Annotated in this window: 83 protein-coding genes (1 of these 83 running past the window's edge); 37 read left to right on the top strand and 46 right to left on the bottom strand. The window is 59.2% G+C overall.

Annotated elements, in window-relative coordinates:
* A protein-coding gene (locus CA85_RS17655; RefSeq protein ID WP_246112922.1) for a DUF368 domain-containing protein crosses the window boundary here: on the bottom strand, positions 1-556 show its 5' portion. Its footprint begins 458 nt before the window's first position; 556 of the gene's 1,014 nt are visible here — the first part of the coding sequence; the start codon lies at positions 554-556; its stop codon lies off the left edge, out of view.
* A 135-nt stretch (positions 557-691) separates the two neighbouring features.
* Between CA85_RS17655 and CA85_RS17650 the strand changes: the two genes are divergently transcribed.
* The 5 genes from CA85_RS17650 (at position 692) to CA85_RS17630 (ending at position 3,579) form a co-directional block, all read left to right on the top strand.
* On the top strand, positions 692-1,480 hold the full coding sequence (locus tag CA85_RS17650; protein ID WP_146392677.1) for an undecaprenyl-diphosphate phosphatase: 789 nt from the start codon (positions 692-694) through the stop codon (positions 1,478-1,480).
* A 225-nt stretch (positions 1,481-1,705) separates the two neighbouring features.
* Positions 1,706-2,263, top strand: coding sequence for a transcriptional repressor LexA (gene lexA, locus CA85_RS17645; protein ID WP_146392676.1), 558 nt, complete (start codon positions 1,706-1,708; stop codon positions 2,261-2,263).
* Between the two features lie 104 nt (positions 2,264-2,367).
* Positions 2,368-2,772, top strand: coding sequence for a ComEA family DNA-binding protein (locus CA85_RS17640; RefSeq protein WP_146392675.1), 405 nt, complete (start codon positions 2,368-2,370; stop codon positions 2,770-2,772).
* A 74-nt stretch (positions 2,773-2,846) separates the two neighbouring features.
* Positions 2,847-3,167 carry a metal-sulfur cluster assembly factor gene (locus tag CA85_RS17635; RefSeq protein ID WP_146392674.1) on the top strand — a complete coding sequence of 107 codons (321 nt, stop codon included), beginning with the start codon at positions 2,847-2,849 and terminating at the stop codon, positions 3,165-3,167.
* A gap of 37 nt (positions 3,168-3,204) precedes the next feature.
* Positions 3,205-3,579 (top strand): acyl-CoA thioesterase, encoded by a 375-nt coding sequence (locus CA85_RS17630; protein ID WP_146392754.1) that lies wholly within the window; start codon positions 3,205-3,207, stop codon positions 3,577-3,579.
* Between the two features lie 12 nt (positions 3,580-3,591).
* Here the strand turns inward: CA85_RS17630 and CA85_RS17625 are convergent, their stop codons facing one another.
* From CA85_RS17625 to msrA, 3 genes are all read right to left on the bottom strand, one after another.
* Positions 3,592-4,827, bottom strand: coding sequence for an aminotransferase class I/II-fold pyridoxal phosphate-dependent enzyme (locus CA85_RS17625; protein WP_146392673.1), 1,236 nt, complete (start codon positions 4,825-4,827; stop codon positions 3,592-3,594).
* Positions 4,824-6,263, bottom strand: coding sequence for a sigma-54-dependent transcriptional regulator (locus CA85_RS17620; RefSeq protein WP_146392672.1), 1,440 nt, complete (start codon positions 6,261-6,263; stop codon positions 4,824-4,826). Before CA85_RS17620 ends, CA85_RS17625 begins: the two co-directional genes overlap by 4 nt.
* Positions 6,264-6,720: 457 nt before the next feature.
* Entirely contained in the window at positions 6,721-7,428 is a 708-nt protein-coding gene (gene msrA / locus CA85_RS17615) for a peptide-methionine (S)-S-oxide reductase MsrA (protein ID WP_146392671.1), read from the bottom strand.
* A 263-nt stretch (positions 7,429-7,691) separates the two neighbouring features.
* Between msrA and CA85_RS17610 the strand changes: the two genes are divergently transcribed.
* Complete coding sequence (locus CA85_RS17610) at positions 7,692-8,129, top strand: acyl-CoA thioesterase (RefSeq protein WP_146392670.1); 438 nt, start codon at positions 7,692-7,694, stop codon at positions 8,127-8,129.
* 755 nt (positions 8,130-8,884) lie between these two features.
* On the opposite strand, the gene CA85_RS17605 is transcribed toward CA85_RS17610, so the two are convergent.
* The 7 genes from CA85_RS17605 to CA85_RS17575 form a co-directional block, all read right to left on the bottom strand.
* Entirely contained in the window at positions 8,885-9,865 is a 981-nt protein-coding gene (locus CA85_RS17605) for a GDP-mannose 4,6-dehydratase (RefSeq protein ID WP_146392669.1), read from the bottom strand.
* Between the two features lie 175 nt (positions 9,866-10,040).
* The gene (locus CA85_RS17600; protein ID WP_186775025.1) at positions 10,041-11,459 is read right to left on the bottom strand and encodes a hypothetical protein; all 1,419 of its coding nucleotides are present in this window, start codon (positions 11,457-11,459) and stop codon (positions 10,041-10,043) included.
* The gene (locus tag CA85_RS17595) at positions 11,456-11,656 is read right to left on the bottom strand and encodes a hypothetical protein (RefSeq protein WP_146392667.1); all 201 of its coding nucleotides are present in this window, start codon (positions 11,654-11,656) and stop codon (positions 11,456-11,458) included. Before CA85_RS17595 ends, CA85_RS17600 begins: the two co-directional genes overlap by 4 nt.
* A 137-nt stretch (positions 11,657-11,793) precedes the next feature.
* Positions 11,794-12,588 carry an inositol monophosphatase family protein gene (locus CA85_RS17590; protein ID WP_146392666.1) on the bottom strand — a complete coding sequence of 265 codons (795 nt, stop codon included), beginning with the start codon at positions 12,586-12,588 and terminating at the stop codon, positions 11,794-11,796.
* Positions 12,589-12,593: 5 nt separating this feature from the next.
* Positions 12,594-13,715: a serine/threonine-protein kinase gene (locus CA85_RS17585; RefSeq protein ID WP_146392665.1), complete on the bottom strand. Its 1,122-nt coding sequence runs from the start codon at positions 13,713-13,715 to the stop codon at positions 12,594-12,596.
* A 205-nt stretch (positions 13,716-13,920) separates the two neighbouring features.
* Entirely contained in the window at positions 13,921-14,928 is a 1,008-nt protein-coding gene (locus CA85_RS17580) for an RluA family pseudouridine synthase (RefSeq protein ID WP_146392753.1), read from the bottom strand.
* 95 nt (positions 14,929-15,023) lie between these two features.
* Entirely contained in the window at positions 15,024-16,172 is a 1,149-nt protein-coding gene (locus tag CA85_RS17575) for a YfgM family protein (RefSeq protein ID WP_246112920.1), read from the bottom strand.
* A 356-nt stretch (positions 16,173-16,528) separates the two neighbouring features.
* Between CA85_RS17575 and CA85_RS17570 the strand changes: the two genes are divergently transcribed.
* Both CA85_RS17570 and CA85_RS17565 read left to right on the top strand, forming a co-directional pair.
* A complete protein-coding gene (locus CA85_RS17570; protein WP_146392752.1) occupies positions 16,529-17,305 on the top strand; it encodes an NRDE family protein in 777 nt (258 codons plus the stop codon).
* Positions 17,306-17,557: 252 nt separating this feature from the next.
* On the top strand, positions 17,558-17,827 hold the full coding sequence (locus CA85_RS17565; protein WP_146392664.1) for a hypothetical protein: 270 nt from the start codon (positions 17,558-17,560) through the stop codon (positions 17,825-17,827).
* 166 nt (positions 17,828-17,993) lie between these two features.
* Here CA85_RS17565 and CA85_RS17560 read toward each other — a convergent pair whose 3' ends face one another.
* From CA85_RS17560 to yajC, 3 genes are all read right to left on the bottom strand, one after another.
* Positions 17,994-19,430, bottom strand: coding sequence for an oxidoreductase (locus tag CA85_RS17560; RefSeq protein ID WP_146392663.1), 1,437 nt, complete (start codon positions 19,428-19,430; stop codon positions 17,994-17,996).
* Positions 19,431-19,497: 67 nt separating this feature from the next.
* Positions 19,498-22,719 (bottom strand): protein translocase subunit SecD, encoded by a 3,222-nt coding sequence (gene secD, locus CA85_RS17555; protein WP_246112939.1) that lies wholly within the window; start codon positions 22,717-22,719, stop codon positions 19,498-19,500.
* 119 nt (positions 22,720-22,838) lie between these two features.
* Positions 22,839-23,405 carry a preprotein translocase subunit YajC gene (gene yajC / locus CA85_RS17550; RefSeq protein WP_246112919.1) on the bottom strand — a complete coding sequence of 189 codons (567 nt, stop codon included), beginning with the start codon at positions 23,403-23,405 and terminating at the stop codon, positions 22,839-22,841.
* A gap of 215 nt (positions 23,406-23,620) precedes the next feature.
* On the opposite strand from yajC, the gene CA85_RS17545 reads away from it, so the two are divergent.
* Complete coding sequence (locus CA85_RS17545; RefSeq protein ID WP_146392661.1) at positions 23,621-25,381, top strand: DUF4153 domain-containing protein; 1,761 nt, start codon at positions 23,621-23,623, stop codon at positions 25,379-25,381.
* A 409-nt stretch (positions 25,382-25,790) separates the two neighbouring features.
* On the opposite strand, the gene CA85_RS17540 is transcribed toward CA85_RS17545, so the two are convergent.
* Both CA85_RS17540 and acs read right to left on the bottom strand, forming a co-directional pair.
* On the bottom strand, positions 25,791-26,702 hold the full coding sequence (locus tag CA85_RS17540) for an EamA family transporter (RefSeq protein ID WP_246112918.1): 912 nt from the start codon (positions 26,700-26,702) through the stop codon (positions 25,791-25,793).
* 461 nt (positions 26,703-27,163) lie between these two features.
* Positions 27,164-29,137, bottom strand: coding sequence for an acetate--CoA ligase (acs, locus tag CA85_RS17535; RefSeq protein ID WP_146392659.1), 1,974 nt, complete (start codon positions 29,135-29,137; stop codon positions 27,164-27,166).
* A gap of 177 nt (positions 29,138-29,314) precedes the next feature.
* On the opposite strand from acs, the gene CA85_RS17530 reads away from it, so the two are divergent.
* From CA85_RS17530 to CA85_RS17520, 3 genes are read left to right on the top strand one after another with little or no spacing between them, the layout of a single operon-like run.
* Positions 29,315-29,740: a GntR family transcriptional regulator gene (locus CA85_RS17530; RefSeq protein WP_246112917.1), complete on the top strand. Its 426-nt coding sequence runs from the start codon at positions 29,315-29,317 to the stop codon at positions 29,738-29,740.
* A gap of 35 nt (positions 29,741-29,775) precedes the next feature.
* Positions 29,776-30,744 (top strand): ABC transporter ATP-binding protein, encoded by a 969-nt coding sequence (locus CA85_RS17525; protein WP_391564895.1) that lies wholly within the window; start codon positions 29,776-29,778, stop codon positions 30,742-30,744.
* Positions 30,741-33,068 (top strand): ABC-2 transporter permease, encoded by a 2,328-nt coding sequence (locus tag CA85_RS17520; RefSeq protein WP_146392657.1) that lies wholly within the window; start codon positions 30,741-30,743, stop codon positions 33,066-33,068. The genes CA85_RS17525 and CA85_RS17520 overlap by 4 nt, the downstream gene beginning before the upstream one ends.
* Before the next feature lie 331 nt (positions 33,069-33,399).
* Here the strand turns inward: CA85_RS17520 and scpB are convergent, their stop codons facing one another.
* Positions 33,400-34,695 (bottom strand): SMC-Scp complex subunit ScpB, encoded by a 1,296-nt coding sequence (scpB, locus tag CA85_RS17515; RefSeq protein WP_186775023.1) that lies wholly within the window; start codon positions 34,693-34,695, stop codon positions 33,400-33,402.
* A 169-nt stretch (positions 34,696-34,864) separates the two neighbouring features.
* Between scpB and CA85_RS17510 the strand changes: the two genes are divergently transcribed.
* From CA85_RS17510 to CA85_RS17500, 3 genes are all read left to right on the top strand, one after another.
* Positions 34,865-35,584 (top strand): hypothetical protein, encoded by a 720-nt coding sequence (locus tag CA85_RS17510; RefSeq protein ID WP_246112915.1) that lies wholly within the window; start codon positions 34,865-34,867, stop codon positions 35,582-35,584.
* The gene (locus CA85_RS17505) at positions 35,581-36,753 is read left to right on the top strand and encodes a cysteine desulfurase family protein (RefSeq protein WP_146392656.1); all 1,173 of its coding nucleotides are present in this window, start codon (positions 35,581-35,583) and stop codon (positions 36,751-36,753) included. The genes CA85_RS17510 and CA85_RS17505 overlap by 4 nt, the downstream gene beginning before the upstream one ends.
* 73 nt (positions 36,754-36,826) lie before the next feature.
* Positions 36,827-38,002, top strand: coding sequence for a helix-turn-helix domain-containing protein (locus CA85_RS17500; protein ID WP_246112914.1), 1,176 nt, complete (start codon positions 36,827-36,829; stop codon positions 38,000-38,002).
* 69 nt (positions 38,003-38,071) lie between these two features.
* On the opposite strand, the gene CA85_RS17495 is transcribed toward CA85_RS17500, so the two are convergent.
* The 4 genes from CA85_RS17495 to CA85_RS17480 all read right to left on the bottom strand — a co-directional run bounded on the left by CA85_RS17495 (position 38,072) and on the right by CA85_RS17480 (position 42,992).
* The gene (locus tag CA85_RS17495; RefSeq protein ID WP_146392654.1) at positions 38,072-38,821 is read right to left on the bottom strand and encodes a hypothetical protein; all 750 of its coding nucleotides are present in this window, start codon (positions 38,819-38,821) and stop codon (positions 38,072-38,074) included.
* Between the two features lie 27 nt (positions 38,822-38,848).
* The gene (locus CA85_RS17490; protein ID WP_186775022.1) at positions 38,849-40,345 is read right to left on the bottom strand and encodes a hypothetical protein; all 1,497 of its coding nucleotides are present in this window, start codon (positions 40,343-40,345) and stop codon (positions 38,849-38,851) included.
* Positions 40,346-40,467: 122 nt separating this feature from the next.
* Positions 40,468-41,793, bottom strand: a complete 1,326-nt coding sequence (locus tag CA85_RS17485; protein WP_146392652.1) for a polysaccharide biosynthesis/export family protein — start codon at positions 41,791-41,793, stop codon at positions 40,468-40,470.
* A 65-nt stretch (positions 41,794-41,858) separates the two neighbouring features.
* Entirely contained in the window at positions 41,859-42,992 is a 1,134-nt protein-coding gene (locus CA85_RS17480; RefSeq protein ID WP_146392651.1) for a hypothetical protein, read from the bottom strand.
* Positions 42,993-43,508: 516 nt separating this feature from the next.
* On the opposite strand from CA85_RS17480, the gene CA85_RS25775 reads away from it, so the two are divergent.
* The 4 genes from CA85_RS25775 (at position 43,509) to CA85_RS17440 (ending at position 58,935) form a co-directional block, all read left to right on the top strand.
* Complete coding sequence (locus tag CA85_RS25775) at positions 43,509-53,099, top strand: type I polyketide synthase (protein ID WP_261344716.1); 9,591 nt, start codon at positions 43,509-43,511, stop codon at positions 53,097-53,099.
* A complete protein-coding gene (locus CA85_RS17450) occupies positions 53,096-53,878 on the top strand; it encodes an SDR family oxidoreductase (protein ID WP_146392650.1) in 783 nt (260 codons plus the stop codon). Before CA85_RS25775 ends, CA85_RS17450 begins: the two co-directional genes overlap by 4 nt.
* 126 nt (positions 53,879-54,004) lie before the next feature.
* Positions 54,005-55,996 (top strand): hypothetical protein, encoded by a 1,992-nt coding sequence (locus tag CA85_RS17445; RefSeq protein WP_186775021.1) that lies wholly within the window; start codon positions 54,005-54,007, stop codon positions 55,994-55,996.
* 488 nt (positions 55,997-56,484) lie between these two features.
* Positions 56,485-58,935, top strand: a complete 2,451-nt coding sequence (locus CA85_RS17440; protein ID WP_246112913.1) for a polysaccharide biosynthesis tyrosine autokinase — start codon at positions 56,485-56,487, stop codon at positions 58,933-58,935.
* 1,158 nt (positions 58,936-60,093) lie between these two features.
* Here the strand turns inward: CA85_RS17440 and CA85_RS25025 are convergent.
* The gene (locus tag CA85_RS25025) at positions 60,094-60,261 is read right to left on the bottom strand and encodes a hypothetical protein (protein WP_186775020.1); all 168 of its coding nucleotides are present in this window, start codon (positions 60,259-60,261) and stop codon (positions 60,094-60,096) included.
* Positions 60,262-60,921: 660 nt separating this feature from the next.
* Here CA85_RS25025 and CA85_RS17430 point away from each other — a divergent pair.
* The 5 genes from CA85_RS17430 to CA85_RS17410 all read left to right on the top strand — a co-directional run bounded on the left by CA85_RS17430 (position 60,922) and on the right by CA85_RS17410 (position 65,257).
* Positions 60,922-61,101 carry a hypothetical protein gene (locus tag CA85_RS17430; protein ID WP_246112912.1) on the top strand — a complete coding sequence of 60 codons (180 nt, stop codon included), beginning with the start codon at positions 60,922-60,924 and terminating at the stop codon, positions 61,099-61,101.
* A 169-nt stretch (positions 61,102-61,270) separates the two neighbouring features.
* Positions 61,271-62,419, top strand: a complete 1,149-nt coding sequence (locus CA85_RS17425; RefSeq protein WP_146392647.1) for a DUF1559 domain-containing protein — start codon at positions 61,271-61,273, stop codon at positions 62,417-62,419.
* Positions 62,420-62,587: 168 nt separating this feature from the next.
* On the top strand, positions 62,588-63,730 hold the full coding sequence (gene dgt, locus CA85_RS17420; RefSeq protein WP_146392745.1) for a dGTP triphosphohydrolase: 1,143 nt from the start codon (positions 62,588-62,590) through the stop codon (positions 63,728-63,730).
* Between the two features lie 148 nt (positions 63,731-63,878).
* The gene (locus CA85_RS17415; protein WP_146392646.1) at positions 63,879-64,880 is read left to right on the top strand and encodes a PIN/TRAM domain-containing protein; all 1,002 of its coding nucleotides are present in this window, start codon (positions 63,879-63,881) and stop codon (positions 64,878-64,880) included.
* 47 nt (positions 64,881-64,927) lie between these two features.
* The gene (locus tag CA85_RS17410) at positions 64,928-65,257 is read left to right on the top strand and encodes a co-chaperone GroES (protein WP_146392645.1); all 330 of its coding nucleotides are present in this window, start codon (positions 64,928-64,930) and stop codon (positions 65,255-65,257) included.
* Positions 65,258-65,379: 122 nt separating this feature from the next.
* Here the strand turns inward: CA85_RS17410 and CA85_RS17405 are convergent, their stop codons facing one another.
* Positions 65,380-66,096 (bottom strand): hypothetical protein, encoded by a 717-nt coding sequence (locus CA85_RS17405; protein WP_246112910.1) that lies wholly within the window; start codon positions 66,094-66,096, stop codon positions 65,380-65,382.
* Positions 66,093-67,115, bottom strand: a complete 1,023-nt coding sequence (locus CA85_RS17400) for a hypothetical protein (protein WP_186775019.1) — start codon at positions 67,113-67,115, stop codon at positions 66,093-66,095. Before CA85_RS17400 ends, CA85_RS17405 begins: the two co-directional genes overlap by 4 nt.
* A gap of 156 nt (positions 67,116-67,271) precedes the next feature.
* Between CA85_RS17400 and CA85_RS17395 the strand changes: the two genes are divergently transcribed.
* Positions 67,272-67,607, top strand: a complete 336-nt coding sequence (locus CA85_RS17395) for a hypothetical protein (RefSeq protein ID WP_246112909.1) — start codon at positions 67,272-67,274, stop codon at positions 67,605-67,607.
* A gap of 17 nt (positions 67,608-67,624) precedes the next feature.
* Here the strand turns inward: CA85_RS17395 and pseI are convergent, their stop codons facing one another.
* The 8 genes from pseI to larC form a co-directional block, all read right to left on the bottom strand.
* Positions 67,625-68,683: a pseudaminic acid synthase gene (gene pseI / locus CA85_RS17390; RefSeq protein ID WP_146392644.1), complete on the bottom strand. Its 1,059-nt coding sequence runs from the start codon at positions 68,681-68,683 to the stop codon at positions 67,625-67,627.
* A complete protein-coding gene (locus CA85_RS17385; protein WP_186775018.1) occupies positions 68,680-69,426 on the bottom strand; it encodes a cytidylyltransferase domain-containing protein in 747 nt (248 codons plus the stop codon). The genes pseI and CA85_RS17385 overlap by 4 nt, the downstream gene beginning before the upstream one ends.
* 226 nt (positions 69,427-69,652) lie before the next feature.
* The gene (pseC, locus tag CA85_RS17380) at positions 69,653-70,849 is read right to left on the bottom strand and encodes a UDP-4-amino-4,6-dideoxy-N-acetyl-beta-L-altrosamine transaminase (protein ID WP_222435475.1); all 1,197 of its coding nucleotides are present in this window, start codon (positions 70,847-70,849) and stop codon (positions 69,653-69,655) included.
* Between the two features lie 281 nt (positions 70,850-71,130).
* The gene (gene pseB, locus CA85_RS17375; RefSeq protein WP_146392642.1) at positions 71,131-72,165 is read right to left on the bottom strand and encodes a UDP-N-acetylglucosamine 4,6-dehydratase (inverting); all 1,035 of its coding nucleotides are present in this window, start codon (positions 72,163-72,165) and stop codon (positions 71,131-71,133) included.
* Between the two features lie 81 nt (positions 72,166-72,246).
* Positions 72,247-73,032, bottom strand: a complete 786-nt coding sequence (locus CA85_RS17370; RefSeq protein WP_146392641.1) for a formylmethanofuran dehydrogenase subunit C — start codon at positions 73,030-73,032, stop codon at positions 72,247-72,249.
* The gene (fhcD, locus tag CA85_RS17365) at positions 73,029-74,051 is read right to left on the bottom strand and encodes a formylmethanofuran--tetrahydromethanopterin N-formyltransferase (RefSeq protein WP_391564894.1); all 1,023 of its coding nucleotides are present in this window, start codon (positions 74,049-74,051) and stop codon (positions 73,029-73,031) included. Before fhcD ends, CA85_RS17370 begins: the two co-directional genes overlap by 4 nt.
* Positions 74,048-75,787, bottom strand: a complete 1,740-nt coding sequence (locus CA85_RS17360; RefSeq protein ID WP_146392640.1) for a formylmethanofuran dehydrogenase subunit A — start codon at positions 75,785-75,787, stop codon at positions 74,048-74,050. Before CA85_RS17360 ends, fhcD begins: the two co-directional genes overlap by 4 nt.
* A gap of 297 nt (positions 75,788-76,084) precedes the next feature.
* Positions 76,085-77,281, bottom strand: coding sequence for a nickel pincer cofactor biosynthesis protein LarC (gene larC / locus CA85_RS17355; RefSeq protein WP_146392639.1), 1,197 nt, complete (start codon positions 77,279-77,281; stop codon positions 76,085-76,087).
* 45 nt (positions 77,282-77,326) lie between these two features.
* Between larC and CA85_RS17350 the strand changes: the two genes are divergently transcribed.
* From CA85_RS17350 to CA85_RS17330, 5 genes are all read left to right on the top strand, one after another.
* Entirely contained in the window at positions 77,327-78,499 is a 1,173-nt protein-coding gene (locus CA85_RS17350) for a potassium channel protein (protein WP_186775017.1), read from the top strand.
* A 165-nt stretch (positions 78,500-78,664) separates the two neighbouring features.
* Positions 78,665-80,404 (top strand): hypothetical protein, encoded by a 1,740-nt coding sequence (locus CA85_RS17345; RefSeq protein WP_246112908.1) that lies wholly within the window; start codon positions 78,665-78,667, stop codon positions 80,402-80,404.
* Between the two features lie 129 nt (positions 80,405-80,533).
* A complete protein-coding gene (locus CA85_RS17340; protein WP_186775016.1) occupies positions 80,534-82,486 on the top strand; it encodes an acyltransferase family protein in 1,953 nt (650 codons plus the stop codon).
* A 58-nt stretch (positions 82,487-82,544) separates the two neighbouring features.
* The gene (locus CA85_RS17335; RefSeq protein WP_186775015.1) at positions 82,545-83,393 is read left to right on the top strand and encodes a glycoside hydrolase family 16 protein; all 849 of its coding nucleotides are present in this window, start codon (positions 82,545-82,547) and stop codon (positions 83,391-83,393) included.
* A gap of 25 nt (positions 83,394-83,418) precedes the next feature.
* Entirely contained in the window at positions 83,419-84,198 is a 780-nt protein-coding gene (locus CA85_RS17330; RefSeq protein WP_146392636.1) for an SGNH/GDSL hydrolase family protein, read from the top strand.
* A gap of 125 nt (positions 84,199-84,323) precedes the next feature.
* Here the strand turns inward: CA85_RS17330 and CA85_RS17325 are convergent, their stop codons facing one another.
* The 7 genes from CA85_RS17325 to CA85_RS17295 all read right to left on the bottom strand — a co-directional run bounded on the left by CA85_RS17325 (position 84,324) and on the right by CA85_RS17295 (position 96,854).
* A complete protein-coding gene (locus CA85_RS17325; RefSeq protein ID WP_146392635.1) occupies positions 84,324-85,436 on the bottom strand; it encodes a hypothetical protein in 1,113 nt (370 codons plus the stop codon).
* Between the two features lie 11 nt (positions 85,437-85,447).
* Entirely contained in the window at positions 85,448-91,264 is a 5,817-nt protein-coding gene (locus CA85_RS17320) for a protein kinase domain-containing protein (protein WP_246112907.1), read from the bottom strand.
* Positions 91,251-93,599, bottom strand: coding sequence for a DUF342 domain-containing protein (locus CA85_RS17315; RefSeq protein ID WP_146392634.1), 2,349 nt, complete (start codon positions 93,597-93,599; stop codon positions 91,251-91,253). The genes CA85_RS17320 and CA85_RS17315 overlap by 14 nt, the downstream gene beginning before the upstream one ends.
* A 94-nt stretch (positions 93,600-93,693) precedes the next feature.
* Entirely contained in the window at positions 93,694-94,062 is a 369-nt protein-coding gene (locus CA85_RS17310) for a DUF3127 domain-containing protein (RefSeq protein WP_146392633.1), read from the bottom strand.
* Positions 94,063-94,095: 33 nt separating this feature from the next.
* The gene (locus CA85_RS17305; protein ID WP_146392632.1) at positions 94,096-94,332 is read right to left on the bottom strand and encodes a hypothetical protein; all 237 of its coding nucleotides are present in this window, start codon (positions 94,330-94,332) and stop codon (positions 94,096-94,098) included.
* The gene (locus tag CA85_RS17300) at positions 94,329-95,426 is read right to left on the bottom strand and encodes a D-2-hydroxyacid dehydrogenase (protein ID WP_146392738.1); all 1,098 of its coding nucleotides are present in this window, start codon (positions 95,424-95,426) and stop codon (positions 94,329-94,331) included. Before CA85_RS17300 ends, CA85_RS17305 begins: the two co-directional genes overlap by 4 nt.
* A gap of 156 nt (positions 95,427-95,582) precedes the next feature.
* Positions 95,583-96,854 (bottom strand): anti-sigma factor family protein, encoded by a 1,272-nt coding sequence (locus CA85_RS17295; RefSeq protein ID WP_146392631.1) that lies wholly within the window; start codon positions 96,852-96,854, stop codon positions 95,583-95,585.
* A gap of 339 nt (positions 96,855-97,193) precedes the next feature.
* On the opposite strand from CA85_RS17295, the gene CA85_RS17290 reads away from it, so the two are divergent.
* A complete protein-coding gene (locus CA85_RS17290; RefSeq protein WP_146392630.1) occupies positions 97,194-97,982 on the top strand; it encodes a methyltransferase domain-containing protein in 789 nt (262 codons plus the stop codon).
* Positions 97,983-98,057: 75 nt separating this feature from the next.
* Positions 98,058-98,390 (top strand): hypothetical protein, encoded by a 333-nt coding sequence (locus CA85_RS17285; RefSeq protein WP_146392629.1) that lies wholly within the window; start codon positions 98,058-98,060, stop codon positions 98,388-98,390.
* Between the two features lie 19 nt (positions 98,391-98,409).
* Here the strand turns inward: CA85_RS17285 and pgsW are convergent, their stop codons facing one another.
* The 6 genes from pgsW to CA85_RS17255 form a co-directional block, all read right to left on the bottom strand.
* On the bottom strand, positions 98,410-99,696 hold the full coding sequence (gene pgsW, locus CA85_RS17280) for a poly-gamma-glutamate system protein (RefSeq protein WP_146392628.1): 1,287 nt from the start codon (positions 99,694-99,696) through the stop codon (positions 98,410-98,412).
* A 101-nt stretch (positions 99,697-99,797) separates the two neighbouring features.
* The gene (gene pgsC, locus CA85_RS17275) at positions 99,798-100,304 is read right to left on the bottom strand and encodes a poly-gamma-glutamate biosynthesis protein PgsC (protein ID WP_146392627.1); all 507 of its coding nucleotides are present in this window, start codon (positions 100,302-100,304) and stop codon (positions 99,798-99,800) included.
* A gap of 1 nt (position 100,305) precedes the next feature.
* Complete coding sequence (gene pgsB, locus CA85_RS17270; protein ID WP_146392626.1) at positions 100,306-101,667, bottom strand: poly-gamma-glutamate synthase PgsB; 1,362 nt, start codon at positions 101,665-101,667, stop codon at positions 100,306-100,308.
* A gap of 543 nt (positions 101,668-102,210) precedes the next feature.
* The gene (locus CA85_RS17265; protein WP_146392625.1) at positions 102,211-103,146 is read right to left on the bottom strand and encodes a diacylglycerol/lipid kinase family protein; all 936 of its coding nucleotides are present in this window, start codon (positions 103,144-103,146) and stop codon (positions 102,211-102,213) included.
* A 152-nt stretch (positions 103,147-103,298) separates the two neighbouring features.
* Positions 103,299-104,546 carry a BBP7 family outer membrane beta-barrel protein gene (locus CA85_RS17260; RefSeq protein ID WP_146392737.1) on the bottom strand — a complete coding sequence of 416 codons (1,248 nt, stop codon included), beginning with the start codon at positions 104,544-104,546 and terminating at the stop codon, positions 103,299-103,301.
* Positions 104,547-105,407: 861 nt separating this feature from the next.
* Entirely contained in the window at positions 105,408-105,827 is a 420-nt protein-coding gene (locus CA85_RS17255) for a hypothetical protein (protein WP_146392624.1), read from the bottom strand.
* A gap of 12 nt (positions 105,828-105,839) precedes the next feature.
* Between CA85_RS17255 and CA85_RS17250 the strand changes: the two genes are divergently transcribed.
* Together CA85_RS17250 and CA85_RS17245 are read left to right on the top strand one after the other, a co-directional pair.
* Complete coding sequence (locus CA85_RS17250) at positions 105,840-106,598, top strand: DUF2306 domain-containing protein (RefSeq protein ID WP_146392623.1); 759 nt, start codon at positions 105,840-105,842, stop codon at positions 106,596-106,598.
* Positions 106,576-107,703: a DUF1559 domain-containing protein gene (locus CA85_RS17245; RefSeq protein ID WP_146392622.1), complete on the top strand. Its 1,128-nt coding sequence runs from the start codon at positions 106,576-106,578 to the stop codon at positions 107,701-107,703. Before CA85_RS17250 ends, CA85_RS17245 begins: the two co-directional genes overlap by 23 nt.
* 36 nt (positions 107,704-107,739) lie before the next feature.
* Here CA85_RS17245 and CA85_RS17240 read toward each other — a convergent pair whose 3' ends face one another.
* A complete protein-coding gene (locus CA85_RS17240; RefSeq protein WP_146392621.1) occupies positions 107,740-110,682 on the bottom strand; it encodes a DUF11 domain-containing protein in 2,943 nt (980 codons plus the stop codon).
* 375 nt (positions 110,683-111,057) lie between these two features.
* On the opposite strand from CA85_RS17240, the gene CA85_RS17235 reads away from it, so the two are divergent.
* From CA85_RS17235 to CA85_RS17225, 3 genes are all read left to right on the top strand, one after another.
* Entirely contained in the window at positions 111,058-112,092 is a 1,035-nt protein-coding gene (locus CA85_RS17235; protein WP_246112906.1) for a TIGR03009 domain-containing protein, read from the top strand.
* A gap of 201 nt (positions 112,093-112,293) precedes the next feature.
* On the top strand, positions 112,294-113,481 hold the full coding sequence (locus CA85_RS17230; protein WP_146392619.1) for a cysteine desulfurase family protein: 1,188 nt from the start codon (positions 112,294-112,296) through the stop codon (positions 113,479-113,481).
* 201 nt (positions 113,482-113,682) lie between these two features.
* The gene (locus CA85_RS17225; RefSeq protein ID WP_146392618.1) at positions 113,683-115,059 is read left to right on the top strand and encodes a beta-ketoacyl-[acyl-carrier-protein] synthase family protein; all 1,377 of its coding nucleotides are present in this window, start codon (positions 113,683-113,685) and stop codon (positions 115,057-115,059) included.
* Positions 115,060-115,343 lie beyond the last annotated feature (284 nt).

Here is a 115,343-nt window from a genome sequence, read left to right as displayed (position 1 = left end):
CAGCGCTCAGGAACAGATATCCCAGGTTGATCTCACCGGGGCTGGCGGGGATCTGTGAGATCGCCAACGCGGCGACGGTCCCGACGACCATGGCGAGAAAGCGTCCTGGGGTCCAGATCGCGACGTTGCGCCGGACCACCCACACACTGGCCAGCACCAGCCCAAAGAACACCGCCATGGTTTCGTTCATGCGGTGCTGCAGGAGCCAGTGCATCAGGCCCGCGAGGGCCCCGATCCCGACGACGATGCCGATTGCCAGGGCAGCCAGGAAACGCAGGTCGATTTTTCGTGAGAGGGCACGAAATTGGCCACTCAGCAACAGTTTGACAGCGTCGCTATCGATCTGGCTGATGGCGGCGATCAGCCGGTCGTAATGCCCGAGGATCAAGGCAATCGTGCCGCCGCTAACCCCGGGGACTGTGTCGGCGGCCCCCATGCAGAACCCGCGAAAAATATTGACGGCGTCCCGGCCGATCGACGCGGTCGGCGGGCGCGAGTCCCCTGCAACGGTCGCGGGGGAAGCCTCACAATCATCAATATCAGAAGGGTTCGTCACAGTTGAGTTCGCTACCGAGAAGATGTGCGGAAAAATTCAGTCGCCGAGGTGGGACTGGATCCTGGCTAAGGTAGTTTGCTACATGTCCCTTGCAATGCCGCATCCCAAATCGCACTTTTTTGAGATTTCGACGACGTGACTGATCTTCTCCGTGTTTTCGTACTCGCTGTCGTCCAAGGGATTGCAGAGTTCTTGCCCATCAGTTCCTCGGGGCACCTCGTTATCCTCAACGATCTGCTGGGCGGGCTCGGCGAATCGGCAACGCTCGTCATTATCCTGCACGCGGGCACGCTCGGTTCCATTCTTGTTGTTTATTGGCGGCGGATCCTGGATCTCATCTCACGAGATCGCCGCGTGATCGGACTGATGGTCGTGGGCACGATTCCGGCCGTCGTGATTGGGCTGACGATCAAAAAACTGTTTCCTTGGTTGACCGAGTCCCCGCAGGTGGCCGCGCCCATGCTGATCTGCACCGGCATCCTGTTGATAGCGTTGGGGAAACTGCCGGCCCGGTCGGGAAAGTACAGCCATCTGAGTTGGGCGGGAGCGTTCCTGGTGGGCTGTTTCCAAGCCGCTGCGATTCTGCCAGGGATCAGCCGGAGTGGTTCGACTATTTTCGCTGGGCGTTTGCTGGGCTTGAGCAAGGAGGACTCGGTGACGTTCTCGTTCCTGTTGGCCATCCCAGCAATCTGCGGCGCCGTGACGCTGGCCATCAAGGACCTGGTCGACGGTAGCGAAGCGGCCAGTGAGTTGCCCCTGTTCACTCTCATTCTCGGCGCACTGACCGCATTCATCGTCGGTATCGCCGCCTTGAAATGGCTGATCCGGTGGAGCCAAGAGGATCGATTGCACTGGTTCGCCTACTGGTGCATTCCCGTTGGAATCGCGTTCACCCTGTACTACTGGGGGGGAGCGAACAGTTAAGGCACGGTATTTGCACCCATGTTGTCAGTCACGTGCCGCTAGCGGGCTGTCGGATTGACTCAGCCGGTTTGGCATTCTCATTGATTCGAATTTCGATGGATCAGTGCGAACGCCTGCACGGCTGATATCCCCACACTGAACTCAACGGATACGTTCCCTTCCCCAGCGGGGCTGGCGAGAGCAGGTCATTGAGTTCACGTTCCGATTTACGTCCTTAGAGAATACATGGATAAACCCCAACTTACCGACCGTCAACAACACGTTTACGAACTGATTCGCTCGCTGATCCAACAGCGCGGCTACGGCCCCACTGTGCGTGAGATTGGAGAGCATTTCGGGATCAAGAGCCCCAATGGCGTCATGTGTCACTTGCGTGCCCTCGAGAAGAAAGGGCTGATCACTCGCAAGGCAAACAAGTCGCGAGCGATCGAATTGACCGACGAGCATGCTCGCAGCGCCACAGCGATGCCGTTGATGGGGATCCTCTCGGAGCATCCGTCGCGTCGCGGAGATGGCCCCAACGACGTGATTGACCTCGGGAAAGTTCTAGCCACCGAAGATTGTTTTGTGGTCCAGGTGTCCGGCGGTTCCTTCATTGACAAGGGGATTCGCGATGGTGACTACCTGATTGTCGATCCCAACCGAGAGCGTCGCGAGGGCAGCGTTGCTGTCTGTCAGCAGGCGGGCGGGGAAGTATCACTGCGTGTCTGGGAGGCGGCTCTCGAGCCTACCGTTGACGTCCTCGGTGTGGCGATATCGATGGTCCGTCAATCAATTTGCTAGCAAACTGGTGGTGACTGCTCCCTCTCTTCTTGTTTGCATGCGGGCGTCGGCATCGCCTAAACTGAAGTGAAATCGGTTACTTTTCGACTGCCGATGGAGGCGATGTGAACGGGATCAGCACGACACGAGGACCGCTCCAGACCACCAGTTTCAACTGGATGCTCGTCGTTGTGGGGCTGGCTTTTGCGATCGGGCCAAAGATCGGTGCAGTGACCGGCCTTGGACCGCTGTCCGAGCCGGCCTCCGGTGTGCAGCCGGACGAGCCTTCTCGTGCGAGCCCCTTGATCCGATTGCGTTTGAATGACGCCACGGCACAGGAGCTCGGTTTGCTCCCTCAGATTGGCCCCAAGATGGCCGAACGCATCATCAGATACCGCCGCGCCCAGCCCTCCATGGAAAGTTGGGCGGACATCGAGAGCATCCCGGGCATGGGCCCCTCCACGATCCAAACGATTCGTCCCTGGTGTGCGATCGATCCTTCGACTGGCGATCTCGCCAGCAATCATTGACCTAGCCGCCGGGCCGTTCTATTGTGCTAGGGGATGAACTCTTCCCTCCGCATATGTGTTACTGGAATGGTGAAATGGCATTAGCCGAAGATAAGGTTCGCGAAGCCCTTAAAGAGGTGATCGACCCTGAATTGTACGTCAACATCGTCGACCTTGGCTTGGTGTACGTCGTCGCCGTGGGCGATGAAAAAGAGGATGGTCATCACGACGTGAACGTCGAAATGACTTTGACCAGCCCCATGTGTCCGGCCGGACCGCAATTGGTAGCCGGGACGAAGGCAGCCGCGGAGTCGCTCGAAGAGGTTGATCTCTGTGAGGTCAAAGTGGTGATGGAACCGGCATGGTCGCCCGAGTGCATGACCGAGGAAGCCCGCGATCACCTGGGCATCTTTTAAGGTGATTGTTGCGAGTGAGCCGGATGACTCCAGCAGCCTGCTGCGACATCAGCTTGAGTTACGCGTGGCCTATCAGGAAACCGACGGTCAGCGCCGGGTCCATCACGCGAACTACCTGAATTATTTCGAGCGCGGCCGTGTCGAAATGCTCCGCAGCATTGGCCATGATTACAAAGCGATCGAGGACAGCGGCAAGATGTTGGTGGTGACCGAAATGAAGGTTCGCTACTACGCCCCGGCCGACTTCGACGATCTATTGACGGTCACGACCGACGTGCTCGAGGTTCGCAAGGTGCGAATGCGCCATCGTTATCGAATCCACCGTGGCGATTCGCTGTTGGTTGAAGCGGATTCCATGATCGCCTGCGTTGATCGTCGCGGCAAGCCTGCAAGGTTGCCCGACCTTGGCTAGCTGACTCTCTCATCAGGAGGCTGGTTTCGCACCCATGGGGTGCTTGAGGATGCCGATGACGGTGTCGATGAGAGCATCGACATGTTCCTGCTGGTGGGCCGCCGACAGGGATAGCCGCAACCGGGCAGTGCCTTCGGGCACCGTGGGTGGGCGGATGGCCGGCACATAGTAACCTTGCTCGCCGAGTCGTCTGCTCAGGTCGACGGCACGCTGGTCGCTGCCGACGATCAGGGGCACGATCGGGATGCCCGATTCGAGTTCGCTCCAATCCCTGCAGGGCATGAGCGTGGTCTCGTTGTGGAGGCGGCCTCGCGCGTGCTGAGCGAGCCTGGTCAGGTGTTTCCGCCGCTCCTGCCAGGCTTCCATTTGCTCGATCACTCGGCAGGCTCCCGCTGCTGCGGTGGGAGCCAGTGCGGTGCTGAATATCAGTGGTCGACAGAACTGAATCAGGTAATCGATCACGACCCGTGGCCCGGTGACAAAGCCGCCTTGATGGCCGACCGCTTTGCTGAGCGTTCCGATGCGGATTCCGATTCGTTCTTGCAAGCCAACGGCTTCGCATAACCCGCTGCCGCGTGCACCGAGAACGCCAGTCCCATGAGCTTCGTCAACGAGCAGCTGAGCGTCATGTTGATCAGCCAGGTCCACGAGTTCGCCCAACGGGGCGACATCGCCGTCCATGCTAAAAACACCGTCGGTCACAATCCAAACCTGGTTGAACTCACTGCGTCGTTGCGAGAGGATCTCGCTGACTGCAGCGACGTCGCGGTGTGGGTACACCAGGCACTGCGCTCGAGAGGCGCGGCAGCCATCGATCAGAGACGCATGATTGAGCTCGTCGCTCAAAATCAAGTCTCCCGCGCGGCAGAGCGTGGCCACGCAGCCGCTGCAGGCAGCGTAGCCGGAGGGGAAAATCACCGCCGCCTCACAGTTTTCCGCGGTAGCGATCGCCTTTGCTAATCGCTCGTGATGGGGTGTCCAGCCGCAAACGAGAGCGCTTGCCGCTGCGCCACCGGGAACGCCCGCGGCCTCCCCTGCGGTGCCACCGCCTCTGTCCTGACCGACCGAGACCAATGCGTCAGCGACGACACCGAGATAGTCATTGCCGCCGAAGTTGAGCCGCCGCTGGCCACCGGCGTCGATGAGCCAGGGGCCATCCAGATAAACCGGTTGGACCTGCCGCCGCCGTCCCTGCGCGGTCATCTGTTCGAGTGCGGCGGCGAAGTTCGCCAGCGGACCGTCGGTCACGCGGACGATTCCCCGTCTTTCTTTTTATAGTCATCGAGACGGCGATAGAGCGTCCGCGGAGCGATCGATAGGATCTTGGCTGCCTTCTCCCGGTTGTCACCGGTGTATTTCAGCGTTTCTTCAATCGCCCATCTCTCGATCGTGGCAAGCGACTCTCCAATCAATGCGTCTGGACCGGTCAGCAGTCCCGATGGTGACTGCGAGTCGTCGCCGTCGCCAGCGGTTTCATCGGTCAATTCCGGCGGCAGGTCGTCCTCGTCGAGTGAACCGTCGGTATCCAAAACCACCATGGTTTCGACAAAGTTCCGGAGCTGACGGATGTTTCCCGGCCAGTCATACGCATAGAACTTCTTGGTGACCGAGGGAGAGAAGTGGGCTGCGGGTTTACCGTGCCGGCGGAGGAACATTTTTCGAAAGTGATCCATCAGCGGGATCACATCATCGCGTCGTTCACGCAGCGCCGGCAATTCGATGGTGACCACCTTGAGGCGGAAATACAGATCGTTGCGAAACGTGCCTGCGTCGATCATTTCTTCGAGCGGTCGATTGGTGGCCGAGATCAAACGCACGTTGACCTTGATCGTTTTGTTGCCACCGACGCGGGTGATCTGGTTCTCCTCGAGCACCCGCAGTAATTTGATCTGCGTGCTCATGGGCATGTCACCGACTTCGTCGAGAAATAAGGTCCCGCCGTTGGCGTATTCAAAGGCGCCCTCGCGGTCGGAGACCGCATCGGTGAAGGAGCCTTTGACATGGCCAAAGAGTTCGCTCTCGACAAGACTTTCGGAGACCGCTCGCGTGTTCAACGCGACGATTCGCTTATTCCGTCGCGGGCTGTTCTGGTGGATGGCTTGGGCCACCATTTCCTTCCCTGTACCGCTCTCACCGGTGATCAAGACGGTTGCGTCGGTGGCCGCGATCCGTTTCAGGCGATCGATGACCGTCTGCATCTTATCGCTGGTGTAGATGATTCCTTCGAACCCGAATCGTTCATCGAGTCGCTGCATCAGCTCCGTGTTCTGGCGGCGAAGTGCGATCTTCTCAGCCGCCTTGCCAGCGATCGCCCGCAGCCCTGACGGTGTGATCGGCTTCTCTAGAAAACTAAATGCCCCTTTCTGCATGGCCTCGACCGCGATCGGGACCGTGGCGTGCCCGGTCACCATCACGATTTCACAATCAGGCAAGCGTTCGCGCGCCAGTTTGAGCACTTTCATGCCATCGATATCGTTCATCACCATGTCGGTGATCACGATATCGAAGGTATCGCGTTGGATCCAATCCGCTGCTTGCGGCCCACTGGTCGCGACCTCGCAGCGATATCCAACCTTCTCCAGGCTCTCGGTCATCGCCCGGGCGTGAGCGGCTTCGTTATCAACAACGAGAACGCGAAAGTCGCCATGATCCAGCTCGGCGGGGGCATCGGATTCCGGATTCATCGAGCTACCAAAACATCGTGCGAAAGAGTGACGGACAGTGGGGGACCACTGAAAAACTTAACGCACGACGTCAGAAAAACCTAGGGTTCCTGCCGATAGGATTTTGCTGCAATCTCCCTTCGTGAGAGGGATTACTCTTGGCTCATCCGACGGAAGCGTGCGCCCGAGGTTTTCAAGGCATGGCTCCCGTATCGAAGGATTTATTTGAGGGATGTGATTATCAAAGTTAGACTGGCACTGGCGGGAGAAACGGAGCCGAGCTCTGCCGAGGTGCTGGCTTGGCAAGGGATATCTCGGTCGCCAGCGTTTCCCTGCAAAAGCGGTACGCCAATGGTGTTGTCGGTCCCTGGCGAGCGTTTGTTCGTCAGGGACGCATTTTTGAACGATCATTGGATACGAGAGCCATGCCTCGAAAAACCTTCCGCTGTGCTCTGCGCACGCTTCCGTCGGATGAACCTTACTTTTTCAGTTCCGGCTTGATCTTATCGCGAAAGTTGTAGTTGAACTTGCGCACCTTGGGCAGCACCACACGTTGGCAGTAGGCGGCGTAGGGGTGTTTTCGGAAATAGTCTTGGTGTTTTTCTTCGGCGACGTAAAACTTGCTCGGCTCGGAGAGCTGCGTGACGATGGGGTTTCGAAACCCACCTTTTTCGTCGAGTTCACGGATGTATTCGGCCGCGATCTTCTTCTGTTCATCGTTTTGATAGAAAATGGCGCTGCGGTACTGGGTTCCCTCATCGACGCCCTGGCGATTGAGCGTGGTCGGATCGTGGGTCTTGAAGAACACCTTGAGCAGTTCCGCGAAGGAGGTCTTGGCCGGGTCGTAGAAAATTTGCGATGCCTCGGCGTGGCCAGTTCTTCCCGTGCAGACCTGTTCATAGGTAGGCAGAGGAACGGTGCCGCCGATGTATCCCGAAACGACATCGTTGACCCCGTCCATGCGTTCAAAGACCGCTTCGGTGCACCAGAAACAGCCCCCCGCGAGGATCGCGACGGCTTGTTCAGGTTCTTCGGTCTCGGGGCTAGCAGCCGGTGCATCGCTTTCGTCGGCACGGGCGATCGGGGTGAGCGCGTGAGCGGTGATTATTGCCAAGAAAATTGTCAGCGCGACCATCACGCGAGGCGCGCGAGAGATCGATTTGAGCGTGCGAGAGCGGCAGGACATCAGAAAACTCCAGTCGAGCGGGCCGGTTTGTTCGGGACTTTGTGTGAGCTATTTTACGCTGTTGCGTGCCTGAGGGATCGATCGGGCTGGTAGGATTCTCGGTTTTTGCCGTATTTCGATGGCCTTTCTCGTAGTTCGCCGAAGCGGAGCAGGCCTCTTTGGGGCTCCCTTTTTCGGATAGGCTCTTAGCAAAAGTCGTGCTGTCTCCTCGCCGATGATAGGTAGCACCCCTCCATTTTTCCTCCAGATCGTGCGTTCTCCATATGCCTTCGGATTACTTTGACTTCCACCATACGGTCACCGACGACGAAGTCGATGCCCAGGCTCATGTGCATAACCTGAGATACCTGCAATGGACGCTATGGGCGGCCCGCGATCATAATGCGGCGACAGGCTGGGACGCTGCCGAGGCCCTGGATAAAGGGCTGGGATGGGTGGTCCGCGATCACCAGATCACCTACCGCGCCGCCGCTTTCGGTGGTGATGCGATCGTGATTCGAACTTGGTTGAGCGGCATTCACCGTTACGCCTGCACGCGAAACTATCTGATCTGCCGCCCTGCCGATGAGAAATTGCTGTGCCGGGCGAGCACGCGTTGGGTGTTCGTGGACCTGAGGGAGCACCGAGCATTGGAGGTGCCCGCCGAAGCCGCTGCCGCGGCGATGCTGCGCCCGTCGCCGCCGCCCCTGCCGTGGCAGTGAACGCCCCGTTGCCTACCCGCTGATCGAGTTGCAGCAAAACAGGCTCCCGTGCCGGCCTAGTGGTCTGTCACGACTTATTCTTAGGGTAGTGGACGAGGCGACGAGTCCTGAACTGGCGTCAAATCCAAGGACTCGTCGCCTCTTGTTGATTACCCATTAGTTTGCTCCCCCGTGTGCTTGTCACACGGGAAGCGACGTTTTGAAATTAGAAAACCGCGGTATCGACACACGTTCCCCTGTCAGCTTGTCTGACAGGAAACCAAGTCGATAAACTTTGCTGTCATGCGGGGCAAGCCCGCATGGGAGCGGGGTGAATGCTCCATCTTGATCTAATCACAAAACGGTGATTCCTGTCAGACGAGCTGACAGGGGATCTGGTTTTGTGGGTAATGACCAGCTCGTCGCCTCGTCCACTACGATCAACCCTAACTTTTAACTGTGACAGACCACTAGGGTGCGCTGTTCAAAACATGGGATTGACGTCAGTTTCGGTTGATTTCTTGGAGGTCGTTTCTGTCCTGAACTTCACCCTCCCGAGCGCAGCTGGGGAGGGTCGAGAAACGAGCCTTCAGCGAGTTTCTCGGGGAGGGCTCAGTCGCCGTTTCACGGCAATGGATGCGTTTTGCCAGTGCTCGGCCCCTCTCCGACGAGGCTTCGCCCGTCGACCCTCCCCAAACTTCGTTTGGAGAGGGTAAAGTCATAAACCTGCGTAAGCCCAATCGAGCGTCCCCCCGCAAAGGTTGTGCAGCGGCCGCTCAGGGCAGCTGAAGTTGCCCCGACCAAGGTTGGTGCTCCAGATACCAGTTCACTGACGCGTCGATCCCTTCGTCGAGCTCGACCTGCGGCGTCCAGCCAAGCAGGTCATGGGCTTTTGAAATATCCGCCGAGGTAATCTTGATGTCGGCTTTGTGAAACGTCTTGTGCTCGATTTTGGCTTTCTTGCCGAGCCGTTCCTCGAGCATCGAGATGATCGTGTTGAGTGAAACCGGCGTCCCGCCACCGCCGAGGTTGACGACCTCGTACCCGACCGGTTGGAGTGCCGCGATCGTGCCAGCAGCGATATCGGAAACGTAGGTGAAGTCGCGAGACTGCTCGCCATCACCGAAGAGTTCAATCGGAGTGCCTTCGTCAATCCATTTGATGAATCGAAAAATACACATATCCGGCCGGCCGGCCGGTCCGTAGACCGTGAAATAGCGGCACACCGATACATCGATGTCATAGAGGTGATGATAGGCATAGGCCATCGCCTCGGCCGCTTTCTTGCTCGCTGCGTAAGGCGAGATCGGCGTGTTGACGGGCAGTGTTTCGACAAAGGGCATCGGCTGCCCGGCGTACAAGGACGACGTCGATGCTAAAACGTATTTTTTCACACCGTGCTGCTGCATCTGCTCGAGCAAATTCAGGCTGCCCATCGCATTGGTGGTCATGTACACGTGTGGATTTTCCATGCTGTATCGCACGCCGGCGCGGGCCGCGAGATTCAACACACCGTCGAATTGGTTGCCGTCAAAAAGTTCCCGCAGCGTGGCAATGTCCTCGATGTCGCCACGAACTAGTTCGAACTGCTCGGGAGTGTGTGATTGCAATCGCTCCAGTCGATGTTCCTTCAGCCGCACGTCATAGTAGTCATTGACGTTGTCGATGCCGATGACCTTGTGCCCAGCTTGGATCAGTTGGGCGGCGACTTCGTTGGCGATAAATCCAGCGCAACCGGTTACGAGATAAGTGGCCATGAGCGATTCGATCTACAGGCGGGTTAGTGAAAAATGAACAGCGGCCTGTAGTTTAGTCAGTGTTTCGGTCTCGGATAGCCGACTTCAGGCGTTCGATCCACAGTGTGAATGCCCTTCTCAATCCAACCCACTCAAGAATCGACCGGCAAGTGCGGCCGCGTTGCTCAAGGCTGCCTTACTGCGCCCGTTGTTTCTCCAGTCGATCCTGGTAGTCGGCAACGATGGCGTCGTAGTCTCGGTGGATACGGTCGGGCACGTTGATGCCAGCCATGGCATCGCGAATGACGGCAAACGTGTTCGATAGGGTGCTGGAGTTGATTGCCGTTTCGGTCAGCAGAACCTTGCCCGTCTGGCCGTCTGCAGCGGGCTGCACAAGCGCCATCGCACCGGCGTCCAGCCGAAGCTGTCGAGTCAGTTTGCTGGCGCCGCGAGGGTCGACGATGGTGACGGCGGAGGCGGGGAGTCCGCGCAGGGCATCGCTAACCTCGCGATCGGCGGAGACCACGATGACTTGGGTTTTTCCCGACTGAGCAGAGGCCAGGGCGGGTACCGCTGGCATCCAAGAACGCAGCCAGGCGGATCGGTCGGATGCATCGTCGGGCGGGATCGCAATGAGCAGAAAACGACGTTCGCCGGGGCTCGTCACGGGGTCCGCTAAGGACGCCAGTGAGACTTGACGGCCGATCAGCCCGGAAGGTGGTGGCGGCGGGAGCGGCACGAAGGCACCAACCCATTTGGGGTCGCGGGGAGGATAGGGAAATGTCGAGGCTTGACCGGATCGCGGCGGCTCAAAGGTTGCTGAAAGCAGTTCCAGTCGAAGTGACCAATCGCTGCGATCAATCCCAGCACCGTTTCCCGCGAGATCGGGGAGCGGCAATTCGACACGTCTGATCAAGCTCGTCGTTGGATCGATCCAGAAAACAAAACGCTCCGATCGCGATGTCGCCGCGATGCGTTGCAGCGACGCGCCGTCGAGCGACGCCGAGTCAATCCACTCGAATTTTGTCTCCGGTGTGAACAGTTTTTGCATCGGGTCGTCAGCGAGCAGCCACTCCAGTTGGGGCGGCGGCCCAGCCAATCCCGCCGAGAGCCGTGCCCGCAGCACCTCGTCCGCTAAGACTCGTTGGAGGGGCAAACGATCCGCCATCGCCGATCGCCAAGTCTGGCGGAGAACCTGAGCGTCAAAATGCGAACTCTCGGGTTCATCAAACCAAGCATGCATCTCGATCTGTTCACGGTCGTGATCGGAAGTGTCGGGGCTCGCCAGCACGCGAATGCGCGCGGTGTAGGCTTCAACCCTGAGATCATGGGGTGTGAAGTGGACCTTCAGCGGAGCGGTTTCCGTTTCGCTGGAGCGGAACGATTTCGCTCCCGGAGCCTGCAGGACGACTTCCCCATCATCGTGGTAGTACGACGTCACCTGGTAGCGACGGAATACGTTATGCAAACGCGTCTCTGCATCGACCTGAGGGACCGAACTCACCTCTGCCCTTGGCGGTGGGTCGGCGGGGCGGCACCCGGTTGCCAACAGCGGAATCAAGGCGAGCAGGGTCGTGGGGAACCGCAGGCGGCTACGCAGTGGCAACGTGATCAATCCTTGGCATCCTTTCCCTGCCTGAGCGAATTTAGCTTGAGCGGTTTGCAAAGCAAGCGTTTCTCTTGAGCGGCGCGACCGCATTTGCGGCACACCAGCGTAGCTCCAGCGATCTGGTCGGCGAGTAAGGGGAGGGCCTGCTCCAACGTATCGCGATCCCATTTGCAGATCGCTTTCTTAGGCAGTTTGGCAGACATGCGGGTTCGCAGCGGAGGAATAAAAACGCAATACAGCAATCAGCCGTCAGTCCCTGATTTTAACAGTCCAGAGTTGCCCGGTGCAGTTCGAATCTGTCAGTCGCTCTTTTGCGAGCCCACTCAGCCGAGCAGTCCACTCAGCGGAGCAGTTCGACCAGTTTGAAGTGGAGGTCGGGCGTGGCGGCGACCACGAATTTGGGGGCCCAGTCGTCAAACCGGCCGCCGTCGTGGGCCGTCAGCACCGCGCCGGCTTCGCGGGCAATGACCGTTCCGGCAGCGGAATCCCAAGCTGCCACGTTGGTTGCCCAGTAGGCGTCGAGTCTGCCGTCAGCGACGTAGCACATGTTCAGCGCACAGGAGCCAAGTCGCCGCAATGATTGGCATTGTTCGAGCGCCCGCAGAAACCGCCCCACTTCGGGTGAGTCGGGGGTCACACCCGCGCGAAAGCTGCAGGCCACGAGGCTGGTATCGAGCGAATCGGCGTCGCTGCTCTTCATCAATCGATCGTTGCAGCGTGCGCCTTGGCCGTCGATGGCGGTAAAGCAATCTTGCCTGATCGGATCGTAGATCACCCCGAGTCTCATCTTGCCCCGCGCGTACAAGCCGATTGAGACTGCGAACCCATGCAGCCCGTGGACATAGTTGACGGTGCCGTCGAGTGGGTCGACAACCCAGCAGGGGGGCGCATCGACGTCGCCGGCACGGACTGCGGCGGGCGGATCATTCTCGCCCTCTTCCTCACCCACGAACGCGTAGCTCGGGTAGGAGCTTTCGAGGATCGCTCGGATGGCGCTCTGGGCGGCCAGGTCGGCGTCGGTGACGAGGTCCTTGGGGGCTTTCTCGCTCACCACGCGATTTTCGTATCGCGCCATCAGCTCCTTCGCTCCTGCGCGAGCAGCGGCCAGAGCGACGTGCAGGTGATCGTTGTCCATGGGGATCAGTCGTTTTCGAGATGTCGGAGTTCTTCGAGCCAAAGACGGATGTCGTTGTCGTACTCGGTCGACATGTTACTGAGGATTAACTGGCGATGGAACGCCGCCGCCCCGCCCTGTTCGACATGCTCCGCCTCTTCGGCACTGATGAATCGCAGACTGGGGTCGGGCGCGATCAGGCCGCGCAAAAAGTTCATCAACAATTGATTGCGAAGAACCTCTTCGGGCAAGATGCGTTCGAGGTTTTTGGGCAGCTCCCATTTGGCTTTCAAGAATTCGGACAAACTGGTCATCCCTGAGCAGGGATTGACCCCGGCGAGCAGTTCGATCAGGACATAGCCGAGGCTCGCCAAGTCGCTGCGAGGAGTCGCGGGGCGGTTTTCAAGCACCTCGGGGGCTGCGTAAATCGGGGTACACTCGCGGTCGTTGGGCGGATTGCGGAAGTCGATCGACGAGCCCATGTCGATCAATTTGGCGTGTCCACTGCGTTTGAGCATGATGTTGGCGGGTTTGACGTCGCCATGGACGATGCCCTCGCGATGCAAGGCAGCTAAGGCGGCGAGGCATTCCCGGACGATCGCCACCGCAACCCCGGCTTTGAAGCGGGATTGCTCGACGCCCTCGGTCATGATGACATCGTTGATGTATCGCCAGCGTTTCGGGTGGACGTAGTCTCGGAGCAGTTCGAGACAGGGCGGCATGACGAGTTGGCGAAGGTCGTAGCCGTCGATCCATTCCATCAGCATCACACGGATGCGGTCTCGCTCGAAAAAGTTCTGCACATCGAGCAAATTATCGTGCTGGATCATCGCCACGCGCGCGGCGATGGACGCCACCCGGTGCATCGCTTCGTCGTAGGAGCGGGCATCCTTGAAGCGTTCGGGCGAGAAGATCTTCATCGCCACGGGAACGGTAAACCCGTCGGTGCCCCGGTACTCGGTGAGGTAAACCTCGCCCTGGCCACCCCGGCCGAGCATCCGCAATAGCCGGTAGTGTCCCGTCCACGATACCTTGCGGTCTCGGGTGAGTTCGTCGTAACGGTTGACCAGCTTCGGGTCACTCGTTTGCGAGGGAGTGCCGAGGCAGGTCACCGTGGGGGTGGGTTCGAAACGCGTGGTCGCTGGCATGGCTATCGGCCGATTGTGGCGGCTTCCTTGTCACCTTGATTCAACGCGTAGTCGGTCGCCAGGATCGTCGATACGAGAGCTTCCGATTCGCTTTTCCTTAGAAGGAGTACAGAAGCAAATGCGTGTCGATGGTTCGCAATCCGCCACACTCTTTCTATTTCTCAACGCAGTATACTCGGACTCGCGCAGAAACACGAACCGAGGTTCAATCGAGTAGGTCAATAACACGCCGTAAGTCGGCGGGTAAGGGGGCTGTGAAGGTCATTTCGGTTTGTGACTGCGGGTTCAGCAGGGTCAATTGATGAGCGTGCAGGGCCTGGCGATTCAGGATGATTTCATCGTCGTCCGCGGATCGCGCACCGGCACCGGCCCCGGAATCTGGATCCGCTGCGAGTGGTCTGCCCGCAGCCCGCGATAGGGCCGCACGGGTGAGCACCGCGTGGCCTGCATACAATCGATCGCAGAGAATAGGGCAGCCGATATGAGCCAGGTGCACGCGAATTTGGTGCGTTCGGCCTGTTTTGGGGGAGACTTTGACCTGCGTCACTCGACCGTGTCTGGCCGTGACCTCGTAAAAGGTGGACGCTTCTTTGCTCGATTCGTGGTGCTCGCGAATCGCCTGTTTGTCACGTTGATAAGGATGTCGACCAATTGGGGCGTGAATCCAATCTCGGTCGCGATCCAAGCGCCCTGCCGTCAGGGCAAGGTAGGTCTTCTTGACGAGTCGGTCGTGCCACTGCGCCGCGAGATGAAGATGGGCCGCGTTGTTCTTGGCGACGACGATCACGCCTGAGGTGTCGCGATCAAGCCGGTGAACGATTCCCGGACGTGTCGGACCACCGACATCGGAAAGTGATTGAAAGCGGAATGCCAAAGCGCTCGTGAGTGTTCCCGTCCAGTTCCCGCGGGCCGGGTGGACCACCATGCCCGCCGGTTTGTTGATGACGACCATGCCATCATCTTCATAGAGAATATCCAGCGGAATGTTTTCGGGCACCGTGTCGTCGCTCGACTCGGTCGGCAGTCGAAAACGAATGCGTTGCCCGCTGCGAACCTTGAAGCTCGGCCGTACGATTCGTCCGTCGACCTCGCCGCCGTCGTCTTGCACCGCCAGGCGGATTTGCGAGCGGCTGTGCCCGTCACAGACCTGAGTCAAGAACAGGTCGATTCGCGCGCCGTCGGCAGAATCGGGAACGACGAATTCCCGTACCACCTGATCCGATTCGGCCAGCGGGCGGGCGGGATAGCGACCGTGTTGCCCGCCCCGATCTGGGCCGGGCGCCGCGCGGTCATCGTCGCAGGGGATGCTCAAGAGTTTGAGGGGGCTTCCAGGCCAACGGCGTCGTCACCCTCGTCACCGCTCGATTCGGAATCCGTCTCGGCGGGGGCGTCGGAAGGTTCTTCCGCTGGAGCGTCTGCTGGCTCCGCCGCAGGCTCTGGGTCCGAGTCGGCTGCGGGTTCGGCGTCGGCTTCAGGTTCGGCGTCGGCAGGAGCCTCCTCTTCCATGGCCGCTTCCGGCTCGGTGCTTGCTTCCTCGACGGCGGGTTCGTCCGCAGTCGGTTCTTCAGTGGCCGGTTCTTCTGCCGCGTTTTCCTCGGTGGCGGTTTCCTCTGCAGTCGGTTCGTCGGCGGCGGGCTCAGCGTCGCTGGCAGCTTCCTCGTTGCCGGCAGGTTCGCTCTCACCGGCGCCGTCTTGGGCAGCGGGCTGGTCCATCGCTTCCTCGGTGGCGGCTGCGGGCTCCGGTCCAGTCGAGGTTTCGATCTCGGGGAAGTCCAGATCGGGCAGGTCTGGCAACATCTGGTCCGACGGCAGTGCCGGTGGCAGGCTGGGGTCGGCCGGGGTGAAGTCTTGTTCGTCAAACCACGTCAGGAACGATTCCGCCGCCGGTTTCGACAGCAGGGCGATGCGCTGTTGAGCTTCCGTCGTCATCGCCTCGGATTCGCCGGCCTCCATCGTGGCCTCGTATTGAGCGATCGCCTCGTCGGTATCGCCCAGCGACTCGGCAATTCGAGCCAAGCCATAGTGGGCCCGCGATTGGATGAGAATGTTATTGTCGTCGCTCAGCGACAGCGCCTCTTCGTAGGCTGAGCTGGCTTCGGCGAGGAGTTCTTCGGCTTCGTCACGGCTGGAGAAGAGGGAGTTGATCCCTGCCGCCATCTTTTGGCTGCCTTGATACAGCCGGGCCCAGGCCGCCATCGGCGTCTCGGGGTAAGTCGCCGCCACAGTGGCCAGCATTTCGCTGTCGCCTCGAACTGAGCCCTCCATCAATTGGTAGGTTGCATCGCTGCGCTGCTCAGCCTGCATGCTCGAGTAGAACCCCCATGCGAGCAGCCCGATGAATGCAATCGCCAACACCGCTGCGATCGGTTTCGAATAAGGCTCGATCTTGGTATTGATCCGGTCGATGGCCGAGGCTAGCTCGTTCTCCTGGAGTTCATGGCGTCGCTCGCTATTCATGGGGGGGTCGGTCCAAACCGTTAGAGAAAAATTCCGTGGTCGCAAACGCCCTCGGTGCGCTGCGATGCGGGCGAGAGTATAGAAACCTCGCCGCGGGAGCGTCAAGGTAATCATGGGCGCCAAGCGGACGTGAAACCATGGGGATTTCGCTTCCCAATCGGCAAACTCTGCCATTGCCGGCAATAAAAGATCACCAAACCACCCATTAGGGGGTGTGTCATCGATGAGTGCGTAGTTACATTGTGTCGCACGTGAATCACACCAGGCTCTCATTCGGGGCATCGAGCTCTCGAGCGAGGGCGATTGCGTGCGTGAGACTGGAAATCACTGATCTTTGAAAGTTGGATGTCTCCCTGATGTGCTTACTAGCTGTTCAGTACCGTTTGGTCCCCGAAAGTCCTATCCTCGTCGCGGCAAACCGCGAGGAGTATGTGGATCGGCCGAGTCAAACTCCGTCGATTCAATCGGGAAAACCTCGTGTACTCTGTGGAATCGATCAAAAAGCCGGCGGCACCTGGTTGGGTGTCAATCAGAACGGTCTCTTCGTTGGCTTGACGAATCGTGCGACCGTGAACCCCCTCTTCGGCCAACGCTCGCGGGGTCAACTCGCAATGGACCTGCTGCGATGCACGTCGTCGCGGAAGGCTCTCGAAAAGGCTCATAGCGAATTTGCCAAAAATCGCTACGAGGGTTGTAACATTATCCTCGCCGACGCCAAAGCTGGCTACGCGATCCATGCCGATGAACGGCAAGAGGTCGTTGAGTTGCAGGAGGGGCTGAATATCATCGGTGCCCGTAACCTCAACGACCCCGAGGACCCTCGCGTGCAGTTGGCCCGTCGCCTGCTGACACTGCAGACTCTCGATTCGCCCGTCAAGTTCCTGGCCGTCGCTAGCAAGGTCTTTGCCCGCGCACCGGTCGGCCCCGGTCGGCCGAGTATGGTCGTCCGCAACGGCGACTACGCCACCGTATGCAGCACCCTGATCGCACTCGGCGTCAAGCCTCGGGATGCAATCTATCAGTTCAGCAACGGTGCTCCGGACCAGAACAAGTACGAAGATTACTCTCCGATGCTGCGGGATATCCTCAGTCGTGGTCTGCGGGAAGCCCGCACCAAGGCCAAGGTTTCCTAACGCCTGGTCAATACGTCGGGTGAAGACGTTTCCGGTGGTGTGTGCGACGCGCAGGCCACCGGCCGCTTCTCCATAGCGCCTTCCGCGTTGAGCAGCTTTCGGGTGAATCGCAGAGCGTTTGCTGTGGATTTCCGTCGGCTGAACCTCAATGAAGTGATGCGGAATGTTTCCTCCCGATTTAAATGGTCCGGCGCGATGTCGACTGGTAGATTCACCACTAGCTTGATCTCGCCAGTTAGGTGGATTGTCGCCATGCTTCAGTGGACACAGCGTCGAGCGATCGACCCTTCCTTCGTCCTTCTCGGAGTGCTTGGCGTTGCTGGAGCGATCGCACTTCTGCTGATCCATCTACCCATCGCGGGGCCGCTGCCTCTTGTGCTCGGGTACCTTTTCTTTTTCGCAGTGTTCATCCCGGCATTTGTTTGGGCGTTGCTTGCCAAAGCGCGCTTGCTTGAACATGCTGACGCTGACATGCCTGTTCATCAGGTTGTAGGTGACGACAAAGTTGACGTCCCGGACTAATTGCCGCCATGGCCTCCCGGCGATCAAGAGACCGCGGCGGCGTCAAAAGCTCGCCGCGCATCTACGTCTTTAGCAACGCACGATCAATTTCTGTCGTAGTGGACGAGGCGACGAGTCCAAAGCCGCGGGACTCGTCGCCTCGTCCACTGCTAAAACCGACACTTATTCATCGTGTGTTGCTTAATTTCGCCTTGGCCGCTTTGAGCAATTCGCGTTCAGGTCGTTTTTTGTAGAACGGATCCAGCGGGTAGCAGCCGCTGAGGATGCCCTCGCGCGGCGCGGTGGTGCAGTCACTGAAGGTGCGGCAGACTTTCTTGCGCTGCCAGTCGCTGCCAGCGATCACATCGGCGGGCAGTTCGGGGTAGGACAGGACCATGCGTCCGAGGCCGATCGAATCGGCCATGCCGCGATTCACAACGGCTTGGCCGACCTGAGGGAGGTAATCTTGCAGATACGTGTAGCCCGATCCGATGAAGGTCATTTCAGGGTGCTGTTGCTTCAGTTCGGCGACGGCCGCGATCTGGCGGGCGACACCAGCGAGCGGATCTTCCGGTGGCTGGTATCCGTCGCTCGGCGGGAAGAACGCAGGGCGTTGGATGTGTGGGTTGTAATACGGGCTGCCCGCGGTCGTGCAGACCATGCGGATGCCGATTTCCTGCATCAGCTCGATCAATCGACCGGGCTCGGTCAGATCGATTCCCTCGCCGTCGAGGGTTGCTCCAAACACCTTGTTGGCTTCGCTCTCGGGTTCGGGGATGCCGATGCGGTCTTCACCGGGGCAGTAGGGAACGAAGTCGAACACGCTCAGCCGCACGCCGATGTTCAGCCCCGACGTTGCGGCGCCAATGCCGTCGACGATGTCGCGTAGGAAGCGGGTGCGATTTTCAAAGCTGCCACCGTACCGGCCCGGTCGGTCGACCGCCGCGAGCAGTTCGTGGCCGAGGTAGCCATGGCAATGCTTGATGTCCACAAACGTGAACCCGGCCCGCTCGGCAGCCACTGCGGCGGTGATGAAATCGTCTACCAAGCCACTGATGTCGTCATCGGACATGACAGCGGAGTCGTCACTCACGCCGACACGGCGGTCGAGAACGCGGTTGCGCTGCGGCACCCGCGGCTCAGCTTTTTTCTTGTCATTGGGGCGCGCGTACCGCCCGGAATGGGTCAGCTGGATACCGACCATGAGGTCGTCGGTGCAGTCGAACTGTTCCGCGTGGGCGGAGACGAGGAGTTCGCGAAGTTCGGCGATCTCGCTGAGATTGCGTTCATTGATCAGCAGTTGATTGGGGTTGGCGCGCCCATCACGCCGGACCGCGACCGCTTCACCTCCCCAGATCAGTTTCGCTCCGCTGAGTCCAAAGTTCCGCCATCGCCGCCGCGTCAGATCGGTGGGCTTGCCGTCCTCGGTCCCGTCCCAGCCCTCCATGGGCAGGATGCAGAATCGGTTGCCGATCGAGCGTCCGTGCACCTGAAGCGGGCGTGCCAGAGGCGAATCCGGCCCGGAGAGGACATGGTCATCAAAGGGCAGTTCGATCGACGACTGCGATAAATGGCTTCGGAAAGCCTCGCTGGTTTTGAGGCTGGCGACGCGGGGATAGATCATGGAGCAACATACTGAGCAAAAAGGAAAACCGGCTCAGAGTATAGCCGGTTTCCAAGTTGCTCGTTACTTACTTCGCCGCTGCAGCTTTCTGGTCTTGGCGATTGACCAGGTACAGCAACACGGGGCTGGCGATGAAGATCGAGCTGTAGGTACCGACCGTCACGCCGACGACCAACGCGAACGCAAAGGCGTGAATGCCTGCCCCGCCGATCGCGTAAAGCAACACGACCACGATCAGTGTCGTCATCGAGGTTAGCAACGTTCGGCTAAGCGTGTCGTTGATGCTGGTGTTGACCATTTCCTGCGTGAGCTTCGGTGCTTTGCCCTTGGTTTCCCGGATACGGTCAAAGACAACGATCGTGTCGTTGAGCGAGTAGCCCACGATTGTCAGCAGAGCGGCAACTACCGTCAGCGAGATCTTGAACGGGTCGATCAGCAAGAACCCGAGGTAGTCGGCAAGCCAGAAGCTCATGGCGATCGCACCGAGTGTGATGATGATATCGTGCAGCAGGGCAACGACAGCGGCGACGCCGTAGACGACTCGCTGGAACCGAAACCAAATGTAGCCGATGATGCACAGCAGCGATGCAAAGAGTGCACCGAGAGCACGGCCGACCATGTCGCCCGCCACACGAGAGCCCACGCTGCTACTGCTGATCCAAACCGGATCGCTGCCGAGGTTCTCTTCGAGCTGCGTCATGACGGCAATCGCGTTATCACCCGTGAGCGGCAATTGTACTTGCCAGTTCGCGTAAGGGAGCGCCGACCCGCTAGACCATTCCTCGGTATCTTCGCCGATGGGTTTCAGGCGGACACCGCGTTCATTGAGCGGGGTCTTGGCTTCAGCGGCAGCTTGGACGAGTGCTTCCAGCAAGCCGGCTTCGTTGATCCCGGCGTCCTTTTCACTGCCTTCGATGCCGAGCGAGATGTCGGAGGTGCTGTAGGTGTAGCCGGGCACTTCGATCTCACGCATCTCGGGCTCTTCCGAGCCGCTTGTCGAATCTTCGGTCGCAGGTTCATCGCTCGCTTGGAATGCCGTCAGCATGACGCCGTTTCGATTCGATTCCCACTGCGATTGGTCTGCTTGGCTCGGTGTGGCGGCCGCGCCGGTGGTGTCGGCGGCCGGTTGGGCCGCTTCGTTTCGCCCTTCGGGGGCGAGATCCGCAGGCGTGATTTCGATTTGGTAGGTGGAGAGGCCGACGCGTTGGTCTTTGGCGAATCCGTCCACGATGGCCTGCTTGAGCAGGTCGACGTCATCGACCGATGAGTCAACTTTGAAGACAGTGTTTTCGGCCGCGCCGTCCATGCTAACACCGTTAACGGTGAACTGAATCGGTTCCGCGTCGTCGGTGGTGAACGCCTCGTTCATGATCTGCCGAACCTCGTCGGTCTCGGTTGGGGCGTCGACTCGGAACTGGACCGAGGACCCGCCAGCGAAATCGATGTCGAGAATACCGCGGCCACGCTCATAGAGAGCGACGATGCCCGCGGTCACGAAGACTGCCGAAACGATCAGCATCGTCCGTCTAACGCTCATGAAGTTGATCTGGCCACCACCGGAAATCGACGAGCGAATTGAATTGACAGTGTCGGACATGGAAAGCGAGAGCAAGCCTCGGCGTTCAGCCAGGTCGAAGAGCGTTCGCGAAACATAGATCGCGGTGAACATCGAGAACAAAATCCCCAGGATCAGCGTGACGGCAAAGCCGCGGATCTGGTCAGTGCCGATCGCGTAGAGCACGATCGCCGTGATCAGCGTCGTCAGGTTGGCGTCGACAATGGTCGTCGTGGCGCGGGCGAAGCCGTTGCGGATGGCCATCCGGTCTTTCGCCCCCTTCTTCCGCTCCTCCCGAATACGCTCAAAAATCAGCACGTTGGCGTCAACGGACATACCGACCGTCAACACCAAACCAGCGAGTCCCGGCAGGGTCATCGGTTGGTTGATGAAGACCATCGTGGCCAGGATGAGCATCAGGTTCATGATCAGTGCGATGCACGCGATCAAACCTGAGAACCGGTAGTAGCAGAGGATAAAGATCAGCACCAAGCCGAACGACAGTTGGATCGCGAAGACACCCTTGTCGATGGTGTCGGCTCCGAGCGTGGCGTCAATTTGGTTCTCGGCGATCGGCTGTTTCGTTACCGTTGCTGGCAACTGTCCCGCTTTGAGAATCTGCACGAGACCGTCGACCTCCTCGCGGGTGAAGTTGCCCGTGATTCGGCCTTCTTTGGAAATCGCCTGGCGAATATTGGGTGCCGACAACAGCGTATCATCGAGAATGATGCCGAGTTGTCGTTGGTGCGTGCCTTCGGGCGAATTGTTCTGCGTCAGGGCACGGAATCGTCCCGAACCGAGATCGGTTAGGTTAAATGCGACCGCGGGGCCGCCGTGTTCATCAAACGTGCTGGCGGCATAGGATAAGTCGCTGCCCTGGATGTCCAGCAGCGGGTTGATGATCATCAGCACTTCGATGTTCGCAAACGGCTGGGTTTTCAGCCATTTGGCGACCCGCAGGACTTCGGGTTCGTCGTCGGCGCCCGGCAAATCGCTGGGGATCTGCAGGATGGCACCCGTGTTCGGGTTTCGGATCGTCGTGCCGAAGGTGGACATCCGCATCGGCCGCACGTCGTCGACGGTTTTCGATTCCCGGCCCATTTTCACCCACCGGCCATAGAGGCCATCATCGATATCACCGACTTGAACGGCGGTGGCGACAGCGGGATCGTTGGACTCGGACTGCTCGATGGCCTGAGTAATGATGGCGGCGTGGTCGCGATCGTTGGCGAGGATCGCGAAACGCAGCACGCCGGCTTCCTCGACGAGCTTCTTGATCCGGGCGACCTCACGATCGTCCACTGCGGGGACGATGATTTCGATTTGCGATTCGCCGTACGGGCGGATCACGATCTCCTGCGTGCCCGACGGGTTGATCCGTCGGGTGAGCGGTTCGACGAGATCCTGGCTGGAAATCGGTGAGTTGTTTTGGCGGAGTTCTTCCTGTTTCTCCGGGTCGATCTCGTAGACCAAGATCGTACCGCCGCGAAGGTCGACACCGAGGCCGGGCAGTCGGTTCCACAGCGTCACACCGCTACCGATCAGGGCGACCAGGATGAAACCGAAGCGTGTGCCGTAGCCCGGCATTTTCAGAGCTCTGGCCAGCCAGCCACCGAATACGAAGGGCAGGATCAGGACAGCGGCCGCGACGAGGAGAGCCACCCATTTGGCGGTGTCCATGCCTCGGGTGACTTCGCCCGCGACTGCGGAATCCGTTTGTGCGAGCAGAGCCATGAGGCTGGTCGAGGTGTCCCACGCGATATTGCTTGCGGAGGAGACGACACAGTCGAGGCGAGAGGAAAGAAGATCCATCGTGATTTTTCGAAAGACGGTGATTGAGAACGAGAAAACGGCTAGTCCGACGACTCCTCGCCGGACGCGTTTTTGGACGGAGATTCGCCACGGGTGACTTTACCGGGCTGTTGTGCGGTGCCGGGCTTGCCGTCTTTTCCAAGCGGTTTGCCTTTGGCGTGTTCGGTGATGGCCGCGACGGCCGAGCGATTGACTTTGATACGGGTCGTTCCCGCTTCGTCAATCTTCAACGTGATCACATCACTATCGGCGGTCGCCGAGACAACGGTCCCGTGCAGCCCTCCGATGGTGACAACACGATCATTTTTGGTCAGCGAGGCGAGCAAATTGGTCTCGTTCTGACGCTTGCGTTTTTCCGGCAGAAACCACGTCACGTACCAGATCATCGCCAAGCCAGCGATCAGCGGCAGGGGCGAAGCAAAAAATGCTTCCCAAATATTTTGTGGACCAACTGGCTTGGCACCTTCGGCCCCACCGTCCTGGGCCAGCAGCATCGCTTGCGTGATCCATGTGTCGGGCGACGCCAATCGCGCAGCCCAATCTGAGGCACGCCCGACAGGCGTGCCCGTCAGGAATTCGTTGGCTTTTTCAATGAAAATGGGGTCCAAGCGTGGTATCAAAACAATGGGTCCGGGCACCGGAGGGATGCAGGAAAGGGTCGCGGTTGGGGCGGAAACCACAACATCAGGCGGGAAAGTCAATGCGGCATGATATGGAAGGCCAAAAATCGCCACAAGCCCAGCTAAACATTGACCGACGGAGGACAGTACGATAGACGGGCATTCACTCTCTTCTCTTGCCTATTTTGTAGCGGTCAGCGGCGATGTCTCACGATGCGAACCTTCCTGATTCGAGCGAATCAGCGCCAGCCCACACTGCAGCCGATCGGGAAGGGGCCGGCCGAATCCGCGCGATTGCCTCGGAACTGTTGATGGTGGTGGTGTGGACGATCGCCGCCGATCTGTTCGTTTTTCGCGGTCGGGGGTACTTCGCTCTGGCTGCCTTTTTCGCCGTCGCGTTGGTGGCCGCCGTCGTCGTGCATCGATTGCGAGAGCGGAGACTGGATGGCGAGGTCGGTAGCGGCATCGAGGGCGCGGCCAGCATCGAGGACGCGGCCAGCACCGAGGACGCGGGTGGTAGGGCGGAATTGGTCGCGCGCAGCGACAGCGAATCCGCCGGCTGGGTCGCTGCTCTCCTCGCCGGGGCGTTGTTGGTCGTGGCGATTCTCCGCTTGGGCTGGGAGGGTTCGGTCCCGTTAACGCTCGCGACCGTGGTCATCTTCGTCGCCTTGGTGCTCACTCTCTCGGGTTGGCTGCCGACGCTCCTGCGCACCCTGACGACTCTCGTCTTCGCTGCGTTTCTCGGCGCCGAACGTCTCCCGCAACTGCGCTCGGTCTCGATGGCGAGGCGGCTGGCGTCGACGCGACCTCTGTGGCTGTCGGTCCTGCTGCCCGCCGCTGCTGTGTTGCTCTTCAGCGGCATCTTTGTCCTCGCCAACCCCGATTTGGTCGACTGGGTGTCGAACTGGGCCGGCGACTCCCTCGAGCGATTTTTTAATTTCTTTTCACAGGTCTCGGTCTGGGAGCTCCCGTTTTGCGTTTTGGCGTTTTTGGTGGGTGCAGGGCTGCTCCGCCCCCTCGTTCCCGGCGCCGACGACTTGGTCAAGCGGCTCGTTGGCGGGCCCCCGTCTGACGTAGCCGATGTCGGCGCGGTAACGACGGGTGAAGTCAAGAGTCCACTGTACGCTCCCTTCCGCAACATGCTGGTCGCGTTGATCGGGTTGTTTGCTGCGTATCTCGTCTTCGAGTTCAGTACGTTGTGGCGGCGGGAATTCCCCGCGGGTTTTTACTATGCCGGCTACGCTCACGAAGGAGCAGCTTGGCTGACCGTCGCGCTCGCTCTGGCAACCTTCACTCTATCTCTGGTCTTTCACGAGGCCATGTTTCGTGATCCGCGAATCGAACGACTGCGGATGCTCGCATGGATCTGGTCTGGGATGAACCTGCTGCTAGCCATGGCCGTTTACAACCGCTTGTTCATCTATGTTGGCTACAACGGCCTGACCCGGATGCGAACGGTTGGATTCTTCGGCATCACACTGGTCCTGGTCGGCTTTGGTTTGGTGATCTTCAAGATCGTGCGGCGCCGCTCGCTGTCGTGGTTGATCCAGTCTCAACTGATCGCGTTATCGCTGGCGATCGTACTGTATTGCTTGTTTCCGGTTGACTACGTTGCCCACCGGTACAACGCGAGCCAGGTCGCCGGCGACTACCTCCCGCCAGCGGTCATGATTGCGGTCAAGCCGATCGATGACGAAGGTGTTTTTCCGCTGTTGGATTTGGTCGATCATCCCGATGAGATCATTCGTGATGGGGTGCGTGCCATGCTCGCAAAACGACAACGCCAGATTGAGTCTTATGCTACGTCCACCCCATGGAGTTGGCATCGGTACCAGTACAGCAAGACGCTGCTTTACAGGCGGTTGAAGGAGGAGGAATCCAAGTGGCGTGAGTACCGGCAGGATCCGGCGTCGGGAGAAATCGCGATGGGAAGGTTTCGCGACTACGCGATGCAGTGGTATTGAGTCCGCGTGTCGATGCCGCGGTTTTCTAATTTCAAAACACCGCTTCGGCGTGTGACAAGCACGGGGGGGAGCAAGCCTGGGGATAATCCACAAGTATCCCGAAAGGGATTGAAGAGAATAGCCGTAGGTAAGCGCAGCGCCGCCTGCGGTTGTTCGTTGAAGATGGAACGTCGACCCCGAAGTGGGTCGCAGGCCTCGTTGTGAATGATCTTCAACCCCATTCGGGGTTGGCACGCGTGTTTCGCGACGTTTCCGGTGGTGTTCGCTTGCGCTCAAACCACCGGCTATTTTCTAAAACGCCTTCGGCGTACGAAGACTTGTGGGTAATCAACAGCTCGTCGCCTCGTCCACTCCAGAAAAGATCTCGCAAAATTCGCCACTTATTGATCACGCGTTGCTGACGCGTTTCCTAACTGCCGAACATCATCAGCAGGATAACGCCGACCAGGATACCGAGTACGCAGGCGATTTTACGCCAGAGGTTGTATTCTCCACTCATGCGGCTGCCCGCGATCAGCGTCACGATCACGCTCGCGCGACGCAGCGGTGAAACCACCGACAGTAATGCCTCGGGGTCCGATAGGGCGGTGAAGTAGGCCATGTCGGCCGCCAGCAGCAGGGGGCTGATGAGCAGAATCGAGCGACGGAATTCAAAGGGGGCTGTCGGCCGGGGAATGTCCGCGTTTTGCTCGCGATACCAACGCACCGCTAGCGGCACCATCACCGGCACGAGGTAGACGCTGAACCAAGCTTGCACGGTCGCCGGGCTGTAGCCGAATTCCTGCAATAGAATCTTGTCGTATACCGAACTGATCGCGCCGAGGATGGTCGCGGCAACCATCCACCACACCGCGCGGTCCGTGCGGAAGCGGATACCCTCCTGCGAGCCCACGATCGACAGGGCCCAAAAAGACCCCAACACGATTGCGATGCCGAGCCACTGCAGCGGCGTCGGGCGTTCCCCCAGGAACGCGATCGCGATGAAGAGTGTCCATAGCGGACTCGTCGACCGGATCGGCGCAGCGATTGAAAGCGGAAGTGCCTTCAAAGCATGAAAGGCCAGCGTCCAGGAGACGCCGACCAAGACGGATTTGCCTGCCAGGGCGAGATGGCCCCAGCGGTCGATCGCATCGACACGCAGCCAGTCGGGCCAGTCCATGGCGGGCAGGGCCGTCTGCAGGAGCAGCAGTGCAGACCAGATCAGGGCGCCCACGCACACACTCAGCAGCAGCACGATTGGGACCGCATTGCCGCGTACAGATACCTTTTTGGTAACGTCGTAGAGTCCCAGCAGCGACGCCGAAATCAGCGTCAATACCATCCATGTCATGGCTGCAGATTGTCCAGTGATAAGCGTCGCGAATCAATCGTCCACGCTAAATGGAGTGGACGTGGCGACGAGTCCTGTCAGTTACCCACCAGTGCAGCATTCTATCGATTGCTGAAGATAGCTCATGACAACGCCCCAACGGGGCAGTTCTATGAAAGCCCCAGGCAACGCCTGGGGTTTCAGACGCCACCACCTCGCGTTAGCCCCAACGGGGCGGCTCTATTTGCACATGCCATCCCAACGGCAGGATTGCGGCGAACATGAGGGCCGCCCAGCTGGGGCTCAAGAACGCTTCCTTCAGGATACATGCGGGTTATCACAAAACCGGGATTCCTGTCAGACAAGCTGACAGGGGATCCGGTTTTGTGGGTAACTGACAGGACTCGTGGCCTCGTCCACTACGCGTTTTGACGGGACTCGTCCCATCTTAGGTCATAGCCAACGCCTCGCAATCACTCTGAGTCTTGCAGTTGAGCGATGGAGGCCAAATCCTCCAGTGTCGAGGTGTCACCGACCAATTCACGTCCCGCGGCAACGTCGCGGAGCAGTCGGCGCATGATCTTGCCGCTACGAGTCTTCGGCAATCCCGAGGTGATTCGAATATCATCAGGCTGTGCCAGAGCTCCGATTTGCTTGCGCACGTGCTGCTTGAGCTCTTTCAGGAATTCGTCGTCGGTGTCGCGGCCCGTTGTCGTTACGAACGCAGCGATCGCTTGCCCTTTCAGGTCGTCCGGGCGTCCTACCACCGCCGCCTCGCACACATGGGGGTGCGATACCAATGCGCTCTCGACTTCGATCGTGCTCAGGCGGTGGCCCGAAACATTGATCACGTCGTCGATCCGGCCCATGATCCAGTAATACCCGTCGCGATCGCAGCGTGCATTGTCGCCGGTGAGGTACTGTCCGGGCACGTCGCTGAAGTACTGCTCGATGAAGCGTTCACGATCACCCCAGATGCCCCGGAGCATTCCCGGCCAGGGTTTCGAGATGCAGAGCTTGCCCCCGTGTTCACTGTCGACTTCGTTGCCGAGCTCGTCAACGATTTTAGGCATCACGCCCGGCAGGGGCTTGGTGCAGGAACTCGGTTTGGTAGGGGTGATTCCCGGCAGTGGGCTCATCATGATGCCGCCCGTCTCGGTTTGCCACCACGTATCGACGATCGGGCAGCGACCGCCGCCGATCTTGTTGTGGTACCACATCCAAGCTTCGGGGTTGATGCCTTCGCCGACGCTGCCGAGCAGTCGCAGGCTGGAGAGATCATGTTTGTCGACATGCTCATCACCCCATTTGATGAAGGCGCGCACCGCCGTGGGGGCCGTGTAGAGCACCGTGACTTTGTGCCGCTCGACCAGATCCCAGAACCGGTCTTCGGCTGGATGGTTCGGCGCTCCCTCGTACATCAAACAGGTTGCCCCCGCCGTCATCGGGCCATACACGATGTAAGAGTGGCCGGTGATCCAGCCACAATCTGCCGTGCACCAATAGATATCGTCATCACGGTAATCGAAGACCCACTCGAACGTCCGCCGCGCCCACAGGTTGTAGCCGGCCGTGGTGTGCAGGATTCCCTTAGGCTTGCCCGTGCTGCCGGACGTGTAGAGGATAAACAGAGGGGTTTCGCTGTCGAGCGGTTTGGCGGCTAGCTCTCCGGGCTGTGTGTCAACCACGTCATGCCACCAAACGTCGCGTCCCTCCGTCATCGGCGTCTCATCGCCTCCCGTGCGGCGGAGAACCAAGCACTTTTCGACAGTTGTCGATTTAGCGAGTGCTTCGTCGACGGTCTCTTTGAGCGGCAAGACTTTCCCGCGGCGATACAGCCCGTCGGAGGTAATGACCAGTTTCGCGGATGCGTCATTGTTGCGGTCGGCAATCGATTCGGCACTGAAGCCTGCGAAGATTACCGAGTGGATCGCGCCGATGCGCGCACAGGCCAACATCGCGATGGCGAGTTCCGGGGTCATGGGCATGTAGATGCTGACCACATCTCCTTCGCCCACGCCGAGTTGCTCGTATGCCTCGGCACACTTGGCAACCTCTCTCTGCAGTTCACGGTACGTCAGCGTGCGAGCGTCGCCGGGTTCGCCTTCCCAGATGATCGCAGTCTTGTCGCCTCGGCCGGCCTCGACGTGAGCATCGACGCAGTTGTAGCACGCATTGGTTTTGCCACCGACGAACCACTTCGCATCAGGAGCATCCCATTGGCAGACGTCGCTGAACGGTTCGAACCAGTGCAAGTGCTCGAGCGCCTCCTGCCGCCAGAACTCGTCGGGCGTATCGCGAGCAGCGGCAGCCATCTCGTCATACTGCTGCACGCTGGAGATCACGGCGTTTTGAGTGAATTCCGCAGGCGGCGGGAAAACACGGTCTTCGCTCAACACGTGATCGATCGAGCCACTCTGAGAATTATCGGCAGGCTGGGAAGTCATTAGCGGGCAGGTCGTCGGTAAGGGGAAGGTGTGAGGGAAGAAGCTAGCTTAACATCCCAAGCCCCTAGCGTGCGAGAGCACCCAGATTGGCGCCCTACCGGGGCTGTTTGGGATGGGGAGAGTAATCAATGTCGTATTCGACGAAGCAGGCGGGCTGTTGACTGTATCGGGGGTTTGGTGTACCATATCACCAACACACTTAGTCAGAAGGGTTTTCAGGCGATGTTCTTTTCCATCGATAGTGCCAATGGGGTGCCGATCTACGAGCAGCTGATCCGTCAGGTCAAGCTGGCGGTCGCTGACGGCGTGCTCAGCGGTGGGCAGATGGTGCCGAGCGTGCGGCACCTGGCCAACGAGCTGGCGATCAATCCCAACACGATCCAGCGGGCCTATCAGCAGTTGCAGGCCGACCGGGTGCTCGAGGTGGTTCGCGGCCGGGGCTTGGCGGTACGGCGAGATGCACTGGACCGCTGCACGAAGGCCCGCAATACGCTCGTTGCCAATGCCCTCGAGAGGCTGCTGGCCGATGCCCTGGCCGGCGGCATGTCCGCTGGCGAACTGCGGACACTCTTTGAACAAGAGCTCCAGCGTCAATCTCAATGACCTTTTCTTTCTTGCGGGGAACTCCGTCGATGAATATGGCTACCCAGAACATGGCTGCACGCAACTCAGTGCTCTCACTCAAGAGTGTTTACAAGCGGTTCCAGCAGACCGTTGCCCTGCATGACGTCAGCCTCGATGTCCCCAGTGGCGTTGTGTTTGCATTGCTCGGCGAGAATGGTGCGGGCAAGTCCACTTTGATCAAGATCCTGACGGGTTACGAGTCCGCCGACTACGGTCATGCCTCGGTGCTCGGTCGCGACTGTGATTTTGAATCGATGGAGATCCGCCGGAAGATCGGCTACGTGTCGGACGCGCCGGCGCTCTATGAGTGGATGACGCCGCCAGAAATCGGCTGGTTCACATCGGCGTTCTACCCGAAGGGTTTCCTGACTCGCTATCAACAACTGCTGGCGGAGTTCAACGTCCCGGCGGAAACAAAAATTAAAAACTTGAGCAAGGGCCAGCGAGCGAAGGTCGCCTTGGCACTGGCGATCGGGCATGACCCGGAGTTGCTGATTCTCGATGAGCCCACCAGTGGTCTCGATCCGATGGTGCGCCGTCAGTTCTTGGAATCGATGGTCGACCGAGCGGCCGTGGGTCGCACGGTGTTGCTCTCGAGTCACCAGATCAGCGAGGTGGAGCGGGTTGCCGATTGGGTCGCGATCCTGCACCACGGACAACTGAAAGTCGTCGCGCCTTTGGAGGAGCTGAAAACGGAGGTGCAGATGGTAACAGCGACAGTGGATTCGCTCGGTTCTGTGGTGCCGGTGCCCCGCGGGGAGGTGCTGACGGAGGTCCATACCGGCCGCCAAATTCGCTGGATCGTCAAGAACTTACCCGACGATTGGCGTGATGATTTCCCACCCTCGGCGGGCGCGACCAAGCTGTCGGCTCAGCGAGCCACGCTCGAAGAGATTTTCATTGCGATCTGCGATGATCGGGCAACCCGTCCAGTCGTCGAGGATGACGCCGCCCTGTCCCGGCCTCTGGAGGCTCTGTCATGAACGTCGCACTTCGGCATCTGCTGTGGAAGGACACACGGATGATCGCGTCGCTGGCGACAGCGATCTTGGTGGGAACGCTGGTGTTCCAGCTGATGATTTGGTTCACGATCTGGGCCAACGCCAGCCCCTCCAATATTTACTACACCATCGCGTTGTGGATTCTCATGCCCAACTTGATGGCTCTCGGCGTGCCGCCGATGCTGGTCGGCAGCGAAGAGGAGTCCGGGACGCTGGGTTGGCTTCGCTCGCTCCCCGTGCCCTGGCCGCTGGTGGTGGTCTCGAAGTCGCTTGTCGGGGTGATTGCCGTGGGCGTCTCGTGGGTATTCAGTTCGCTGCTGCTGTGGATGACGATCTCGGTGTGGGAATCCGTCTTGCCGCTGACGGTGGAATCGATGCTGCAGAGCGACGCGATTCGAGGTTTCGCGTTCTTCAGCCTCGAGCTTTTGTTCACCGGGTTTTTTCTGGCCTACCTCTGCCGGTCGCCGCTTCGCGGCTTGATCATTCTGGTCCCCACCATCGTGGGCCTGTTCTATGCGATGCAATGGGTAGAGGCCTGGTGGGACAGCCATGAGGATCCCCATCATCTGTGGTCGATCGGTCGTGTGTTGATCACGATCGCCTACACGGCGTTTCTCATACTGATGCCATTGCTGCCTGCGCGTCGGCGGTTGGCGCGTCGTCGGTCTCGCAAGTCAGCGGGGCCGCCGCCGGGGCTCGCCGAACGCGACGATCAGCCGTATGCGCCGAGCGCCATGCTCGGTGAGGCGTCGCGGCCAGCCATGTGGCGCGCATTCCTGTGGCAGGCGTGGCGGCAGCAGTCCCGGCCGCTGATCGGTCTGGCCATCGTCGCGGTGCTCCTGATGACCGCGTTCTGGCTGCGTACTTTTCTCTTTGGCCTGACACGGCCCTGGGTCAGTAGCGATAACATGCCGTTGATCGTGTCGGTGGTTTTGGTGTTGGTTTGCACCTGGATGGGATGCCTGTGTTTCTATCCCGACTCCATTTCCAGGCGACACTTTTTCCTAGCCGATCGCGGGTTTCCTAAGCGGCATGTGTGGTGGTCGCGAATCGTGGCACCTGCCTTGGCGATGGTGTTGGTGCTGCTGCTGGTACATTATTTAGGGGCAGGTTTTCGCACCCGTCCTTGGCAAACGATCACGCGGAGTTGTTGTCTGCTCGGATTTGCCTGTGGTCTGCTTTCCTCGATGTGGATGTCTCGCAGCACGCTGGCATTTTTCGTTGCACCCCTGCTCACGCTCGCGATTTTGTTCGCCTCGATGCCGTTCTTGGATCACTATTCAGGCTACCTCAGCTATGTGGCCCTTGCCGCTATTCCGCTGGTGGTTGCCTCGTGGCGGATGACGGGCGATTGGCTCAAAGACGCGTATCGCTGGACGACCCAGTTGCGGGTGAGCGGCTATATCCTGCTCGCGGTTCTTGTCGTCCCCACGACCTTTTTCGTGGTTCGTTTCGGCGGCATGCCGCGAGAGCTGCCCGAGTGGCGAGCGGAGATGATGGCCAAGCCGATGCCGAAGGCGTTTGCATGGACCTCCCAACCGCAAAGCGTCCCCACGATCGCAGGCTACCTGAAACCGTGGCTGGCGACGCATCCCTTGCCGATCGAGGTCGATGGCAATTTGGTTGATAGTCCGTTGATGCTCCGTACCCGCACACTCGAATCCTTGAACCTGCATGGCAGCAATAACACCGACGCGTTGCTCGAATCGATTCAATCGGCGCAGCGGATGCTCGAGTGGTCCAAGGCAGCCCGGTTGGCGGTGCTTGACGGTGCAGTCCGCCCGACCGAGGTGCTCCTATACGCCGATCCAGATGAAAGGGCTGCTCTTAACACGTTGTACAATCGTGTCTTGAACCTCCACGTCGATGCCGAGACCTTGGCGATGGTGACGCCCGCGATTGAGGATGCATTGGATGCGATGGCGTCCGAGGACCTACGCGAGGAGTCCTGGCGGATGGCGTTGGCGATGGAGTGGCGACTCTACCAATCCCGACGCGGTCCGCCAAAAATGTTTGCGGGAACCTACGTGGACGGTGGGAACTACTTTCCCCGGCTCGAGCGTCGCCGGGCCGATCGAAATGTCGACTACGCCGTGCACTCGTTACTGAGCCACCGAGTCGATGACGGTCCACCGTCCTCGGCCGATTTCTACACCTTTGGCGTCCCGGTGGACATTTGGGGCACAGGGACAGACACCTATTATGGGCGGTACGAGGATCGAATCGACTTTTACGTCGGATTGGGGCCATATTACAAGGCTCTCATCGAGCAGACGCTCCAGTGCCGCCGCGCAAGTGACCGGTGACGAGTTTCAAAAGTGGCGTAAGCTTCCAGCTTGCGATTTTCGCCGACCGCAAGCTGGAAGCTTACGCCACTTATTGAAACTTCGTAGGTGGCGCTGCGCTGACCTACGGATATTCTCTATCATCCCTAACGGGATACTTGTGGGTAATGACCAGTTCGTCGCGTTGTCCACTACATTTTGCGAGGGACTCGTCGCCTCGTCCACTGCGTTTTGTGAGGGACTCGTAGCCTCGTCCTCTGCGGTGCGGGCAAGGTTTTATCTGCGGTTTGGCCCAGAACCAGTCACATGACTCGCTGCGGGATGAACAGTTCTTCGACGAGCCGATCGCCGCCTAGTCATCGTCGTCGTCATCCCAATCGTCGTCGTCATCTTCCTCGTCGCTGTCGTCTTCGTCGTCCCAATCTTCGTCGGCGTCGTCATCGTCGACTTCTTCCCAGCTATCGTCCTCATCGATGTCTTCGTCGTCATCGTCGTCGAGGTCATCATCCTCGTCGGCATCTTCATCCTCGTCGTCGTCCCAATCATCTTCATCATCGTCTACGAAGTCCTCGTCATCGTCGACATCGAGACCATGTTCGTAGAGGTCGTCCTCTTCGTCTTCGATAACGGCTGCGGGCGCCGCATCGCTCGATGCGGAGGCAGTCACGTCATCAAACGACTCCGTGGCCGCGTCGGCGACGCCGGTTGCGAAATGAGACAACACCGAATCGGTGGCGAGAGCGTCGGTCACTGCGAGACTCACGTCAGACTCCTTGGGGACTTGGGAAGCGGTCTCGTCGACCGGTTCGATAGCAGGGGAAAGTTCAGAATCGCCATCATTTTCTGTAGCGATTAGGTTACCAGAAACATCATCACAGAATCTCTGTGAGTCAATCGCTGGCAAGGCATTAATCGTTGGCAATCCACAGATTTTTAGAAAACGTTTCGTGGTACCGTAGAGATAGGGTCGTCCGAGATCTTCACTGCGGCCACTAATTCGGACTAAATCGAGCTGCATCAATTGCCGCAGGATCTCTCCGCAAGCGACTCCACGAACGCTTTCGACATCCGCCCGCGTGACGTCTTGGCGATACGCCACCACTGCGAGCGTTTCCATCATCGGCCAACTCAAGCGAATGGCTGGAGCTAAAACGCCGAGTCTTCTCAACCAGGGCGCGACGAACGAACGGGTCATCATCCGGCAGCCCCCCGCGAGCTGTTCAATGCGAAAAGCCCGGCCGAGGGAATCGTAGAGTTCGTTCAGTTCGGCGACAAGCGTCCGCGCCTGCGTCGCATCCTCGAGTCCCGCCAGCGAGGCAATTTTACGGTAATTCAGCGGGGATTTTGCGATCAAGAGCAACGCCTCGACCCGGCTACGGGCGACCGACGCATCGAGAGTGTCTGGGCCCGCCTCGGCGCCGCCGGCCTCCTCCTCGGTCGGCTTGTGGGGCTCGGTCGGCTCGGCCAACCGGTCTTCGGCGTCGCGTTGGAATGCACGTTGTCCGTCGCTGCCAGGCGAGTGATCAGTATGCGGGACATTGGCAGGCCCGCGCCGCCGTGGGGCGGTAAGGGGCGGAAACGCGGTGGCGGCTGTGACCCGGCCGCCAAGCGAGGTCACGCGTTGCCAAGGAGCACTGTAAGGATTCATACTGGTTGGAATGGGAAATGCCCTGCCGATTACATGTTGATTGACCGTATCATGGCCAAGTCTCCGTTGCATCTCTAGACACATGAGGGGCTGCAACGTGAAAAAGGGCAAAAGGAAATAGATCATTGTGTCGGCCTCCGGCCTCGTCTTTTCGTCACACGCCTGAGCCTTGTCTTTTCGCCACCTACCTGAGTATTGTCGCCTGAACACGCCGTCCCCCTCCCGCCGCATCAGTGGATCCCAGATCTGGATTACGCTGGTTTCTGCGATCGTTTTTGGCGTCGTGCTATGGGGCATTGTCCGCACGATGGGGTATGTCGAGGGAGAAGAATTTTCCCCGACTCATTTTCGTTCGCGGCGTTTTTCATTTTACGAAATCCCTATTATTCATTGGCAGATCACCCCGATTAAACGGACCCGCAGCACTCCCGCAACAGCCCGACTGCTGAGCCAGAAGAAATGGATTTCGCCACCGTCGACGCCGCCCTCGGTATGGCATCTCGTCTCGCTGCGGCGCGGTGCCGGGGAGCGCTTCGACGATGACGCGGCCCTGTTGCTCAGCCAGCTCCGACTCCGCCGAACGAGTGGGCTTTTTTGGAGCCAGTGGAGCCAAAAACACCCGCAACTGGCTCGCGTGTTGTGGCCTACCATCGCCACACTGGCCCAGCGAGAGCTGTACATTTTGATGCCGCGATTGCTGGAATTGGTCCGCCCGATCGACGATGTTGATGCGTTGCGAGCGACTCAAGATCACTATCTGCGGCAAGAGTATGCGTCGTTGATCGACGATATGCGGGCGGCTGGCCGCGATGATTTGGCTGACGCCTTGATGGCTGAGGCCGCCCAGGACAGGCGTCAGACTGCTACCAACCTCCCATCCGAACCATGATATATCTCGATAACAACGCCACCACGGCACTGGACCGACGCGTTGCCGACGTGCTCATCGAGGCCTGGAAAACGGGGCCGGCGAATGCGTCGAGCCAGCACCAGTTTGGTCGCCGCGCTCGAGCAAAGCTCGAATCGGCTCTCGACCGCATCGGGCAATCACTCGGCAGCGATCTGACACGCGTTGATGCGGCGAGGCTGATCGTGACCAGCGGCGGTACCGAGGCGAACAACCTCGCCGTTGCTGGCCTCGGTCCCGAGGACGGCGCCGTCCTCGTCAGTGCGGTGGAGCACCCCAGCGTGCTGGCCGCGGCGGCCCAGTGCGAGCGACAGGGCCGACCGGTCGCATCGATCGGAGTCGATGACAGCGGAGTCCTGTGCTTGGATCAGCTCGAGAGGTCGCTGGTCGAAACGCAACGTCAGGGCATCCCCGTCGCCCTGGTGTCGGTCATGTCGGCCAACAATGAGACGGGCGTGATCGAGCCGATTGCTGAGATCAGCGAACTCTGCCGCCAGTACGGTGCGCTGCTCCACGTCGATGCCACCCAGTCGATTGGCAAGGTGCCGGTGGATCTGAGCCAATGGGGGGCCGCGGCGGTGACGTTCACACCCCATAAATATCACGGTCCGGCGGGCGTTGGGTTCCTCTGGATGGCTCCCGGAGTGACCGTCCGGCCATCGATCCACGGCGGTGAACAGCAACTGAGCACGCGGCCGGGAACCGAACCGGTCCCGCTCGTGATCGCTGCTGCCGAGGCCACTGCGATTGCGGTCGAGGAGCAACCCGCCGCCGCCATCCACATGGCTGGTCTCCGCGACCTACTCGAGAACGAACTCTGCCGCCGCCATCGGGCAGTGGTAGTGCACGGAGGGTCTGCTGCCCGGATTGGGTCGACCACCTGCCTGTCGCTTCCGGGCACCGACCGGCAAAAAATCTTAATGTCGCTCGATCTCGCTGGCGTCGCCTGCAGCAGCGGGTCGGCCTGCAGCAGCGGCAGCAGCCCACCGAGCCATGTGTTGATCGCCATGGGAGCACCCAAGTCGGCGGTCGATGCTGCCCTACGTTTCGGGGTGTCTAAGTTTTCCACTGAAGCTGAGATAAATCGAGCTATCGACATCATTTCCAGGAAAATACAGCCTTCTGGAGGTTTTGCACATGTGGAAAACTAAGTGGAAAAGCTAGCGGAGTGCCGCGAAGCTGCGTAGAATGGGAGGCTTGTTTCTCATTGTTAGTGAAAGCCTCGTGGTCACTCCATCACCGCCCGCCGTCTCGTCCTTCCCGCTGGAGCGTCCGTCGCTGCGCCGGCGGCGGCGTGAAGCACCGGTGGTGCGGCCGGTCACACCGCTGTTTTACTATGGGCGAGAGAACCGATTAGCGGGTTATGTCTGTGACCAAACCGTTTCCCCGCTGCTCGAGATCGCCCGCCCACTACTGTTGGTCGGACCGCCCGGGGTGGGCAAAACCGCCTTGGCACTGCACCTGGCCCAACGGATTGGGATCGACTCGGTGTGGGACCAATTGAGCGATCCGGCAGCCCCTGCCGAGAGCAGCGGTTCGGGACGCAGCTCAGCGACCGCCGGCGTGACCAGCAAGGTCCTGTCCTCACGCGTCCTCTACCAACCGGCGGTCGATTTCGCTCGCGAGTTCGCCTCTTCGATTGATTCCAAAGACATGCCGCGAATGCGCAAGAATCTCGATGATGCTTGCGTGTGGGTGATCGATGACTTGCATTTGATCGCGGACAAGGCGCCTGCCCAGGAAGAGCTCGCGGCGCGGCTCGAGGCCCGCGACGCGGCCGGGCGGATCACGATTGTGACCTGTCGCCGGTTGCCCTCGGAAATTCGTGGTTTGAGGCCGCCCCTGGTCAGCCGCACGTTGCCCGGCCTGACGGTGGAATTGCGACCGCCCGAAGGCGACGCCCGCAAGGCGATCTTGCGGGAGTTGATCCTGACCCATCTTCCCGATGCCGAACCGGACACTTGGGCGTTGCTCGACGGCGGACTGCCGACGAACGTGAGCGTGCGGGAGCTCGAAGCGGGGGTCAAACAGGTCGCTATGTGGTGCCGGATGAACGCGTCGCCGGTTTGTGCCGAAGCGTTGGCCTCGGCGGGTGGACCGGTCGGTGAGCAAGAATCCGTCTCGATCAAATCAATCACCTCGGCGGTAGCGAGAAGCCTCGGCGTCAAGTCGTCGGAGATGCGGAGCGGGTCGCGGAGGCAGAATATTGTCCGCGCCCGTTCCCTCGCCATGTGGTTGTCACGTCAACTGACCGACTCGAGTCTCTCGCAGATCGGTGACGCATTCGGTGGTCGGGATCATTCGACCGTCTTGCACGCGATTCGAAAAATGGAAGCGGCCTTCGACGATGATGCGGATCTACGCCGCGCCGCCGACCAAATCACCGAACGGTTCGCGTGATGAAAACCGGTGATGGAAGCGGGTGGGTGCTACCCGAGGCCTGACGGCCTTCGGCTCATTGGTTGGTGTTCATCCGCCAGTGATCAACAAGACGAAGCCGATGCAGGCGCCGCCGATTGCGTACATGAATGGCGCGTCCCACGAGTGCGGTGAGAACGCTTCGGTGAGTGTCATGACCGGCGGTATCGAGATAATCAGCCCGATGAAAACCGGCCACGAGAGAATGGGCAGCAGACCCAAAACGACGATCATTGAGGTTAGCCACACGCACGCGCTTCCCTCGTAGGACCGGGTGTAGCACCTGCCCGGCGCGAGAGAGGGGACGTGGTATCGGTGACGGCCGAAGCGGACACCGATCGGCTCGGCCAACCCATCACCTATGCCGTTGACGAGCAGCGGGATGGCAACCAATTCGGCGGCATCGAACCATCTCAGCATCGAAAAGACAACGATGATCACGAGATAGGCGCCAACCGCCTGGCTGAGAATCCAAGCGAGGGTATGCGGCCGGTCCTCGGGACGGTCGACGGCGGCGAAAGCCGTGGCAACGAGCGGAACGCGATCTCGAATCGGCTTCGCGAACACGCCCGTCATCACCACAAACCCGACCAAACTCGTGACCGTCGTGGCTAAACTAGGAGTGTAGGGGAACCACCATGCCAGCACGAATGGGATCAACATCAACAGAAAATGGTTGATCTTGCGAGTGTAATTGACCCTCACCTGGTATCGCAGCACACACCACCCCGTCACATAACACGTGGCAGCCAGGATGATGTCGTGAATGACCAGCGAGATCAGGTAGTTGGTAGGCAGCACGATGGTTCTATCTAGGCTGGTTCGCGATCAAAACGGAGCGTCGTTCTTTTCGATCGGCTGCAAGGAGCGATTCAGCGAATCGTATTTGCGCCGCGACATCTCCTGGTACCACGACTCATCCGAAGCGTCGCTCGGGCCCGCCGTTTCGCTGCCTGTCCCCGCGGCGCGGGTTACTGAGTCGGGCGTCGACCGCGACTGAGAGAGCAAAGCGAACTGATCGAGAATCTCACTGAGCGACATGCTCGAACGATCACCGGACCCTTGCATCATCTTCGTTACAAGTTCCATCGAGACGACTCCAGCGGCGCGATAGTGGATCTTGGTGACAACCGGTTCAGCTGGGTACATGCCCAAGAGAATCATTTTGTCGAACCGGATGTCAGCCGAGATGGTAGGCATAGGTGAGTTGATGTCGGTTGACTGCAGATCGAGCCGGTTCAATGTTCGCCGATCATCGCTGGTGATGAACACGTCCATTGGTACCTCGGGATCGCTAGCTCGCCCTCTCGGCTGATCGACGTTTACCGAGGTGTGGTCAGGTAGGTGAAAAAACAACAACTCCGTGCTTTGACGGTTGGCCGCACCGACGCCCGAGACGAGTTGGTCGCCCTTTTCGAACGTGAACGCCATCACCAGGGTTCGGCCAGCATCGGGTTGGGAACCAGCCGGCGAACTCTTTGCAAAACGCGAATCCTCGCTCTGGGCAGATGAAAAGACCCCCAGCGAACGGAACCGTGCGACCGCTGATTCGATCATGGGTTCGGGCTGGATCGCGATCCCCGGTCGTTCGCTCTCAAAGAACGCCGCCTGACAATCGGTGCCGAAGTAGTACTGCCCGGTGGGATCCGCATAAACCACGGGCTGTATCGAGAGACGATGTTTTCGGAAATACTCATCAACCTGGCTGCGTGTTACCGTCGGCAGTTTGCTACGGCCCTCTCTGGCCATTTCCAAGCCAACGGTGATAGATGGCACACGGCCGATTGTTGATGCTTGACCGGGCAGCGGCGGTGGGGAGTTGGGCTGCACCGAGCCACCGGCGGTTACCATCCGGCAGGATGACGCTTTGGCGCGGGCATACAAACGACGGATTTCCGACTCCATCATCGGCAGCGTCTGGATGCGATGGATCTCGCTGCGTTCAGGGGTCGAGGCGATCTTTCCCACCCGCAGAGCAACCTGGGTTTGCGGACTGTCTGGCATTGCATCCCCCGGCTCGTTGGCTGCCCCGTCCGAACCTGCCGCGTCAGAGCCCTCGCCGATTTTACCGAGTTCCAGGGCAGCCTGCTCCGCTCGCTCGGTCTGTTCCAGCGAAGCGTTCGCCGACCCAGCGGGCCGAGATTGCTTTTGATGCACCAACATGGCGATGAGCAGGCCGGTGATGAGGACACAGCCGATCTTCAAGGAAATTTGATTGAGCATCGCAGTGTATAGAAGTAGGAACAGAGAAGCGGCCGAGGGAAGTCGGCGTGGAGCCAATCCGGATACGCGATTGGCTGGCGTCCAAGCGTCGTGATTGATCATAGGTCGCGAAAAGCGTCGGGGCTATGATCGATTCGCCATTGCCTGCCGGATCCGACACAAAAAAACACCGCGACGAGAACGCCGCGGTGTTTCGAGAGTAACGATTCGGAGGATTATCCGGCTCAGTTATCTACAGCTGTGATTAACAAGGAATCACCGCTGAAGAAGTTGAGGAACGTGTTGAAGAACGCGGCCCCTGGTTTCTGATGCAGCATCACGACGTCGTCAGGCATGATGCGAATACGTTGCTTCTGGTCGTTGATGGCCCGGTCCAAATCGACGCGGATGTTGATTTGACGCCCATCGGGAAGCGTTCGCAGAATCATCACTTGCGTCGCTTCGCGAACGTAACCGGGAGTGCCACCGGCCAAAACAGCACCGCTCAGGCCGAGAGGTCCACCAGGAGACCCGGTCGCCAGGGCAATTGCTTCGAGCACGTCGACGTCTTTATCGCGTGGCAATGGCACACGAGCCCCTGGCAACAAGCCACCGGTGATGAAGTACTCATCACGACGGGGGATATAGATCGTGTCGCCATCGTTGAGGACCACATCGGCGGGTGTGAAGGGGATCCCGTCACAGGGGCAGCCGACCAAGGGGATGCGAATCACGCCTGGATTGCACTCGCCCCCTTCTCCACCACTGACCAAGCCTTGCAGCGAACTGCCGCTGAGGAATTGGGTATTGATTCCCGCCCCATTGCGGATGACATACAGTTCGCGTGCGGCATCGGTGCCGGGCAATCCGCCCGTGGCACCGAGAGCATGCAGGACGTCGTTTTCGTACATTGGCAAATCGATGACCTCGCCACTGCCGCGGTGCACTTGGTCGACCACTCCGGGCGGAGTCAGGGAAACCTGGGGAGCGGGCGAGTCTTGTCGCAACACCACGATCCTGCGAACCCGTGGGATCAGCAAGTCAACGGTGACGCGTTCTTTCCCTTCCTGCAGCACGTTCTCGTCGTAGTAGGCCTGTTTGATCTTGGCCACGGCTTCCGGCAAGGTCAGGCCGGAGATCGAGATGTCACCGATCAGCGGCATATCAATCGTGCCGTTGCCTTCCACCCGCGTCGGCAGACCGGTCAGAGGACCGACCACGGTACCACGCGGTGGATAGTACCGCTGGTTGAGTGACTGGGCCCGCTGCTGGACCGGGGTTTCTTCTTCGTTAGCGGGGAAGACGCCGTACACATAGACCGACAGCGTATCGCCTGCGCCGATGATGTGCTGTTCCGGCTTGACCTGCCCCAACGAGGAGTATGGCAGCGGAGCCAGGGCTTCTCGCGAGCAACCGAACAGATTCGGATCGAGCCGATGGGCTGGGATCGAATTACGAGCCGACGCGACGGAGTGAATATGACATCCGGTGCTCGACAGCGCCGTGATGGTGATCAACGCCGTAACGGCAATTGACGCGGTGATGGGGTGATGTTGACTCGAGCGAATCATTGCTGAATCCCTTCGCAATACAGGATTGAATAATTGGGATGTGAGGTCAAAAAGGGACTCGCGAATCATTCGACGAGTTTGATAACGGCTTTGTCTTCGGTTTCGGAATCACTCATCTGAAATCGTTGATAGGGTGCATCAACAATCACGATGGGTTCGGCACCTTCGATCACTGGGCTCGATTTCGGAGCCGCTTGGATCGGCTCGACCATGCGGATAAAGCCAACAGGTTTAGCCTGAGTCGGTTGAGCAGTCGGTCGGCTCCACTCCGAGGTGGCCCGGTATCCTGGAATCGAAACCAATGGAGCCTCTTCGGATTCCGCAGCCTGTGTCGCAGCGATCACGTCCGCAGCAGCGGGGGTTTGCTCAGCAGCGGGCATCGGAACCGCAGCGGGTTCCGGTGCCGGGGCGGGGGGAATCAGCGGCAGCGTTGGGATATCGGTCAGCGTGTTGGCGCTGGGTTTCGGCAGCGGCAGGGCAACCGATTCCGCCGCTGTTCCGACCGATGGACCGTCGAGCTCGTTGCTCTTGGGGCTCGTCAGGTTCAGGGCTGAGTCGCGTTGTGGCTGGATCGTTTGATTCGAACTCGAATGCAAATCGATGTCCTCGCTGTACTCAAACTCGGCAGGCAGAGTCGGCATTGCAGCGGGCACGGTCGTCGTCGGAGCCGGTACCGTGGTCGTCGGAGCGGGCACTGTGGTGGACGGCGTGGGGGCGGTCTCGATCATTTCCGTCGTGGCGGACATCCCGACGAACGCCTCGCGGCAAGGACCACACTGCCCGTCGCTGCACGGTTTCTCGCAACGTGGGAAGGGGCATTCACTCGTCTCGTAGATTCTCAGATAGTGAGTGTCTGGGAACTGCGACGCTCGTGCCGCTCCGTCCTGCCAGCCACTGTAGTAATCGTGACGCTTCTTGTCACAGTACTTCAGAATCTGCTCGGGTTTGTAGTATCGCTCTGGGGCGACCGCGGGTGGGCAATCGCTCCCCCCCGTTGCGACTTCGTAGAAGCCATCAATCCAGCCTGCCTTGTAATCGCGAGCGAACTCGGCACAGTCCGGCTGCCCGCAATGGATGTACTCCTTGAGTGCACGCACTCGCTGCGTTTTCTCGTAATAGCAATCGTTGAATGACGCACAGCCTCCTAGCGTCATCAACGCTAGCAGACCCAACGACACTCGATGGATTTCGTTCTTCATATCCGCAACTCGTCCGAGCTTGAGTGAAATGGGTATTCACCTACTGTGTTCGGTTGACCCAATTGCTCAGCCGTTGTTTTTCACCAGAATTCGGGCATCTTACGGACAACAGGAGCTGGACAGACTCTCTATCTGTCCTATCTTCACACTGTAGGCAGCTTCGCGGGTGCTGCCCGACCGGATCAGAGCACTGTGGCGTTCGCAAGTTTCCCCCTCAGTCCCATGGCGAGGCTGGTTCGCCCGCTCGCCTGGTTTCATCCCCCACAATCCGTCCGAGACGAATAATCCGTAGGCAGCTACAGCGATGTCAAAACCGACCTCAAGATTTGCCTTGGCTCCCCATTTTGGTGATTATGATGAACTGTCTCGTCTCTCTTCTCCCATTCATCCTCTGCGAAAAGCCAATTTCATGCTGATGAGGTACATCGACTGGGCACCAGCACGTCTCTCGTTCGGGGAGGCGAACGCGTGAGTGGAGATTCCGATTCCAGAGACAGTATCCCTCGCGAGGCGAGCTTGCGTTCCAAGAGTACCTCGACGGGGACGTTGCTGTTGACCGGGGCCACTGGGATGGTGGGTTCATACGTGATGGCTCAGTGGCTGCGTCTGGGGCAACCGCTCGCTGTCATCGCCCGTGGCAAGGGCACTCAGAACGCCGCTGAACGGATCGAGCAGATTCTCAGTCGCTTCGAACAGGCGTGGAACGTCGCCCTCGATCGGCCGCGAGTCTTTCAAGGCGATTTGAACCAACCCGGCCTTGGGTTGCTGACCGAGAATACGCGTTGGATTGCCGAGAACTGCCGTCAAATCCTGCACAGCGCCGCGAGTTTGAGCTTTGCACCGGCAAGTGAATCAGCGGACAACGAGCCCTACCGAACGAACGTCGACGGGACCGCTCATGTCCTCGACTTCTGCCGAGAAGCTAATCTGTCGCGGTTTCACCATGTCTCAACCGCTTACGTTTGTGGCCAGCGGAGTGGGACGGTGCTCGAGAGCGAATTGGATATCGGTCAGAGTTTCGCCAATGACTACGAACGCAGCAAAAGTATGGCTGAAGCCATGCTCCGCGAAGCATGGCAAGCAGGAAACCTCGATTCTTTGACGATTTATCGCCCGTCGATCGTGATCGACCGGACGGGGCTTTCGCCGGTTTCAGGTGATCGCACGATCTACGGTGCATTCTCCATGTACCAAATGTTGGCGTCCCGCTTCGGGCTGCCCGATCATGGACAATGGTTTCGCAATCTCGGTTTTGACGGTACTGAACAAAAGAATATTGTAGACGTTGATTGGATTGCCGACGCGATCTTGGCTGTCATTTCCACACCACACTATCACGACCAAACCTATCACTTGACCTCCCAATCGGGCACGACGGTGAGCGATTTGGACGGGGCCTTTCGGACCGCGACCCAAGCTTGGCTCAGCCGGCCCACACGTGTGAGCCGCCGTCCGAGTAATCGCCCAGCGTCCCCCAGGCTCAATGCGGACGAGAAATCCGAACTTGATCGGATGGCAGCTCCATTCGTGAAGACTTTCTTGCCCTATTTCCGCGACGATCCGTCCTTCGGCCGTCATCACATTGACCGCGTGATTGCAGAAACGGAGCTGGCGCCCACGCCGGAAATTCGTACCGACGAGCTATTGGAAATGGTGCGTCACTGGTCAGCGTTCACGTCCTCGGCCGCCGAGCGGAAGCCGAGACGCGATGTTTCCACGGACAATTCGGCTGACCCCAAGACGCAGACTATCCCACAAGCCAGCCAGGCGCGGGGGAGCGGAAGTGCTGCCGAGAGCGGGAAGACTGCCAAGAGCGGAAGCACTGCCGAGAGCGAATTCGCACCCTCCACTGCCCACGCCGAGGGCAGCGACCACGATGGGGATGAGATCGTTGTCTGCGGATACGAGGTTCGCCTGCCCGGCGGCGTGGACAACGCCCACGATTTCGCCAATCTACTATGGCAGGGACGCTCAGGCGTCGCGCTGATGCCCGAGGATCGGTTGGATCGCTCGCTGTATTTCGACACCGAGCGAAATCTGCCAGGGAAAACCTATACAGAACTCGGCGGCTGTGTCGCTCCCGAGCCGCTCGATGCGGAGCGGGAACGGCGCATCAACGCGGTCGGCGATTTCGATCTAACCCATCGACAATTCGCGCAGGTTGCGATGGCAGCTGTGCAGTCCGCCTTTGGCGTGGAAACGATCGATGCCCTCGCCGGGTTGGATCCCCAACGGGCCGGTGTGTTGGTCGGCCATAGTGGCGGAACCCAATCCGGTGGTCCGCTGGCAATGAGCACGCTCGCGTCGGCGACCTCAGAATTGATCGAAGAAACGGATCTTGGCCAACGCATGGATTCTACTGGCATCGATCGGCTCAAAGCCGATCTGACCGCCGCCATTCGCCGGGGGCGGCCGAGCTGGCAGTCCGATCGATCGCCCAGTTTCAACGCATACAGCGCCGCATCTCTTGCTGCTGGCTTGATCGGTTTTCGTGGTCGCCGCGAAGTCATTGATGCGGCCTGTTCTTCGTCGCTCCTTGCACTCCATCACGCTGTCTCGGCGATTACTGCGGACCATTTGGACGTCGCCGTGGTGGGCGGGGCGACTTTCAATAATGTCGATAATCTTGCCTTGTTCTCGCAGTCAGGTGCCTGCAGTGACGAGGGGTGCTATCCGTTTGATCGCCGCGCCAGCGGATTGATTAGCAGCGAAGGCTATGTCGCCATCGTGCTGGTTCGTCGCAGTGTCGCCGAGCGACTTGGACTGCCCATTCATGCTGCTGTCGCGGGTGTCGGTGTCGCGTCGGACGGCAAAGGCAAGGGGCTGTGGGCGCCTCGCAGTGAAGGCCAACAGCTCGCGATCCGCCGGGGGGCCTCCGCAGCAGAGGCAACCTTGGACGTCGATTATCTGGAGTGCCATGCGACGAGTACCCAGGTCGGTGACGCCACCGAGCTCGAGACTCTCAAGGCGATACTGCGGAGCGAACCGGAGTCCGGCTCGCGCCCACCTTCGCAAACGGCATTGGCTATCGGAAGTGTCAAAAGCAATCTTGGGCACCTACTCGAAGCTGCTGGACTGGTCGGCATGGTGAAATGTTTGATCTCCATGCAAAAGGGGCAACTGCCACCTTCGATTCATTTTGAACAGCCCAATGAGACCTATGACTGGACGGATTCCCCCGTTCGCGTCGTCGATTCGATCGAGCCGTGGCCCCGCCGCAATGCCTCCGGTTCCCGGGTCGCGGGCGTCAATGCGTTCGGTATCGGTGGCCTGAATGCTCATGTGGTCATTCGGCAATCAGATCGGGCTGGCCAGACGTCTCGCCGCAGCGGAGTCGAGCGGCAAGTACCCGAACCGATCGCGATTGTAGGGCGCGGCCTGGTATTGCCGGGTGCCAAGAATCTCGCTGAACTCGCCGAGCGGCTAAAGTCCGACAAGAGCTGCATCGGTGACCCGCCTCCCGGACGCTGGCCTCAGCGGTCTCGCGATCGAGGCTGGATCGGTGTTGATCAGACCGCTGCCCTTGGCGCGGACTACGATGGCCGAATCCCGCACTGCCGGGGTGGCTACATCCGCGATTTCGATTTCGATGCCCAAGGATATCGTATCCCACCGAAAACGGTGCGCTACGCCAACCCCGCTCAGTTGATGCTGATTCAAGCGGCCGCGCAGGCTATCGAGGAGTTTGACGGGGGAACATGGTCAGTCGACCGAACTCGCGTCGGAGTCGTCGTCGGTACGATCTTTGGAGGCGAGTTCAGCAACGCACTGCAAATCGGGTTGCGCTTGCCGGAAGTACGCAAACACTTCCTCGAGATCGCCCGCCGGGAAGGGGTGTCCGATGAGACGATGCAGCCGATCGTGGAGCAGTTTCACGAAGCTGTGATGCAGCGTTATCCCGCCTTGCTCGACGAGACCGGTGGATTCACCGCCAGCACACTCGCTTCACGTCTCACCCGGACATTCGATCTGATGGGCGGCGCCTGCGCCGTCGACGCCGACGAAGCGTCCGGTGGGCTCGCCATCGTGACGGCGATGGAACAGTTGCGACGCGGACAGGTGGACACTGTTCTGTGCGGCACGACGCATCGCTCGATGGACCTAGTCGCCTTTGAACAATTGCACAGGAAGTGTCTGTTGGTCCAATCCGGTCAACCCGAAGATCTACCGGCAGACGGGTCTCAGATCTTCCCCGGCGAAGGAGTTGCCATCATGATGTTGCAGCGATTCTCCGATGCCGTCGCACAGAACCAACCCATTTTTGGCGTCCTCGAGCACGCTGCGGAGAGTTGGACCGAGGACGTGGCCCGAGCCCGCGCCGATGAGGCTCGGCAGTCAGCGGCCTATCGGGAGACATCGGTGCCGAAATTGATCTCCCAGTTGGGGCATCTCGGCGGTGGACAAGGAATCGTCCGGACGCTGGCCGCCACGATCGCGATGGAACAGTCACCGGCGGCACCGCCAGTCCAGCGGATCTGCGAGACAGCGCAGGACGGTTACCAAATCGAATATCAAATTGCCAAACAGCCCACTCCGACTCCTATGATCCGAGCGTCCGCCCCATCGATGTCCCGCCCTCGCGAGACACACCCTGCGAACTCTTCCGCTGGTTCGCAGCGGATGGAACCGGCCACTGGCAACCCTGTCGTGACTGGGCCGGTCGAATCACCTGCTGGGGGACTGCAGATTCGCTTGCAATCGAGCGATCCTAGCCGTCTCGAACAGGATTTGAGATTGCTCGCCGGCAACACGAACGCGGAGCTACCTCCTCGCTCGACCTTGTCGTCGGCAGTCGATACGTTCGCTGGAACTCTCTCCGCACGCGAGGGATCGGCTACGAGGAACCTCATTGACATTGCCATCGTCGGCCGAGACACCAAGGAGGTTGCTGCCGCTGCCGAGGCAATCGTAGCGGGGCCGTTGATGGACCGGCGAACGACCGCCATCGCGAAACATCTTGCCTGGATTCGCTGTCGAGAGTCCGCGGGCAGTCGTGTGGGGTGGCTCTTCCCCGGGCAGGGATCCCAATATCCTGCCGTCCCACGCCTGCTCTCACCCGACTCCCGTGCATCGTACGCCGAGAGGGCACGATCGTTCCTGCGAGACGTCGACGCGCGGTTGCAAAATCGAGGCATCGAGCCGGTCGGCGATCGCTTGGCCGATCCCCAAGGACAGCTCGGCCGCGATGTGTGGTGGACGCAGTTGTGGGTGCTCGCCGTTGGCGCGGCAATGACAGATTCCCTGTTCCATCGGGGATATCGCCCCGATGTCGTGCTCGGGCATAGCTTCGGTGAATGCACCGCGGCATGGGCGGCCGGTGTGATGGATATCGACCAAGCGATTGAGTTCGCCAAGTGCCGTAGTGATGCCGTGATCATGACACGCCAAGTCGGTGGTCAATTGCTGTCCGTCCGCGGCGAACCGTCTGCGGTCCAGGCCGTGATCGACCGGCACAAACTCGGCGCCGTGATCTCGCACCACAATTCACCCCTGAGCACGGTGATCGCGGGAGAAAAGCAGGACATCCAAACCGCCAAAGAACATTTGATCGCAGCGGGAATGGCCGCCGTGGTGATTCACGTCCCCGCCGCATTCCACACGCCCGCGATGCAGCCGGCGCAGGACCTGTTGCGTGCCCGCTTCGGCGGGCAGTTATTGATGCCGCCGCGATTAGGGTTCCTCTCAGCGGTCTCGAATCGTTTTCTTGCTGAACCGACCGATCTGATGGACAACCTGATCCATCAACTGACGCGCCCGGTTTGTTTCAATGGCGCCCTGCAACGGATCGTCGCCGAAGGCTGCGGCTTGTTGATTGAAGTTGGCCCCGACAACGTGCTCACCCGGCTCGCCCAAGCGACCGTGGATGGGCGGGCGATCTGCCTCAGTGCCGATGATCGCCGCCGTGAATACGGGCTGCAACAACGACTCATCGACTTGGCCTGCGAATCCTTTGAGCAATCCCCAGCGAACGCTCAAACGACACCCACTCCGGGACAACTTCCCTCGTCGGCTCGCGGTATTTCGTCAACTCACGTTGCCCCTGAGTCCGCAGCCGGTTCGAATGAGAATCTGTTTGAGGTTGTCGATGTGACGCGCAACCGTCGCCGCCCGCCTTCATCCGAGCCCAAGCCGTCTGCAGCGGACAGCTCTGCAAGACCTGCAATCGCCCCCGCGCCCGCAACCGAAACACACGCAACCTTAACACGGGCAACCGATACACTAGTAAACGGTCGGTCTGCCACAGCCGCCCCGGCGGCACAGGCTGATTCGGTAACGGTGCCCGCCGTCGACGCTTCGTCTGCCCCCGAATTGCAAGGTGCCCGTTCGTTCTTGTTCGATTTAGCCGTTGACCTGACCGGCTACGACCCGGATATCATCGAGTTTGATGCGGATCTAGAAGCGGAACTGGGAGTCGACAGTATCAAGAAAGCGCAGTTGATCGGTGAGATCGTCCAGTGGGCCGACACTCCGGTCGACGTTCAATCAATGCAGCTTGCCCAGTTCGAAACGCTCAACGATATCCTGGGGATTCTCGCCCCCGCTTCGACGCAGCAGGATTCTGAAAATCCCGCTCCTGAGCCATCTCCGGAGATCGTGGCGGACGCTGCACCGGAGCCCTGGGACGAAGCGGACCATGATGTCGCCGATACGGATGAGTCCCTGCGTCGTTTGATGATCGACCTGGTCGTTGACCAAACTGGATACGATGAATCGATTATCGACATGGACGCCGACATGGAGGGCGAACTCGGGATCGATAGTATCAAGAAGGCGCAGTTACTCGGTGAGTTGGCCCAACAATACCAGCTCGAGTCGCTCCAGGATTCCGGTTTGTCACTCGCTGACTTCGCCACACTCGAATCCATTCGCGCCTTTGTGTGGGAGCAAATCGGCTCCACGGCTGAGTCGCAAGGTGGGTCGGGATCCGTCTCCGTGTCGACTCTCGAAAAAAAAAACGGAGTTGAACCCACGCTAGCCGAGCCGGTCCCGGCGACGGGAACCCATCGGTTCGTGATGGCAATGCGTCCTACCCCGCGCCTGCCCAACATGCCGACCTGTCCGGACTGGCACGGTCCCGCATTGGTGCTGGGCAATAATTCGATTTCTCGGGCGATTCTTGCACGGTGGCGAGCGGATTCTCGCTCGTCGCAGTACCCGATCGAGCAGTTGGATTCATCGGTGTCGCCGGAACAGTTGGATGCTCGATTGGACGCGCTGTGGGCAGACGGGGTTTCGCCGCACTTGTTCATCACGACGCCCCATGACGATGACGCGGTTTGGGCAACGACCGATGCTGCGGTGTGGCAGTCACGGCGTGGGGCTGCACTGAGCAATCCGTTCCGATTGTGCCAACGCTGGATGCAGGGACTGATTGACGAAGACCGCATCTCCGACGCGACGCTCGCGACGGTGGTGCGCTCCGCTGGCAACTTCCATTTCGACCGCTCCGGTCTGGTCTCGTCCGAATCCGGCGGCCTGTCCGGATTGACCAAAGCGATGTTGATCGAAGCTTGGATGCGCGGTTACCGCGACACGCCGATGTTGATTATCGATCCGCTGCCGGACGCTACTGCCGCGGATGTCACGGCCGGCATTTGGCGCGAACTCGCAGTGCCTTCCTACGATGAAGAAGTCGCTGTCGGGGCTGAACAGCGTTTCGCCACCGCCGCGTGTTACAGCCCCCTGCCAACCTCGACTTCGTCCACGACATCGCCTCAGATTACGCCTGGGGGCAATTGGATCGTTGCCGGTGGCGGACGCGGAATTACGGCGCTGACCGCCATGGAACTGGCGTCGCGGCACGGATTGAAACTGCATCTGCTCGGCACTGCACCGGTCCCCCAGATCGATGAGGCCACCCGTGTGAAAGCGGCGACGGATCGACCGGCACTACGCCGCCAAGTCATGAGCCGCACCCAGGCTCAAGGTGGCAACCCCGTCACCACTTGGCAGAAGCTCGAAAAGGCGATCGAGATCGACCAAACCTTGCAAGCCTGCCGGGGACGCTCGATTGATGCCGTCTATCACAGCGTCGATGTCTCCGACGTTGAGGCTGTTAATCGATTGATCGAGCAAATTCGCCACAGCGATGGTCCGATTCGCGGCGTGATTCAGGGTGCCGGTGCCGGTCAAGATGCCCGATTTGATCGCAAACGCCCTGACAAAGTCGAGAAATGCTTCCGCGCTAAGATCGATGGCTGTATCGCCTTGGCTAACGCAACTCGCCGCGATCCGCTCGATTGGTTCATCGGCTTCGGTAGCATCAGTGGCCGCTTTGGAGCCAATGGGCATACCGACTACTCTGCTGCCAACGATATGCTGGCCAAACTGATCGACAACCTGCAAGAAGAACGTCCCGATACCCACTGCGTCACGTTTCATTGGCATGCTTGGGGTGACATCGGCATGGCCACGAAACCCGAGGCGAAACTAGCCCTCGACATGATCGGCATGGATTTCATGCCCGCCCATGAGGGCCTGCAACACTTCCTTAACGAGATCGAGTGTGGCGGCGATGCGACGGAAGTCCTGATTACGGACCGGAGATACGTCCGGAAGTTCTTTCCCGAAGGCGAGGAGACGTGTTCCTGCGATAGTGAGCTTTCGAGGCGTTCCGATCGTTGCGAAATCGGCCTGCCGCTACCGATGCTCGATCCCGAAGGCGACCGAAGTCAATGGCAAGACTCTGCGTCCTTCGCCTCGCATAACGTCACGCTTGACCCTACCAGCGATCGATTCTTGAGCGAGCACTTGGTGCAAGGACGTCCCACCTTGCCGTTCGTGATCGCCATTGAGATGCTCGCCGAAGCTGCTCGAGCCGGAACCAACCGAGGTGTCATCGCATTGCACGACGTGCAGGCCCATCGTCCCCTGAAATGCCTGACGTCGGATCCCATCTCCGTGGAACTCCTGCCAGTGAATGCGCAGGGTGCTGCACCGGAGAGCACCTCGCCATCGCACCAGCGATGGACGCTCGTCAGCGACCTGCGACGCCGCGACGGACGTCTCGTCGAAGCCTCGCGGCCACACTTCAGTGCCACCATCGAATTGGGAGAAAATGTCGACCGACGGCTCCGCCCGTCGCGAGAAGTAGCGGCCGATGATGAGTCCAGACGGTCGGAGCCGTCTGACTACAATGTCGACCGACGGCTCCGCCCGTCGCGAGAAGTAGCGGCCGATGGCGAGTCCAGACGGTCGGAGCCGTCTGACTACAATGTCGACCGACGGCTCCGCCCGTCGCGAGAAGTGGCGGCTGATGATGAGTCCAGACGGTCGGAGCCGTCTGACTACAATGTCGACCGACGGCTCCGCCCGTCGCGAGAGGTAGCGGCCGATGGAGAGTCCAGACGGTCGGAGCCGTCTGACTACAAAGTCGACCGACGGCTCCGCCCGTCGCGAGAGGTAGCGGCCGATGTAGAGTCCAGACGGTCGGAGCCGTCTGACTACAATGTCGACCGACGGCTCCGCCCGTCGCGAGAAGTATCGGCCGATGGAGAGTCCAGACGGTCGGAGCCGTCTGACTACAATGTCGACCGACGGCTCCGCCCGTCGCGAGAAGTGGCGGCTGATGGAGAGTCCAGACGGTCGGAGCCGTCTGACTACAATGTCGACCGACGGCTCCGCCCGTCGCGAGAAGTAGCGGCTGATGGAGAGTCCAGACGGTCTGAGCCGTCTGACTACAATGTGGTCCACTATCAATCCATCGACGCTCCCGTTTACCACGGACCGCAGTTCCAATGTCTGCGAGAACTCGGCTTCACCGCCGATGGGCGAACTGCCATGGGGGTGATTGTCACGCCCAGTCCCTCGCATCTCGCAGGTGAGAATCGACCGCTGCGAGGATGGGTGATTTCGCCCGCCGCGATGGACGCGGTGCTCTATGCCGCGGGGATGTTGGCCTACCGTGTCGGCGGCCGACCGAGTCTGCCGATCTCATTCGACACGATCAAAATCGGCCGCTTGCCCGTGCCGGGGGAACCGCTCCGAGTGATCGTGGACTGCGAGAGTGACGATGAAAACGGTGCCACGCTCCGAGCCAGCCTAATGGGGCTCAATGGCGACTGCATCTTGGAACTCGTCGGTTATCAAATTGGATGGTTGGGATGAAAATGAATCAAGATCTGAAGGGAAAGCGAGCTCTCGTGAGCGGAGCGAGTCGAGGGATTGGGCGCGAGATCGCGCTGGAATTGGCTGCTCGTGGCGCAAGTGTCGCAGTCAACTTTCTGAATTCGCAAGAAAAAGCTGTCGAGGTCGCCAAGCAGATCGCAGAGCGAAAGGCGGCCGATGCCGACGTGATGCTGGTGAAAGCGGACGTGTCGCGATGCGAAGATGTCCATTCGATGGTCGACGAGGTTCAATCTCGCTTCGGCGGACTCGATATCGTTGTCAGCAACGCGGCGGCGGGCGGGTTCCGAGCCTTAGCCGATCTGACTCCTGTTAACTTCGAAGCCGTGCTCCGAACGAACGCGTCCCCAGTCATCTGGTTGGCTCAGGCTGCGGCGGTGGCGCTCGGTGCGGGCCCGGAAAACGGCAAGGTTGTCGCTGTGAGTAGCCACGGCTCTCGCTGGTCGGTTCCCCATTACGGTGCGATCGGGGCGTCGAAAGCCGCCTTGGAAAGTTTGATTCGCCATCTCGCTCTCGAACTTGGCGACGACGGTATCAATTTTAACTGCGTCCTCCCTGGGATTATCGCCACTGATGCGATCGCCAGCATGCCGGATTCCGATAACCTCGTTAAAGCGGCCAGTGAACGAATGATGCTCGGTGAACGAAAGCTGGCCCAACATGATGTTGCCAAAGTCGTGGCGTTTCTGTGCAGTTCCGATAGTGATCTGATCCAAGGGCAAACGATCGTTGTCGATGGCGGAGTGAGCATTCGCGTGTGAGCGGGAGGACTGGCGAGTTCGCTGTGCCTCCAGCGAGGTCTTCGCTTATCCCTGCACGCAATCAAACGCGAGGAATGCGTCCTTGCGTTCGCTGTTTTCATTTCCCCAAGAGTTCCGCGCTCGACTATGGCTCTCCCCCTCTCTCAGTCGTTTCTTCCCACGACCGTCATGGAACGCTACCTGGCGCGACCCAGTCATGGCAGCGGCATGGTGTTCAGCCTCACGGTCGTGCTCAAGGGAAACGTTGAGATCGAATCTCTTCGGGAGGTCTGGTTCGAGCATCTGCAGGAACACCCGCGTATGTATGCCCAGCTCGTCGGGCGTGGGCAGGGCCAGCGATGGGAGCGGCAAGAGCGGGCAAGGGAGGAATCGTTCGTTTACCGCACGCTCGCTGCCGATGTCGCAGCCGAAGTAGATGATGCTGAATGCGTGCGTCCCCGTCAGGGCATGGGGGGGCGCTGTGTCGTGCAGTCCCTCGACCAACAAAATTGGTCCGTTCGTATCCTGTTCCATCATGCGTGTTGCGACGGGGTCGGTGCCATCCGATTGACTGGACAAATTTTCCATGCCTATGCCCAGCTGTGCGGGGGCATAGTCGACCGACGGCTCCGCCCGTCGGGAGACCGGGCGCCGGATACCCAGGACGGTTCGCCGAGTGGGTCTGAGGTCGACGGCCAGCCCAGACGGTCGGAGCCGTCTGGCTACAAAGTCGACCGACGGCTCTGCCCGTCGGGAGAACGGGCGCCGGATACCCAGGACGGCTCGTCGAGTGGGTCAGAGGTCGATGGTCAGCCCAGACGGTCGGAGCCGTCTGGCTACAAAGTCGACCGACGGCTCTGCCCGTCGGGAGAACGGGCGCCGGATACCCAGGACGGCTCGCCGAGTGAGTCTGAGGTCGACGGCCAGCTCAGACGGTCGGAGCCGTCTGGCTACAAAGTCGACCGACGGCTCCGCCCGTCGGGAGAGCGGGCGCCGGATACCCAGGACGGCTCGCCGAGTGAGTCTGAGGTCGACGGCCAGCTCAGACGGTCGGAGCCGTCTGGCTACAAAGTCGACCGACGGCTCTGCCCGTCGGGAGAACGGGCGCCGGATACCCAGGACGGCTCGCCGAGTGAGTCTGAGGTCGACGGCCAGCCCAGACGGTCGGAGCCGTCTGGCTACAAAGTCGACCGACGGCTCCGCCCGTCGGGAGAACGGGCGCCGGATACCCAGGGCGGCTCGTCGAGTGGGTCTGAGGTCGATGGTCAGCCCAGACGGTCGGAGCCGTCTGGCTACACTGCACTTCCCGATTTGCGGAATCTGTGGGCGACGGTTCGCGGGAGCAATGCCCGATTGCCGAAGCGCCCTGTCGTTGGTCCGAGTATTGAATCAGCTGGCGCTCACGCCGCGGTGCTGGGTGCCGATAGCACCTTGGCGAGCTTCCAAGGTCAGCTGCGATTGATGTTCTCGCGATCGCTGAGCGACCGCATTCGCGCATCGCTGCTTGCACGTCATGTCAATCTGAACGATTGGGCCGTCGCCGTGACGTTGCATGCATTGGCGACCATTTCCGACGCGGCGATATCCCCGCGCCGCCATGTCATGATCATGAACCCAGTCGAAACGCGAACGTGGGAGCAACGCCACGACACCCAAAATCACATCGGAATCGCTTTCGTGCGACGAACCGTCGGCCAACTTCATCGTTTTTCGGACACATTGGCCTCGGTCAGTGAGCAGATGCAGAATGTTCGCCGGTATGGAACTGCCCATGAAATGGCGAGCGGAATCGCGATTGCCGAGCGAATCCCGGGGTGTCTGTCTCTGATGGAGAGCTGGGGAACCTTCACGCCGACGGCGGCATTAACAAGCGTAGCGGGCCTGCGACTAGGAAAACGGTTTGGCGTCCGCCGCGACGGGGCCGCCCTCTGGGTCGCCGGCGCCACGCTTGAGGATGTTTTTTTCGAGGGGCCCGTTCAGGCGGGAGGTCAACTCTCTCTCACGGTCTGGGAGTTCGAGGGGCGTATCGCAATCTCCAATCGCTCACCCAGTGGACTTTTGGATACCAGGGCGGCAGAGCGGTTGCTGACGCGGTGGGCCGAGATCGCCAGCCAATTGCCGCTCGAGCCCTGTGGATAATCGAGAGTCAGATCGGCAATAGACTCAGTCAATGGTCGGGGACCAAATTCTGCGATTGTGGAGAACTTGTAGCATTTCCCAATGCCGATCCGCACTTTCTGCCGATAGGAGAAATTTTCGGCGGCGGCTTTCACCACTAGCGGGCCAACGCTACGCGATATCCGAGACGGGGTCTGCCGCCCGCACGAGCGGGTGGTTTCTCCACCTTGATGCGTCACCGTGGTTTCATGGGCTCCCGTGACCCCTGTGGAGACCAAATTCGCCCCGTTTTCGAGGTCAGAACAACGCAAACCCTTCCGCCTGCATCGGTCGTGCGGATTGGCCGTGACTCTGCTAGCAAATCGGATCGGGCAGCATTTTTTACCTTGACGATCCCCGTAAAGCGGAGGATTATTGAAGACCTTATCGGGGCTGCAAAAGCCCACCCAATCCATCGAACTTATCAAAACAAGCTAGGCGTGGTTGCTTTCCACGTGGGGATGAACTGAATGATTATGGCAGAACCCAACGAACCCAAGAATCGGATCCAAGCCTTGACGCGCCCGAAATCGGACGACGATCAGGCTGATTCGTTGGATGTCCTGCAGATCCTCCAACGCCAACGCTGGATCATTCTGTTCCTGTGCATCTGCGGACTGACCGCGGGCGTCGCATATTCCCTTTACGCTCCCGTTTGGTATCAGTCCAGCGCGACGGTACTGATCAATCAAAAGAGCGCGGGGCTGGATTCCGACGGCACCGGCCAGGAGATGGTGGAGGAAGACATCCTCGCTAACCACATCCAGTTAATCAAAAGCCGCATGATCGTGGGCGAGGCTCTCGAGCAAAACGAGCTGTCTGAATTGCCGTCGATCACGACACATCTCAATCAGGAGCGTCCTGGGTTTGATGCCACGGACTACGTCGTGGAGCATATTTCGATCTCCAAGGGTGGCGAAGGTTCCGCGAAGGCAGCTCGTAGCCTCCGGGTAACGATGACCCATACGGATCCCGATGACGCTCAGTTGATCCTGACGGCGGTCATGAAGCGATATGAGCAGTTTATCATCGCCCAGGTCGAACAGCTGATGGGCCGTGCCAACGAAATGGTTAACGAGGCCAAGCAGGACATTGAAGCGGATTTGGTCGCTGCCGAACAAGAGCACATGAAGTCCCGCCAGAGTGCACCGCTCTTCTTCCAAGGCGAAGGCAGCAGCAACGTCTACCAGGACCGCTACCGCCGCATCCAAGAAGAACTGCTCGATCTGGACATCAAGGAGTCCACCGTCCGCACGCGGTTGCAACGCGTCGACGCCACACTCAAGGAGATGGATGGATCGGACAATCCTGTCGACCACCTCGATAAGCTCGCGTTGATCGATAGCGAGAGTCTCGAGCGTCTCGGTGTCTTCGCCGGTCTTCAGATGAACGCTTCGAACACGGCCGAGTTTAAAGCAGCGATGCCTGCCAAGGTGGAAGAAGCGCACACACAGATCACCCACCTGCTCGAACTCAATAGTGAGAAACGGCGTTTGTCGTCCATCTTCGGTGCCGCTCACCCCAAGGTTCTCGAGATTCAGAACCAGATTGATCTCGTCAAAGAGTTCCTGCAGGACAAGCAGGAACTCACCAACCCAGCGATGGCGTTTACCGACACTGCATTGAATCCCGAGGGATTGCTCAAAGCCTATGTCGGATTTCTTAACCATGACCTCGCGACACTGACCGAGCGGCGCAAGGAACTGACGTTCCTCGCTGCCGATGCCGAACGCAAGGCGAAGGAATTGATCGAGTATGAGCTCACCGACATGGTGCTGCAGAAAAAGATCACTCGCCAAGAAGCGTTGTTCGAAGGCATCGTGCAGCAGTTACGAGATCTCGATACCGCGAGCGGTTTGAGCGGCTATCTGTACGAGTTTCTCGAAGTCCCACGTCGCGGTGAAAAATCGTGGCCGAAACTTTCGCTCTGCGGACTCGGTGGCCTGATGCTGGGGTTGTTCTCCGGCCTCTTCCTTGCCGTTGCCAATGATCTGCGTGATGGTCGCTTCCGCTCCGCGGCAGAACTCGATGAAGCCATTGGTTTGACCAGCCTCGGACGTGTCGGGAAACTGGAGTCGATCAAGAAGGGGGTCTCTGGCTTGATCGCCACCGGCGAATCACCCGACGCCGAAGCCTTCCGGCTCGGACGTACAATGCTGTTGCCCGAAATCCGCAGCGGTGCGTTGCGAACGATCGGATTCACCAGCCCCATGCAGGGTGATGGGAAGTCTACGGTCGTTTCGAACTTCGCCGTCTCCTTCTCGCAAATCGGCTTGAAAATTCTGATTATCGATGCCGACCTGCGACGCCCAAGTGCCCACCGTTTCTTTAACCTCAGCAAAGAGAACGGCTTGTGCGATCTGCTCGAAGGACGCATCGATTTTAACGAAGCCGTCAAAGAGACCAAGGTCGACAATGTGCACGTGATGCCAGCCGGATCGTCGAGCACTTCGCCCGCCGAGTTCTTGCAGTCCGAAGAGCTCGACGAGGTACTCGCGACCGCGCGATCCCAGTTCGATTTTGTGCTCGTTGACCTGCCACCCGTGTTGGCAGTGTCGGACCCCGTCGTGGTGCTGCCTCGCCTCGACGGCGCAATCCTCGTCGTCCGAGTCTCCAAGGTACGTCGTGACGAAGTCGTCAATACGCTTCGCCGCGTCGAAACCGCCGGGGGCAATTTTGTCGGCTGCATGCTCAATACCTACGGCGCAGCGAAAGCCTTTGATGCCGACGGCGGCTACTACGGTTACTACCGCAGCGACTACACGCGGCCCACTTCCAAGTCAGCCTCGGCTGAACGGACCAGCCGTGTTGCCACCGTCCAGGTCAACGGTAAATCTCAAGCCAACGGCAAGGCCCAAGCCAACGGCAAAGCTTCGGCGGGCGGCAATGCTTCGGCGAACGGCAAGGCCAAGACGAAATAGGAAGTGGAACCGGGCGCCGAACAGCATTCGCTGAGTCCCATCCGCTGAGCCGAGTGCGGAAGCAACGGGAGGACAACAAGTGGAGTAGGCTTCCAGCTTGCGGTCGGAAAGAATCGCGAGCTGGAAGTTTACGCCACCTTCAAGCTCGCTACTTGTTGTTCCCCTAAGAAGACACCGGGTGACGCTGTCCACCCTTCTGCATGCCGGGCTGTCGATTCAGCTCAACTCAATCGCCGTCAGCCCCTAAGAAACCACGTGGCAGCGAGCCAGCGTGTCTTGGAGCACCCTCCGATAACTCCAGCCGCTCGGTGGTTAAGCCGGCGGCGACGCCGCAAGGCATCTTCGCTCGGGTGGGAGTGCCGCATTCACTGAGCACGACGGCGAGTGAATGCCTGTCTTGCCGAAAGCGTTTTATCCGCGGTAGCGTCGACCAATGCGGATGCGATCACGACGCCTCCATGCGAGTAGGTGGTATCTTCTGGTGTCGCTCGACGAGCCATTACGCGTTCGCTTGGACTATTGAGTCTTGAGTCTTCACGCGCACGGTAGAGAGACCGGTCTTGTCTGGTTCATCCGACGGAAGCGTGCGTAGAGCACAGCGGAAGGTTTTTTGAGGCATGGCTCTCGTATCCAATGATCGTTCAAAAATGCGTCGCTGACGAACAAACGCTCGCCAGGGACCGACAACACCATTGGCGTGCCGCTTTTGCAGGGAAACGCTGGCGACCGAGATATTCCTTGCCAAGCCCGCACCTCTGCAGAGCTCGGCTCCGTTTCTCCCGGCAGTGCCAGTCTAAGCACGTCTGGGGAAGTTTTTCCGCATAACTCAATTAGCCGGTGGGCGTTAGCCCCGGTTTTCTGCCGCCAAACGCGAAGCGTTGAAGGAACCGGGGCTAACGCCCACCGGCTAATAGACCGAAACAACTACCCCGACCTGCTTAACATTGATAATCACATCCCACAAATAAATCCTTGGATACGGGAGCCATGGGGTGCGATCCGCGTAGTGCGCCTGTGATCCGGCGAGATTGGTATTCATGAAAAGAGGCTTCCTCCTGCAAAATGTTGGTGCTCAAACTAACACCGCAGGAAAGGAAGCCTCATGGATGTCAAAGGTATCGTTGGAAGCCTCACTCAAGCAATCGCAGATTCTGAAATTCAATCCCACTTGGATCTGCGTTTGGCGCAGTCGACCGAAACGACACCAAAGTGAGAGGGACCGACCGCCTCGACTCGCTGCTGAATCACCCCAGCTGGCTTGCCGATGTAACGGGCCTGATTGGATTTTGACGATTTTGACGAACGTTTCTTGGTGGCGATTGCCATATCGGAGTTCCTTGATTGAAGGGAAAGTGAATTCCTTCAATGAAAGCACTCAGAATGCGCCCCTGGTAGTTTTTTAGGCTAACTTGGGGACATACCAGGCATGGCTCTCGTATCCAATGATCGTTCAAAAAAAGGCGTCCCTGACGAACAAACGCTCGCCAGAGACCGACAACACCATTGGCGTACCGCTTTTGCAGGGAAACGCTGGCGACCGAGATATCCCTTGCCAAGCCAGCACCTCTGCAGAGCTCGGCTACGTTTCTCCCGGCAGTGCCAGTCTAACATTGATAATCACACCCCACAAATAAATCCTTCGATACTGGAGCCATGCCTTGAAAACCTCGGGCGCACGCTTCCGTCGGATGAGCCACAAATCATCGCTGGGATCGCGAAAACCTCTCGAACCAGGACATCATTGCGGTACTTGCTCTTTTTGAGAGCGAATGACAACATGCTTGGGTTATAGTGTTCGGGAAGGGCCGAGAAGTGTGCAACGAAAGCGAATCCACTGTCGCCCCCTCTCTCCACCCTTCCTGTGTGGGTGCTATCGACCTACGAACCCGATCGCCGACGCGCGATTGAGGGATGTCTCGCTCCTCCATTGATGCCGCCATGGTTACCTCTCGCTCAATGCAACGATCTTTCTCTTCGATCTGGCCCGTGCTGCTGCTATCTGTCTGTCTCGGGCTGCCTGGTTGCGGTGGGACACCGGAGAACAGCGTCGCGGCGCCGCCTGAAAACACACCAACGGCCGAAGAACTCGCGGCGGAGGCCGACGAGAGAGCTGCTGAATATGCTGCCGAGCAGAAACGCATGCGAGAACGTGACCGCAGTCGGTAGAGAACTGTCGGGAACACGGATGCGTAGGACTGGCCCCCCAGCGATTGCGCTCTCGTCGCCTATCGATCAATCACCATCGCCCGCGCTACATTGCCTGGACCACCATTGCCTGGGCGATGCCCAAGGCCCAAGCGATGGAATCTTTTTACTTTTCAACTCAATACTCGAAATGAAATACTCACCGAGAGACCGGAGCGGTTTCACTCTGGTTGAATTGTTGGTTGTGATCGCCATCATCGGCGTGCTCGTAGGTTTGCTCTTGCCGGCCGTCCAAGCCGCTCGGGAGGCTGCTCGCCGAATGAGCTGCAGCAATAACTTCAAGCAGATCGGTTTGTCGCTACACAACTACCACGCGGCGTACAATCAATTCCCGAAGGAGTCCGGTGGCACGTATTGCTGTTCATCGCCTGCTGGGGTGGGCGACAACAATCACATCCTCAGTTGGCTCGTTGGCACACTGCCCTTTCTCGAGCAGCAAGCCCTCTGGCAACAGATCAGCAACCCGTTGGCACTCAATGCCAATGGGACGCCCAAGACGCCTGCCTATCAAGCGATGGGTCCGAATCCCTGGGACACAAACTACACACCCTGGATCACGACGGTCGGCTCGTTTCGTTGCCCGAGTGATCCAACGGTAGGGACCGCTGGTCAAACCGGCCTTTCAAATTACGCCTGTTGCGTTGGTGATGCGATTCAAACCACTCACGATGGAGGCGTTGATGCATTGGGTCAGGTGGTCGACGCGAGCGTGAAGACACGACTGCGGGGTGTTTTTGAGCCCCGATACGACACCAGTTTCCGTGACATTCTCGACGGCACGTCCAACACGCTGATGTGTGGTGAGTATGTGACCGACGCGGGTAACTTGGAAATCAATGCGCAGCCGAAGATGAATCAGCAGGATCCATTCTTCTTTGATCCACAACTCTGCTACCAGGAGAATGTCGATCCCGCGCGTCCCCAGTTCTGGCTCGATGCGAGCGACACGGGTGCTGGCGATCAACGCCGTGGCAAGCGCTGGGCCGATGGACGGCCGATGTACAGCAGCGTCAACACGGTGCGTCCGCCGAACAAGGAGAGCTGCCTGTGGGGCGGCGACGGTGCTGACGGCACGTTGACGATGGGCAGTCGTCACCAAGGGGGTTGTCACATTTTGATGGCCGACGGTGCGATCCGGTTCATCACAGAAAGCATCGAAGCGGGCGATCAAAGCCGCGCCACGCTGCCCAAGGCCGGCACTCCGGGCGAAGAGAGTCCGTATGGCTTGTGGGGCGCCCTGGGTACCAAGGCTGGACGCGAGGTAAAGTCGCTAGAATAGCGTGTTAGCGTTCATCCTCTGAATTCCCGATGCCGCAGAACCACCCCGATTCCAGCGTGGTTTTCGTTGCCCTGGGCGATGCGGTCCCCGGAGGCTACCTTATCAGTGGATCGTTTTCTCCACGTTATTCCGAGCGTACCCCCATCTATCATGTCGACCGGTGGCCCCTTGATCGATCTGCGAAGATACGCCGATCGGGAACACCTCTTACTGGCGTCCTACGCCATGCACAGCAGCGATTCGGCTGGTCGGGCGCAGCATGAACCACCGCACGCCTACCGCGGGCCCTACGGGCGCGACCGGGATCGTATCCTGCACAGCAGCGCCTTTCGCAGACTGTCGGGAAAAATGCAGGTCTTCACCGGCGAGATGGGGACCTACCATCGCACACGATTGACGCATACTTTCGAGGTGGCGTCGGTGGCCCGGACGTTGGCTCGGGTGTTGCGTCTGAATGAGGATTTGACTGAGGCCTTGGCCTTGATGCACGACATCGGGCACCCGCCCTACGGACATTGCGGTGAGGATGTTCTGAGCGAATGCATGGCGGGCGTAGGCGGTTTTTCGCACAATCAGTTTGCGCTGACGATTGTGGAAGAACTCGAGCAACGCTATCACGCCTTTGCTGGCTTGAACCTGTCCGCCGAAACGCTAGCGGGCCAGGACACCCGGGCGCACAAATCGGAGGCGGCGGTGGGCCGGGCTCCGTTGCTGGAAGTGCAAATCGTCGATGCGGCAGACTCCATCGCCTACGACGCCCATGACGTCGACGACGCATTGCAGATGGGTCTCTTGTCGATTGACAGTCTCTCGGAGTTGGCGATTATTCGTCGCGCCATGGATCGCGTGCGTCAGAAAGCGGGCAACCTGCCGATGGGCCCGACGCGCCAATTGCTCGTGCACGAATTGATCGATCTGCAGGTCAGCGATTTATTGCAGATTGCGGTCGAGCTGCTGCAAACGGCTCAGGGGATGTCAGCGGACCATGTTCGCGATGCGGGGATTCGTTTGCACCACAGCGATTCGTTAGCAACGGAACGTCGTGAACTGGAGCGATTTCTCTTCGATGCCGTTTATCGTCACCCGCGATTATTGCCGGTGCGAGAATCGGCCGCTCACCGCGTCAGCGTGCTTTTCGGCACATTGACGCGAAATCCGATGCGTTTGCCGCTGAGATTCCGAAGACGGGCAGAATTGGTGCCGCTCGCTCGCGTCGTGGGCGAGTACATTGCGGGGATGACGGACCGATTCTGCGACGAGCAATTCGCGAGTTTGGACCACTCCACAGGAGGCCCCCTGGCAGATTGGTGAAGTTTTTTGCCTTGTCGAGTGCCAAGCGGAACTCAACCCCTGGGCGATTCGTCGCGAGCATTTACACTAGGCCGCACACCACCTCACTGTTTCCTCCCACTCCCCGCGTCAGGTCGACCCGCGTTTCCCACGCTGGCCGCTAGCACCCATGGCATTGATTGTTCTTCGACTGTTCTTTTTGTTGTGCGCCGGTGGCGTTTCAGCAATCATCAATTCCGCGCTGCCGAGCGGTGGACCTTCGGTTTTGCCGTGGCTGAACTTCATCGTCATCATGGGCGTGGCCGTGATCATGGTCGTGGTCGATATCTATCTGCCTCGAAAACGCATCGACACGATCACATCGGTCTATTTTGGTGTCTTGATCGGTGTGTTGCTGACGTACATTTTAAGTATCGCGGCCGCTCCGCTGCTGGAGCAATTCGGCAGCGCCGATCATGCCCGTTTGCTGATCGGGATTTGCCTCTGCTACCTCTGCACCTCGGTGCTGTTGCAGACCAAGGATGACTTTCGATTTCTCATTCCGTATGTCGAGTTTGTGCGCGAGGTCAAGGGTTTCAAACCGTTGATCCTGGATACGAGCGTGGTGATTGATGGTCGGATCGCGGATCTCGTTGCGACGGGGGTGTTTGACAATCAATTGATCATGCCACGGTTTGCCTTGAGCGAGTTACAGGCGATCGCCGATAGCAGCGATAAGTTGCGTCGCACGCGTGGTCGCCGCGGGCTCGATGTGCTCAATCGGTTGCGAGCGGATGAGAATGTGGATCTGCAAATATTTGATCGAGAGCTCCCCGAACTCGCTGGGCAAACGGTCGATTTGAAATTGGTCCTATTAGCCAAGCATCTCGAAGGCAAGGTGGTGACGGGCGATTTCAACCTGAACAAGGTTGCCAAGGTTCATGGCGTGCCGGTCATCAATCTGAATGAGATCAGCAATTCGCTCCGACCGGTGTTCTTGCCCGATGAAACATTCCGCTTGCGGGTCATCAAGCCTGGTGAAGGCCCCGAACAGGGGATTGGATACCTGGACGACGGCACCATGGTCGTGGTCGAAGGCGGACGCAATAAAATCGGCCAAGAACTGGACGTTCGGGTAACGAGCACGTTGCAGACGAACGCTGGCAAGATGATTTTTGCCAAGGTCAACTGAGAATCACTGAGAGAAATAAGGGGCCCGCCCCAATAGGATTTGAATTGATGACGAAGAAAAAAGTAGCTCCCTCCTCGTTCGAGTATGTCGAACCCATCGGTGACCGAGTGCTCGTCCGCAAGGATGAACCCAAGCGGGAAACCCGAGGTGGAATCGCGTTGCCTGATGCCGCCGAGATTCCAACCATTACGGGCCGCATCGTCACGATCAGCGCAGTCGTGGAGCATGACGATGAACTGCCGCTGCGTCAGTACGACAAGATCCTATTCCATCCCAAAAATGCGATCCCAGTGGACCTGGAGCACGACAATCAATTGTTCGTCGTGCCTGTCGATGACATCGTGGCTGTGTTCCGCCGGGAAACGCCGGCGGAGTAATCGCAGCGCACCGATGGCGGGTGATCGAAACCTGCAGAACGGTAGGATCGTCAATCCTGAGTTGCCGAGAGCCGCATTCGGCTCAACGACCGACAGTATAAAACGCGTATCCGCACGATCTCTCAAAGCGGCGGATAGTGGGTGGCCCTACTGGGGTCACTGAGCAGACGCGTGTGGTTGGCGAGCACTTCCGCTCGAGCCTCGGGCAACCACCGCTGAACCGCCTCGGGTAGTTGCTCCAGGCCCACGCGCGCCATGACTTGGTTGAGCCGCATCAATAGCTTCGTATCGTCGGCGTAGTCATAGAGAAACCGTGTTGTTGCGAACCGACGCAGCGTCTCAGCGATGCGATCGGTGGGCTTTCCTGTTATCTCGTTGACACTGGATTCGATCTCCTCCAGAGGAGCCTCGTCGAACAGCGCGTAGTACCGATCAACCCAGTGCCGCTGCGCGATCACATAGTTCGCATCGAGCAACATCTCGATCAGGATATGACCGACAAACGACGGCCGAAACCCTGCATCGCCGGGCATGCGATCTCGCAACTGCACAGCGAACTCAAGATTCATGCGTGCGAATGTCTCACCACCATGGAACCACTGGTCATCGGTGACGTGAGAGACGATGCCGGTCGCGACGCTGCGCATGACCGTATTGGGAGCATTTAAAAACGGTTCGGCAGCCCGCCGGCGAGCTCGGATGCGGCGGTCGATCACCGATAGGAAATCAGGCATGCCCGTACAGATGGCTTGCACCGCTAAATCGAGCTCAGACGATGCATCCGACGACGGGCCAGGCAACGAGTGCATCGCAGGGAGCGCGTGACAGAGAAAATTCATGGTGCCAGTTGAACAAGCCAATCGGCCATCGACCACCGCAGAGAATCACGATTGTCGGCAATGGCGTCATTGAGCCGGTCGACCAAGCGGGTGTTCTCTTTGCGGATCCAAACCTTGCCGATCGTGTTTTCAGCGAGATCACCGATCTCCTCCGCCGCATCGCCTCCGAGTTTGCTGATCCGCTCGACCTCGAATCGGTCCACAGACAAGGACGCCTTCTCAACATTGACGTTCAGCTCGACCGCCGGCGGCACCTCGGCGAAGTCCGCCGACATCCCCATCGTGAGCGTCGACCTCATCGATACGTTCATCTTGCCCGATATCTCGATGCTGTACCACTTCATCCCCAGGTTCCAACGTTCGACCCGCACCGCAAAGCGAGCTGGTGTCGCGACCGTCGCGTCGGCTCGCCAGCTTTGCAGTCCGGCATCGGATGTCACTGCTGTCACACTGTGAATCGTCACCACGTCGGAGGCTGCATAGGGCTGCAGCAGCGTAGCGACATTGCCATCGGAAACCGTGACCGAAGCGGCCGTCGAATCCGAGCCCGCCGACGCGGGCGCTGTGTTCTGCTCGGACAGCTCAATTTCATACCGGAGCCAGCGACCGTGCCGCAGCTCTCGCCAACGTCGATGCGTCTTCAGTTCCCAGCCGTCCCGATGGACCTTCACACCTGCCCACACTTTCTTCGTCTCGCCCCAATCATCATCGCCATCGATGCATGGGGGGACCTGCATCATCAGTTCGTGGGCGAGCCACTGCACCGATTGCCGGGTCTGATCGGAGGTCATCGAGACGCCAGCACTCGGTGGGAATTGAGCGGAGAGGGATCTCGTCCCGAACAGCAGCAACCCGATCACGATGAAACGTGCCAGTGGCGGAGCCGGGATCTTCCACCGAGCAGGAGGGCGGATCGCCGCCTGCACTAGAATGCGCGAGCGTTCGAGATCGATACCCCGACGCGTCCCCACTCGGCTCAACCCAATCGATTTGCTTAGCAAACAGCCGTTATTTCTCATCTTTCGCCCCCCCCTGACCAAACGTGTCACCCTGTGCTGCGATCCTACTAGTAATCCAAGGCGAACGCCGCACCGAGCCGAACGCAAGGCTTCGATCTGTGGATTGCAAATCACCCGCTGCAGGCCCATTTCACATCCCTCTGACGACTTCCAACCATGACCACTTTGACTCTCGATCCCGCTGTTTCCTCAGCCCCCTTCGCTATCGCCCCGTCGCGACGACGAAAACCGCTAACGACTCAGCAGATGCTTCGAATCGCGATGCTCGATTCCGATGAGTGGGTAGTGGAACTGGAGTATGCCGATAGCAAAGGCAAACGCACTCGCCGCACCGTCAGCCCGATTCGCTATTCCAATTCGGATCGGTTTCTCGGATTGTGCCTGTGCCGCGAACAACCCCGTCAATTCTATTTCAACCGCTGCAGCAACATCCGTCTCATCCGCAGTGAGGATGTGATCATGCCCGTCGAGATGATCGAACTCGAAGACTGATCGCAAGAGACGAGCCCTCAGACGAACATATCCCAGTTCGTTGGTTCACCTCGAGTCAGTTTCCGGTTCGTCGTCCGACCGCAGACCCGCGACCAATTCTTCGGCGTCAATCCATGTCCAGGACGTACGATGCGGAGACAGTCGGGGCCCACGACTTCGCCTTTTTCCACGTCTCGAGTTACGAAAATAGAGCGGCGGAAAATCAGGGATTTTTGCTGTGGGCCCGCACTGCCATAGCGAATTTCACCCAACGCTTGCCAAGCTCGCTCGGTCTCGACAACCAAACTCTTCAGCTCATTGGGTTCGAGAGAGAATGCGGAATCCACACCGCCATCGGCGCGGCGGAGAGTGAAGTGTTTTTCGATTACGGTCGCGCCCATGGCCACGGCAGCGACCGCAGCACCAATCCCACCGGTGTGATCAGACAGACCAACTTGCACACCGAAACTATCCCTCAGGTGCTCGATCGTTCGCAGGTTCGTCGATTCCGGTGTAGCGGGATAGTTGCTCGTACATTTGAGCAGTACCAAGTCGCCACAGCCATGCTCACGAGCGCACTCGATGGCTTGATCAATCTCCGCCAACGTCGCCATTCCCGTTGACATGACCAGCGGTTTTCCGGTCGCAGCGGTCTTGGCGATCAGCGGCAAATCCGTCAGTTCAAAAGAAGCGATTTTGTAGGCGGGCGCATCGAGTGTCTCGAGAAAATCGACAGCCGTTTCGTCAAATGGTGAACTGAATGCGATGATCCCGCGTGACTTGGCATGCGCAAAGATCGCGTCGTGCCAATCCCACGGAGTGGCGGCCTCTCGATAGAGCTCATGCAACCGACGCCCAAACCACAGGCTCTCCGGGTCGAGGATCTTGAACTCATCCCGATCGACATCGAGGGTCATGGTATCGGCGGTGTACGTCTGCAGTTTGACCGCGTGCGCTCCAGCATCGGCCGCTGCATCGACGATCGCAATGGCTCGATCGAGCGACTGGTTATGATTCCCCGACATCTCTGCGATCACGAACGGAGGCTGATCCGTTCCAATCGAGGTCGTCGCGATTGGAAAACTCGGCAATGTCATGCGGCTCTCAGCTTCTTCTGTTTCACGGCTGCGTTGATACGTTGGAGGTGCGGATGCTGGTCGAGTAGTTTCAATACTTCCGCGGTGGTGACAAAGTCCGTACCGCCAAAGTGTCGGAACACAGCTTGAAAGAAGACAAAATCGGTCGGCTCATCGAGCGTCCACCTTAGCGCCGATTGGTCGACCTGCTGAACGATATTCTCTAAGTGGAATCGCTCGGGGTGTTGATAGAAATAAGGCGTCACGTGCTCACGCTCGTAAGCGGCTGTCGCTTCGCGGTGCGCCACTTCCAATGCTTCCATGCTGAACATCTCCATGTCGAGTCCATGCGGATAGCTGCGCGGACGCGTATTGGAAATGTAATCCACCGGAGGAACGTTGTTCCGGTGGACTCGATACTGCGCGATGAGCTGGTCTGCCAATTGGGGATCGATCAGCGGGCAATCCGCTGTGATCCGAATCACATCGGTGGCCCGAGAAACCAAGGCGGCATGATGGTAGCGAGCCAACACATCGTGTTCGCTGCCGCGAACCACCCGCACCCGGCAACGTTGACATTCCTCGATGATCGCATCATCAGCGGACTCATGCGTGGTCGCTACCACAACCTCATCGACCCGCTTGCAGGCCCGCATCCGATCGACGATTCGGCCGAGCACGGTTTGATCGCCAAGGCGTAGTAGCACCTTCCGCGGCAACCGGGTCGATCCCACTCGAGCTTGAATGATAACAACTGTTTTCATGGGTTTTACTTTAGCACTATCCGTAAAGGGGTCTGACCCTTTGGAGGCGAGTCCTTTGACTTGTTTCTCGTCGTTCTCACCGGCGAGGGTCAGACCCCTTCTTGGCGAGACTGTTTGCTCGAGCCATCCCCAAAATCGGGGTGGCCACATTCTCCGATTCAACCACTTCCCGAGAGCAGTGGTTGTCTACCTCGTATTTGCTGATTTCGTTCTTGAGGTGGCCGCTTTAGGCGGCCATCGTCCGCACATGGCCCGCGGTCGCGAATGTCCGGCGAACCGAAGAGATCACTTGCTTGACCTCCGCGTCGGTCATGGCTGGAAAGACCGGGATACTCAATGCCCGGTCGTAATGCCCAACAGCGCCCGGGAATTGGGAGGCGGTATGTTGATATCGATCGACGTAAAACGGCTGGAGTGGGACTGGGTAGTAGTGGACCTGGGTTCCCACACCGCAGTTAACAAGACGCTGCATCAACTCCGCCCGGTCGCATCCCAGCGATTGGAAATCAACATGCAGGCAGAACAGGTGCCACGCCGAAGTGTTGAGCGTGTGCGACGACGGCAGTTTGAGATGGCTAACATTCCGCAGTTCGTCGAGGTAGCGCTCGGCTATCTCACGTCGCCGGGTGATGAATCGATCCAGCTTCTTCAACTGCGAACACGCGAGTGCACACGACATCTCGGGGATGCGGTAATTGAATCCCGGTGTGTGCATTTCGTAGTACCAAGGCCCCTCCTCGGGCCGGCGCAACTCGCCGGGATCCTTCGTCATCCCATGGCAACGAAATTGATTGAGTTTGTTCTGCAGCTCAGGACAATCTGTAGTCACCGCACCGCCTTCACCGGCAGCGATATGTTTAACGGGATGGAAACTAAAGGTCACCATGGCTGCGTGACCGAGTGAACCGACGGGCACACCATCCTGGTGAACGCCACCAATCGCATGGCTGGCATCTTCGACTACCACCGCCTGAGGGCACAAACGGTTCACCGTATCGGCAATCGCCGCCATATCGCAGGCTTGGCCAGCGAAGTGAACAGGGGCCACCGCTCGAACCCGCTGGCGCACATCACTCGACAGTGCTGCGGCGAGCGTCTCGGCGGTCATCAGTCCCGTTTGGGAATCAACATCGCAAAAACGAACCTCTGCACCCAAGTAGATTGCTGCATTGGCGGTCGCTAAAAAAGTATTCGCTGGCACGACCACGACAGTGCCCGGCCCCACGTCCGCAGCCGCATAGGCCATATGCAAAGCCGCGGTTCCGGAATTGCACGCTACCGCGTAACGAGATTGGCATCGCTGAGCCAGGGATGCCTCAAAGGCGTCGATCGCAGGTCCTTGCGTCAACCAGTCTGAACGCAGAGCGTTAGCGACGGCTTCGATGTCCGTCTCGTCAATCGATTGACGGCCGTATGGAATCACGTGAATGGCCCTCCTTGGCCAATAGTAATGGTCGTGATGCTGACTCACTCACGTCCAGCACAGCACCATATCGGATGCTGATGCAAACACGAGGAAACGCCAGTCAATACTGTTCTCTCACGCCGTAGTAGAGGCTCTCCGACAATCGAAGCTACCCCAATCAAGCTAAAAGCCTTTCCGAGAAGGTGTTCAGAAAGAAGACCGTCCGCATTCGCCGAGGACGTTCCCGAGCAGGCCGACGGATTCGCCTCCAAGGGGTCAGCCCCTTATTCGGACAGGCGTTAAGCAGCCACTCGCAGACGATGGGGTTCGACGGGACCGCAGCAACGCGCGATCGTGTCACGGAGTTCCTCAACGCTTAGCCAATGCGGGTTGTTATCGCTCGCGTAGCAGAAATTGTCTGTGCAAGGTTTTCCGGACGCGACATAGCTCGGTGCGTCTTTGCACCACGGGCGTGCCGATGGCTGAACAATGTAGTGATCATCGAATTCGAGGGTCATGCGGGCCTCGTCAGCTGGGATCATGCATTCATGCATTTTTTCGCCCGGACGAACCCCGACGACTTTCGTCTTGCATTCCGGCGCGACGGCTTTCGCGATGTCCATGATCGAAACACTCGGAATCTTCGGCACGAAAATCTCGCCGCCTTCCATTCGTTCGAATGATTTCAACACAAACTCCACGCCTTCTTCGAGCGTGATCACGAACCGAGTCATATCAGGGCTGGTGATGGGCAAGACTCCCTCGCCGCGTTTGCTCTCGAAGAACGGCACCACACTACCATTGGAACCGAGCACGTTGCCGTAGCGAACCGCACAGAAACGAGTTCCGCTCTCGCCCGAGAGCGAATTCGCGGCGGCGAACAGTTTGTCGCTGCACAGCTTCGTCGCTCCATAAAGATTCACTGGAGCCGCCGCTTTGTCGGTCGACAGGGCGACCAGTTTCTTAACGCCGGTGTCAATGCACGCATCGATCAGGTTTTCGGCGCCACCAATATTGGTGCTGATGCATTCTTGCGGATTGTACTCAGCGATATCGACGTGCTTCATTGCTGCAGCGTGGATCACATAGTCGATGCCACCGAGAGCGCGTTGCAGCCGGTTCTTATCGCGAACGTCCCCCACGAAGTAGCGCACCTCTGGGAAATCGGCGGCAGGGAAATGGTTCCGCGCCATATCAACATGCTTTTGTTCGTCGCGGCTAAAGACGACCAAACGCTTTGGTCGATGTTCGCGCAGCAGCGTTTCGACACATTTCTTTCCAAACGAACCGGTGCCACCGGTAATTAAAACATGGCTTCCTGCAAGCGACGACATTCGAAATCCTTTCGAGAACTGGGTATCACGCCGGCAGTCTACTGATTTGCCAATCCCCCACCAAGATCAATCTGAGAAAAATCAATTGGGGGGTGGCAATGGGTGCCAGACTTCGCCGATGCCACCGATACTGCGGTCCCCGCGACTGGTGAACCACTGCGTTAGTCCCGTCTCGGGGCGGGCTGGCGGCCAGATCGATCGCAACGCCGAGTTGTGCAGACGCAGAGCGAGAAAGGGTGTTGCGAGTTCGATCGGCGTCGTGAAGCGAAACTCCGGCAACCTCGTCGCGGCGGCGAGTATCAATGTGCCACGCCGCATGCCATAGCCCACGTGATTGCCGACGACGCCGCCAACACCGATCGTGCCCGCCACCTGCCACGCCGCGACTTTCGCCCCCGCATCGCCAGCGATCCAAATCTCGCCTCGTCGCATTCGAGACCCAGCAAAATCCCCTGCACTGCCGCCGACGACAATCTGCCCGCCGTCCATGCCACCCTTTCGCGAGCCCGTTGGCGCCGCCAGATATCGGCCTGCGTTTCCAGCGATCCGGATCGAACCACCACTCATGCAGGCGCCGCAGTGGTCACCGATATCCGCTTCCACCATGATCCGCCCAACGCGATGTTGATGGCCGAGATGATGGACTCGCCGACAGTCTCCTTTGAGAACCAAAGTCGGATGGGAATCCCCCGTCGTCTGGGATTCCAATTCAAAGATTTCACCCAACTGCACGGAGAGCGAGTCGACCCGAATCACGAGGTGTGATATCTGATCCGGGGTCCTCTCCACCAAGTCCTCAAGCCGCAGGCTCGAAATATCAATCGATTCGGTGGTGCCGGTTCGCAACCGAAGTGAAATCGCCTTCATGCTTCCCTCCCCGTCATGAGGTCATGAAGGTGAAAGTGGTGGCGGCCGAGTTTGCCTCCGTAGTTGCCCGCTGTGATGCCCGTCAATCCATCGCCGCCGACCGCTTCACAAGCCGCGACCACGCCCGCTGCGATCGCCTCGGCGATCGCGTCGAAACTCGCTCCATCGAGGACAATTTCAAGCACGGCCTTCGTTCCCGAGGGCAGTTCTGTCTTGGTCAGCTCGCGCAGCGAAGGACAAAATCCTTCGTTGGTCGATGCGAATAGAGAAGCGTACTTCGACCCCACCTTGGAACCACTGCGAGTCGCACCGCCCGGGAACGGCGTGATCACGCCGGACAGCGGCGCGATCGCCGCAACCGCCGCGCGGCACGCGGTCACGACAGTCTCGATGGACCGGCCGAGCAGGATGAAGTTACCACCGCCGATCGCCTCGGTCCGTCCGCAATCGTGCTCACACACGAATTCTCCATCCATCACCGGAACCCGCCAATAACGCGTCGCTTCGGTCTCGGTGGGCTCCCCCTCACCCAAACCGGTAGACCAAATCTGTTTGCTGATCTGATTGCCATCACCGAAATAACGCAGCGTCTTGCCCAGCGGCACACGTTTCGGGTACACCGATGGGCCTCCGATTAAGCCGGCGTAGAGGGCCGTTGTGGGACACGTCAAAATGCACTGACCGGCGCGGCGCGGGATCTGTTCTTCGAGTTCTTTCCCCGAGACGGCAAACGCTAAAATTGCCACGCCCGGCCGCCCATCGGGTGTCTCCTGCGGCGCGAGCTCCCGTTCGACGGCGATCTCAACACCGCAGGCAATCACGCTCGTTCCAAACCCTACCATCGCCGCGGCCGCCGCCTCACACCACTGCCGGTCAGCAGCTGTCACGATCAACCGCGTCATCTTCATGTCGAAAGCTTCCGCAAACGTGGCGTGAATTGGCACGCCAGCAATTCGCAGCGATGAACCGATGGCCCAGTCTCCTGCGGTATCGCCGGTGAGTTTTCTTGAATCGGTCACGATGCGGCCCCCCCGTGGACCGTCGACGTCTCGCCCTGCATCCCAGTATTTCGCAACCGACTGCCGAGCACGTCTTCCAGCTCCGCATCGCTGATCCACAAGCGATCCAGTGCGAAGGTGCCGTTCTGAGCATATCGTTTGCGAAAATCAGTGAGTTGTTTGGAGGCGACCCGGCTGCCGATCGCCTGCGCATCCGCCGCGAGTGTGCAATCGAGCTGCGGGGAACCTGTGGGCTCTACGGCGGCGCCGCAGCGGCGAATCAATTCCCCCGATTTGAAGACCAGCTCGGGGACCGCGAACATTTTCTCGATGCTTGCCTGTTGGCGGTACACCACCACATCGGCAACACAACCGGGGGCCAATGTCCCTCGATCAGATAGCCCCAAAATACGGGCTGGAGCGTTTCGCGTCATCATCGCGATATCCGAGAGTGAGTACTCACGCGAGATTCCTGCCAGCGAACTGGCGGCAGCCGCCTCCGGGTGAATTTCAGCCAGGGCTGTTTCTCGCAGCGTGCGGTCGGCGAGCAGACCGAGCAAATGGGGGTAGGCGGTGAAGGGACCGCCGTTGGGATGGTCGGTCGTCAAAAAGACTCGTGACGGATCATCAACCATCAGGAACAATTCGAGTCCGATCGCCCACTGCAGCGAATGCACAAACTCCCGCCGCCGATATCGAAACGGAACGACACCGCACCCCGCTTCGCATTCCACATCCACCAACACCGACTTACGCGGCTTGGCGTGGGCGGAGTTGACGTGTTGGTGCATGGAATCGGCACTGATCGTGACCGTTTGACCAAACTGCACCTGGCCAACATCAATGGTCACGTTGGAGTGCTTACCCATTGCCTCGACTAGCGCCGAAGCGGCCGACGAGAACTGGTAGGGGCCATCCTTGCCGTAGCAATGAAACTGCGCGTGCGTCAAATGAATCGGGTATCCATCGGCGGCCTCAATCGTGGCGAGCGTGGAGGCAATATTACCGGGCACGCCAAGATTGCTGCAGTGGACGTGCAGCGGATGGGCCAAGCCGATCTCGTGCACCGCCCGGCACAACACGCGCACAATTTGCCCCGGCGTGACACCGCTGCACGGGTGCGGGGTGTCAACATCCAATGATCGATGGTTGAATTTGAACGCATGAATCCCACCTGGGTTGACGACTTTGACCGCGATACAGCGGGTCGCCATCACCATCCAAGCCACGTAGGCGTTGATGGTCTCTTGCGGCGATTTTTCGGCGATCAACTGCAACAGCACGTCATCATTGCCGAGTAGGCAGTAGCCGCCTGTATCGATCCCGCGGACGTCCGCCATCTCCGCATGCGCCGCACGCGCGTTGCAGGGGATCACGGCGGGTTCGAGGCAAGTCGTGTATCCCATGTCGAGATACCGCGAGGCCGTCGTACTCGCCGAAGGCAGGAACCGGCAATCAGCGGGATCGGAGGAATCCGTCGGCTGCGCCCCTCGCCATGGAGGCATCTGGTCTCGCAACAGCATCCGCGCCAACGAAACCTTGCCGCCCCCGATATGTGTATGCAAATCGATCCCGCCCGCCATGCTCAGGCAACCGGTCGCGTCGATGTCCAGGTCCGGCGTGACAGGCTGCTCCGGTGCGTCCAAAAGACGACCATCTCGCATCCACAAATCCGACGGGGGCGAGATACCAGCTGTCGTCCCGTCAACAGATCGCTCAGGATCGATCAATCGACTGCCGTGGATACGGGTTAACATGAGCTTCCAATAACCGAACAATGAGAGACCGCTGGCCACTGAGTGTCGCTCGATCAATGGCTAGTTTTGTGGTGTGGCCACGAAATTCTGTTGACGCAGGACCGATGGCGAGGAAGCCGCGCAGGAAGAAACTTAACACTTCGCTAGCGAGTTTGCTACGCATCAGATCCCCAGCAATCTGCCCATCCGAATCGGCTGGCACGCGAACGGTACGCGGCCGCAGGTGAAGAGGCGAGAAAGGATCAAAGCCTTTCTAGCGACGTTCGCTCGAAGCGGCCCTGAAGGTGCGCAGCTGCTTTAACTCTTCTGACTGTGCCAACATCGCAGGGCGTCGTCGTGGATCTCCCGAGTCGATGCGCCGCTTTGATCGGCGAGTCGGCAGGCCTCGGCATCTTCGAGTGAGAACCGCTGGGAACCGTCGGGCAATGTCACGACTTTGCCTTGGGCGGCACCATGAGTTGTTTCGATCTGAACTGCTTGCCGGGCGAGTTTGGCTCGATCGAGCGTCTGCCGGCGGATACCGATCGTGGACGTGTGATGGAACAACAAATTCTGCATCGCCACCACATCGGAATCGTCGCAAAGAACTGACACGATGCCCGCCAATCTCCCCTTCTTCATCACACACGGGGTTTGCCAGACATCGATCGCACCGGCGGCGAACAAGCGCGCCGTCGCAGCGGCCATCTGTTCGGCCGTCGCGTCGTCAATATTGGTTTCCAGCAGGGTGACTCGGTCCGTCTGGACGTGCCGCGATGTCGCGGTCGATTCGGTGAGTTCGCCGAGAGTGATGCGCAGCACATTGGCTTGACCGGGCAGGTCACGTGTTCCGGCGCCATAGCCAACCCGTCGCGCTATCATCGCTGGGGAGGGGCCGAATGTGGACGAGAGGGTTTTGATGATGGCGGCGCCGGTCGGGGTTGTGAGCTCCGATTCGATGTCGCTGTGCATCAGCGGCACCCCGATCAAGAGTTCGGCGGTCGCTGGCGCTGGAATCGCGACACGTCCATGATCGATGACGATCGACCCCGTGCCGGTTGGGATTGGCGAGGACGACACCGAGTCGATCCCGAGTGAGTCGATCGCGATCGCGACCCCCACGATATCGGCGATCGAATCGACGGCCCCGACTTCGTGGAAATGGACCTTCTGCAGGTCACAGCCGTGGACTTTAGCTTCGGCCTCGCCAATGCAGCGAAAAATCCGCAACGCAAGCTCTTTTGCTGAGTCCGTAATCCCCGCCGACGAGCCGATCATGGCTTCGATGTGATGGAGATGACGATGGGCGTGTTGCTCGGGATGCTCAACGCGAATGGACTTGGCTCGAAAGCCGCATTTTTGGATGTCGTCGACGTGCAGTTTTAAATCCGCCACATCGAGCGAAGCCAGACCGTCGCGAACGAGTTGGGGGGAAACCCCCAGGTCAAAGAGCGCCGCCAACGTCATGTCACCACTGATGCCACTGACGCATTCAAAGTGTAAGTTAGTTTTCATGAGAGAGAGTACAACAGATTGGCGCGAGTTTCGGAACGGTGAGTCGTGAATAACGCATCACACCCCGTGCCGATGCTGCATCGACGCATCGCGATCTGGACCGCTCCGCTAATGTTTGTGCTGGCGGTCGTGTTCCTCGTCTGCCAGGCCGTATTGATCGTGATGTGGGTCGATGTTCCCACGCTGCGGGAAAAATCACTGGCCGCAGCCACTAACCCCACCAACCCATCAGCGACCGACGGCGAATTGTCGACCGACGACTCCGCCCGTCGCGAGCACGCCCCCAGCGAGCAAGCCCCCCTCACCCCCTCCAACCCAACCCCCTCCCCCAGCCCCCCATCGATCGACCCCGACCAGCACCAAATCGAGACGCTTCACCGAGCCTTGCTCGGTCCGACCTCTCCGGCCCAGTTGATGTTGGAGGGGGCGGCGGTGATCGCGATGTGTCTGATTTGGCCGATCGTTCTCCTCGAATCCGTCTACCACTGGATGATTCGGCCGAAAACCTGGGCCACGGCGCCGATGCACGCGTATTCGTTGATATTTTGCATCAGCCCCTCGCTTCGGATGTGTGCCCGGAGCGCCGAGATGGGGGATCGGTTGTGGCTGCCCAGATGGTCTTGGCAGCGTCCCGACCGACGATTGCGAAGGCGTTTGGAGCAGTCCTTTAGCGTCCCGATGATTGGGATCGCGATGTTGATTGTCCCGGTACTGGTCGTCGAGTTTCTGCTGAAAGACCAAGTCGCTCGGTATGCTTGGCTGCGGGTTGCCCTGCACATTGGGACGGGCGTGATTTGGTTTGCATTCGCCGCGGAATTCATCTTAATGATCTCGATCGCGGAGAAAAAATTCGACTATCTCCGCCGTCACTGGATCGACTTAGCGATCATCGTGCTACCGTTTTTCTCGTTTCTGCGGTCGCTCCAGGCAGTCCGGGGAACACGGCTGGCGAAGCTGGCCAAAGTGCCTCAGCTGACGAAATTGGCGCGAGCCTACCGGCTGCGTGGAACCGTTTTGAGAGCGTTTCGCGCCCTCGTTCTACTCGATGTGTCAGCCCGTCTGTTTCGCTCGACGCCCGAAAAGCGGCTGCATCGATTGCGGCAGGAACTGTCCGTGACCCAGCGCGAGGCGAGAATGATTCGGTTGATGATCGTGCGCATTGAACGGGAAATCCAGTTTCCTGAGCTCGCCGACGAGGAGGAAACGGACGAAGACTAAGTTTCGCAAAGAAATCTCGCATTTTGCCCCTTTTACTGAAACTTTGCCCGGCTTGTGGGGGTAATGAGGGTGTTGAGCGATCTGGACGCGGCTTGTCAAATCTTGTGGCCCCGTGTATCGATGATCGCTCTCTCCCGTCAGTACAACACACCGAAGGATGTATTTGTGAGTTGCATTTTTGCCCCCTCCCGATTTTCTCGCTCAGCCGCAGTGGCTGTCGTCGCTCTGTCGACCTTTGCGACGGCACAGCTGCCGCTTCGCAGCGTGTCGGCTCAGGATAAGCAGCCGATCTCGGCCGGTGAGACTGTTGCCGCCCCCGCAGTGACCGACCCGGTCGTTGTCGTGACCGTTGGTAGCGTCAACCAGATGACCCAGGACCTCAACTACCTCACTGGCGCCTTGGGTCAACCGCAGGTGGGTGGCATGTTCGCGATGATGGCGGGCACGTTCACGCAGGGCATCGACACGAGCCAGCCGGTTGGTGTGCTCGTCCCGTTGGTGGACGGTGCTCCCGAACCCATCGCCTTGATCCCCACCGCGGACGTCAAGACAGTACTCAAACGCCTCGAAGACAAAACCGGCCCCGCCGATGAGCTCGACGATGGCACCCTCGTCGTTGCTGTCGGAGCCAACACGATTTTCATCCGTCAGGTTGGAAATTGGGCAGTGCTCGCACGCAATCGCCGTGTGCTCGATCAAGCTCCCGCCGACCCGTCGAGTGTCATCGCTCAGATGGGAGCCGACTATGATTTGGCAGTTCGCCTGGACATGCAGCAGATCCCCAACTCGGTCCGCGAAGCCCTGGTCGCACAGATCCGGCAAGGGTTCGACCAAGCGATGAGCCAACAGCAGGGAGAAGATGCTGAATCGACCCGCCAATACGCCCAACAGTCGATGGATCAACTCGAGCAGATGATCAGTCAAACCGATGACGTGATGTTCGGCATCGATATTGATTCGGCGGGCAAACGCATCGTCTTGGACGGTTCGTTCACGGCTCTGCCCGGCACCAAGCTGGCGGCAATGTACGCCGACCAAAAACCGATTCCATCCGCATTCTCAATGGTGGTGCGTGACGATGCCGCCGGATACTTCCATTTTGCCTCGTCGATTAGCCCCCAAGCGGTTGAAGATGCCAGTGCCGGTGTCGACAGCATGCTGAAGATGGTCGGTCAAGCTTTCCAGAAGTCGGACAAGCTCGATGAGACAGAAGCCAAAAACGCGACCGAAGTGGTCAACCGGATCGCCGAATTGGTGCTCGCGACCTACCAAGACGGCAAGGTGGACGCCGGCGCTGTGCTGCTGACCGACGCCGGTTCGATGAAATTTGTCATGGGGGGCTATGTCGCCGATGGTGCCGAAGCTGCTGCGATCCTTCAAGACATCGCTAGCAAGGCTGAAGGCCACAGCGACGCGCCTCGCTTCGAGTTTGACCGGGAGACTTACAACGGTGTCAAGATGCACTTGATCGCCGCCGATGTCCCTGAGAAAGACGACGAAGTACGCAAGATTTTTGGCGATACGGTGCGGGTCCACATTGGTACCGCAGACAAAGCTGTTTACGTCGCACTGGGCGACCAGAGCGTGCCTTTGATGAAGGAGCTGATCGATTCGGCAGCCACGCCGTCCGCCTCAGCAGCTACGGAATTGGCTCGTTTTGAAATCAACCTGATGCCGATTCTACAGTACACCCAGTCGGTAGAAGCCAATGATGGGATCTCGAGCATGATTGACGCACTCAGCCGCGCCGATGATCCCGGGACGCTGCGAGCCGTCAGTGAGCCAATCGACAACGGTCAATCGACGCGGGTTGTTCTGCGTGACGGACTGCTGCGTGCGATCGGTGGCGCCATCCGCCAAGCACAAGCTCAGCAGATGCAGCAGCAGAACAGTGGCCAGTTCTAAACGGCCGATTGCCCACACGACTCGCTGAACATCACTGCCAGGGGGAAATTCTCTCTGGCAGTTGTTCGTTGGTGCGGCGCGTCATTATCTTTCTTGTTTACCCGCGTTTCCCCGTCGATGGAGCTGCGTTTGTCCGGTATTCGATACCGCCCTTCGATCGACGGGATGCGCGCGATCGCTGTCCTGGGCGTCCTGCTTTTTCATTTAGATGAATGCCTGCTGCCCGGTGGTTTCGTAGGCGTCGACGTGTTCTTCGTTATCTCCGGGTATCTGATCACGTCAATCATCTATCGCGCGGCGGAAGCGAATCACTTTTCGATTTCAAGATTCTATCAACGCCGCATCTCGCGAATCTTTCCGGTTCTCTTTGCCGTGACGCTGGCGATCCTCGTGGCAGCTTCGTGGATCTACAGCCCCCAGGACTTTGCTTCCGCAGGGGCATTAGCCGTGGCCTCGGTGCTTTCGGTTGCTAACCTCAAACTGATGCTGCAGGGCGATTACTTTGATGTCACCGCCGACAGCCAGCCCTTTCTGCATTTCTGGTCGTTGTCGGTAGAAGAGCAGTTCTACATCTTTCTTCCGGTGCTGCTGATGGTTGCCCAGCGATTTCGATTCTCACGAGGTGTGTTGCTTTCGGTCCTGTGGATACTCGCTCTGAGCAGCTTCGCGGCGTGCCTGTACGCCACTCCCCTGAACCCCACCTGGGCCTTCTACCTGCTACCGACGAGGGCCTGGGAACTGCTCGCCGGGGCAATTCTCGCTGTCACCGCTACCCGTGCGGGGCAGTCATCCCTGCGAGCCAAGAATGCCCTCTCCTTAATTGGACTTTCCTTGATCGTGCTCTCAATGGGTTTGATCAACGAATCGATGCCGTTTCCAGGTTACGTTGCTCTGTTTCCGGTTCTAGGAAGCGTTTTGCTGATTGGGGTGGCCCATGAACCTGAGCAACTGACAGAGCGGCTTCTCTCTCACGATTGGCTGATTCGTATCGGTCGGCTTTCGTATTCACTTTATCTATGGCACTGGCCGATCTACTGCTTCGTTGATTATCGCTTGTTCTCGGACACGCCGTCAGTGCGCATCGGTCTGAAGGTCGCGTTAACGGTAGCGTGTTCGGTGGCTTCCTATTTTCTCATCGAGAAACCGTTTCGTGCTTACCTGAACCAACCCCAGCGGAAGTCGCTTGGATTCATTGGCCTCGCAGTCGGCGTGGCGATGCTCGGCTGGGCAGGCTACACCATCCGGCAAGACAATTACATCGACTCGTCGGTTCGTGAAATCGCGAGCGGTGGTATCCAATTCCCTGGGGAAAGCAACTCGCCACGTATCGTGTTGATGGGTGACAGCAACGGGTCCATGTACGGAACCATGATGAAATCGCTGGCTGCAGAAGAGAAACTGAACTTGAATGTGATCAGTGTCGCTGCGGGGGCGCCCTTTCCAGGGACGCGACAATACCGGGAATCTCTGAAGTGCCTTCAGTCTTATCAGCCCGATGTGACTGTTTTTGCAGCGGCGTGGGCAACGAAACTCGATGGAGATCAAGCCAAACTAACGGTGGCGTTAGATGCAATTTTACAACACTCTTCGTCGATCGTGCTCATCACTCAGCCGCCTGTCCTCCCTCAGAACGCGACACGGCAGTACTTTCGAGAGCACGGTATCGAGCCTGTTTATGAGGATGCGGAATTAGAGAGTCGACGACATCGCACGAACGAGTTTCTCGCAACACTTGCTTCGGATCGCATCGCAGTGGTTCGCATCAACTCCGAGTTCCAACGCCCGGATGGCGAAATCGTCTTGCTCAATAAGGCGGGGCGCCAATTGTTCCACGACCGAGCTCATCTATCCGAACATGGGGCTCAGCGGGTCAAGCCGCAGGTGTCTGCAGCAATTCGCGAGCTGCTGAAGCGAGGCTCGCAATCGGAAGGCCGCCAAAGCTCGAACTCGTCAGATGGTCGGGGCAGTGCTACCGACCAACGCCGCCACGGTCAGCTTCCGCAGGATCGAGCGTCCGAGGTTCGTACTGCGGGCCACAAGATACTCTACAGTTATGATAGGTCCTCGCCACCGATCGATTAGACGAAACGCGATTGACCGGCGGTTGTCACCGCCACACCAACTCACAGAGATATCGTTGATGAAGAAATTATCAAAGCTGGCCACTCGATTGACCGAGCGTCTGCCCATCATTTTGAGAACCGCCTTGGGCACCCTGATCATGGGCCAGGCGCTCGCACCGGCCCAAGACACCACGCCCCAAGCCGAGTTGGTGTGGAGCGATGAGTTCGATGGCGATTCGCTGGACTATTCCAAATGGGGCGTCGCCGTGAACGCATTCGGTGGTGGCAACCACGAGCTCCAAATCTACACCGACCGCCCCGAGAACGTTCGCGTCGAGAACGGCAACCTGGTTCTGGAGGCGCGGCACGACCACGCCGCGATCGCGGGAACCGAGCGGGAATATTCGTCGGGCCGAATCCATACTAAACATCGTGGCGATTGGACCTACGGCCGCGTCGAGGTGCGAGCCAAGCTACCAGTCGGTCAAGGAATTTGGCCAGCGATCTGGATGCTTCCCACCGACGACGCATATGGCGGTTGGGCGGCGAGCGGAGAGATTGACATCATGGAGTATCGCGGCCAAACGCCCAACGAAGTGCTGGGCACACTGCACTTCGGCGGTAGCTGGCCCGAGAACACCCATTCGAGCGCATCGTACAAACTGCCCGCCGGCACGTTTGCTGAGGAATTCCATGTCTTCACACTGGATTGGCAAGCCGAAAAAATGGTCTGGTCAGTCGATGGACACGCCTATCGCACCGAGACCAAGTGGCATTCCAGTCAGGCCGAGTACCCTGCGCCGTTTGATCAGAGGTTTCATTTGCTATTGAACCTGGCCGTCGGCGGCGGTTTCGTCGGCTCCCCAGACGCCACCACAGCTTTTCCACAACAGCTCCTCGTCGACTACGTCCGCGTCTATCAATAGCCCTTCCCTCAACCGAGAAATAGCCATGCACCGCTACACCCGCCTGCTCTTCTTGCTTTGTGTCACCATCGCGACGCCCGCTTTGACGTCTGCGGACCAAGCCACCCCCTCCCAACCGGAAACGGGGTCAACGGCCGAAGTCCGACAGGGCAATTGGGCCTTCACACCGGACCCAAATCTCCCCAATGTCCTGATCCTGGGTGACTCCATCTCGATTGGCTACACACTGCAAGTCCGAGAAACACTGCAGGGTAAAGCCAATGTGTTCCGGCCGATTTCCGACGACGGTCAACGCCCAGAGAACTGCAGCGGCACGACCAAGGGCGTGGCATCGATTGACCGTTGGCTGGATGGTCGTGACTGGGATGTGATTCACTTCAACTTCGGCTTGCACGATCTGAAACACGTCAAGGAAGCGGGAGCGGCACAAGCCTCTAATTCGATGCAGGATCCACGCCAAGCGGAACCGGAAGCCTACCGAAAGAACCTAACGGAGATCGTCAAAAAACTCAGCGCCACCGAGGCCAAGTTGATATACGCCACCACGACCGGGTACCCCGCAGGCGTGAAGCCGGCTCGACTGCCTGCCGACGCCAATCTCTACAATGAGCTCGCCGTCGAGATCATGCGGTCCCACGATATCGAGATCAATGATCTGCACGCACTCTGCCAAGACCGCATGGAAGAGCTCCAACTCCATAAGAACGTCCACTTCAATGCCAAAGGCCGAACCGTCCAAGCCGAGCGGGTGGCGACTGTCATCGAGAAAGCATTGGACCATCCAACGGCAAACCAGACGAAGTAACGAGCGACTAGCCAGGCCCAGGGGCCTGTCCGGATAACTTCTTGCCGATTCGAGTGGAAGACGACCGGGCAGCGATCTCACGATCTCCGCCGATGCATTTTTCGAGCACGGTTCCGCAACAACGTCTACGACGAGACGGTTGAACTGCGTCGGGCCGAGCGTTTCCAGATAAAGCCATCGAGGACATAGTGCGTGATCTGGGGCACGGCGAGTAGCGGGGCTAACCACATGCCGATTGCAAGCCGATCGCCCGTCCCATCCGCTTGATCCGCGGCCCCCAGATCGGCCCACCCAAACAGCCATGTGCGTTGATGCGATAGGCCACAATCCCATAGCAATTCCTCCGCATAGGCCAGTATCCAAATCGCGCCGAGAAACAGCGAGACTCGGCCCACGGTCGTCTGCCAACGTGAGGTCATCGATGAGGCTCCGCGTTGCCAGCGATACCAATAGATCAGCACCATGTAGGGAATGCCGTGGATGATCACATTGGTGACGGTGAACGCGTAGTCGGAATTGAGCGTGATGATCCCGATATACCAACACAGCGCCGTCGTCACCACGACGAGATCTTTCCCTGGATTCCAAGCACCGCATGAGAGACCGCGGTAGAGCGATCGGCCAGCGTATATCGCCAACGATAGCCAGTAGATGGGTTGGAGAATCGTGGCGGTGAACGGCGGCAGTGTGACGAAGTCGCCTGCGGTGAACCAACTGAAATTACGCGGCAGGTGCGCGTGCCAGTAAACCAACGGATAGATCGTCGCGAGGTAGATCGCTGCCGCATCGATCCACCACCCCACCGGCTCACGATCGTTCTCGCGAGAGCGATACAGGGCCACCCATCCGTACTGTTGGCGGATGAAATGAAAGACAGCGAGATAGGCCAGGAAACTCCAAAACAACACAACGCTCTCACTGTACACCGCTGCGCCGACGAGAAACGCGAGCAACGGTGTCAGGGCGTACAACCACGGCCGGCGGCGCAGTTCAACAGGGTCGAAATAAACACGAAAGCCGGTCGCGTAAACGTGTGCAACATCGATCAATAGGATCGCCGCGACCCACGTCCACCCCGGCGTGTCTTCGTGCAAAATCCCCATCGCTGCACCGAGAGGCAGCATCGCTAATGCCAACAACGCGCTGCCGCCGAAAGTGAGCAGATCAACCCACGGCGAAAAAAGAACTGGAAATTGTGGCCGCGTGTCGCTGTGCGAGAAAGCATCCGTGATTGACATGATTTCGACTACTACGGATCGTTCGCTGGCCAGATCACAACGTTGCCATCGCGTCCTGCCGTTATCATGAGGGTCTCCCCAGGATTGAAATCGACTGCGCTGACGCCATCGCGGTGGCGAACCAGCTCGAGCAGTTCTCGTCCCTCCGGTCCTAGCCGGCTCGGTGACGAATTCCCCTCCTCGTCAGCCACTCCCAGTGTGAAACGTGGGTCCCAGATGCGAACGCTACGGTCGAGCGAAGCGGTAACCAAACGGAGCGTGGACGGTGAGAGGAGTCCGGGCCCGGGTTCGCTCGAGGGCGCCGAACCAATCAGATCCACGGCTTCAATCGCTTCGGCGTGCCCTTGAAAGACTGCGTCCGGTGAATCACCAGGGCGATCACGTTGGGACAAATCCCACATCCGTGCCAATCGATCCTGACCGGCAGCGGCCACGAAGCGTCCATCGGATGAAAAACAGCCTGAAAGGATGCTTCCAACCTCCGAGTCCGAGAATAAAACTCGTTGTTTCCCGTTATCGAGATCGATCAAGATCACTCGCCCCTGATTCGTCGTCGCCAGGAGTTGTCGGCCCGCGGGCGAAACCGTCAACGACAACAGAAACTCGGTACTCATTGTCGAGCTATCGCGTTCAATGGCAATCGTACCGAGTTGTTCAAACGTTCCAGAATCGCGGTCCAACAACCATTCGTGGATCATGCCATCTTCGCCGCCCGTAAAGAACTGTGCCGGTGTTGCGACGCCTCGATAAGCGATCGAACGCACTGATCCGGCATGCGGTGACTCGAGTTTCGCCATCGCCACGCCGCTACGGGCATCCCAGGCTTTCAGGCTGCCGCTTCCCGTTAGCACAATCGACCCGTCCGGCGAAAACGCTGTCACGCCGATTGATCCGTGAATTCGGTAGCTGACCTCGAGACTGCGTGAGGCCGTGTTCCAACGGTAAGCGGAATTGCCATGCAGAGAAATCAATTCATTGTCCGCGACCGGAATGATAGATGAGACATCACCGAGACGGTCGGGCAACCCCAAAACCATCTCCTTGGCGGCTTGCCCCACCCCATCATCGCATCGCCATTGCTCGACACGACGTGGTTGATCACCCGATGGATTCACGGCCACGAACACGTGATCGCCTGACTCGCCGATGGCAACGTAAGCGATACCCGCTCGTCCTCCCGATCGGGTACGCGCATCAACGGGGATGCTCTGCGTCAGGAGCGTTTGCCGCACAGCGGCCGATTCGGAAGTAGTCAATTGCCACAACACCGCATGATGGACAGTGGCATCCACTTTCTGTAACTCGGAGGAGGTAACTGCTCGGCGGCCGTCGGCCGACAAATCCACACGAGTGACCATGCCGTCATGGTTCAGGCGATCGACGATCTGCCGAGAGCGAACGTTGAATCGAGAGAGTTGGTTGTCGTCGGCAGCGATCCAAACACTCGCCCCATCAGGAGAGAACACAACATGATTGATGCGTGTCCCGAGCAGCAAGTCGATCGGCTCGCCTATCACCGCACCGGACTGCACATCCCACACCATCATGCGTCCTGCACGATCGGCCGTCACAGCGGTCGCCGCGTTCGGAGCGATCGCTACCGCGGTTACCGATTCCTCATGTCCGCCGAGCCGGTGCCGCACCGTCGCGGTCGATGTCGCCGGGTCAAATCGCCAGAGAATCACCCGGGCCTCCGGTGAACTCGAACCGGTCATGATTACGCGGGAATCAGCGGAAACAGCCAGTACCTGATTGAGTCCCGTGCCGGGTATCGTTCCCATCTCCGTCCCGCGCTGCAGATCCCAAATTCGCACCACCGCGTCGGCCCCGCCGACAAAAAGCCGTCCGGCGGCGCGGCTCAACCGCATCGACATAGCCCGGAACTCGGTGCCCTCGTCGAGCGAAACAATTGGTTTGGCCTGCGCGATCTGCGAACGATTCTCATCGACTGCGGATTCACCGGTTGCCATCTCGGCGGTCGTTTTCAGCCGCAGGGTCGCCGGATCCATGGTCAAAATTTTTGCCGTGCGATCACGACTCGCTGTAACCACGTGCTGGCCGTCGGCCGAAAGCGCAGCCGACGTGATCGCGTCGTCGTGAACATGCGTCATCACAGGATCGTGCCTCATCGTCTCGGCATCCGCACCGTCTCGGCTCGGTCCTGCTCCTCTGCCTGGGACCGGGTTTTCGCCGCCCGGCCGGAAGGAGGCCGACGAGGTGGGACCGGATTCGCCCCCCGACGTCCAGAGACGAATAGAATCATCAGCGCCGACCGATAGTACATCTTGTCCATCAGCCGATAAAAATCGTGCGTCTGCAACGGCGCCGCCATGCCCACGCAGTGTCCGCCGCAAACGGCCTTGAGGACGCTCATTCGCCGCCTCCGCTGGGATCACTTCCCAAAGATGAATCAGGTAATCATCGCCGCAGGTGAGCAGGGTTCGGCCATCAGCCGAAAACCGTACCTGGCGTACATTGGACCGGTGGGCGGGCATGGGCTCCGCCATTTCGGAGACATCTTCGCCAGCCATCGGGGGCCCGCGAAGGCGTCCCGCTTCCAAAAAGGGGTCGGACACCTTTTCGGCGCTACCGGATTGTTCGGAGGATTGTTCCCGAGATTCTGGGTCGGGTTGGCCTACGCTGTCGACCGCATTTTTAACGAGGTTGCCGATATCACGCGATTGGATCTGCGAGACTGGCCACAACAGGACTTCACCATTGACGTCTCCTGCGGCAGCGAGTTGACCGTCGGGAGAGATTGCAACACTCGTCAAAGGCGTGGCGTTACCTGCAAAGACGCCAATGCGATCGGCGCGAAGCTCGCCATCGGTAGACACGTCCCAAAACACGACTCGACCAAGACCTTTGCCGGAAATTGCCGCAGCAATCCGAAAGCCTTCTGCGGTGGGGGAGCAGGCAAGATCGACCACCGGTGCGATGTGCCACATGACCTCCTCGTCGCTCGGAGACTCGATGTTCCAGATCCGAACCGTCCGGTCGCTCGATGCGGAAACCAGGTACTCGCTGCCCATCCACTGCAGCGCGGTAACGGGTCCACTATGGCCGACCAGCCTTTGAAGAGGCGCCTCTGCGGCTGGTTCTCCCGATTCGAGTCGTCCCGTGGGGATAATCAGGATTTCACCATTCTCGCTCCCAACCGCCGCCAGCGTATTGTCGGCCGTGACTGCGATACAGGCTGCCTGCACATCACCGGACACGCCCAATGCGTTTGGCGTCCCGGCAACGATCGGCTGCTCGGCAGCCGGGTCGATCTCGTACGTCGCCAACCTACCATCATCGAGCCGCACCCAGGCGGCGGCATTACCGGTTTCACCAGCACGGTCGGCAACCGCCAGTCTGGTGACGCCGGTGGCGGTGGCTACCGACGCGGTGGATTGATTGGCGAGCGACGAGAGGTAACGAAGTTCCCAGGGAACGTCCTGCGGGCTGCGTTGGCCGATCAGGTCTGCGATCAAGCGTCTGGCATCGGTGAACTCGTTGCGGTCGATCCGTGCCTTGGCGAGCCCCACTCCGGAAACGTACGCCTCATACTCCGCTTTTTCCTGCGCCAGTATTGCTTGTCGTTCATTGCGTTGTGCTCGATCGGCATTCTCTTGTGCTGCGATCGCATTGGCTCTCGCCTCCTCGGCGTTCTCGTCGGCTCGTTCGGCCTGCTGCACCGCCTCCTTTCCATTGGCAATCGCCTCGGCAGCGTTGCGACTCGCTCGCTCCGCATTGAGTTTAGACTGCAGGGCATTCTTGTCGGCTCGATTCCGTTGCTCGACCACCTCGGCGGTTCTTCGTTCAGCCAGTTCAGTCTGTTGCTCGGCAAGCTTGGATTTCTCGATTGCCTCGAGAGCGTTGCGATGGGCGATCTTGCTTTCTCGATCAATCAAATAAATCGCCACGGAACCACCGACCAAAATAAAGGCGAGTAGTGCCACAGCCACCTTCTTCAAGATGCCGAACCTCGCTTCGCTTTGGCGCCGTTGCCGGAGTGCCGCCTGCAATCGCTCGATCCGTTCCTGGTGCTCAGGATTCTGAGCGTCGAGCATCGAGAGCCCTAGATCATAATCCTCGTTCTCGAAAGCGGCGTCAGCGTGAGCAACTTTGGCTTCGCTGAGCCCTTCCTGTGCTGCTTGGTTGCCCTCCCATAACGCAATTGCCTCTTCAAATCCGAATTGCGCGCGTGTGTACTGCGTGTACGACTTCTCTTCGTTGGCGATCCGGAGGTCTTGCTGGGCGCGGCTACCCAGAGCGATGCTCTCAGCGTGAGAACGGTATTGCCGAATAACATCTTGAAAGGATTTCGTATCGGGGTAGCGATCGGCGGGCTCCCTGGCCATCGCCTTGAGAGCGATGTTCATCAGTTCGCCCTGGTGCGTGGGGTCGAACTCGCTGATTTCATTGTTCGCGACCGCGCGTAAACACTGGCTCACGTTGGGCGCGTGGTGAGGTGGCTTGCCCGTGATGATCATGAACAGGGTCGCGCCGAGCAAGTAGATATCCGCGGCCGGCCCGATTTTCTCGAGCGGCCCGGTGGCCATCTCAGGCGCCATCATCGAGGGCGTGCCACCGAGTCCCGTGGCAGGCGTGATCGAATCGAGTTTCTCGAAGTCCGGCTTGGCCAGGGCGATCCCCCAGTCCATCACCATGACGACCCCGAAATCACCCAACATCACATTTTCAGGTTTGATATCGCGGTGCACCACACCTCGCGTGTGGGCGAATCCAATCGCATCGGCCACCTTGATCAGAATCTCAAGATTCTCATCCCGGGTTTTCTCCTGAATCACATCTGACCATGGCGTGCCAATGACACGTTTCATGGAATAAAACAACGTGCTGTCGCCGGTCAACGCGACGTCATGGATCGGCACGATATTGGGATGGTCGAGGTCCCCCGTGACGACAGCTTCGGTCAAGAACTGTTGCCTTCGGCCTTGCTCGACGGCTTCGAGCTGGCCCTGCTGCTGCAGTTTCTCTCGCTTGGAGTCGTCGAGTGGACGAATCACTTTCACCGCGATCAGCCGATCCAACGAACCCTGTCGCGCAACGAACACGTTGCCCATTCCGCCCCGTCCGAGCAATCGCACGAGCCGGTAGTCGGCCGGCTCTCCGGCGTCCTGGATCTGAGTTGCAACCGTTTGATTGCGGATCCGTAACCGCGTCTCGACGATCGTGCGATCGATTGGCGGCGGCTGTACCGTTGGGTCGCCCGGAGAAGTGAACTCAGCAGAAATCCCCGCCCAATAACTCGCCTCGTCATCGGACAACTCGCGAGGGTTGATGGTCTGGCCCAGATTGGAATCGTCCAGCACCGAGCGGTCGCTGCCATCAACAGGCGACGGGCCCAGATCCACTGAAAAATCGTCACTGGAGTCGACCGTCGCCTGCGGGTCAAATGCACCGGCAGCGTCCACGGTGGCGTTGGGATCGAACTCCGAAGTTTGGTCAACCGTCGCGTCAGTATCCAATCCGTCGTCGATTTCCAACGTCGCATTGGGATCCAGCTCCTCGCCGATTTCGATCGTCGCATCGTGGTCCGTGTTGCCACTACCTGGATACGTGCCGGCCGAATCAGCCGGGGGCGACACCTCGATCGTCGCATTCGGATCAGCAGCATCGATCTCTTCTAACGTGGCATTGGGATCACTGCCCGCAGTTTCCTCCAAAGTCGCGTTGGGATCGCTGCCGGCTACGTCCTCCTGGGTCAGATTGGATTCAAACGCTGTCGTGTCCTCGATGGTGGCATCCGGATCCGATTCAGGGATTTCGTTCTGCGTGGCATCCAGATCGTCTTGATGGATCTTTTTATCTCGATTCATGCTCCGCCTCTGTCGCAGGCAGCATCTCAACCTCAATCGGTTCGAGTTCATTGTGGATCTCGAGCATGTCGAGCTTCAAGGGCGCACCACCGACATCATCGTCTGAGATGATGGCTTTCCCGTTTCGCAAATCAACACGCAAGATCACGCGTTGATCGCTCTCACCGATCACGTAATCAATCTCATAAGCACCGTCGGGTAGTTCGGAGAAAAGTTCATCCAAACGATCCTCGGCTAGGATGCTATCGGGCAGACGAATCGGGTCGACCAAGTCATCTCCGTCAGGGTCGGGCGATAGCACGCGCAATTGAAAATACTCATCGCGGATCGAGGGTGGTGAGGCAGATGATTCAACCGCATCCACCATGACCTGGTTAAGCTGCACCGAAGACGTCAAAATCACAGGAGTCGCCGGTTCGACTGGATCGGGAATCACATCTCGTACCGGGAGGAACGCGAGCGGCACGTTGACACGGGGGATAACAAAGAACGCCCGTCCGCTCTCGAGCTGTGGCGTCAGCGGATTGTCCGTCGAGGTCAGAACACCCCCGGGCACCGAATCTTGTAGCGTCGGGCCGCCCGCAGTCACAACTTGGTCCGGCGGCACTGTTTGTACGATCGAATCTCCGGTCAAAACGATGGAGTCATGGTGGGATACAGCAAAGCGAACCGCCAAAGGATCCGTGGCGCTGGGGCGACCATTGAGTGTCGAGTTCAAAATATCCGATTCAAGATAGACGTGAGAGACGTCCACACGCGTCGAATCTCCCGCGAGATTTTCTATCCGTTCGAAGCGGTTCGCTGGGCCGCCCCAATCAATCGAAAGAGTCAGCCCATTTTCGCCGGCAGCGCCAATATCGATCGACAATACCCCAGTCGCATCGTTCTCGTTCGCCTGCGTCAACGTATCGGTTTGAATCGATTCCACATCGTAGAATGCGGTCTCGATTTTCACATAGTTTGGATCCGTGGGGTCCGTAATCAGGCCCGGGTAAACCGGCTCGATGCCACTCGGCGGAACAACATCGAGCTCCGGTCGTGGGGCAAAGCGACGGGCAATCCCGACGCCATCGCCCGTATTGATCTCAAAATCATCACCGATGACAAAACTCGATGCATCAAGCCGAACCGCACCATCGGTAGTCTGGCTGGCGTGGATCTGAACCGAATCACCCGCCACCCACTCATTGCCAGCCGACATCATTAATCGACCATTGTCTCCACCAGCGATAATCTCGTGGCTCGTCGCCACATCGTCAGCATCATTGGCAGCGACGAAGTCCATGACCTGAATATCCCCACTCGCAGTGACCGAGATCTGACCGTTCTCAGTTACTAACACATTGTCGTTACTAAGATCCGATGACACGAGGTCCACCGAACCGTCGACATCGACGTTGATATCACCCTGCAGAGCACCGCTGGTGGTAACCATGTCGTGCACAGTCATCGTCGCATCGGGCTGGCCGCTGACATCACTGTGCAGATCAATGCTACCCGCACTATGGACACGGTCGACGGTGACGATGGAATTGGCATCATCGGAGAGGTCGACGTCGCCCTCGGCGCTAACCCAGAGGTGGCTTGCGGAAACACTCGTCCCAGCGGCTTGGCTGACCTCACCCTGCAGCGGATCGCCCACCGCACCGACTCTCAGGGCCCCCTCGGCAACGGCTACTTCTCCGAGTCGCACCGACCGGGCATCGTCAATCGTAATCTGGGCACCTGGTCCCGTGGCCAGCAGTTGGCTTGCTGCCAGATCGATGTCATCTCCGCCGCCATCGATATGAATGTCCTCGGCAGCGAGGTCTAATTGATTGGCGGACTCGCCGGAGGCATCTGCGTTGAGCGAGATGTCGAGTGAATCGTTCCCAGCCCCGTCGACCACCGTGACATTCAATCCCACCGGGACGTCAACTCGCAGGGAATCATTGCCGCCGCCGAGGTCCGCCCGTAGCCGTCCCGAAGTGATCTGGTTCGGGTCGAGCGAGTCAACGGTAATGGGATTGCCCATCATGTCGGTGCCGATCCGGATCGGCACCACCGTGGCACTGGCGTCAAAGATTTCGATCTGCCCCGCCCCATTGAGTGTCACGTCGAGGGCATCATCGGCAGCATCACCGGAGAGAACGAGATCTCCCAAAACACCGAGTTCCGCAGTGGCATTGAGCACGATGCGCGGTTCGAGCGTGCGGACCCGCGGAACCCAAGGCTGGGCCGGCTGCGAATCGGTACGGAGTCTGCCCACCCCGATCGATTCGCTTCGTTCCTGCCGCCAATGACTGCGCAGCGAATCGAAAAGCGAGCGAAATCGGGATAGCGAGCGAGATTTCATACAGGGTCAGTACGCGCGGAGGATGCAGCTGCCCTGATATTCTACTCAAACCGAGCAGACGACGCGATTGCGACGGCTCCGAGAACGCGAATTTCTAGAAGGGAGCGTCGTCATCTTCCCCACCGGCTTCGGCGAAGGCATCGTTTGCCGAACCGCTCGCACCGGAACTGCCACCGACGACCTGGTAGGTCAACGCTTCGAGATTGACGAAAAACTTCACTTCGCTGTCCGCATCCCGCTGCCAACGACGTCCGTTGAGCCGATAGACAATCTCAACTTCGTCGCCCTTTTTCAGACCATCGACGGTATCGCAGGCGTCGCGGGTGAATTCGACAGGAACATAGTTGGTAAAGCTGCCCTTATCCTGTTCCAGAACGACCATCCGCTTGCGAAAGCCTTTCTGACCGTAGGTCTTGGTTTCCTCTACCAAATGGACCACACCACGTACTTTTGCGTCACTCATTGCTCTCTCGATCTTTTCACCGGTCAGGATTATTCACGCTCGGCTCGTCGCCGCCGCCGTTGCACCTGCAGAGTGTAAACCTTTCGGCTGCGAGACTAAAGGGCGTCCCTGATCATTGATCGTCACTGTCAATCCGATCGAGCGGTAGGTACGGTTGAATTCTTCCACAAAAGACTCACTGTCGGTGGGCGGCACGACCATGGGTCCGACGGCCCGTGGCCCGTGGCAGACGACGGCTGCCGAATCGATTGCCGCGCGGGGGCTGCTCATGATCGGTCTCGATCGCGCCGGGAAACATTTCCTCCCGTCTCGGCGGCCCCGGCAACCCGATACGAGACGCTGGGGTGGGGGAACCCGAGCTCCTTGTCGACGCGGTTGAACAGGGGGGCGGCTGTGAAGTACCGCCGCAGATTGACGCAAACGAGATCCGTCGTATCATCGACGCGCCGTGCTGACTGGGCACCCACGTGAGGCGTGATCAAAGCTCGCGGGTCAGTCCAGAGAGGGCTTTCAGGTGGCAGCGGTTCGACCTCGGTCACGTCCACCCCGACGCCTGCCAGATGCCCACTCGTGGATGCTGCCACCAGAGCAGCTTCGTCGACGACCGATCCTCGAGCGACATTGACGAAATAACCACCGGGCTTCATCGCGGCAAACTGTTCCGCTCCCACGTAGTGACGTGTCGTGGAGTTCAACGGCAGTGTCAGAATCACGATATCGGATGCTGCGAATAAGTCGTTCAACCGCGCCGCCGGCCAAAGTTCATCAACCTCCGGCGGAGGATTCTCTGGATAATAATCCGTCGCGAGAATGCGCACTTCCCAAGGCCGCAGCATTTTGGCGATCTCTCGACCATTGCCGCCCAATCCCACGATCCCAACCGTCTTGCCCCGCAAATCGCCAGTCGGACGACGAATGAACTCCGGAATCTGACGCGCCCGCTCAAACAGGCCGATGCGGCGCAGCAGGCCCATTAGCAACGCAAACGTTTGCTCGGCAACCTGTGGAGCGAACAATCCCGATGCACTGCTGACAACAATCCGAGGCTCAGCGATCACACCAGGCACGAGACAATGATCCAGCCCCGCGGCGGACGACTGGATCCACTGCAGCCGCTTAGCCGCCAGCACTCGGTCCCAGTCCACGGGGACCTTGGCATGCCCGACAAAAATGTCTGCCGTCGGCAGTAACTCATCAATCCGCTCCTGGCCGGCATCAACGACATCGACCGCGTGTTCGAGCGGGACCGTGGCGTCGTCCTTGAGCTCGGCGAGCGTACGCTCGATCTGCTGGCGATGGCGCGCCTCGACCGGATAACAAAGTACGATCCGGCGGATGGATTCAATGGATTGCTGCTTGATCATGCCAACAGAGAATGCAGGGGGAGGAAGTACCGAATGCAGCACGGCATCCTAGCAGAGACGGGTCCCGCAGGCGCCACCTCCGAAATGCACTGCAGTGACAAGAGCAACCTCATCCCTGCGGCCCGCCAGAGCGGTGTCGCCCGGCCTCGTGATCCCTTAGCGTACCAAGATCAAGACTCGCGTCATGACATCGTTACCCGTGCTTGAAAGCGATTCGGGTTGCACGTCCACGTCGCCCGAGGATGGCGAGGGCAGCGGCAAGAACGCTTTCTCGCCCAGCAGTTCGCGGAAAGTCGCGAGCTCTTCACTCTCGCTGTCGTTCAATTCAAAGCTAAGTGGCTCGTCATGCTGGATCTCAGTTGCTTCGACCTTCGCCAAATCACCTGCCATCTGCAAAACCGGCGCGTCGGTGACCAATGACAACCCGACTGCCTCAACCTGTTGTGGGTCACGACGCAGCTTCAAGAACAGTTGATCAACTTTCCTTGCCGATGCCTGCAGATAGAGGACCTGGAATCGCGAATCTTCATCAAACGTGTCCGCTTGCTTCGCCGCCGCGATGACGTCGCGATTGACCGGCAACCGTTGCGCGTCCTGCAACCCAACTTCTCGCATCGCTTCACTCAAAAAATTCGTCTGGCGGCCGCGCGGGCTCAAACGCACTTCGTACACCATCATCGCTCCGGTGAACGGCGAACCACTCGGCAAAGCGGTGTCGTCGCCGACCGAAGCCATCGCTGAACGATCCATCACCGGATCGGACGAAGAATCGGAGACGATCGCGTCTGGCGTGGGGGCTGCGGCGGTGGCGGCCGCTGATTCCTTGTCGGAGGAAGCAATCGCCGTAGCCGGCGACTGACTGGATCCTTCGGCGCTGTCGCCTGGCTCGACACCTTCTCCCGGCTGCGCGACCACCGGCCCCTCAGGACTTGAGTGACCATTGGGACTTGAGTGACCATCGGGATCGTTCTGAGCGACCGTGTGAATGGCATCTCCAGGCTCGTTTTCACGGATGTTCCACGACACAATCAACAGCACCGCTGCCGCCGCAGACAGCCAGCCAATGAACATGGGCGCTCGTTTTCGGATCCAAGCGACGTCGGGTTGCTCACGGTCTTGAACCGCGTGAGCCGGCTCGACTGCAGCATCCTCATCCGACTGGCGGCGCCCGCTCATCGAAACTCCCCGGCGACGACTTTCGGCGAGCACACCGGACGCAAAGTCACGTCCCAAACGCGAGCCCCCGGATCGCTCGGCAGCGAACAGGGCGCGGAGACTTTCTCGGTCCGCACGCAGCCCCTCCAACTGAGATTGCAGCGCAGGATCGTCGCGCAACTGCTGCCGAAGCAACTGCGCATCCGTCTCATCGAGCCGTCCGTCAAGATGGTCGCTGAGAAGTTGGTCGAAATCGGGTTTGGGAGCTGACATGCTGTCGTGGTCTCAATAGAATCTGGGCGCGGCGAGGCTTCTCTGAGCGAATCCGTTTGCTCGGCTGCGTCGCGTTACATCCCTGTGGTGAAAAGATCGTCCGGTTTGGTTGATAGAACTGAGATGACTTGTACCCAGGAAAAGTTCCTAAATTAAGCAAAAACCGAGGCAAACTTCTACTTCGTTGCCGCTCCCCGTCTCCCGAAAGGGCGAAATCGGCCCGCCTGAGCGATCCTCGCGGCGAATTCGATACCCTTCCCTCCTTTCTCAATCACGCAGGCTCTTTTGTCCGTCGACCGCCACTCCCTTCTGCAAGCTAACCGACAATGCTACCAGCAAATGCAGGCCGCTGGTTCGCCACTCTGCCGAATTGTCTCCGACGAGGAACTGCAAGATCCGCTGGGAACCGTTGACGGTGTGGGTTGGCTAGGCGGCAATATCCGGGATTGGAATGTGCTCTGCCTGGCAGCAGGCGGGGGGCGTCAAAGCTGCCTGTACGCTGCTGCCGGGGCCCGCGTGACTGTCGTTGATCTCAGCCCCGCGATGTTGGAACTTGATCGCCAAGCGGCCGCGCAGCGAAAATTCCCAGTGCGCTTGATCGAGGGCTCGATGGACGATCTTTCCATGCTGCCGCGCGCTTCCTTCGATCTCGTCATCCAACCGGTCAGCACCTGCTACCTGCCCGACATCGCCTCGGTCTATGCGCAAGTTGCGGCGGTGATCCGGCCCGGTGGACTTTACGTCAGCCAGCACAAAACACCCGCCAGCCTACAATCCTCGGCGCATCGCCGCGATGGCCACTTCACCTGGCTGCACGATTACTACCGAACCGCCCCCGTGCCGCCACCGGAGAACCCCACGGCGGTCTCGCAGCGACTGCGTGAAAATGGCGCGGTCGAGTTCCTGCATCGCTGGGAACAACTCGTTGGCGGCATGTGTCGCGCCGGCTTCCACATCGAAGACTTGATTGAACCCAAACACGCTACCCAGGATGCCGCTGTGAATAGCTTCGCTGACCGAGGCGCGGTCATCGCTCCGTACGTCCGAATCAAGGCCCGCCGCCGCGGCGGTAGCGAATCGCGAGAATCAACGCAACAGGAAAAGTCCAACCTGTGGCTGCCCACCTGACCAAACGTGTCCACCCCGAGACCAAAACTATACCTGACGGCCATCGATTCAATCGTACCAACAGGAGCACCCTCCATGAACAAGTCATTCATCACCTACTATCGAGGCAACAAGCAACTCCACACCAGCAAACTCAATGGCTTCCCATTCGTTTCCTTTGGCGATCGCGTGGGCGAGGTCAACGGAGCGACCTGGTTCAATAGCGTCACGATCACCATCGGTGGGAAACGCCAACGCGTGGTCACGGCGAACGACTTCGATGGCCCAGTCGCGATCTGCTTCGAGACGAAAGGTCAAACACCGAAGTGGTTCGGGCTCGCCGATACAACGACCCCACGCACCCACATCAGCTCGCCAGTGCTGGCTGAGCACCGCGAAGATCCCTACGTGCAAGAAATCTCCGCGTGAGGCGTCTTTTCTGCGCCCGCTATACCATCCACTGGGGCTGCGACTTGGCATCGTCCCCGAACCAGCCGCGTTTCTTAGCTGCATCGACGACGCGGGCAGGCGGGCGGACCACCAACAACGTGGATACCATGATGAACAAGATACCGAGTACAGCCAATGGCCGACGCAAGTCAGCAATCGTGTAGACACCGCCCTCGCCGACGCGAATGAACTCGGTGGAGCAAACAGGCAACCCGTACTGTTCAGCCAAGGACACCACGTTGATCATGTTGATGACGGGCACACCCGAAGCTAGGAACCGTGTGGCGACACAATCGGTCGCTGTAGCCGCGCTCGATTCGCCCGTCGGGTCTTCGTCGGTGACAACACGCACGGTCGCGGCGGCCGTCGTGTCGCGTCCAAGCCCGAGCAGGCGGCGCGGATTGAGTTTCGACATGGGACGGATCAAACCCTCGCCGAGCACATCGTTGCCCACCGTCCCGCCGACCGAGGCATCCCCGCCGCCGACATTGATGTAAGCGGTGTAGGTTTCGTCCTCCACGGCTTGCGAGTAAACCAACATGCGTCGTTCAATCGCATCCTCATCGCTTTGGCTGTCCATCATCGGTAACCCGCTGCGACGGATCGAAGCATCGAGCATGTCGAGCGTCTCATCGCTCATCCCGGCCGCACGGTCCTGGAAACCACCGCGTGAGATCGCCTCACTGCGATGATGAATGATGCCCTGTTCGTAAAGCAACTTCTCCATGTCGGGCCACATCATGTCGGGCGAATTGGCGCCGAACTGGCTCGATGCCGCACTGCTGACGATGACCGGGCGCAGGTCCAACGCTTCCGCGGCGGTATAGACCGCGATATCCAATGCGGGAAAGGATCCCGTGCAACCGATCGCAATCCGGTCGCCTGGACGCACGCCTGCATCGACGAGCAATCGCATCGCGACGGCAGCAAAGTTCGGATTGACACTCGTCAGTTTCGCGTCGAGGTGTCCCGGCAGGCTCGTCACCATCGACATCGATGGCCCCACCATACCCGTGTTGGCAGGGTCGTGAATCTTCAGCATGCGGTGACCGAGCGCAGTTCGCTGGCAGTGAATGGCTTCGAAGCCCGCCGCAGCCTGCTCGGACGCCCGCAGCATGCGCTGCTCGAAGTCAGGGATTTGCACGGCCCTTCCCGCGAGACGCTCAACCCCTTGGGAACGACTGGGTGCGTGCCGCAAGGCGATCACGACCACGACGGACAAGGCAGCCAAAAACAACAAAGACACCGAAGATATTTTCTGCGGTCGGTAGTACAGTTTCTTCATGGTTCGTTCTTCGAGGAACGGGGGCCAACTAACACGGGGGAAGACAACAAAGTTCGGCTCCTGATCCGCCTGACAGCAGACCACAGCCCGAACCACAGATTTCAAGCGAGGTTCGTGACACCGAGAGCGACAAGAGTGAGATAGACCAACGACGTTGCGATGATCAGCGGCGAGAGCGTTTGCACAACACCGCTGCGGGCGATCCACAATGCTACCAATCCGGGAATCACGAACCCGATCACCGTCATGCTATGCATCCAGGCGAGCGAGCCCCCCGGTTCGACGACCGAACTGCCTACCATCGCCGTGCTAACGCTCGGCCACACCATCTCGAGACCTGCACGTAGCATGGCAGCCACTGCAAATCCAAACACCATCGTCAGCACCACCCGTCGGCGTCCAAAGAGGATCGCGTAGCGATCGATCTGATGCACCAACCACGCCGTCAATAGTGCAGCAGTGATCGTAGCGATGACCGTTAACGGTTGATCGAATGAAAGCGCCAGGTACCCCGGAACAATCATTCCTCCGACGCTCAAGCCGAAGGCTTCGGTGAATAGCAGACTGACGACTAAACCAATTCCAATTGAAAGAGCGAGCCATTCCATTTCAAACCATCTCCAGCGCACGGGCAGGGGTCGATTGAGGGCGTTCGTAGCGGTCCCAACCCTCCTGTCCTTCAAAGAATTCTGCCAAAGCCATCCCCGGGCCAGCGATATTGCCAATGCCCACGAGCAGCACACCTGCATCGGTATCGGTTGTTGTCGTCGAATCGGTCGCAGTGATCGACGAACTACCTTCGGCGATTGCATCGCCCTGGCTGGCGACGAGTTGCGGTGTCTGCGAGGACTTCGCGGCCGCTTCGGCAGCAAAGGACTCCAACAGCATCGTGACCACTTCGTCACCCGTCGCGTTACCCAGACACAAAATTCGATTTTGGTCGATACCGCCCTTGAGCAATCGGCGCAAGAACACGTCCGTGCCCGAACCGATGATCACGACCCGGTCGTAGGTACGCCAATCCACACAGGCGTTGGCCATTGTGACCGAGCGATCGATCCGGTCGACGCGGCAATTCATCACCAACACACGCCGCGAAGCGCCAGGGAAATAGTCATACGCGGCATCCCAAATTCGCGTTGTCGATTCGGGGTCGTTGGCGGCGAAGGCGTTCACAAAGTGCCAGGAATCACCACTGATTGTGTGCTGGTGCACTCGCATCGCACCAGGATCCGGTTGGGCGGCCCACATGCCCTGCAGCGCCACTTCGCGGGAAACCCCCATCTGCTCACACACGGCCAGCGATAAAGCGACGTTCTCGGCATGTTCCAAATAAGAGAACTGAGCCAGTTCCTCGGGAGTGATGGAGGCCGAATCGGCCGCCGTGATATTCTTCAGGGACGACCCTCGGTCCTGACAAGCTTCGCTCATCACCCGCAATGAATCGTCGCGGTCCTCGGCCGTCAGCAACGTGCCTCCCACCGGCACGGTCGCGGAGAGTGCTCGGGCGACATCGAGACGCGTCGGGCCCATCACATCCAAGTGATCCGCCCGCGCATTGGTGATCACCCCGTGCGTGGAGCGCACCAACTTCAATTCACAAACAGATTGCAGCAGCGGTTGCAACGCCATGCACTCGATCACCAGCGCTTCGGCACGCTCAGCGACTGCCGTTTTGACAATCCGCTTTTGCTCGATCACGTTGGCCCGATCGGGACGAAAAATCGGCAACTCGCGGCCGTCATCGAAGATCATTCTGGCCAACGTCCCTGTCGTCTTAGCACAGGTACGCACGCCACCGGCCCGCAAACCTGCGGCAATCAGTCGCGTCACCGAGGATTTCCCTCGAGTTCCGTTGACATGAATCCGATAGGGGATCTTCTTGAGCTGATGGTGGTACCACCACGCTTCCAACAGGGCTATCAAACCGACGATGGCGGCGACTGCCACCAATGCTACCAAGCCGTTCACTGACCGTTCTCTTTCAATTTGAGGAGAAACTGTGTTGCTCGAATCATGCCGACATCGGCGATGATGAAAAGCGAGCAACTATTGCGTGACAGATCCAATGACCGCGCTGCCATCCAACAGCGGATCTCTGAGTGGGTTTGAACTGGCGCCCGACATCCGGCTACTGCTTCTGATCATCGAGTCGCATCTACCCATCACGCGATGGATTAGACTTCGCTCGACATGCAAAAACTGAGCCGATTGGAAGAGGCGTCTTGTTAATTGCTGGCGAAAAGGTCGACAAACTGAGTCAGCAAATCTCAATCAACGTTCATCGATAACTTGAGGATTATTCCCTGTGTTCGGTTGGAGTAAAGAGGGATCCGCAAGAATTCTGTTGCAAACCCACAAAGTATTCCCCTGCCCCGCTGAATGCCCACAACGGGTCCCCCATGTCCACAGAGGGGTTCCATGGGGCAGCCAGATGCCCCATCTGTTCACAATGCCCCCAACCGACGGGGAACTGTTTACAGCCTGGGCAGCGGGCTCAATGACGCCAATCGATCAGGTCGACGGCCGCAACAGAGTCACCCGCCCAGGCAGCACCTCAATCTCCAATGGAAGCCGCCCACCGTAGTCGCCATCAATCTGATAGGGGACCCGTTCGGGCGACGTCCACAGGGCTCGTTGGAAGCGGCGGCGAGAGATATCGCGATGCCGCAGATGCTTGCCCAGTTTGATCCGTGCAAAGTAGTGAAGGCCTTGAAAGAAGAAACCTTGCAGCAGCGCGATCCGGTCGAGCTTCCCGTCGTCCGCGACCGCACCCGGCTCGATTCCCAAACCGCCACCATAACGGGGTAGGTTGAACGCCATCATCCAGCACGCCGACGTGGTCGCGACCTCCCCATCCTCGGTCGATTCCTGCGCAGTGATCGCGGGAAAGCGATACTTGGATATGGCTCTCCAGATCGGGCGAGCATAACTCCATCGCGTGATATGCCCTCGCCGGGTCAGATGCATCCCCCGCACCACTTCCGCATCCATCCCCGCAGTAACCATCACGAGGAACATCCGCCCATTGGCCAGACCGGCATCGATCGAAAATCGCTCTGCACGCTCCAAGCATTCGTAGACGCTCGCCGCCCGACAGGCGTAACCAAAGTACCGCGCCAACAGATTCTCAGTTCCCATCGGCATCGGCACGATTGGGATCTCTTGGGGAAGATTCTGTGCCACGAGAGCCAGTGTCCCGTCGCCCCCTGCGGCGACCACGGCAAACCGGGCCGTCGACCGAGACTCATCCGCCACGCGGGCACGCAGCGCCGCGATACTGTGCGTGACGTGGACATCAATCAAGCCTGCCCGCAAGCGATCGACTAACAATCCAATCTCATGGCGTCCCTGGCCACTGCCCGCCTTTGGCGATGCACAGATCCATACTTCGGCGATGCTACCCTGCTCTGAGGCAGTTTCAGTGACAGGGGGAAGCGATCGCGTCATGGTTATCATCAGGCAGCCGTTGGTGAGCGGTCGGACAAGCATAGCACCTGCCGATCATTGCATCTATCTCACGAGCTGGATTGCGATGATGATGGGAAACACGCGTGGGCAAACCGACCGATTTCAACTAGCGTCCGGATCGGTGCTGCTGCCTAAAACTGCAGCTGCATCCCGAGGCTGAGACCATGGGCATAATAGTCACTCTCGACAAAACGAAACTGGGGTCGCTGCGCCCCGGTCAACGGGTCGATCGGTGGCGCGAGCAGACTGGGATTTACCTCGGTGTCAATCTGATCGCCCGCCCGCACGACGGCAGGAAGATAGACGAGCGTGTAGCCGACCGTGGCGTGCAGGCAATCCAAAATCCGTACCCCCAGCGTCAATCCAATCTCGGGAATCATCGTGAACTCGTTGCGTTCATAGGTTCCTGAATTGAATCGCTGAGCGAGCAACCCACCCGGGTAGTCGGTCGTGGCCCCAAACTCAGTCAATGATGTCGACCCGCCGATCCCGACGGATTGCTTATTCTGCCCCACAGCGACACGCAGCAAAGACTCCAACCAAACGCGCTGCATGTTGGCCTGGTAAGCCACCCCCAACTGCAGACCGTTGAAGTCATTCTTGGTGCTGAACTGATCACTCAACTGGATCGTCCCCAACGCACCCGGAACAAAGGATTCCGCTGATTCTGAAATCGTCAATTGGTCCGATAACCGCATATGCCGATAGCCGACGATCCAATCCACGCGGTCGGTGTTCTGGCACGAGACACAGTTGCCGCCACATGTCGGACACAGCGACGTGCGCCCGACCAGCATCGCCGACCGCAGGCTACTGGCCGACTGTATAGACATATTGCCTTCGAAGCGACCGGGATAGTTGATCAGCTGGGCCGTTTCACGGTCATTCGTCGTGTCGTAGAACGGTCTCGCCAAGATTTCGTAATTGCTGCCGCCTGAGAATCCGTCACTCTGATCGGCCAAGCCGAAGTACTCACCCTCGATGCCGAACGCTGCCGATTGCGTGAAGTAAAATCCACCTTTGATCCGTGCACCGTTGGTGGTGCCACTGTTGATCTTGCCTCCTCCAAACAACACGCTCGTGGAGTCAAAACCGAGAATGCCCGCCTCATCTTGGGGCGTCCCGCTGGTACTCGTCGTGGCCAGTGGAGGCGTCTCCATCCCCGCTGTCCTCCAGTACAAATATTCCGCGCGGAGCCACAGCCGATCACTCGCCTGCATGGAGTTCGGATATCCACCCCCGGCTGGGTATCCAAGCCAAGCCTGTGGCGAAGTGAAGATATTCGTGGTCCCGCCCGAATAGGCCCCAGTCGCGTATGGGTCCATCGGGGGAGCTTGCGCCGAGACGTCAGCGTGCCACAGGATCGCAACCAGACACATGGCGGCAACCCTCGCTACCGAAGCTGGCAGGCGAGAATGGGAGAGGCGGTTATCAAGAATTGAATTTGGCACCGGATCAGACTTTGGAGGTTTTTACAATATTTTCTCAAGATTCTGTTCGTAACATCCGCAGCATTCGTTTTTTTCTTCGCCGATGTCAAGATCAGTCTGATGCAACCACCGCGACTCCGAAGTACGCCACCCGAGATCTACCGCCTCGCCCCCCTCTTCGAGCCGCCCTCGGCGCGATCACTTCACCACATCGATAGCTGTGGCTGAATCTTTCACCGCAGCGGAATCTCAGCCCAGTTACTCGACGGGCTGTCAATCGGCTGAGCCGAGTGCCGTCACGGTTTGTCGATTTAATCGACGTTGGCCCCGCAATGGTGAACCGAGGACCGTGAGGCGAATGGCACTTACTTTAGTTTGCAAAGCGGTCTTGATAACCCGACGCGTGAGCGAGGATGATCTCTTGACCACGCAAAGCACTGCATTTTCCGGTTCATCCGACGGAAGCGTGCGCAGAGCACAGCGGAAGGTTTTTTGAGTACTGTCATATCCAGAACGAAAATTTGCAGTGCGCGCGTACGCTCAGCGGCACCACCAGTAGGGTAGCTTTTTCGACACTCAAAGTCCACTGTTTGTCGGCCAGCCAGCACGGCTCGGTTAGCTTTGGTGGTTCAGTCTCGCCACCCTGGTAGATATCCGAAGCTCTGAGAGCCCCACACTGTCTCATCCGGCGTTTGAACCGCTAACAGAGCATCTCACTCAAGCACGGGCTTGCTCAGCAGAGCTACGCTCCACCGATACCCTCGGCATGCGACGACGTTGTTAGTGTGCTTGGCAGCACGACAATTCAGCCTAAGGCTTCAGAGCTTCGGACGGTTTCGATTCTACAGTGTTTTCCTGGTTCACTCCAAGACGAATTAGTAAGCCGATCAGCAAGTCGCCGATCGATTGAGGGCCTCGACGCTTCTTGCCAGCGAGAAGCTGCCTAACCGAGCCGTGCTGGCTGGCCGACAAACAGTGGACTTTGAGTGTCGAAAAAGCTACCCTATTGGTGGTGCCGCTGAGCGTACGCGCGCACTGCAAATTTTCGTTCTGGATATGACAGTACTCAAAAAACTTTCCGCTGTGCTCTGCGCACGCTTCCGTCGGATGAACCAAAAATTTGTGCAGCGGGCTGGGACGTGATAAGTTGAAGCAGCTCGCTTCGCATTCACTCTTTTCAATCACCGGGAAGCTCTTCTCAAAGCGTGACAGCGCCGCCTGCGTTTTCACAGGATCGACCGGATGAGCGATACCATCGCATCGCTGCCGCCACCGCATCAGCCGATGGCGAGATTGCGGCGACCACGCCCCCGCACGATCTTGCTGCTTGCCCTCGCCCTGGTCGCAGCCAAGGTCTTCGTGACGATTTTGGTCGAGTATCGGTTCTACTTCCCCGCCGATTTTCAATCGACCTTTTTGCATGGCCGCGAGGCGACATTTGCGGGGCTCTATGCCATCGCGTTTTACACGCACTTGATCGTCGCCCCGACAACGCTCTTGCTCGCCGTGCTATTGGTCACGACGGGGCGGAAGCCGAATCCCGCCGCCAGCAAGTGGCACCGGGTCGCCGGACGCGTGCAGTTCGGCTTGGTCGTCTTCTTGCTCGTGCCGAGCGGATTGGTGATGGCCACGCACGCACTCGCTGGGCCGGTCGCGGCTGTCGGCCTCGTCTGCTTGTCGCTGGCGACCGGTCTGAGTGTCGCCGCAGCGGCCGTGACGGCGATCGGTGGGCACCTGCGGTCGCATCGGCGCTGGGCGATTCGCTCGGCGATTTTGCTGGGGTCGCCGCTATTGTTGCGGTTTGCCACCGGGGCCGCGTTCGTGATCCAGCGGGATACGCCTGGGTTCTACCGCCTCAATGCCTGGGCAAGTTGGCTGTTGCCGCTCGCGTGCTACGAGGTGTGGTGTTACTACCATGGCCACGCGAGCAAGTTACCATGGAGTCTATCGAAGTTCGTCTCCCCTCGAAGGTATCGTCATGGATCACCTCATCTGGATTGAAACGCGTCGCCGGCCCACTGGGTTTACTCTGCTCGAGCTATTTTTCGTCATCGCGACCATCATGATTTTAGTTGGTTTGCTTCTGCCAGCCATGCGAACATCGAGTGTTGCCGCGCGACGCATGTCGTGTTCAAACAATTTCAAACAGGTCGGGCTGGCAATGCACCTCTATCACACCTCTTACCAACAACTTCCGCCAGCGATGGGAGGGACGGGGAGTTTCTCAGGTGATGATCAGGGGACATCGCATTGGCGTGACAACGCGGGGCGGCTGAGCGGATTGGTGGCGATGCTTCCGTATTTGGAGCAGCAGGCTCTGTGGGATCAGATCAACTCGCCGCTGCAGGACGCCAGTGTCACCTATCCCGCGATGGGGCCAGCTCCGACGAGGGCGACGTACGATCCTTGGGCGACTCAAATCAGTGTGTTGCGTTGTCCGAGTGATCCGGCAGAGCCGACGCCGTTTGGACTGACCAACTACGCGTTCTGTATCGGCGATGCCGGACGTGATCTGTACCACGAGAAGACATCCGACAGCGGTGAGCTATTGCCGCCGCGCGGTGTCTTTGCGGCCGCGAGCCAGCGGCAGACGCGGTTCAAAGATGTGCTCGACGGGCTCGCCAACACGATCGCGATGACGGAGATCGCCAACCGGTCCGACCGAATGATCAAGGGGAGTTATCTGGTCGAGCAACCTGTAGCGTTTCTCGACGCGCCGCAAGATGCCCGCCAATTCGTCGACCCGCAGCGACCCGCATTCTACGTGGAGGAAGCACCCTTGAGTGAGCTTGGCCGCGGTGGTCGCTGGGCCGATGGTGCCGCGGGCGTTGCCCTAATCAATACGATCCTGCCGCCCAACCAGATCAGTTTCGCAGTCGACGGGCTTGATGCCGTCGATGGCGTTTATTCTGGGGGCAGCCACCACGCGGGCGGCATGCATGTGCTGATGGCCGACGGGGCGGTGAAATTCATCACCGACAGCATCGAATCGGGGGATTTCGGGGCGTCCGCACCCAACGCCTGGAGTGACCGAGCCAGTCCCTACGGCTTATGGGGAACCCTCGGGACGGCAGCATGCGACGATTCGGTCGATGGCTTCGAATGAGCAACCGACCGGTTCGGGATTCTCAAGCACGAGGGGCTACTGGTCGGCGTAGACCATCGTGCTCTCTTCCTTGGTCACTGGCACGCGTGATTGTTCGCTGGTCACAACAGCCTTGATCACGTGCGTGTCGGGCTGCACGCCACGGACACGAATGCGATACGTCAAGTCGCCGCCGGCAGGCAGGTTGGCATGCGGTGCGAAGACCACGCCACCGCGTCCGTCGGTGCCAGCGTCGGAGTCGCTTTCGAGCATCTCGAGGCCCGGCGGCAGTAGCAACTGAACTTGCACGTTCGTGTCGTTTCGCGAGCCCACGTTCTTGACCTTGATCTCGTAGGTGGTCTCGCTGCCGAGTTCGATGGGGTCGGCGGTGTCAGCGATGCTGAAGCTCAGTTCGGCTTGGGATTCCACAGCCACGGTATGTTCGCTTTCGCTGCGTGTGTCGAGATCCGCGGAGGCTTCCATCCGGATGACCTGGTCACCCGCTTCGACGGGTAGCAGCGTGAGTGGGACCGACGCGATTTCACCAGCGGGCAGTTCCACGATCGACCAGCGGACAGCGTGAAGGTTGGCGTCGTACTGGCCATTGTTCTCGGTGCTAACGAAGGTGAATCCGCGATCGAGTCGAGCGAGCACCTCGACATTGCGGGCCGATGCGGTGCCAGGATTCTCGATCTTGACCTCGTAAGTGGCCTGACGTTCGAGGAACCGGCGACTCGGGCCGGAGGCAGCCACCTTCAATTTCGGCGAGACGACCTCCACGTTGACGGAGTGTTTGGCAGGCTGGGCGTCTTCGGAGGTCAGCAGCACGACGTTTTCGATCATGCCCGGTTCTACCGCACGCATCCGCAGAACTTCCTTACGAACTTCACCCGGACGTAGGGATCCAATCGCGTTGTCGAGTTGTCGGCCATTGGGATGGTCGAGTCCTGGCGGCACGTCAGCCTGCAGGATCACGCCCGTCGCTGCGCCGGTGCCGACGTTGGCCACTTCCAGTTCAATCTCGAGTTGTTGTCCGATGAGCACCTTTTGCGGCGCCCGTTGAGTGATTTTGAGTTCGGGGCGGGTGGATCGTGTTCGCACCGATGCGGCGGCTTCGAAAGTGACCCGGGCGACACTGCCGAGTTCACCTTCCTCTTGCGGGACCAGTTGCATCGTGATCGAGCGTTCGTCGCCAGCGGGCATCGCGCCGAGTTGCCAGACGAGCAGATCGCCTTGCATGGTTGGGGCCGGGGTTGCATCGACGAGTTCCATGCCTGCCGGGACACGGTCGTGAACGAGCACGCCGAGAGCTTCGGAAGTACCAGTGTTGCGGACCTGGATCACAAACGTGGCGGGCTGGCCGACCTTGACTTCCGCAGGAGCCCGTTTGTGGATGACAATGCTCGGCGTTTGCACGCCTTCGAGTTTGCGATCGCCCGGCAAATTAATCGAGACGGGATCGTCACCGGCTGCCAAATACTGATCCTGAGGTGTTCCGCTGCCCGGTCGCCCCGGCATGCCCATCGCTGGGTTGCCCTCCCGCTGGTGCCCAGCGAATTGAGCTGGGGTTTGAGCGGCCGGCGCGCCGAGGCCGCTCATGGCCGGGCTGGAGGCATAAGAGTCTGGCGCAGCCGCAGCAGAGGCCTGGGTGTTCGCAGGATCGTATCCAGACATGCCGCCAGCGGGACCACTGGAGTACTGTGTCGGTTGGGGCAACTCGGGCAGTGCCGGTTCCGAGGGCTGATTCGGTCCTGCCGTCGCGGCGACGGGGGCGGAACGCAGTTGGTTCTCCATGGCCGCGGGCTGTCTCAGCGAGTTGTTGCCAAAGGATTCACTGGGGCCGCTGTTGGCCGGGCCCGCATAGCCCTGCATGGCCGGTGTTTCTTGACCGGCCGACGGTGCTGGGGCGCTTCCGTACATAGGGCCCGCTTCATCGACGGGGCCAGCCATCGCTCCCATCGCGTTCCTTGGGCCTGCGTCGTGCATTGGGCCTGCGCTGTGCATTGGGCCTGCGCTGTGGACAGGTCCTGGGCCGTTCATGGGCCCGGAATCATCCATGGGGGGAGTCTCATGCATGGGCGCGGCGGCTGACATGGATGCCATCTCGGGCATCGCGTTCATCGGTGCCGCGTCGGGGCCCGGGGCGGGAACGCCCATGGTGGGTCCAGCACTGGTAGCTGAACGTGTCTGGGGCGGGGGCATTGCCATCATCGACGGAGCTTCGCCAGCGGATGGTGCTTCGCCAGCGGCTGGCGCTGAATCCATCATCATCGGTCCCTGCTCAAACTGGATCTCCGGCAGCGACCCGGTCTCGGACATCTCGGGGGACTGTGCGATCGGACTGTCCTGTCCCATCTCAGGAGCCTGTCCCATCTCAGGAACCTGTTCCATTGCGAATCCTTGTTCCGGCGGTGCGGAATCCGCTGGAGCGGGTGGTGGTCCAGCATCGGTTTCGGGCAACCCCATGTAGGACATCGCCATGGCGGGGCCTTCGTTGCCGGTCGGGCTGGATTCTGGGCCGGTCGCCTGATCGGGATCCGTCGTCTCGCTGGGGAGACCCATCATGCCGGCTGGGCCGAATCCTGGTGCCGGCAGTGACATTGATGCCTCCGTAGCCGGACCATCAGCGGCGTCCTCGGGGGGGGCGTCATCGAAACCTTGAACAGGTTCCTCATGAGCAACTTGGGCGACAAAGGTTTCGGGGGGGGCGTCATCGAGGCCGGGCTGTGACTGTTCAGCGGCAAATCCCGCGGGACTGTTCTGGGAATCAGTCGGTGGGATAGCGGCCAGAAAGTTAGCGGGCTGGACGGGCGAGGTTGGGCCTTCGTCGGCAGCAATGGGAAGCGGAAGCGAATCGGCGATGGACGCTTGTTGCTGTGGCGAATCGGTCTCGGGCGGCAGGTCTTGCCACTGGGCTTGAGCAGCAGCGAGGGCTCCCATCGCGACAGCGGCGACGCCGCCGCTGAGACGCCAAGACAGTCGTTTTCCGAAATCCATCATCGTTCGCATTCCTTTGCGTGTCCGCGGGGCGGGTGAACGCCCTGTATTGCCACCGAAGTGGCAGGAGTCCTGGACGTCTGTTCGGTGATACTAGTAAGACCAACCTCCGCGATCTCTTCAGAACTGCAGGTTGAGTATTGCCTAGCCTCTATCAAATTGGCGGTGCTGCCGCCAAGAGAGAAAACTTGAAGAAAACCGTGGAAATGGGTGTGAAAACGAGGGGCTCTGTTGCTGTTTTCGGTCTTTCCCTGGTTGGGCTCGATCGGTTAGGGTGTTCCCAAACGGACGGTTTCGTCCTGCCCACCCCGACTCGATGCGTCAAGGATGATGCGAATGAATCTCTGTTGCCCCCCCACTGGCCTGGCGCGGTTGCCGATGGCTTCACTTTTATGTTGTGTAGCTGAGCGGGCGCGTCGCACCCGCTCGCTGGCGACCAAGATTGCAGTGACAGGATTATTGCTATCGACGGTGGGGGCAGCCCCCGCGTCAGCTCAGAACCAAGCGAGGCCACCCCAGGCGGGCAGCGCAGCCCAAACCACAGCTGCTCAGAATGCGGCGCTGCAGAACGGGGCCACGAGTCACGCCGTCCCGGCCAATCTCACCGCACCCTTCGCACCGCTAGATGCGAAAGCTCAAGCCCAGCTCAGCGCGATGCTGCACGCCTGGGAGACTCAGAGCAAGGGCACCAAGACGCTCGAATGTAGGTTCCAACGCTGGCACTACGATCTCTTTGCTGCCCCAGCCGGAGTTCACGCCACCAAGTGCCAGGGCGAGATCAAGTACGCCGCGCCCGACCGTGGCTTGTTCAAAGTCGATCAGAAACTCACTTTCGATGGCATGAAGGATGAGAAACCCCAGTACAGCGAAAAACCGGGACAGTTCGGTGAGCACTGGGTATGCAACGGCGAAGAGTTGCTCGAGTTCGACCACAGCAAGAAAGAATGCCGTATCCAACAATTGCCGCCTGAGATGCGTGGTAAGAAGATTTTCGAAAGTCCACTGCCGTTCGTGTTCAATCTCGACGCCAAACAGATCGTCGAGCGATATTGGGTGCGGCAGGTGCAGGCACCCAAGGAGGGCATGATTCTGATCGAGGCCTATCCCAAACGCCAAGAAGATCGTTCGCAATACAAACTCGTTCAGATTGCCTTGAACGAGAAAACGTACATGCCCGAAGCGCTGCTGATGTATGCTCCAAACTTCAACATCAAAACGGCGCCGCGGTGGGACCACTATGAGTTCGTCGACGTGAAACGCAATTCGATTTCACAGGGCCTCTTCGATCGATTCATGAAAAACTTTATCGATGAGAAGCCACCGAGCGATTGGAAGGTTTTCCAAAACTCCTATCAGCCGCAAGAGCCAAAGCAAATGGCGAGCCAGGGAGACGCAGAGAATTCTCTGTACTAAGTCGACCTGCGAAGTACGTTTGTCACTGCGTGTCTCTGCGAGGCACGCAGTGTAGTGGCCGACGCGTCCCACTTACTCGCGTCGATCCGTAGTCGATGTGTCCTTTCTGGACACACGCCGGAGTCTCGGAGAGAATGCCGCTTCTCGACATTCGCCCGAGTCCCAGAGTGACTCGGCTACCCATGAGTCTCGGCGGCCATCATGATCTACTTGGACTATCACGCCACGACGCCTTGCGACCGGCGGGTCGTCGAGGCCATGTTGCCATGGTTGAGTGATTCCTTCGCCAATCCGCACAGTGATTCGCACGCGGCAGGCCGGCAGGTTGCCGAGGCCATGAACGGCGCGATCGAGTCGATTGCTGGTGCGATTGGCGCCCCGGCCAGTTCGCTGCTGATGACCTCGGGGGCTACCGAGAGCATCAATCTGGCGATGCGAGGCGTGATGACGCATCCCCGGAACCGCCGCAATCACATGGTCGTCTGCAGCACTGAACACCCCGCGGTGCTCGACGTTGCCTCCGATCTGCAGCGATCCGGTGTCGAGGTGAGCCACGTCCGCGTTCATCCTCAGCAGAGTGGGGGCGAGGCCGCTCCCGGGACGATCGATCTGGATGCTCTCGCCGCTGCGATCACGCCCGACACGGCCCTGGTCAACATGATGCTGGTCAATAATGAAATAGGGGCCATTCACCCCATCCGGGAAGTCGTGCGGATCGCACACGCGGCCGACGCGTTGGTGCACTGTGATGCGACGCAAGCGATCGGACGGATACCGCTCGACGTGGCCGAAATGGGGCTGGACCTGGTCAGCGCCTCGGCTCACAAGTTTTATGGTCCCAAAGGCGTCGGGTTTCTCGTCGCGGGCGGAGGTGAACGGCGTGTGCGTTTACGGCCGCAAATCGTCGGTGGCGGACAACAACAGGGGCTCCGCAGCGGGACGATGAACCCGGCGGGGATCATCGCAATGGCCACCGCCTTGTCGCTGGCCAAGACGTCTGCCGACCCGCACGGCGGCGAGTCAGCGCGGATCGAGACGCTGCGAAATCAGCTTTGGGATATCCTCCGCGGCTCCATCGACGGGCTGGAAATCAACGGCCCCCCGCTGTCGGATCGTTCCAGCCGTGTGTCTGGGAATCTTAATTTTCACTTGCGGGAGGTGGAGGGAGAGACGTGGATGGCGGCGGCCCCCGGGGTGGCCTTTAGCAGCGGATCGGCGTGTAGCAGCAGCGATCCGGTCGCCAGTCACGTGTTGTTAGCAATGGGATTGAGCGAATCACAGGCCCGCCGCAGCGTGCGAATGGGGATTGGCCGGATGACGACTAGCGACGAGATTGAACTCGCCGGCCGTGAGCTAATTGACGCCCTGCAGCGATTGCGGTTGACCTAGGCTCGGTACCCTTCCCGAAACAAATCCGGGCGGATTCTTACCGAGTCGTGGTTTCCGCTTCAAAATGACTTGGCCCGATATGGGCGGCTAGGATAGGCTCACCGTTTTTCGATCGGTTCATAGCGACGTTCCTTCGAGCGGCAGGATTTGCTATCTTCCCAGCGTCGTGAATTCAGTTTCTTTTGTCTGCGTCAATTGTCCATGCCCGCAACCACTGCCCAAACCACCTCCGACGTCGCTCCTTCACCAGCCGCGGCGACTTTGGCGAGAAAACCGTCCTCCAGCGTCGTGATCACGGGGTTGGGAGTCATCAGCCCGTTGGGAAATACACCTGGCGACCTCCTCGAGGGCCTCCGCAGCGGACGCTCGGGGATTGCCGAGTTCACGCAAATTCCCTTGGGAGCCTATTGCACCAGTCACGGGGCCGAGGCACGCGGATTCACGGGCGACATCAAAGATTACGGGCCGCTCGAAAAACCGATGCAGCGAACGATCAAAAAGGGCAGCAAAGTGATGTGCCGTGAGATCGAGATGGGCGTCGCCTCGGCCCAGCTGGCGCTGCATGACGCCGGGTTCACGACCGAAAAGTTTGATCGTGATCGCACCGGGGTGCTCTTCGGCAGCGATTACATCATGTCCCTGCCCGAGGAATACGCCGAGGGGATCGCGGCCTGTATCGAGGACGGCGAATTCCAGTTTTCGAAATGGGGGCAGCAGGGATTGCCGAAGATCAGTCCTCTTTGGCTGTTGAAATACCTACCCAATATGCCGGCTTCGCATATCGCGATTTACAACGATCTTCGTGGGCCGAATAATTCTCTGACCGTGCGAGAAGCGTCGAGCTGCGCCGCGATCGCCGAGGCCACTTCGACGATCATGCGAGGCCACGCTGATGCCCTCGTCGTGGGAGCGACCGGCTCACGGGTCCATCCACTCCGCACCCTGCACGCGTCGACCCAAGAACAACTGGCCGCTGACCGCGAAGATCCCACTGAGATGTCACGGCCCTTTGACGCCTCCCGCGACGGCAGCGTGCTCGGCGAAGGTGCCGCCTCGATGCTTTGTGAATCTCGCGAGCACGCGGAGGCTCGAGGTGCCAACATTCTCGGCGAAGTCATTGGTTACGGAACCAGCGCGGCCGGTGAATCAGCCGGTCCCCGCCCGATTCAAATCGCGATCGCCAACGCCTTGCGAGCGGCGATTCGCTCGGCCCAGTCACGGGGCCATGGCGACACACCGATCGGACACATTCACGCCCATGGGCTGTCCGATGTCGGATGCGATCGCGACGAGGCTGCGGCAATCGTCGACGTGTTCGGTGATGCCTCGTCCCAACCTCCTGTGACGACTGCCAAGGGGCACTTTGGCAATCTCGGTGCCGGCAGTGGGATGGTGGAGATCATCAGCAGCCTGATGTCTCTGGGCAGCGACCTGTTCGCGATCCGCAACCTCGACAAATTGGCCGATGACTGCCCGATCCGTGCGGTTACCGGCTCCAACGTCGCAGCAGGCGATAGCTTCATCAAAGTCAACGTCTCCCCTCAAGGACAAGCTGCCGCAGTCTGGATCCGCCGCTAAGCAACACCGTAGTGGACGAGGCCACGAGTCCCCCCAGCATCGTAGTGGACTCGTCGTCTCCTGTTGGTTACCCACAAGTGCAGCATTCTATCGATTGCTGAAGATAGCTCATGACAACGCCCCAACGGGGCAGTTCTATGAAAGCCCCAGGCAACGCCCTCTTTATCCTACACATCTTTTCGGGTAGATACACAGGCACATAAAGGATCTTAGTGTGCTCAGGGAGGGCTGCGGCGATGGAATGGATTGAATCGGAGTTCGCTTGGCTTGAATTAGGCGACCTG

This window comes from Allorhodopirellula solitaria, from assembly GCF_007859855.1.
Taxonomy (GTDB): domain Bacteria; phylum Planctomycetota; class Planctomycetia; order Pirellulales; family Pirellulaceae; genus Rhodopirellula; species Rhodopirellula solitaria.
This window is presented reverse-complemented; position numbering and strand designations above follow the sequence as displayed.

Excerpts from the sequence above, each read along its gene's own strand:
- lexA (WP_146392676.1), top strand. The coding sequence starts at position 1,706 with ATGGATAAACCCCAACTTACCGACCGTCAACAACACGTTTACGAACTG.
- CA85_RS17635 (WP_146392674.1), top strand. The coding sequence starts at position 2,847 with ATGGCATTAGCCGAAGATAAGGTTCGCGAAGCCCTTAAAGAGGTGATC.
- CA85_RS17620 (WP_146392672.1), bottom strand. The coding sequence starts at position 6,263 with ATGAATCCGGAATCCGATGCCCCCGCCGAGCTGGATCATGGCGACTTT.
- msrA (WP_146392671.1), bottom strand. The coding sequence starts at position 7,428 with ATGTCCTGCCGCTCTCGCACGCTCAAATCGATCTCTCGCGCGCCTCGC.
- CA85_RS17610 (WP_146392670.1), top strand. The coding sequence starts at position 7,692 with ATGCCTTCGGATTACTTTGACTTCCACCATACGGTCACCGACGACGAA.
- CA85_RS17605 (WP_146392669.1), bottom strand. The coding sequence starts at position 9,865 with ATGGCCACTTATCTCGTAACCGGTTGCGCTGGATTTATCGCCAACGAA.
- CA85_RS17595 (WP_146392667.1), bottom strand. The coding sequence starts at position 11,656 with ATGTCTGCCAAACTGCCTAAGAAAGCGATCTGCAAATGGGATCGCGAT.
- CA85_RS17590 (WP_146392666.1), bottom strand. The coding sequence starts at position 12,588 with ATGGACAACGATCACCTGCACGTCGCTCTGGCCGCTGCTCGCGCAGGA.
- CA85_RS17585 (WP_146392665.1), bottom strand. The coding sequence starts at position 13,715 with ATGCCAGCGACCACGCGTTTCGAACCCACCCCCACGGTGACCTGCCTC.
- CA85_RS17575 (WP_246112920.1), bottom strand. The coding sequence starts at position 16,172 with ATGAATAGCGAGCGACGCCATGAACTCCAGGAGAACGAGCTAGCCTCG.
- CA85_RS17570 (WP_146392752.1), top strand. The coding sequence starts at position 16,529 with ATGTGCTTACTAGCTGTTCAGTACCGTTTGGTCCCCGAAAGTCCTATC.
- CA85_RS17565 (WP_146392664.1), top strand. The coding sequence starts at position 17,558 with ATGCTTCAGTGGACACAGCGTCGAGCGATCGACCCTTCCTTCGTCCTT.
- CA85_RS17560 (WP_146392663.1), bottom strand. The coding sequence starts at position 19,430 with ATGATCTATCCCCGCGTCGCCAGCCTCAAAACCAGCGAGGCTTTCCGA.
- secD (WP_246112939.1), bottom strand. The coding sequence starts at position 22,719 with ATGGCTCTGCTCGCACAAACGGATTCCGCAGTCGCGGGCGAAGTCACC.
- CA85_RS17545 (WP_146392661.1), top strand. The coding sequence starts at position 23,621 with ATGTCTCACGATGCGAACCTTCCTGATTCGAGCGAATCAGCGCCAGCC.
- CA85_RS17540 (WP_246112918.1), bottom strand. The coding sequence starts at position 26,702 with ATGGTATTGACGCTGATTTCGGCGTCGCTGCTGGGACTCTACGACGTT.
- acs (WP_146392659.1), bottom strand. The coding sequence starts at position 29,137 with ATGACTTCCCAGCCTGCCGATAATTCTCAGAGTGGCTCGATCGATCAC.
- CA85_RS17525 (WP_391564895.1), top strand. The coding sequence starts at position 29,776 with ATGGCTACCCAGAACATGGCTGCACGCAACTCAGTGCTCTCACTCAAG.
- CA85_RS17520 (WP_146392657.1), top strand. The coding sequence starts at position 30,741 with ATGAACGTCGCACTTCGGCATCTGCTGTGGAAGGACACACGGATGATC.
- scpB (WP_186775023.1), bottom strand. The coding sequence starts at position 34,695 with ATGAATCCTTACAGTGCTCCTTGGCAACGCGTGACCTCGCTTGGCGGC.
- CA85_RS17505 (WP_146392656.1), top strand. The coding sequence starts at position 35,581 with ATGATATATCTCGATAACAACGCCACCACGGCACTGGACCGACGCGTT.
- CA85_RS17490 (WP_186775022.1), bottom strand. The coding sequence starts at position 40,345 with ATGATCAATCACGACGCTTGGACGCCAGCCAATCGCGTATCCGGATTG.
- CA85_RS17485 (WP_146392652.1), bottom strand. The coding sequence starts at position 41,793 with ATGATTCGCTCGAGTCAACATCACCCCATCACCGCGTCAATTGCCGTT.
- CA85_RS17480 (WP_146392651.1), bottom strand. The coding sequence starts at position 42,992 with ATGAAGAACGAAATCCATCGAGTGTCGTTGGGTCTGCTAGCGTTGATG.
- CA85_RS17450 (WP_146392650.1), top strand. The coding sequence starts at position 53,096 with ATGAAAATGAATCAAGATCTGAAGGGAAAGCGAGCTCTCGTGAGCGGA.
- CA85_RS17445 (WP_186775021.1), top strand. The coding sequence starts at position 54,005 with ATGGCTCTCCCCCTCTCTCAGTCGTTTCTTCCCACGACCGTCATGGAA.
- CA85_RS17440 (WP_246112913.1), top strand. The coding sequence starts at position 56,485 with ATGATTATGGCAGAACCCAACGAACCCAAGAATCGGATCCAAGCCTTG.
- CA85_RS25025 (WP_186775020.1), bottom strand. The coding sequence starts at position 60,261 with ATGGCAATCGCCACCAAGAAACGTTCGTCAAAATCGTCAAAATCCAAT.
- CA85_RS17425 (WP_146392647.1), top strand. The coding sequence starts at position 61,271 with ATGAAATACTCACCGAGAGACCGGAGCGGTTTCACTCTGGTTGAATTG.
- CA85_RS17415 (WP_146392646.1), top strand. The coding sequence starts at position 63,879 with ATGGCATTGATTGTTCTTCGACTGTTCTTTTTGTTGTGCGCCGGTGGC.
- CA85_RS17410 (WP_146392645.1), top strand. The coding sequence starts at position 64,928 with ATGACGAAGAAAAAAGTAGCTCCCTCCTCGTTCGAGTATGTCGAACCC.
- CA85_RS17405 (WP_246112910.1), bottom strand. The coding sequence starts at position 66,096 with ATGAATTTTCTCTGTCACGCGCTCCCTGCGATGCACTCGTTGCCTGGC.
- CA85_RS17400 (WP_186775019.1), bottom strand. The coding sequence starts at position 67,115 with ATGAGAAATAACGGCTGTTTGCTAAGCAAATCGATTGGGTTGAGCCGA.
- CA85_RS17395 (WP_246112909.1), top strand. The coding sequence starts at position 67,272 with ATGACCACTTTGACTCTCGATCCCGCTGTTTCCTCAGCCCCCTTCGCT.
- pseI (WP_146392644.1), bottom strand. The coding sequence starts at position 68,683 with ATGACATTGCCGAGTTTTCCAATCGCGACGACCTCGATTGGAACGGAT.
- CA85_RS17385 (WP_186775018.1), bottom strand. The coding sequence starts at position 69,426 with ATGAAAACAGTTGTTATCATTCAAGCTCGAGTGGGATCGACCCGGTTG.
- pseB (WP_146392642.1), bottom strand. The coding sequence starts at position 72,165 with ATGTCGTCGCTTGCAGGAAGCCATGTTTTAATTACCGGTGGCACCGGT.
- CA85_RS17370 (WP_146392641.1), bottom strand. The coding sequence starts at position 73,032 with ATGAAGGCGATTTCACTTCGGTTGCGAACCGGCACCACCGAATCGATT.
- CA85_RS17360 (WP_146392640.1), bottom strand. The coding sequence starts at position 75,787 with ATGTTAACCCGTATCCACGGCAGTCGATTGATCGATCCTGAGCGATCT.
- larC (WP_146392639.1), bottom strand. The coding sequence starts at position 77,281 with ATGAAAACTAACTTACACTTTGAATGCGTCAGTGGCATCAGTGGTGAC.
- CA85_RS17335 (WP_186775015.1), top strand. The coding sequence starts at position 82,545 with ATGAAGAAATTATCAAAGCTGGCCACTCGATTGACCGAGCGTCTGCCC.
- CA85_RS17330 (WP_146392636.1), top strand. The coding sequence starts at position 83,419 with ATGCACCGCTACACCCGCCTGCTCTTCTTGCTTTGTGTCACCATCGCG.
- CA85_RS17325 (WP_146392635.1), bottom strand. The coding sequence starts at position 85,436 with ATGTCAATCACGGATGCTTTCTCGCACAGCGACACGCGGCCACAATTT.
- CA85_RS17320 (WP_246112907.1), bottom strand. The coding sequence starts at position 91,264 with ATGAATCGAGATAAAAAGATCCATCAAGACGATCTGGATGCCACGCAG.
- CA85_RS17315 (WP_146392634.1), bottom strand. The coding sequence starts at position 93,599 with ATGAAATCTCGCTCGCTATCCCGATTTCGCTCGCTTTTCGATTCGCTG.
- CA85_RS17310 (WP_146392633.1), bottom strand. The coding sequence starts at position 94,062 with ATGAGTGACGCAAAAGTACGTGGTGTGGTCCATTTGGTAGAGGAAACC.
- CA85_RS17305 (WP_146392632.1), bottom strand. The coding sequence starts at position 94,332 with ATGAGCAGCCCCCGCGCGGCAATCGATTCGGCAGCCGTCGTCTGCCAC.
- CA85_RS17300 (WP_146392738.1), bottom strand. The coding sequence starts at position 95,426 with ATGATCAAGCAGCAATCCATTGAATCCATCCGCCGGATCGTACTTTGT.
- CA85_RS17295 (WP_146392631.1), bottom strand. The coding sequence starts at position 96,854 with ATGTCAGCTCCCAAACCCGATTTCGACCAACTTCTCAGCGACCATCTT.
- CA85_RS17290 (WP_146392630.1), top strand. The coding sequence starts at position 97,194 with ATGCAGGCCGCTGGTTCGCCACTCTGCCGAATTGTCTCCGACGAGGAA.
- CA85_RS17285 (WP_146392629.1), top strand. The coding sequence starts at position 98,058 with ATGAACAAGTCATTCATCACCTACTATCGAGGCAACAAGCAACTCCAC.
- pgsW (WP_146392628.1), bottom strand. The coding sequence starts at position 99,696 with ATGAAGAAACTGTACTACCGACCGCAGAAAATATCTTCGGTGTCTTTG.
- pgsC (WP_146392627.1), bottom strand. The coding sequence starts at position 100,304 with ATGGAATGGCTCGCTCTTTCAATTGGAATTGGTTTAGTCGTCAGTCTG.
- CA85_RS17265 (WP_146392625.1), bottom strand. The coding sequence starts at position 103,146 with ATGACGCGATCGCTTCCCCCTGTCACTGAAACTGCCTCAGAGCAGGGT.
- CA85_RS17260 (WP_146392737.1), bottom strand. The coding sequence starts at position 104,546 with ATGTGTCTGGTTGCGATCCTGTGGCACGCTGACGTCTCGGCGCAAGCT.
- CA85_RS17250 (WP_146392623.1), top strand. The coding sequence starts at position 105,840 with ATGAGCGATACCATCGCATCGCTGCCGCCACCGCATCAGCCGATGGCG.
- CA85_RS17245 (WP_146392622.1), top strand. The coding sequence starts at position 106,576 with ATGGATCACCTCATCTGGATTGAAACGCGTCGCCGGCCCACTGGGTTT.
- CA85_RS17240 (WP_146392621.1), bottom strand. The coding sequence starts at position 110,682 with ATGATGGATTTCGGAAAACGACTGTCTTGGCGTCTCAGCGGCGGCGTC.
- CA85_RS17235 (WP_246112906.1), top strand. The coding sequence starts at position 111,058 with ATGGCTTCACTTTTATGTTGTGTAGCTGAGCGGGCGCGTCGCACCCGC.
- CA85_RS17230 (WP_146392619.1), top strand. The coding sequence starts at position 112,294 with ATGATCTACTTGGACTATCACGCCACGACGCCTTGCGACCGGCGGGTC.
- CA85_RS17225 (WP_146392618.1), top strand. The coding sequence starts at position 113,683 with ATGCCCGCAACCACTGCCCAAACCACCTCCGACGTCGCTCCTTCACCA.